General features: G+C 71.8%; 101 protein-coding genes, 3 tRNA genes and 2 pseudogenes (2 of these 106 running past the window's edge). 52 read left to right on the top strand and 54 right to left on the bottom strand.

What is annotated here, in order from left to right; genetic code table 11:
* The 7 genes from SXIM_RS13740 to SXIM_RS13710 form a co-directional block, all read left to right on the top strand.
* Positions 1–1,115: the 3' portion of a potassium channel family protein gene (locus SXIM_RS13740; RefSeq protein ID WP_030732823.1), read on the top strand. It extends 37 nt beyond the left edge of the window; 1,115 of the gene's 1,152 nt are visible here — the last part of the coding sequence; its start codon lies off the left edge, out of view; the stop codon is at positions 1,113–1,115.
* 112 nt (positions 1,116–1,227) lie between these two features.
* Positions 1,228–2,196, top strand: a complete 969-nt coding sequence (locus SXIM_RS13735) for an NAD(P)H-quinone oxidoreductase (RefSeq protein ID WP_030732820.1) — start codon at positions 1,228–1,230, stop codon at positions 2,194–2,196.
* 86 nt (positions 2,197–2,282) lie between these two features.
* Positions 2,283–2,543: a hypothetical protein gene (locus SXIM_RS13730; protein ID WP_148236110.1), complete on the top strand. Its 261-nt coding sequence runs from the start codon at positions 2,283–2,285 to the stop codon at positions 2,541–2,543.
* A gap of 73 nt (positions 2,544–2,616) precedes the next feature.
* Entirely contained in the window at positions 2,617–3,276 is a 660-nt protein-coding gene (locus SXIM_RS13725) for a PadR family transcriptional regulator (RefSeq protein ID WP_078635510.1), read from the top strand.
* Positions 3,273–4,025: an ABC transporter ATP-binding protein gene (locus SXIM_RS13720; RefSeq protein WP_046724174.1), complete on the top strand. Its 753-nt coding sequence runs from the start codon at positions 3,273–3,275 to the stop codon at positions 4,023–4,025. The genes SXIM_RS13725 and SXIM_RS13720 overlap by 4 nt, the downstream gene beginning before the upstream one ends.
* On the top strand, positions 4,022–6,844 hold the full coding sequence (locus SXIM_RS13715; RefSeq protein WP_046724172.1) for an ABC transporter permease family protein: 2,823 nt from the start codon (positions 4,022–4,024) through the stop codon (positions 6,842–6,844). Before SXIM_RS13720 ends, SXIM_RS13715 begins: the two co-directional genes overlap by 4 nt.
* 21 nt (positions 6,845–6,865) lie before the next feature.
* A complete protein-coding gene (locus SXIM_RS13710; RefSeq protein WP_030732809.1) occupies positions 6,866–7,444 on the top strand; it encodes a bacterial proteasome activator family protein in 579 nt (192 codons plus the stop codon).
* A gap of 86 nt (positions 7,445–7,530) precedes the next feature.
* On the opposite strand, the gene SXIM_RS13705 is transcribed toward SXIM_RS13710, so the two are convergent.
* Genes SXIM_RS13705 through pdhA form a run of 3 tightly spaced genes read right to left on the bottom strand, consistent with a single transcriptional unit; the run spans position 7,531 to position 11,410 of the window.
* A complete protein-coding gene (locus SXIM_RS13705; protein ID WP_046724170.1) occupies positions 7,531–8,952 on the bottom strand; it encodes a dihydrolipoamide acetyltransferase family protein in 1,422 nt (473 codons plus the stop codon).
* Between the two features lie 24 nt (positions 8,953–8,976).
* Positions 8,977–9,966, bottom strand: coding sequence for an alpha-ketoacid dehydrogenase subunit beta (locus SXIM_RS13700; protein ID WP_046724168.1), 990 nt, complete (start codon positions 9,964–9,966; stop codon positions 8,977–8,979).
* Between the two features lies 1 nt (position 9,967).
* On the bottom strand, positions 9,968–11,410 hold the full coding sequence (gene pdhA / locus SXIM_RS13695; protein WP_375877970.1) for a pyruvate dehydrogenase (acetyl-transferring) E1 component subunit alpha: 1,443 nt from the start codon (positions 11,408–11,410) through the stop codon (positions 9,968–9,970).
* A 215-nt stretch (positions 11,411–11,625) separates the two neighbouring features.
* Between pdhA and SXIM_RS13690 the strand changes: the two genes are divergently transcribed.
* The 5 genes from SXIM_RS13690 (at position 11,626) to SXIM_RS13670 (ending at position 15,690) form a co-directional block, all read left to right on the top strand.
* Entirely contained in the window at positions 11,626–12,327 is a 702-nt protein-coding gene (locus SXIM_RS13690) for a response regulator (RefSeq protein ID WP_046724166.1), read from the top strand.
* A 72-nt stretch (positions 12,328–12,399) separates the two neighbouring features.
* On the top strand, positions 12,400–12,786 hold the full coding sequence (locus SXIM_RS13685) for a pyridoxamine 5'-phosphate oxidase family protein (protein ID WP_046724164.1): 387 nt from the start codon (positions 12,400–12,402) through the stop codon (positions 12,784–12,786).
* Between the two features lie 62 nt (positions 12,787–12,848).
* The gene (locus SXIM_RS13680) at positions 12,849–13,607 is read left to right on the top strand and encodes an IclR family transcriptional regulator (RefSeq protein WP_030732794.1); all 759 of its coding nucleotides are present in this window, start codon (positions 12,849–12,851) and stop codon (positions 13,605–13,607) included.
* A complete protein-coding gene (locus tag SXIM_RS13675) occupies positions 13,607–14,818 on the top strand; it encodes a CaiB/BaiF CoA transferase family protein (protein ID WP_046724162.1) in 1,212 nt (403 codons plus the stop codon). The genes SXIM_RS13680 and SXIM_RS13675 overlap by 1 nt, the downstream gene beginning before the upstream one ends.
* Complete coding sequence (locus SXIM_RS13670; protein ID WP_078846915.1) at positions 14,815–15,690, top strand: citryl-CoA lyase; 876 nt, start codon at positions 14,815–14,817, stop codon at positions 15,688–15,690. The genes SXIM_RS13675 and SXIM_RS13670 overlap by 4 nt, the downstream gene beginning before the upstream one ends.
* 107 nt (positions 15,691–15,797) lie before the next feature.
* Here the strand turns inward: SXIM_RS13670 and SXIM_RS13665 are convergent, their stop codons facing one another.
* Both SXIM_RS13665 and SXIM_RS13660 read right to left on the bottom strand, forming a co-directional pair.
* Positions 15,798–16,868, bottom strand: coding sequence for a phosphotransferase (locus SXIM_RS13665; protein WP_234306870.1), 1,071 nt, complete (start codon positions 16,866–16,868; stop codon positions 15,798–15,800).
* 23 nt (positions 16,869–16,891) lie between these two features.
* Positions 16,892–18,592 (bottom strand): protein kinase domain-containing protein, encoded by a 1,701-nt coding sequence (locus SXIM_RS13660; protein WP_046724160.1) that lies wholly within the window; start codon positions 18,590–18,592, stop codon positions 16,892–16,894.
* A gap of 192 nt (positions 18,593–18,784) precedes the next feature.
* Between SXIM_RS13660 and SXIM_RS13655 the strand changes: the two genes are divergently transcribed.
* Positions 18,785–20,425 (top strand): protein kinase domain-containing protein, encoded by a 1,641-nt coding sequence (locus SXIM_RS13655; RefSeq protein ID WP_046724158.1) that lies wholly within the window; start codon positions 18,785–18,787, stop codon positions 20,423–20,425.
* Positions 20,426–20,429: 4 nt separating this feature from the next.
* Here SXIM_RS13655 and SXIM_RS13650 read toward each other — a convergent pair whose 3' ends face one another.
* The 7 genes from SXIM_RS13650 to SXIM_RS13620 form a co-directional block, all read right to left on the bottom strand.
* The gene (locus SXIM_RS13650; RefSeq protein WP_030732776.1) at positions 20,430–21,254 is read right to left on the bottom strand and encodes a maleylpyruvate isomerase family mycothiol-dependent enzyme; all 825 of its coding nucleotides are present in this window, start codon (positions 21,252–21,254) and stop codon (positions 20,430–20,432) included.
* Positions 21,255–21,435: 181 nt separating this feature from the next.
* Positions 21,436–22,734: a M18 family aminopeptidase gene (locus SXIM_RS13645; RefSeq protein WP_030732774.1), complete on the bottom strand. Its 1,299-nt coding sequence runs from the start codon at positions 22,732–22,734 to the stop codon at positions 21,436–21,438.
* A gap of 97 nt (positions 22,735–22,831) precedes the next feature.
* Positions 22,832–24,259 (bottom strand): DUF6177 family protein, encoded by a 1,428-nt coding sequence (locus SXIM_RS13640; RefSeq protein ID WP_030732771.1) that lies wholly within the window; start codon positions 24,257–24,259, stop codon positions 22,832–22,834.
* A gap of 22 nt (positions 24,260–24,281) precedes the next feature.
* A complete protein-coding gene (gene eccCa / locus SXIM_RS13635; protein ID WP_046724156.1) occupies positions 24,282–28,316 on the bottom strand; it encodes a type VII secretion protein EccCa in 4,035 nt (1,344 codons plus the stop codon).
* Positions 28,313–29,431, bottom strand: coding sequence for a CpaE/TadZ family protein (locus SXIM_RS13630; RefSeq protein WP_078635508.1), 1,119 nt, complete (start codon positions 29,429–29,431; stop codon positions 28,313–28,315). Before SXIM_RS13630 ends, eccCa begins: the two co-directional genes overlap by 4 nt.
* Before the next feature lie 21 nt (positions 29,432–29,452).
* Positions 29,453–30,799: a type VII secretion integral membrane protein EccD gene (gene eccD, locus SXIM_RS13625; RefSeq protein WP_046724154.1), complete on the bottom strand. Its 1,347-nt coding sequence runs from the start codon at positions 30,797–30,799 to the stop codon at positions 29,453–29,455.
* Positions 30,757–30,972, bottom strand: coding sequence for a hypothetical protein (locus tag SXIM_RS13620; RefSeq protein WP_030732764.1), 216 nt, complete (start codon positions 30,970–30,972; stop codon positions 30,757–30,759). Before SXIM_RS13620 ends, eccD begins: the two co-directional genes overlap by 43 nt.
* Positions 30,973–31,118: 146 nt before the next feature.
* Between SXIM_RS13620 and SXIM_RS13615 the strand changes: the two genes are divergently transcribed.
* From SXIM_RS13615 to SXIM_RS13590, 6 genes are all read left to right on the top strand, one after another.
* On the top strand, positions 31,119–31,451 hold the full coding sequence (locus SXIM_RS13615) for a hypothetical protein (RefSeq protein ID WP_030732762.1): 333 nt from the start codon (positions 31,119–31,121) through the stop codon (positions 31,449–31,451).
* A gap of 11 nt (positions 31,452–31,462) precedes the next feature.
* Positions 31,463–31,768, top strand: coding sequence for a pore-forming ESAT-6 family protein (locus SXIM_RS13610; RefSeq protein ID WP_030732761.1), 306 nt, complete (start codon positions 31,463–31,465; stop codon positions 31,766–31,768).
* A 26-nt stretch (positions 31,769–31,794) separates the two neighbouring features.
* Positions 31,795–32,199, top strand: a complete 405-nt coding sequence (locus SXIM_RS13605; protein WP_030732759.1) for a DUF6507 family protein — start codon at positions 31,795–31,797, stop codon at positions 32,197–32,199.
* A gap of 5 nt (positions 32,200–32,204) precedes the next feature.
* Complete coding sequence (locus SXIM_RS13600) at positions 32,205–34,340, top strand: hypothetical protein (protein ID WP_078846914.1); 2,136 nt, start codon at positions 32,205–32,207, stop codon at positions 34,338–34,340.
* A complete protein-coding gene (locus SXIM_RS13595; RefSeq protein WP_148236109.1) occupies positions 34,340–34,705 on the top strand; it encodes a DUF6086 family protein in 366 nt (121 codons plus the stop codon). The genes SXIM_RS13600 and SXIM_RS13595 overlap by 1 nt, the downstream gene beginning before the upstream one ends.
* Positions 34,706–34,840: 135 nt before the next feature.
* Positions 34,841–35,110, top strand: coding sequence for a toxin-antitoxin system YwqK family antitoxin (locus SXIM_RS13590; protein WP_246156882.1), 270 nt, complete (start codon positions 34,841–34,843; stop codon positions 35,108–35,110).
* Positions 35,111–35,588: 478 nt separating this feature from the next.
* Here SXIM_RS13590 and SXIM_RS13585 read toward each other — a convergent pair whose 3' ends face one another.
* Positions 35,589–37,418 (bottom strand): acyl-CoA dehydrogenase, encoded by a 1,830-nt coding sequence (locus SXIM_RS13585; RefSeq protein WP_030732745.1) that lies wholly within the window; start codon positions 37,416–37,418, stop codon positions 35,589–35,591.
* Positions 37,419–37,529: 111 nt separating this feature from the next.
* On the opposite strand from SXIM_RS13585, the gene SXIM_RS13580 reads away from it, so the two are divergent.
* The 3 genes from SXIM_RS13580 to aspS all read left to right on the top strand — a co-directional run bounded on the left by SXIM_RS13580 (position 37,530) and on the right by aspS (position 41,006).
* Complete coding sequence (locus tag SXIM_RS13580; RefSeq protein ID WP_030732743.1) at positions 37,530–38,033, top strand: SseB family protein; 504 nt, start codon at positions 37,530–37,532, stop codon at positions 38,031–38,033.
* A gap of 82 nt (positions 38,034–38,115) precedes the next feature.
* On the top strand, positions 38,116–39,093 hold the full coding sequence (locus SXIM_RS13575) for a pirin family protein (protein ID WP_030732740.1): 978 nt from the start codon (positions 38,116–38,118) through the stop codon (positions 39,091–39,093).
* Between the two features lie 140 nt (positions 39,094–39,233).
* Positions 39,234–41,006: an aspartate--tRNA ligase gene (aspS, locus tag SXIM_RS13570; RefSeq protein WP_046724152.1), complete on the top strand. Its 1,773-nt coding sequence runs from the start codon at positions 39,234–39,236 to the stop codon at positions 41,004–41,006.
* 66 nt (positions 41,007–41,072) lie between these two features.
* Here aspS and SXIM_RS13565 read toward each other — a convergent pair whose 3' ends face one another.
* From SXIM_RS13565 to SXIM_RS13550, 4 genes are all read right to left on the bottom strand, one after another.
* Entirely contained in the window at positions 41,073–41,615 is a 543-nt protein-coding gene (locus SXIM_RS13565) for an SgcJ/EcaC family oxidoreductase (RefSeq protein ID WP_043177571.1), read from the bottom strand.
* 120 nt (positions 41,616–41,735) lie between these two features.
* Entirely contained in the window at positions 41,736–42,191 is a 456-nt protein-coding gene (locus SXIM_RS13560; protein WP_030732730.1) for a tellurite resistance TerB family protein, read from the bottom strand.
* A 92-nt stretch (positions 42,192–42,283) separates the two neighbouring features.
* Positions 42,284–43,048, bottom strand: a complete 765-nt coding sequence (locus SXIM_RS13555; RefSeq protein ID WP_078846913.1) for a class I SAM-dependent methyltransferase — start codon at positions 43,046–43,048, stop codon at positions 42,284–42,286.
* 85 nt (positions 43,049–43,133) lie between these two features.
* Positions 43,134–45,431: a heavy metal translocating P-type ATPase gene (locus tag SXIM_RS13550; RefSeq protein WP_030732726.1), complete on the bottom strand. Its 2,298-nt coding sequence runs from the start codon at positions 45,429–45,431 to the stop codon at positions 43,134–43,136.
* Positions 45,432–45,607: 176 nt separating this feature from the next.
* On the opposite strand from SXIM_RS13550, the gene trxA (SXIM_RS13545) reads away from it, so the two are divergent.
* Entirely contained in the window at positions 45,608–46,012 is a 405-nt protein-coding gene (gene trxA, locus SXIM_RS13545) for a thioredoxin (RefSeq protein WP_030732723.1), read from the top strand.
* A 9-nt stretch (positions 46,013–46,021) separates the two neighbouring features.
* Positions 46,022–47,230 carry an aminotransferase class I/II-fold pyridoxal phosphate-dependent enzyme gene (locus SXIM_RS13540; RefSeq protein WP_046724150.1) on the top strand — a complete coding sequence of 403 codons (1,209 nt, stop codon included), beginning with the start codon at positions 46,022–46,024 and terminating at the stop codon, positions 47,228–47,230.
* Here SXIM_RS13540 and SXIM_RS13535 read toward each other — a convergent pair.
* On the bottom strand, positions 47,169–47,699 hold the full coding sequence (locus SXIM_RS13535; RefSeq protein WP_046724148.1) for a MarR family winged helix-turn-helix transcriptional regulator: 531 nt from the start codon (positions 47,697–47,699) through the stop codon (positions 47,169–47,171). The genes SXIM_RS13540 and SXIM_RS13535 overlap by 62 nt on opposite strands.
* A gap of 304 nt (positions 47,700–48,003) precedes the next feature.
* On the opposite strand from SXIM_RS13535, the gene SXIM_RS13530 reads away from it, so the two are divergent.
* Positions 48,004–48,933, top strand: a complete 930-nt coding sequence (locus SXIM_RS13530; protein ID WP_078846912.1) for a radical SAM/SPASM domain-containing protein — start codon at positions 48,004–48,006, stop codon at positions 48,931–48,933.
* A gap of 36 nt (positions 48,934–48,969) precedes the next feature.
* Here the strand turns inward: SXIM_RS13530 and SXIM_RS13525 are convergent, their stop codons facing one another.
* Genes SXIM_RS13525 through SXIM_RS13515 form a run of 3 tightly spaced genes read right to left on the bottom strand, consistent with a single transcriptional unit; the run spans position 48,970 to position 50,521 of the window.
* Positions 48,970–49,308 carry a rhodanese-like domain-containing protein gene (locus SXIM_RS13525; protein WP_030732712.1) on the bottom strand — a complete coding sequence of 113 codons (339 nt, stop codon included), beginning with the start codon at positions 49,306–49,308 and terminating at the stop codon, positions 48,970–48,972.
* Between the two features lie 17 nt (positions 49,309–49,325).
* Positions 49,326–50,183: a hypothetical protein gene (locus SXIM_RS13520; protein ID WP_030732709.1), complete on the bottom strand. Its 858-nt coding sequence runs from the start codon at positions 50,181–50,183 to the stop codon at positions 49,326–49,328.
* 17 nt (positions 50,184–50,200) lie between these two features.
* Positions 50,201–50,521 carry a winged helix-turn-helix transcriptional regulator gene (locus SXIM_RS13515; RefSeq protein WP_046725643.1) on the bottom strand — a complete coding sequence of 107 codons (321 nt, stop codon included), beginning with the start codon at positions 50,519–50,521 and terminating at the stop codon, positions 50,201–50,203.
* Positions 50,522–50,753: 232 nt separating this feature from the next.
* Between SXIM_RS13515 and SXIM_RS13510 the strand changes: the two genes are divergently transcribed.
* Entirely contained in the window at positions 50,754–51,395 is a 642-nt protein-coding gene (locus SXIM_RS13510; RefSeq protein WP_030732706.1) for an FMN-dependent NADH-azoreductase, read from the top strand.
* Between the two features lie 88 nt (positions 51,396–51,483).
* Here SXIM_RS13510 and SXIM_RS13505 read toward each other — a convergent pair whose 3' ends face one another.
* Together SXIM_RS13505 and SXIM_RS13500 are read right to left on the bottom strand one after the other, a co-directional pair.
* A complete protein-coding gene (locus tag SXIM_RS13505) occupies positions 51,484–52,854 on the bottom strand; it encodes an NAD(P)-binding domain-containing protein (protein WP_234306868.1) in 1,371 nt (456 codons plus the stop codon).
* A gap of 19 nt (positions 52,855–52,873) precedes the next feature.
* Positions 52,874–54,193 (bottom strand): carboxylate--amine ligase, encoded by a 1,320-nt coding sequence (locus tag SXIM_RS13500; RefSeq protein WP_046724129.1) that lies wholly within the window; start codon positions 54,191–54,193, stop codon positions 52,874–52,876.
* A 110-nt stretch (positions 54,194–54,303) separates the two neighbouring features.
* Here SXIM_RS13500 and SXIM_RS13495 point away from each other — a divergent pair, with 110 nt between their 5' ends.
* Positions 54,304–55,338, top strand: coding sequence for a glycoside hydrolase family 26 protein (locus SXIM_RS13495; protein WP_053116188.1), 1,035 nt, complete (start codon positions 54,304–54,306; stop codon positions 55,336–55,338).
* Here SXIM_RS13495 and SXIM_RS13490 read toward each other — a convergent pair.
* From SXIM_RS13490 to SXIM_RS13450, 8 genes and pseudogenes are all read right to left on the bottom strand, one after another.
* Positions 55,335–56,030, bottom strand: coding sequence for a hypothetical protein (locus tag SXIM_RS13490; RefSeq protein WP_046725641.1), 696 nt, complete (start codon positions 56,028–56,030; stop codon positions 55,335–55,337). The two genes, SXIM_RS13495 and SXIM_RS13490, sit on opposite strands and share 4 nt — an antisense overlap.
* 1,169 nt (positions 56,031–57,199) lie before the next feature.
* A complete protein-coding gene (locus SXIM_RS13480; RefSeq protein ID WP_046724127.1) occupies positions 57,200–58,288 on the bottom strand; it encodes a glycosyltransferase in 1,089 nt (362 codons plus the stop codon).
* Positions 58,285–59,004, bottom strand: coding sequence for a polysaccharide deacetylase family protein (locus SXIM_RS13475; protein WP_030732691.1), 720 nt, complete (start codon positions 59,002–59,004; stop codon positions 58,285–58,287). The genes SXIM_RS13480 and SXIM_RS13475 overlap by 4 nt, the downstream gene beginning before the upstream one ends.
* Before the next feature lie 134 nt (positions 59,005–59,138).
* Positions 59,139–60,797, bottom strand: coding sequence for a lipid II flippase MurJ (locus SXIM_RS13470; RefSeq protein ID WP_078846911.1), 1,659 nt, complete (start codon positions 60,795–60,797; stop codon positions 59,139–59,141).
* Positions 60,784–62,160, bottom strand: a complete 1,377-nt coding sequence (locus tag SXIM_RS13465; protein WP_078635501.1) for an O-antigen ligase family protein — start codon at positions 62,158–62,160, stop codon at positions 60,784–60,786. Before SXIM_RS13465 ends, SXIM_RS13470 begins: the two co-directional genes overlap by 14 nt.
* Before the next feature lie 2 nt (positions 62,161–62,162).
* The gene (locus SXIM_RS13460; protein ID WP_078846910.1) at positions 62,163–63,533 is read right to left on the bottom strand and encodes an exopolysaccharide biosynthesis polyprenyl glycosylphosphotransferase; all 1,371 of its coding nucleotides are present in this window, start codon (positions 63,531–63,533) and stop codon (positions 62,163–62,165) included.
* Positions 63,534–64,209: 676 nt separating this feature from the next.
* Positions 64,210–65,343 (bottom strand): annotated as a pseudogene (locus SXIM_RS13455) (glycosyltransferase); the annotation flags it as partial.
* Positions 65,344–65,354: 11 nt separating this feature from the next.
* Positions 65,355–66,437 carry a hypothetical protein gene (locus SXIM_RS13450; protein WP_053116186.1) on the bottom strand — a complete coding sequence of 361 codons (1,083 nt, stop codon included), beginning with the start codon at positions 66,435–66,437 and terminating at the stop codon, positions 65,355–65,357.
* Between the two features lie 495 nt (positions 66,438–66,932).
* Between SXIM_RS13450 and SXIM_RS27420 the strand changes: the two genes are divergently transcribed.
* Positions 66,933–67,109 (top strand): hypothetical protein, encoded by a 177-nt coding sequence (locus SXIM_RS27420; RefSeq protein ID WP_168222766.1) that lies wholly within the window; start codon positions 66,933–66,935, stop codon positions 67,107–67,109.
* A 115-nt stretch (positions 67,110–67,224) separates the two neighbouring features.
* Here the strand turns inward: SXIM_RS27420 and SXIM_RS13440 are convergent.
* Positions 67,225–67,311 (bottom strand) — tRNA-Leu (locus SXIM_RS13440).
* Between the two features lie 347 nt (positions 67,312–67,658).
* Here SXIM_RS13440 and SXIM_RS13435 point away from each other — a divergent pair.
* The 6 genes and pseudogenes from SXIM_RS13435 to pknB all read left to right on the top strand — a co-directional run bounded on the left by SXIM_RS13435 (position 67,659) and on the right by pknB (position 75,700).
* A complete protein-coding gene (locus SXIM_RS13435) occupies positions 67,659–68,444 on the top strand; it encodes an FHA domain-containing protein (protein WP_030732675.1) in 786 nt (261 codons plus the stop codon).
* A 10-nt stretch (positions 68,445–68,454) separates the two neighbouring features.
* A complete protein-coding gene (locus SXIM_RS13430; protein ID WP_030732673.1) occupies positions 68,455–68,967 on the top strand; it encodes an FHA domain-containing protein FhaB/FipA in 513 nt (170 codons plus the stop codon).
* 79 nt (positions 68,968–69,046) lie between these two features.
* Entirely contained in the window at positions 69,047–70,534 is a 1,488-nt protein-coding gene (locus tag SXIM_RS13425; protein ID WP_046725636.1) for a PP2C family protein-serine/threonine phosphatase, read from the top strand.
* 79 nt (positions 70,535–70,613) lie between these two features.
* A pseudogene (locus tag SXIM_RS13420) lies at positions 70,614–72,007 on the top strand (FtsW/RodA/SpoVE family cell cycle protein).
* On the top strand, positions 72,004–73,467 hold the full coding sequence (locus SXIM_RS13415) for a peptidoglycan D,D-transpeptidase FtsI family protein (protein WP_030732665.1): 1,464 nt from the start codon (positions 72,004–72,006) through the stop codon (positions 73,465–73,467). The pseudogene SXIM_RS13420 and the gene SXIM_RS13415 overlap by 4 nt, the downstream one beginning before the upstream one ends.
* 235 nt (positions 73,468–73,702) lie before the next feature.
* Positions 73,703–75,700: a Stk1 family PASTA domain-containing Ser/Thr kinase gene (pknB, locus tag SXIM_RS13410; protein ID WP_046724124.1), complete on the top strand. Its 1,998-nt coding sequence runs from the start codon at positions 73,703–73,705 to the stop codon at positions 75,698–75,700.
* Positions 75,701–75,913: 213 nt separating this feature from the next.
* On the opposite strand, the gene SXIM_RS13405 is transcribed toward pknB, so the two are convergent.
* Positions 75,914–76,486 carry a DUF5324 family protein gene (locus SXIM_RS13405; protein WP_052385262.1) on the bottom strand — a complete coding sequence of 191 codons (573 nt, stop codon included), beginning with the start codon at positions 76,484–76,486 and terminating at the stop codon, positions 75,914–75,916.
* 170 nt (positions 76,487–76,656) lie between these two features.
* Between SXIM_RS13405 and SXIM_RS13400 the strand changes: the two genes are divergently transcribed.
* Both SXIM_RS13400 and SXIM_RS13395 read left to right on the top strand, forming a co-directional pair.
* Positions 76,657–77,184 (top strand): peptidylprolyl isomerase, encoded by a 528-nt coding sequence (locus SXIM_RS13400; protein ID WP_030732659.1) that lies wholly within the window; start codon positions 76,657–76,659, stop codon positions 77,182–77,184.
* A 102-nt stretch (positions 77,185–77,286) separates the two neighbouring features.
* Positions 77,287–78,174, top strand: coding sequence for a rhomboid family intramembrane serine protease (locus tag SXIM_RS13395; RefSeq protein WP_030732656.1), 888 nt, complete (start codon positions 77,287–77,289; stop codon positions 78,172–78,174).
* A gap of 184 nt (positions 78,175–78,358) precedes the next feature.
* Here SXIM_RS13395 and crgA read toward each other — a convergent pair whose 3' ends face one another.
* Complete coding sequence (gene crgA / locus SXIM_RS13390) at positions 78,359–78,619, bottom strand: cell division protein CrgA (protein ID WP_030732651.1); 261 nt, start codon at positions 78,617–78,619, stop codon at positions 78,359–78,361.
* A gap of 109 nt (positions 78,620–78,728) precedes the next feature.
* Between crgA and SXIM_RS13385 the strand changes: the two genes are divergently transcribed.
* The 6 genes from SXIM_RS13385 (at position 78,729) to SXIM_RS13360 (ending at position 83,624) form a co-directional block, all read left to right on the top strand.
* Complete coding sequence (locus SXIM_RS13385; RefSeq protein ID WP_046724123.1) at positions 78,729–79,466, top strand: DUF881 domain-containing protein; 738 nt, start codon at positions 78,729–78,731, stop codon at positions 79,464–79,466.
* 92 nt (positions 79,467–79,558) lie between these two features.
* A complete protein-coding gene (locus SXIM_RS13380; RefSeq protein ID WP_030732646.1) occupies positions 79,559–79,741 on the top strand; it encodes a hypothetical protein in 183 nt (60 codons plus the stop codon).
* Positions 79,741–80,394 carry an aminodeoxychorismate/anthranilate synthase component II gene (locus SXIM_RS13375; protein WP_046724122.1) on the top strand — a complete coding sequence of 218 codons (654 nt, stop codon included), beginning with the start codon at positions 79,741–79,743 and terminating at the stop codon, positions 80,392–80,394. The genes SXIM_RS13380 and SXIM_RS13375 overlap by 1 nt, the downstream gene beginning before the upstream one ends.
* The gene (locus SXIM_RS13370) at positions 80,391–81,611 is read left to right on the top strand and encodes a class E sortase (RefSeq protein ID WP_030732641.1); all 1,221 of its coding nucleotides are present in this window, start codon (positions 80,391–80,393) and stop codon (positions 81,609–81,611) included. The genes SXIM_RS13375 and SXIM_RS13370 overlap by 4 nt, the downstream gene beginning before the upstream one ends.
* On the top strand, positions 81,595–82,371 hold the full coding sequence (locus SXIM_RS13365; protein ID WP_046724120.1) for a class E sortase: 777 nt from the start codon (positions 81,595–81,597) through the stop codon (positions 82,369–82,371). Before SXIM_RS13370 ends, SXIM_RS13365 begins: the two co-directional genes overlap by 17 nt.
* A gap of 914 nt (positions 82,372–83,285) precedes the next feature.
* Positions 83,286–83,624 carry a MerR family transcriptional regulator gene (locus tag SXIM_RS13360; protein WP_030732636.1) on the top strand — a complete coding sequence of 113 codons (339 nt, stop codon included), beginning with the start codon at positions 83,286–83,288 and terminating at the stop codon, positions 83,622–83,624.
* A 330-nt stretch (positions 83,625–83,954) separates the two neighbouring features.
* Here SXIM_RS13360 and SXIM_RS13355 read toward each other — a convergent pair.
* A tRNA-Ala gene (locus tag SXIM_RS13355) sits at positions 83,955–84,027 on the bottom strand.
* A 143-nt stretch (positions 84,028–84,170) separates the two neighbouring features.
* Here SXIM_RS13355 and SXIM_RS13350 point away from each other — a divergent pair.
* Positions 84,171–84,731, top strand: a complete 561-nt coding sequence (locus tag SXIM_RS13350) for a helix-turn-helix domain-containing protein (protein WP_030732633.1) — start codon at positions 84,171–84,173, stop codon at positions 84,729–84,731.
* 322 nt (positions 84,732–85,053) lie between these two features.
* Here SXIM_RS13350 and SXIM_RS13345 read toward each other — a convergent pair whose 3' ends face one another.
* Both SXIM_RS13345 and SXIM_RS13340 read right to left on the bottom strand, forming a co-directional pair.
* Complete coding sequence (locus tag SXIM_RS13345; RefSeq protein ID WP_030732622.1) at positions 85,054–85,272, bottom strand: ferredoxin; 219 nt, start codon at positions 85,270–85,272, stop codon at positions 85,054–85,056.
* Complete coding sequence (locus SXIM_RS13340) at positions 85,269–86,477, bottom strand: cytochrome P450 (RefSeq protein WP_046724116.1); 1,209 nt, start codon at positions 86,475–86,477, stop codon at positions 85,269–85,271. The genes SXIM_RS13345 and SXIM_RS13340 overlap by 4 nt, the downstream gene beginning before the upstream one ends.
* 101 nt (positions 86,478–86,578) lie before the next feature.
* Between SXIM_RS13340 and SXIM_RS13335 the strand changes: the two genes are divergently transcribed.
* On the top strand, positions 86,579–87,235 hold the full coding sequence (locus SXIM_RS13335) for a TetR/AcrR family transcriptional regulator (RefSeq protein WP_046724114.1): 657 nt from the start codon (positions 86,579–86,581) through the stop codon (positions 87,233–87,235).
* Between the two features lie 37 nt (positions 87,236–87,272).
* On the opposite strand, the gene SXIM_RS13330 is transcribed toward SXIM_RS13335, so the two are convergent.
* From SXIM_RS13330 to dnaA, 10 genes are all read right to left on the bottom strand, one after another.
* Positions 87,273–87,416 (bottom strand): DLW-39 family protein, encoded by a 144-nt coding sequence (locus tag SXIM_RS13330; RefSeq protein ID WP_218941161.1) that lies wholly within the window; start codon positions 87,414–87,416, stop codon positions 87,273–87,275.
* 201 nt (positions 87,417–87,617) lie between these two features.
* Positions 87,618–87,694, bottom strand: a tRNA-Ile gene (locus SXIM_RS13325).
* A gap of 69 nt (positions 87,695–87,763) precedes the next feature.
* Positions 87,764–88,345 carry a DUF3566 domain-containing protein gene (locus tag SXIM_RS13320; RefSeq protein ID WP_046724112.1) on the bottom strand — a complete coding sequence of 194 codons (582 nt, stop codon included), beginning with the start codon at positions 88,343–88,345 and terminating at the stop codon, positions 87,764–87,766.
* 113 nt (positions 88,346–88,458) lie between these two features.
* Positions 88,459–91,071: a DNA gyrase subunit A gene (gene gyrA / locus SXIM_RS13315; RefSeq protein ID WP_030732603.1), complete on the bottom strand. Its 2,613-nt coding sequence runs from the start codon at positions 91,069–91,071 to the stop codon at positions 88,459–88,461.
* A 60-nt stretch (positions 91,072–91,131) separates the two neighbouring features.
* A complete protein-coding gene (gyrB, locus tag SXIM_RS13310; protein WP_078635497.1) occupies positions 91,132–93,207 on the bottom strand; it encodes a DNA topoisomerase (ATP-hydrolyzing) subunit B in 2,076 nt (691 codons plus the stop codon).
* Positions 93,208–93,467: 260 nt separating this feature from the next.
* The gene (locus tag SXIM_RS13305; RefSeq protein WP_376047924.1) at positions 93,468–94,049 is read right to left on the bottom strand and encodes a DciA family protein; all 582 of its coding nucleotides are present in this window, start codon (positions 94,047–94,049) and stop codon (positions 93,468–93,470) included.
* Positions 94,039–95,175 (bottom strand): DNA replication/repair protein RecF, encoded by a 1,137-nt coding sequence (gene recF, locus SXIM_RS13300; protein ID WP_030732594.1) that lies wholly within the window; start codon positions 95,173–95,175, stop codon positions 94,039–94,041. Before recF ends, SXIM_RS13305 begins: the two co-directional genes overlap by 11 nt.
* A 22-nt stretch (positions 95,176–95,197) precedes the next feature.
* Positions 95,198–96,073, bottom strand: coding sequence for a phosphogluconate dehydrogenase (NAD(+)-dependent, decarboxylating) (gene gnd, locus SXIM_RS13295; RefSeq protein ID WP_030732591.1), 876 nt, complete (start codon positions 96,071–96,073; stop codon positions 95,198–95,200).
* A 139-nt stretch (positions 96,074–96,212) separates the two neighbouring features.
* Complete coding sequence (dnaN, locus tag SXIM_RS13290; RefSeq protein WP_030732589.1) at positions 96,213–97,343, bottom strand: DNA polymerase III subunit beta; 1,131 nt, start codon at positions 97,341–97,343, stop codon at positions 96,213–96,215.
* Between the two features lie 808 nt (positions 97,344–98,151).
* Positions 98,152–99,996: a chromosomal replication initiator protein DnaA gene (gene dnaA, locus SXIM_RS13285; RefSeq protein WP_046724110.1), complete on the bottom strand. Its 1,845-nt coding sequence runs from the start codon at positions 99,994–99,996 to the stop codon at positions 98,152–98,154.
* Between the two features lie 371 nt (positions 99,997–100,367).
* Here dnaA and rpmH point away from each other — a divergent pair, with 371 nt between their 5' ends.
* The 8 genes from rpmH to SXIM_RS13245 all read left to right on the top strand — a co-directional run bounded on the left by rpmH (position 100,368) and on the right by SXIM_RS13245 (position 106,029).
* Positions 100,368–100,505 (top strand): 50S ribosomal protein L34, encoded by a 138-nt coding sequence (rpmH, locus tag SXIM_RS13280; RefSeq protein WP_078635495.1) that lies wholly within the window; start codon positions 100,368–100,370, stop codon positions 100,503–100,505.
* A gap of 28 nt (positions 100,506–100,533) precedes the next feature.
* Positions 100,534–100,902, top strand: coding sequence for a ribonuclease P protein component (gene rnpA, locus SXIM_RS13275; protein ID WP_030732583.1), 369 nt, complete (start codon positions 100,534–100,536; stop codon positions 100,900–100,902).
* The gene (gene yidD, locus SXIM_RS13270; protein ID WP_078635493.1) at positions 100,899–101,213 is read left to right on the top strand and encodes a membrane protein insertion efficiency factor YidD; all 315 of its coding nucleotides are present in this window, start codon (positions 100,899–100,901) and stop codon (positions 101,211–101,213) included. Before rnpA ends, yidD begins: the two co-directional genes overlap by 4 nt.
* A gap of 12 nt (positions 101,214–101,225) precedes the next feature.
* A complete protein-coding gene (yidC, locus tag SXIM_RS13265) occupies positions 101,226–102,305 on the top strand; it encodes a membrane protein insertase YidC (protein ID WP_043177646.1) in 1,080 nt (359 codons plus the stop codon).
* Positions 102,305–102,826, top strand: a complete 522-nt coding sequence (locus SXIM_RS13260) for a Jag family protein (RefSeq protein ID WP_375879571.1) — start codon at positions 102,305–102,307, stop codon at positions 102,824–102,826. Before yidC ends, SXIM_RS13260 begins: the two co-directional genes overlap by 1 nt.
* The gene (gene rsmG, locus SXIM_RS13255) at positions 102,823–103,602 is read left to right on the top strand and encodes a 16S rRNA (guanine(527)-N(7))-methyltransferase RsmG (protein ID WP_078846909.1); all 780 of its coding nucleotides are present in this window, start codon (positions 102,823–102,825) and stop codon (positions 103,600–103,602) included. Before SXIM_RS13260 ends, rsmG begins: the two co-directional genes overlap by 4 nt.
* A gap of 274 nt (positions 103,603–103,876) precedes the next feature.
* The gene (locus SXIM_RS13250; protein ID WP_078635491.1) at positions 103,877–104,923 is read left to right on the top strand and encodes a ParA family protein; all 1,047 of its coding nucleotides are present in this window, start codon (positions 103,877–103,879) and stop codon (positions 104,921–104,923) included.
* Entirely contained in the window at positions 104,920–106,029 is a 1,110-nt protein-coding gene (locus tag SXIM_RS13245; RefSeq protein ID WP_046724108.1) for a ParB/RepB/Spo0J family partition protein, read from the top strand. Before SXIM_RS13250 ends, SXIM_RS13245 begins: the two co-directional genes overlap by 4 nt.
* A gap of 94 nt (positions 106,030–106,123) precedes the next feature.
* Here the strand turns inward: SXIM_RS13245 and trxA (SXIM_RS13240) are convergent, their stop codons facing one another.
* The 7 genes from trxA (SXIM_RS13240) to SXIM_RS13210 form a co-directional block, all read right to left on the bottom strand.
* On the bottom strand, positions 106,124–106,471 hold the full coding sequence (gene trxA, locus SXIM_RS13240) for a thioredoxin (RefSeq protein ID WP_046724106.1): 348 nt from the start codon (positions 106,469–106,471) through the stop codon (positions 106,124–106,126).
* A 67-nt stretch (positions 106,472–106,538) separates the two neighbouring features.
* Positions 106,539–107,501 carry a thioredoxin-disulfide reductase gene (gene trxB, locus SXIM_RS13235; protein ID WP_030732560.1) on the bottom strand — a complete coding sequence of 321 codons (963 nt, stop codon included), beginning with the start codon at positions 107,499–107,501 and terminating at the stop codon, positions 106,539–106,541.
* A gap of 124 nt (positions 107,502–107,625) precedes the next feature.
* Positions 107,626–108,459, bottom strand: coding sequence for a zf-HC2 domain-containing protein (locus tag SXIM_RS13230; RefSeq protein ID WP_148236108.1), 834 nt, complete (start codon positions 108,457–108,459; stop codon positions 107,626–107,628).
* Positions 108,456–109,178, bottom strand: coding sequence for an RNA polymerase sigma factor SigM (gene sigM, locus SXIM_RS13225; RefSeq protein WP_030732556.1), 723 nt, complete (start codon positions 109,176–109,178; stop codon positions 108,456–108,458). The genes SXIM_RS13230 and sigM overlap by 4 nt, the downstream gene beginning before the upstream one ends.
* 63 nt (positions 109,179–109,241) lie before the next feature.
* Positions 109,242–110,891, bottom strand: coding sequence for a protein kinase family protein (locus SXIM_RS13220; protein WP_043177559.1), 1,650 nt, complete (start codon positions 110,889–110,891; stop codon positions 109,242–109,244).
* Between the two features lie 176 nt (positions 110,892–111,067).
* Positions 111,068–113,080 (bottom strand): murein biosynthesis integral membrane protein MurJ, encoded by a 2,013-nt coding sequence (gene murJ, locus SXIM_RS13215; RefSeq protein WP_046724103.1) that lies wholly within the window; start codon positions 113,078–113,080, stop codon positions 111,068–111,070.
* 36 nt (positions 113,081–113,116) lie between these two features.
* Positions 113,117–114,193 carry the 3' portion of a DUF6049 family protein gene (locus SXIM_RS13210; protein WP_053116185.1) on the bottom strand. 1,227 nt of this gene lie beyond the right edge of the window, so only the last 1,077 of its 2,304 coding nucleotides appear in the window; the start codon falls outside the window, past its right edge; the stop codon is at positions 113,117–113,119.

The raw sequence follows: 114,193 nt of genomic DNA, 5'->3' as shown, positions 1-114,193 counted from the left end.
CGCCCCAGCGCGGCGACGTCGACGACCAGTCGCACGGCGTCCATCTGCCGCGCTCGCTCGGCGGGCCGCTGCTCCAGGTGGTGCGGCGGCTGTTCATGGCGACGGCGGTGATGGCCGCGGCCGTGGTCATCGTCTACTTCGACCGGCACGGGTACCGGGACAACATCACCGGGGAGCCGGTCGGCTTCCTCGACTCCCTCTACTACGTCACCGTCTCGCTCTCCACCACCGGCTACGGCGACATCGTGCCGGTCAGCGACAAGGCGCGGCTGCTGACGACGTTCCTCATCACACCCCTGCGCATACTGTTCCTGATCATCCTGGTCGGGACGACACTGGAGGTCCTGACCGAGCGCACCCGCGAGCAGTGGCGGCTGGCCCACTGGAGGAAGATCTTGCGCGACCACACCGTCATCGTCGGCTTCGGCACCAAGGGCCGCAGCGCCGCCGAGACCCTCATGAGCACCGGGCTGACCCAGGACCAGATCGTGGTCGTCGACCCCAGCAAGGGCGTGGTGGCCGCCGCCAACGCCGCCGGCTACGCGGGCGTGGTCGGCGACGCGACCCGCAGCGACGTGCTGGTACGGGCGCGGGCGGACCGGGCCCGGCAGATCGTGATCTCCACCCAGCGCGACGACACCGCCGTGCTGGTCGCGCTGACCGCGCGGCAGCTCAGCAAGACGGTCAAGATCGTGGCCTCGGTCCGCGAGGAGGAGAACGTGCCGCTGCTCAAGCAGTCCGGCGCGGACTCGGTGATCACCAGTGCCAGCGCGGTGGGCCGGCTGCTCGGCCTGTCGATGATCAGCCCGAGCAGCGGCGCGGTGATGGAGGACCTGATCCAGCAGGGCAAGGGGCTGTCGCTGCGGGAGCGGCCGGTCACCAAGGCGGAGGCGGGCCGATCGCCGCGCGAGGTCGAGGACCTGGTCGTCTCGGTCATACGGGGCCACCGTCTGCTGCCCTTCGACCACCCGGACGCGGCCACCCTGGAGCTGACGGACCGGCTGGTGGTCATCCACCGCATCCGCGAGGCGGAGGAGACGCTGCCCGTGCCGCCCGACGGGGAGCGGGGCACGCCCCGCAAGGGCCCGGGCTCCTGGCGCATCCCGCGCCGCTGACGACCGCCACGGCGCCCCTGCCCGCACCCGTCGTCCCCGGGTGACCGTGCCCGTCCCGGGAACGGCTGGGGCGTCCCCGGCCGGGGCTGGCGATCGGCGATAGCGTCGGGGCATGCGAGCGATCACGATCACGAAGCCGGGCGGGCCCGAGGCGCTGGTGTGGGACGAGGTGGCGGAGCCGGCGGCTCCCGGCGAGGGGGAGGTGCTCGTCGAGGTGGCGGCCGCCGGCGTCAACCGGGCGGACCTGCTGCAGCGGCAGGGGTTCTACGACCCGCCGCCCGGGGCCTCGCCGTATCCGGGCCTGGAGTGCTCGGGCACCGTGGCGGCGGTCGGGGCCGGGGTACGCGGCTGGTCGGTGGGGCAGCGGGTGTGCGCGCTGCTGGCCGGCGGCGGGTACGCGGAGCGGGTGGTGGTGCCGGCCGGGCAGCTGCTGCCGGTGCCGGCGGGGGTGTCCCTGGTGGAGGCGGCGGCGCTGCCCGAGGTGGTGTGCACGGTGTGGTCGAACGTGTTCATGGGGGAGGGCGGGCTGCGGGCCGGCCAGACGCTGCTGGTGCACGGCGGGGGCAGCGGGATCGGGACGATGGCGATCCAGCTGGCGGTGGCCCGCGGTGCGCGGGTCGCGGTGACCGCGGGCAGTGCGCGGAAGCTGGCGGTGTGCCGGGAGTTGGGGGCCGAGGTGCTGGTCAACTACCGGGAGGAGGACTTCGCGCAGGTGCTGGCGGACTCCTGCGATCTCGTGCTGGACATCGTCGGGGCGCAGTACCTGGACCGCAATCTGCGGGCGCTGGCGACCGGGGGCCGGATCGCGGTGATCGGGCTCCAGGGGGGCCGCAAGGGCGAGTTGAACCTGGGGGCACTGCTCGCCAAGCGCGGCACTGTCACCGCCACCTCGCTGCGGGCCCGCCCGGCGGCCGGGAAGGCGGAGATCGTGGCGGCGGTGCGCGAGGGGGCGTGGCCGCTGATCGAGGAGGGGCGGGTGCGTCCCGTGGTGGACCGCGAGCTGCCGATGAGTGAGGCGGGCGAGGCGCACCGGATCGTGGAACGCAGCGACCACACAGGGAAGATCATCCTGACACCCTGAGATTTTCCCCGTGTTCAGGATGCCCGTTTCCTTCGCATATGTGACGCTGGTTACATCATCGGACGGTCTACGGAGGATCGAGCGCCGTGAGGGTGTGGGTGTGGACGGAAGTCATCATGATCGCGGCGGCGCTCGCCACCCTTCTCGCACTGGCGGCCCCGGCCGCCCACGCGGACGGGGCCGCCGACCACAGCGTCGGCCAGCAGCGCGGTGAGCCGGCCCCGTACCGCGAGGCGGACCCGGTGGTACGGGGCGGTGAGGTGCTGCCCGTCCTGCCGCTCGGGGCCGGACTGGCCTGCCTGGGCGCGGGACTTGGTGTCCTGGCTCTGCGACTGCGGCGTATCTGACGTGTAACAAGACGCGCGACAAGACGCCCGCCGGTTTGCCAAGGGGGGAACATACTCGGTATACATACGCGGTATGTCCATCCGCTACGGCCTGCTGGCCCTCCTCGACTACGGCCCGAAGTACGGTTCCCAGCTGCGCGCCGAATTCGAGTCCCGCACCGGCGCCACCTGGCCGCTCAACATCGGCCAGGTCTACACGACCCTCGGCCGCCTCGAACGTGACACGCTCATCGAGCCCGCCGGTGAACGCGACGGCAAGCAGCAGCGCTACCGCATCACCGAGGCCGGCCGCCGCGAGCTCGCCGAATGGTACCGGCAGCCCGTCGACCGCACCCACCCCTCCCGCGACGAACTCGCCATCAAGCTCGCCATGGCCGTGGGCACCCAGGGCGTCGACGTGGCCGGCATCATCCAGGCCCAGCGCCGCCACACCCTCAAGGCCATGCAGGACTACACCCGCCTCAAGGCCCAGGCGCTCGCCGACGGCGGCCCCGAGTCCGGCGAGGAGATCGCCTGGCTGCTGGTCCTGGAACAACTCATCTTCTCCGCCGAGGCCGAGGCACGCTGGCTGGACCACTGCGAGTCCCGACTGCTGCGCCTCGCGGCCCGGCGCCCCGCGAGGCCGCTGACCGGGACCGAGCCCGATGACAACGGCGCCGACGAAAACGTCCACCACGCAGAGCACACCGATCACCGAGATCACCACCACATCACCGGGGGAAGCACCGCATGACCAGCCCGAACACCACCGCCAACGGCAGCACGCCCGTCCTGGAGCTGCGCGCCCTCAGCCGCGTGCACGGCACCGGCGTCACCACCGTCCGGGCACTGGACAACATCGACCTCACCGTCCGGGCCGGTGAATTCGTCGCCGTCATGGGCCCCTCCGGCTCCGGCAAGTCCACCCTGCTCACCCTGGCCGGCGGTCTGGACACCGCCTCCAGCGGCCAGGTCCTCATCGAGGGCACCGACCTCGGCGCCCTCACCAAGAGCCGGCTCGCCAAGATCCGGCGCACCAGCATCGGCTACGTCTTCCAGGACTACAACCTCATCCCGGCCCTCACCGCGGCCGAGAACATCGCGCTCCCCCGCGAACTCGACGGCATATCCGCCCGCGCCGCCCGCAAGGAAGCCCTCGCCGCGCTGGAGGAGATCAACCTCGTCGAGGTCGCCGACCGCTTCCCCGACGAGATGTCCGGCGGCCAGCGCCAGCGCGTCGCCATCGCCCGCGCCCTCGTCGGCGACCGCCGCCTGGTCCTGTCCGACGAGCCCACCGGCGCCCTCGACTCCGAGACCGGCGAGGCCGTGCTCGCCCTGCTGCGCAAGCGCTGTGACCAGGGCGCGGCCGGGGTCATGGTCACCCACGAGTCCCGGTACGCGGCCTGGGCCGATCGCGTCGTCTTCCTGCGCGACGGCTCCATGGTCGACCAGACCGTCTCCCCGTCCGCCGAGTCGCTGCTCACCGGCGAGGTGGCGCAGTGAATCGCACGCTCAACCGCTGGCGGCTCGGACTGCGCATCGCCCGCCGCGACGCGCTGCGCGCCAAGGGCCGCAGCGCCCTGGTCGTGGCCATGATCGCGCTGCCCATCCTGGGCGTGGCCGGCGCCGACCTGGCCGTGCGCACCAACCAGCTCTCCACCGAGGAGAGCCTGGCCCGCCAGATCGGCACCGCCGACGCCGAGTACCAGGTGTACGAGGCCGGTGTCCCGATCATGCAGCACCCGACCAACGACGACCTGTGGTCCTCCTCCTGGGAGGAGGACGACAACCCCCGCGGCGAGGAGCCCGAGGCCGGGACCGAACCCACGGACTTCCGCGTCGAGGACCACCTCCCGGACGGCGCCACCGTGCTGCGCGAACGCGTCGGCTACGCCGACGTCACCACCGACTACGGCATCATGTGGGCCGACATCCAGGAGACGGACCCCGCCGACCCGCTCAGCCGCGGCAAGTACACCCTGCTCAGCGGCGAGTGGCCGACCGGCCCCGGTGAGGTGGCCGCCACCGAGCAGTTCCTGCGGGACAGCGGGCTGCGGGTCGGGGAGGACGTCGAACTCCCCGAGATCGACCGGACCGTCCGCATCACCGGCTCCTACGAGCTGCCCAACGACCTGAAGTCCACCGAGCTGCTGGCGCTCAACGACACGCTGCTGCCGCTGCTGCCCCGCGAGGACGGCGGGGACGACACCCGCTACCTGGTCGCCGTGGACGGGGGCGTCAGCTGGGACACGGTCATGGAGGCCAACACCCACGGGCTGAAGGTGCTCTCCCGCCAGGTGCACCTGAACCCGCCGGCGGACAGCGAGATCCCGCTGGTCCAGCGCGCGGACTACCACCGCTGGGGCTCCGGCGGGGAGGCCGAGCTCTACGCCGTGCTCGGCGTCGCCGTCGCCCTGGTCGTCCTGGAGATCTGCCTGCTGGCCGGACCCGCCTTCGCGGTCGGCGCCCGCCGCTCCCGCCGCCAGCTCGGCCTGGTGGGCTCCAACGGCGGCGATCAGGCCCAGCTGCGCGCCATCATGCTCTCCAGCGGTGTCGTGCTCGGCGCCGTGGCGGCCGTGGTCGGCATCATCCTGGGCATCCTCGCCGTCTTCCTCGCCAGGCCCTTCCTGGAGAACATGAACGGCGCCCGGTTCGGCGCCTGGGACTTCCGCTGGGCGGAACTGCTCGGCGTCGCGGCCTTCGCCGTCTTCATCGGCACCCTGGCCGCCCTCATCCCCGCCATCAACGCCTCCCGCTCCTCCGTCCTGGAATCGCTCACCGGCACCAAGGGCGTGCGCCGCGGCAGCAGGGCGCTGCCGATCGCCGGAACCATCGCCCTCGTCGGCGGCATCGCCCTCGCGCTGTTCGGCGGCCTGTCGATGAGCAGCATCGTGCTGGTCGGTGTCGGCGCCGTCATCGCCGAACTCGGCCTGGTGGCACTCACCCCGCTGCTGGTCGGCGGCTTCGGCCGGCTCGCCCGCTTCCTCCCGCTGTCCGGGCGCCTGGCCATGCGCGACGCCGCCCGCAACCGGGGCCGTACGGCGCCCGCCGTCGCCGCCGTGCTCGCCGCCACCGCAGGTGCGGTCGCGGTGGCCACCATCATCGCCAGCGGCGAGGCGGACCAGCGCGCCGGATACATCCCCGACCTGCCGGACGGCACCGTCGCCCTCACCGTGTGGAACGCCGGCGAGAGCCAGCTGGACCCGCTGCGCGCCGCCGCCGACAAGACACTGCCCGTCACCGATCGCGCCGACCTGTCCTCGGCCATGCCCGCGCTGCCCAGCTGCGGCTCCGGTGCCCGCGACGAATGGGGCAACAACCTCGCCGACTGCTACATCGAGGTGGTCACCCCGCCCGAGAAGGTCTGCCCGCTGTGGGAGGACGACGCGGACCACACCGAGGAGGAGACACGCGAACTCCGCCAGGACGAGCGGTGCATGTGGAACAACGACGGCGGCTGGGGCCTGAGCAACCTCGGCTCGATCGCCGTGGGCGACGCCACGATCCTCAAGGTCCTGGGCATCGACCGCCCCGAGTACCGGGAGACGCTGGAGAACGGCGGGGCCCTGATCTTCGACACCAACCGCATCGACGACGACGGGACCGTCACCCTCCACCTGTACGACAACTGGGACAGCGAGAAGCCCACCGATGTCGCGGTCCTGCCCGACAGCCGGCTCGTGGAGGGCAACGGCTACGGCATCGACGCGCTGATCACCCCGGAGACCGCCGAGAAGGCGGGCCTGGCGACCACGTTCGCCGGCAGCTACTACGCCACCTCGCACGTGCCCACCAGCGCGGAGGAGCAGGCGTTCCGCGGTGAGATCGACGACCTGACGCTCGCCTCCACGGACTGGCGGATCGAGAACGGCTTCAAGGCCGACAACTCGATGGCGATGCTGATCATCGCCCTCGCCGCCTCCGTCATCGCGCTGGGCGCGGCGGGCATCGCCACCGGTCTGGCCCAGGCCGACTCCGAGGCGGACCTGGCCACCCTCGCGGCGGTCGGCGCGGCACCCCGCATCCGGCGTACCCTCTCCGGACTCCAGTGCGGACTGATCGCCGCGATGGGGGTGGTGCTGGGATGCCTGTCGGGGCTCGTCCCGGCGGTGGGCCTGGTACTGGCCAACCACCAGGACCGGCTCAGCTGGTGGAAGGAGGACATCGCCGCCGGCTGGGACGCGGGCGAGCGTCCGGAGCTGCACCTGGCACTGCCGTGGGAGACCTTCGGCCAGCTCATCGTGGTCGTGCCGCTCATCGCGCTGGTCTTCGCCGCGCTGCTCACCCGCTCCCGGGTGACCCTCGCCCGACGCGCGGGGTGACCTTCGTTGCATGATGGAGGTATGACTCAGCCGAGGAATGAACCCTCTCAGGAGAGCCAGAACCAGAACCCACAGGTCCTGGTCGTGGGGCCGGACGGCATGGCGCTCGCCGGTGCCGCCCCGCGCGAGGGCGAGGACGGCGGCGATGAGCACTCCGAGGTTCCCGTGACGGAGATGGTGGAGCAGCCGGCGAAGGTCATGCGGATCGGCAGCATGATCAAGCAGCTGCTGGAAGAGGTCAAGGCGGCCCCGCTGGACGAGGCCAGCCGGTACCGGCTCAAGGAGATCCACTCCAGTTCCGTGAAGGAGCTGGAGGAGGGTCTCGCCCCGGAGCTGGTGCAGGAGCTGGAACGGCTCTCGCTGCCGTTCACGGACGACCGGCTGCCCACCGAGGCGGAGCTGCGGATCGCCCAGGCGCAGCTGGTCGGCTGGCTGGAGGGGCTCTTCCACGGCATCCAGACGGCGCTGTTCGCGCAGCAGATGGCGGCCCGCGCCCAGCTGGAGCAGATGCGCCGGGCGCTGCCGCCCGGGGCGCTGCCGGACGAGGGTGAGCACCCCGCCGATCCGCACGGCCCGGCACGCTCGGGTCCCTACCTCTGACGGGCGACACCCACGAGGAACGAGAAAGGCGCCGGCCCCTGGGGCCGGCGCCTTTCCGCTGTTCCGGTGTGGTCCGCCCGGGGTGGTCAGCCCCAGGTGAGCAGGCGCCTGGGGTGTTCCAGGACGCCCGCGATGTCGGCCAGCAGCCGCGAGCCGAGTTCGCCGTCGATCAGGCGGTGGTCGAAGGACAGCGCCAGGGTGGTGACCTGGCGGGGCTTGACCTTGCCCTTGTGCACCCAGGGCTGGGCCTTGATCGCGCCGACGGCGAGGATCGCGGATTCCCCGGGGTTGAGAATCGGGGTGCCGCTGTCGACGCCGAAGACCCCGACGTTGGTGATGGTGACGGTGCCGCCCTGCATGTCGGCGGGGGTGGTACGGCCCTCACGTGCCGTGGAGACCAGTTCGCCGATCGCGGTGGCCAGCTCGGTGAGCGTCTTGCGGCCCGCGTCCTTGATGTTGGGAACGAGCAGCCCGCGCGGGGTCGCCGCCGCGATGCCCAGGTTGACGGCGTCCTTGTAGACGATCTCCTGGTTGGCCTCGTCCCAGGCGGCGTGCGCGTCGGGGTTGCGGCGCAGCGCGAGCAGCAGCGCCCTGGCGATGATCAGCAGCGGGTTGACCCGTACGCCCGCCAGGTCCGGGTCCTCCTTGAGCCGGGCCACCAGCTTCATGGTGCGGGTGACATCGACCGTGATGAACTCGGTGACGTGCGGCGCGGTGAAGGCGCTGCCCGCCACCGCCTGGGCGGTCGCCTTGCGCACGCCCCGGATCGGGACGCGGCGCTCGCCGGCGGCCGGGACGGGGGCCGCGGCCTGCGTCTCCCGCTCCGGCTCGGGTACGGCCCCGGTGCCGGCCGGCTGCGGCGCGGGCACGGCGGCGGCCTGGACGTCCTCGCGGGTGATCGTTCCCTCGGGGCCGGTCGGCCGGACCACCCGCAGGTCGATGCCCAGGTCCTTGGCGAGCTTGCGCACCGGCGGCTTGGCCAGCGGCTTGCCGCCGGCGGCGGGCACGGACGCGGGCGCGGGTGCCTGCTCGGGTGCGGCGGCCGGCTCCGGTACGGCGGCCGCCGGCGCCTTGCGCGGGCGGCGCTTGGTGGCGGCGGTGGAGACACCGTAGCCGACGAGCACCGGCTGCCGGGCCGGTGGCTTCTCCGGCCCGGGCTCCTCCCGCGGCTGTTCGGGGGCGGGGGCGGGGGTGGGCTCGGCCGCCGCCGGTTCCGGCGCGGCGCCGGCCGGCGTCTCCTGCGGCTCACCGGGGGCGGTGTCCACCGTGATGATCGGCGAGCCCACATCGACGGTGTCGCCCTCCGCCCACAGCAGCTCGTGCACCGTCCCGTCGAAGGGGATGGGCAGTTCCACGGCGGCCTTGGCGGTCTCGACCTCCACGACCACCTGGCCGTCGCTCACCGTGTCACCGGGCTGAACGTGCCACTTGAGGATCTCGGCCTCGGTGAGGCCCTCTCCCACGTCGGGCATCTTGAATTCGCGGTAGCGCTGGGTCACAGCAGCCATCGTCACGACGCTCCTCAGCCTCTCTCAGTACGCCAGCGAGCGGTCGACACTGTCGAGCACCCTGTCGAGCCCGGGGAGGTAGTCCTCCTCAAGTCGCGCCGGCGGATACGGGGAGTGGAAGCCGCCCACCCGCAGCACCGGGGCTTCCAGATGATAAAAGCACCGTTCTGATATCCGCGCGGCCACTTCCGCCCCGGCCCCGAAGAACACCGGCGCCTCGTGCACCGTCACCAGCCGACCCGTCTTCTCCACGGAGCGCTGCACGGTGTCGAAGTCGATCGGGGAGATCGAGCGCAGGTCGATCACCTCCACCGACCGGCCCTCCTCCTGCGCGACCGCCGCCACCTGGAGCGCGGTGCGCACGGTCGGCCCGTACGCCACCAGGGTGAGGTCGGAGCCGGGGCGCACCACGCGCGCCGCGTGCAGCGGCCCGGGGATGCCGGACGTGTTGACCTCGCCCTTGTCCCAGTAGCGGGACTTGGGCTCGAAGAAGATCACCGGGTCGTCGCACTCGATGGCCTGGCGCAGCATCCAGTAGGCGTCGTCGGCGTTCGAGGGGGAGACGATCTTGAGCCCGGCGACGTGCGCGAACAGCGCCTCGGGCGATTCGCTGTGGTGCTCCACCGCGCCGATGCCGCCCGCGTACGGGATGCGGATGACGACCGGCAGCTTGACCTTGCCCAGTGAGCGCGCGTGCATCTTGGCCAGCTGGGTGACGATCTGGTCGTAGGCGGGGAAGACGAAACCGTCGAACTGGATCTCCGCCACCGGCCGGTAGCCGCGCAGCGCGAGGCCGATCGCGGTGCCGATGATGCCGGACTCGGCGAGCGGGGTGTCGATGACCCGCTCCTCGCCGAAGTCCTTCTGGAGGCCGTCGGTGATCCGGAAGACGCCGCCCAGCTTGCCGACGTCCTCGCCCATGACCAGGACCTTGGGGTCGGACTCCAGGGCGTTGCGCAGCGCGGTGTTCAGCGCCTTGGCAATCGGCAGCTTGGCTGTCGACGAGTCGGCCATGTCAGTTCTCCTCCGGCTCGAACGAGGCGAGGTACGCGGCGTACTGGGCGCGTTCCTCGTCGACCAGGGCGTGGCCGTCCGCGTACACGTTCTCGAAGATGGCCATGCTGTCGGGGTCCGGCATGGTGCGGATGGTCTCCCGCACCCGGCGCCCCAGCACGTCGCTCTCCTCCTCGACCGCCGCGTAGAACGCGTCGTCCGCCGCGCCGGTCAGGTCCAGGTGGCGGCGCAGCCGCAGGATCGGGTCCTTGGCCTCCCACTGGGCCAGCTCGTCGTCGGGGCGGTAGCGGGTCGGGTCGTCCGAGGTGGTGTGGGCGCCCATCCGGTAGGTGAACGCCTCGACGAGCATGGGGCCCTCGCCGGAGCGGGCGCGCTCGACGGCGGCGCGGGTCACGGCGAGCACGGCCAGCACGTCGTTGCCGTCCACCCGCACCCCGGGGAAGCCGTAGCCGGCCGCGCGCTGGTAGAGGGGCACCCGGGTCTGCCGCTCGGTGGGTTCGGAGATGGCCCACTGGTTGTTCTGGCAGAAGAAGACGATCGGCGCGTTGTAGACGGCGGAGAAGGTGAACGCCTCCGCCACGTCGCCCTGGCTGGAGGCGCCGTCACCGAAGTAGGCGATGACGGCGGAGTCCGCGCCGTCCTTGGCCACTCCCATGGCGTAACCGGTGGCGTGCAGGGTCTGGGAGCCGATGACGATCGTGTAGAGGTGGAAGTTGTTGTCGTTGGGGTCCCAGCCGCCGTGGTTGACGCCCCGGAACATGCCCAGCAGGTTGGTGGGGTCCACCCCGCGGCACCAGGCGACGCCGTGCTCGCGGTAGGTCGGGAAGACGTAGTCGTCCGGGTGCAGGGCCCGGCCCGAACCGATCTGGGCGGCCTCCTGGCCCAGCAGCGAGGGCCACAGGCCCAGCTCGCCCTGGCGCTGGAGGGAGGTGGCCTCGGCGTCGAAGCGGCGGGTGAGCACCATGTCGCGGTAGAGGCCGCGCAGCCCGTCGGCGTCCAGGTCCAGCGCGTAGTCGGGATGCTCGACGCGTTCACCCTCGGGAGTGAGCAGCTGGACCATGGCGGGCCGGTCCTGCGGGCCGCCGCCCGCCGTGCCCCGGGCCGTCGTCCGCCGCGCGGTGGCCGCCTTCTTGCCCGCGGTCTTCTTGTCCGCGATCTTCTTGTCCGGCGTCCTGTTGGCCGCGGTCTTCTTCGCGGCGGTTTTCTTCGCCGCGGTCTTTTTGGCGGCCGTCTTCTTGGCGGCGGTGCCCCGGCGCGGCGTGCCGCGTTCGGCGGTGCTCTCCACGGTCACTTGCTCCTCCGTCGGTCCGGCTCCCGGGGTCGTCCGGGCAGCCAGTGCGGCTCGCTCGGCCCCGTACGGCGCACGGGGTCGGGTGCGGCGCGGACGGATCCGAGCGGTACTGGATTGTCCCGTCCGGCGACCTGCTAGAAGCACGGTACCCATTGTGCTCACAAGCCGCGAAACCACCCCTGACCTGCGGATTTACCTGGATTTCCAAGTAAATCGCGGAGGGTGGGGACGATCCGCGGAAAACACCGTGGTCACAGCCTCGCAAGCGCCTGGGACATGCGCACGTTATCCCCGCCACCCGGCGGAGCGGAAGGGTGATGCACGGGTGATGCGGGGCGGCATTCGGGGAGCTGTGTGAAACTGAGCCCGTGCCCGAAGACGGAAAAATCACCGTATTCCTGCTTGATGACCACGAGGTGGTCCGGCGCGGGGTGCACGAGCTGCTGTCGATGGAATCGGACATCGAGGTGGTCGGCGAAGCCGGCACCGCCGCCGACGCGCTGGTCCGGATCCCGGCCACCCACCCCGACGTGGCCGTCCTGGACGTCCGCCTCCCGGACGGCAGCGGGGTGGAGGTCTGCCGCGAGATCCGCTCGCGCGACGAGTCCATCGCCTGCCTGATGCTCACCTCCTACGCGGACGACGAGGCCCTGTTCGACGCGATCATGGCGGGCGCCGCGGGCTATGTCCTGAAAGCCATCCGGGGCACGGAGCTGCTGTCCGCGGTGCGGGACGTGGCCGCCGGGAAGTCCCTGCTGGACCCGGTCGCCACCCAGCGGGTGCTGGAACGGCTGCGCGGCGGCACCACCGAGGAGGCGCCCGACGACCGGACCGCCCGGCTGACCGACCAGGAGCGGCGGATCCTGGATCTGATCGGCGAGGGACTGACCAACCGGGCGATCGGCGAGCGGCTGCACCTGGCCGAGAAGACCATCAAGAACTACGTCTCCAGCCTGCTGTCCAAGCTGGGCATGGAACGCCGTTCCCAGGCCGCCGCGTTCGTCGCCCGGCGGCAGGCCGAACGCGAGAGCCGGCGCGGCGCGGGGAGCACGGGCGGCGCCCCGGAATAGGGCCGTTCGCCCCCCGCCCCCGGGACCTTTCCCCCGTGTGGGCGCGTGGCGCGCGCGGGCAGGGTGGGGGACATGTATGCCGTTCCACCCGCCGACGACCAGCTGACCCAGGCCCTGCGGCTGCTGCCGCGCGCCCCGCACGGCCGGGCCGCGGTGACCCGGCACGCCCTGCCGTACATCGTCCCCGCCTGGCACCGGCTGGCGGACGACGGCAGGACGGTGCTGCTGCGCATCGCCGCCGGAGCCCTGGAGGGCGGGCGGCTGATCGACGGCACGGTGGTGGCGTACGAGACCAACAGCCGGGACGCCGGCGAGTCGCTGCACCCCTGGGGGGTGCAGGTGATCGGCACCGCCCGCGCGCTGGTCCCCTCGCCGGGCGAGCGGGGCGCCTTCCCCCCGCACCCCGCCGCCCCGCACTATCTGCGGCTGACCCCGACGCTGGCCACGGTGCGGCGCTGATCTGCTCGTACCACCAGATGGAACACTTGTGCCGTTCAGCGGTTCGATGATGTGATGCCGCCATGCCGGAAACCGACCAGGGCGGGGTCCGCAGCGTGCAACGCGCCGTGGATCTGCTCGCCCTCTACGACGCAGAACACCCCAGCCGCACGGTCCGGGAACTGGTCACCGCCACCGGACTCCCCAAGTCGACCGTGGTGCGCCTGGTCCACACCCTCGAACAGTGCGGCCTGCTGTGGAGCCGCGGCGACGGCCGCACCGTCCCCGGCCCCGGACTCCTGCGCTGGGCCGAACTCGCCCGCACCACCTGGCAGCTGCCCGAGGAAGCCCTGCAACGGCTGCGCGAACTGAGCGAGGCCAGCGGCGGCGAGAGCATCGGCCTGTACGTACGGCAGCGCGACGTCCGGGTCTGCGTCGCCCGCCACGAGGGCAACCGCACCCTGCGCCACGTCGTGCGGGTCGGCGCCGAGATGCCGCTGTGGGCCGGCGCCGCCTCGCACGTCCTGCTCTCCCGCGCCGACCCCGCCGAGATCACCGCCGTCGCCGCCCACGGACCGCACCGCGAATGGGCCGACACCCTCGGGGAACGCGCGCGGCGCGCCGCCGCGCGCGGCTGGTCCGTCAGCCACGGCGAGCGCGAGCCCGGGGTGTCCGGCGCCGCCGCCCCCGTCTTCGACGCCGCCGGCCGGCTGGTGGCGGCCGTCGCACTGGGCGGGCCCACCGTCCGGTTCACCGACGAGGCCATCGCCGGTTTCGTCCCCGCCCTGCTGGACACCGCCCGGGCGCTCACCGCCCTCGGCTCGATCGGAGGCACCGCCTGATGACGGCCCCCACCCCGCTGCTCGACGGCGTCCGCGTCCTGGACCTCACCAACGTCCTGGCGGGCCCGTTCGCCGGCTACCAGCTCGCGCTCCAGGGCGCCGACGTCATCAAGGTCGAGATGCCCGGCAGCGGCGACCTCGCCCGCCAGCTCGGCGCCGACCGCGCGCTGTCCGAGGACCTGCTGGGCGCCTCCTTCCTCGCCCAGAACGGCGGAAAGCGCTCCCTCACCCTCAACCTGAAGGACCCCGAGGGCCGCGCCGCCCTGCTGCGCGCCGTACGCACCGCCGACGTCCTGCTGGAGAACTTCCGCCCCGGCGTGCTGGACCGGCTCGGCCTGGGCTGGGAGACACTGCGCGCCGAGAACCCCGCGCTCGTCTACTGCGCCATCTCCGGCTTCGGCCAGACCGGGCCACTGCGCGACCGGCCCGCCTACGACCAGATCATCCAGGGCCTCAGCGGCATGATGAGCGTCACCGGCACCCCGGACACCGCGCCACTGCGGGCCGGCTTCCCGGTCGCCGACACCCTGGGCGGCATGGCCGCCGCGTACGCCGTCACCGCCGCCCTGGTACGGCGCGGCCGGACGGGCGAGGGCGCGTTCGTCGACGTCTCCATGCTGGAGTCGGCGCTCACCGCCCTGGGCTGGGTGACCTCCAACTACCTCATCACCGGCCGCGCGCCGCAGCCGATGGGCAACGAGAACTTCACCGCCGCCCCCTCGGGCACCTTCCGCACCGCGGACGGACACCTCAACATCGCCGCCAACCGGCAGCAGCAGTACGCCACCCTGTGCCGGCTCACCGGCCGGGAGGACCTGATCACCGACGCGCGGTTCGCGCACCCCGCCGACCGCAAGACCCACCGCGAGGAGCTGCGCGCCGAGCTGGAGTCGGCGCTGGCCGCGCGCGGGGCCGCCGCGTGGGAGGAGATCCTGTCCGCCGCCGGGGTCCCGGCCGCCCGGGTGCTGTCCGTGCCCGACGCGCTGGACCTGGACCAGCTCGCGGAACGGGACTTCGTCCACGAACTGGCCTTCCCCGGCGACCGGGACCGCCCGCTGCGGGTCCTGGGCGGGCCGCTGCGGGTGGACGGCGCGCCCCCGGTGCCACCGGCCAGACCGCCGCTGCTGGGCGAACACACCGACACCGTCCTCGCCGAACTCGGCTACAGCGCGGCGGACATCGACGAACTCAGGGAACGGGGCGCGATATGAGCGAGCACGCCGACAGCACCGGCGGCACCGCGGCCGACCGCACGCGTGACACCACGGCCGACCGCACCGAGAGCGCCGTCACCGACTACTGGTCCACGGCCGTCAGCCGCATCCGCCCCGGCGAGATCCTGCTGCGCGGCTACCCCGTCGAGCAGCTCATCGGCGACATCACCTTCGCCGAACAGATCTGGCTGCTGCTGCGCGGCGACCTGCCCACCCCCGTCCAGGGCCGGCTGCTGGAGGCCGCGCTCGTGGCGGCCGTCGACCACGGCCCGCAGGCACCGTCCATCGCCGCCGCCCGGATGGCCGCCACCTGCGGCGTCGGCCTCAACAGCGCCGTCGCCACCGGCGCGGGGCTGCTCGGCGACGTGCACGGCGGCGCCGGCCAGCAGTGCATGGAGGTGCTGGCCCGCATCACCGGCGGGGACGACGCCCGCGCCGTCGTCGCCGAGTACCGGGCCAAGCGCGCGTACCTCCCCGGCTTCGGGCACCGCTTCCACCCGCGCGATCCGCGCCGCGACCCGCTGCTCGCCCTGGTGACGCGGGCGGTGGAGAGCGGCGAGGTGCCCGGGGACGCGCTCGCCGCCGGCCTCGCGCTGGAGGCGGCGCTGGCCGAGGGACGGAGCCGGCCCGTCCCGATGAACATCGACGGCGCCACCGCCATCATCTACGCCGAACTCGGCTTCCCGCCCGAGCTGGGGCGCGGCCTGTTCGTCCTCTCCCGCAGCGTCGGCATCCTGGCGCACGCCTGGGAGGAGAAGGAGAGCGGCACCCGCATCAAGGGCCCGCTGCCCCGGCCCCTGCTGGCCGGGTACCACGGCCCCGCACCACGCGACCTGGGCCCGCGCGGCGGCCAGGAGGCACGCGGATAGGCCGTCCCTTCCAGATCCTCGCGGGGCCGCGCCGCCGGCCAGGGGGCTCTGCCGGCGTCAGCCCGGGCAGCGGCCCGCACCGCGAGGATCCACCAGGGACGACCCGGTCAGTCACAGAAGGCGTCCCGCACCGACCGCCGGTGCCCGGTCCACCACACCACCAGGGCCGAGGCCGCCGCGAACTGCGGATCGGTGCGGGTGTCGCCGCGCTCGTAGTGCCAGCGCAGCATCCAGAAGTCGTTCAGCCGCTCCCACCACACCCGGTGCACCGCCGCCGCCAGCTCCGCCGCATCCGCGCCCGCCGCGATGCGGTAGGCACGGGCGTACGCGCTGATCTTGGACAGCTCCAGCGAACCGTCGGGCCGCAGGAAGAAGATCGCCGCCGCCCGCACCGCCTCCTCCGCGCGCGGGCGTATCCCCAGCCGGTCCCAGTCGATGATCGCCAGCGGATCGGCCGGCCCCTCCGCCCGGTACAGCAGATTCAGCGGGTGGAAATCGCCGTGCACCCACCCCGCCGCGGGTATCTCGGTCACCCCCGGGCGCAGGCCCCCGTACCGCCGCAGCAGCGCGCGCCGTTCCAGCAGCCGGTGCTCGGCCAGCTCGTCGAAGCCGCTGCGGCGCGGCCGGTGCCGTACCCGGGCGAGCAGATCGTCGATCACCTGGTGCGTCTCGTGCGGGCAGGCCGCGGTGACCCGGCCCGTGGCCGGTGCCGCGCCCGCGGGGGCCGTGCGCAGTATGACCCGTTCCAGCGCCCGGTGGACCAGGCCCAGCAGCGCGCCCAGCCGCCGGCAGTCCGCGCGGCCCAGGTCGCCGCCGCCACGGTGCCGCCCGTCGATCCACGGGTGCAGCGAGAAGCAGTGGCCGGCCAGCAGCGTGACGGTGGCCCCGTCGCGGTCGGCCAGCGGCGGGGCGACGGGCAGGCCCAGGGCGGCCAGTTCGGCGGTGGCGCGGTGCTGACGGGGCAGCGGCAGGACGGTGTCCGGGTCACCGGCCAGGTGCTGCTTGAGGAAGTACCGGCCACGCGTGGTGGCCAGCCGGTAGCCGCGGTTGAGCAGCCCCTCGGACAGGGGCTGGCAGGACAGCGGCTCGCCCGTCCCGTACCGCCGGGCCAGGGCGTGCAGGGCCGCACGGCCGGATAACTCCCGTGCGGCGGGGCGTGCGGGCGTACGGACGGTCAAGGCGGTGCAGGGCCCGGACCGGGTCAGCTGGACCCCTCGATGAGGCCACCGCTCTCGCCGCCGCCCGCCGCCGGGCCGCCGCCCGGGGTGCCCGGTGTGCCGCCGGACGGGTCCTGCCCGCCGTCACCCGGATCGGTGGTCGTGCTCCCGGACGAGGGGTCCGTCTCGCTCCCGCCCTGGTCGGCACCGTCGGCGCCGTTGTTCTCACCGGTCGCGCCCTCGGTGTCCTCCGAGCCGTTGCCCGCCGAGGTGTCGGTGGGGTCGGGGGAGCCGGAGTCCGTGTTCTCGGAGTCGGTCGGCTCGCCGGTGTCCTCGTTGGCCGGCGGGTCGTAGTTCCCGCCGCCACCACTGCTGTTGGAGCTGCCACCACCCGGGTTCCACTGGAAGTCGTCGTCGGCCGGCGGATCCTCCTCGGCGGTGTCGGTCTCCTCGTCGTCCGCCGGGTCGTCGGCCTCGCCGGTGGGGTCGCTGACCTGCTCGTTGTCGATGGGGGGCTTCTCCCCACCGTCGTCGCCGAGGTTGGCGGCGATCAGCGCGCCCACACCGATGCCCACCACGGCGAGCACCGCCACCACAATCATCATCCCGCGCCGGCCGCGCCGGCCCGAGGCACCGCCGTCGTACCGGTCGTACCCGTCGCCGCCCGCGTCGGGGTGGCCCAGCAGCAGCGGCGAGGTGTGGATGGCGCTGGTCGGCGCGTCGTTGCGGGAGGCGGCCGGGGTGCCCATCGGCGGGGTGCCGCCGGGCGTCACCGAGCCGGTGTTCCACAGCCCGGCGGTGTGACTGCCGTGCTCCTCCAGCATCCGCACCGCGTACTGCACCAGCGCGCGCATCTCCTCGGCCGTCTGGAACCGGTCGTCCGGGTCCTTGGCGAGGGAGCGCATCACCAGGCCGTCCAGCTCCGGCGGCGCCTGCGGGTTGACCTCGGAGGCCAGCGCCGGCATGTCCTGGACGTGCTGGTAGACGACGGACAGCGGGGTCTCGCCGACGAACGGGGGACGCAGCGCCAGCAGCTCGTACAGCATGCAGCCGACCGCGTACAGATCGGAGCGGGTGTCGATGGTCTTGCCGAGCGCCTGCTCGGGCGACAGGTACTGCGGGGTGCCCATCACCATGCCGGTCTGCGTCATGGTCTGGGCCGCGCCGTGCAGGGCACGGGCGATGCCGAAGTCCATGACCTTCACCGCGCCGGAGTCGGTGAGGGAGACGTTGGCGGGCTTGATGTCACGGTGCACGATGCCGTGCTGGTGGCTGTAGGCGAGCGCCTCCAGCACACCGGAGACGATGTGCAGGGCCTGGCCGACGGTGGGCGGCTCGGCGCCCATCAGCACTTCCCGGATGGTCTGGCCCTCGACCAGCTCCATCACCATGTACGGGACGACGTTGCGGCCGACGGTCTCCTCACCGGAGTCGTACACGGCGACCACCGCGTGGTGGTTCAGGCCGGCCACCGACTGGGCCTCGCGCGTGAAGCGGGCCTTGGAGACCGGGTCCTCGGCGAGATCGGCGCGCAGCAGCTTGACCGCGACCGTACGGCCCAGGCGCACGTCCTCGGCGGCGAACACCTCCGCCATGCCGCCGCGCCCCAGGCGGTGCGTGAGCCGGTAACGGCCGTCACCCACCAGCCCGGCGTTTCCCCACATCTCGGGAGAGTCCGGCACTTCGCTGGCGGTCCCCCCGGCCTCATCCCCGCCCGGGCCCGACGCGCCTTGCTCCTGTGCCATCAGTCCTCGCCGTTGTCGCCGCGTGTCCAATCGCCATCAAACCCGTTCGGGGGTGGCGCTGACAAGTTGAGTATTGATGCGGTCGTTATCCGCCGCCACGCCGAGCCCGGAACGCGGGTCCGTATGATACGGGCGGGGATCCGGGGCCTTTCGCGCCCGGAACACTCCATATGCCTAGGGGGATCAGTACCGATGAATGACCAGGCCCGTCCGCCTGCGGACTTGACCGGCCGCACGGTGGGCGGCGGGCGCTACGTGCTGCGGGCCCTGCTGGGGCGCGGCGGCATGGCGTCCGTGCACCTGGCGTGGGACACGGTGCTGGAGCGGCAGGTCGCGATCAAGACCATGCACTCCGAGCTGGGCAGCGAGCGGGACTTCCGGGAGCGCTTCAAGCGCGAGGCCCAGTCGGTCGCCAAGCTCACCCACACCAACATCGTCTCGGTCTTCGACACCGGCGAGGACCTGCAGGGCGAGTCCCCTGTCCCCTACATCGTCATGGAGTTCGTCGAGGGCAGGCCGCTGCGCGACCTCCTGGACGAGGACGTCGAGCAGTACGGGGCGATGCCCGCCGCCACCGCGCTGCGGATCACCGCCGACGTGCTGGCCGCGCTGGACATCAGCCACGAGATGGGGCTGGTGCACCGCGACATCAAGCCCGGCAACGTGATGATCGCCAAGCGCGGCGGCACGGTGAAGGTCATGGACTTCGGCATCGCGCGGGCGATGCAGTCCAGCGGCACCGCCATGACCCAGACCGGCATGGTCGTCGGCACCCCGCAGTACCTGTCGCCCGAGCAGGCGCTGGGGCGCGGCGTGGACGCCCGCTCCGACCTGTACTCGGTGGGCGTCATGCTGTTCGAGCTGCTCACCGGGCGGCTGCCGTTCGACGCGGACAATCCGCTGGCCATCGCGTACGCGCATGTGCAGGAGGAGCCGCCGGCCCCGTCCACGGTGAACACGGCGCTGCCGCCCGCGGTGGACGCGCTGGTCGGCCGGGCGCTGCGCAAGAACCCCAACGAGCGCTTCCCCTCCGCCGAGGAGCTGCGCGCCGAGTGCCTGCGGGTGGCGGGCACACTGAGCGGCGAGGCACCGCGCATCGACCCGGCCGCCGCGGCGCCGGGCAACAGCGGGGCCGGGATAGCGGCGTCGGTGTACCCGCAGTTCGGTGCCCCGACCCCGCCGTCGGTCGCGCAGGCCGGCCCGGCCACGCCCCTCGCCTCGCCGTACGCGCCCGGCGGCTACGGCTACCCGCAGCCGGGCCACGGCCCCGGCACCCCCGCGCCGTACGCGATCACGCCCACCGTGCCGGTGTCACCCGGCGGCGGTGCCGCCGGTGCGGGCGGCGGTCGGCGCGGCGCGGTGGGCGTGGTGATCGCGGCGGTGGTGGCGATCGCGGTGGTCGCGGCGGTGGCCGTGTTCTCGCTGCTGAACGGCGAGGGAGACAAGGGCTCGGAGGCGGGGGGCGGTTCGGACACGGGTGCCGAGGACGTGACCGACAACGAGACCGAACGGGAGCCCCGCTTCAAGGAGGGCGACCCGGAGAAGGTCATCGACGCGACCTCCTGCGTGCACGCCAACGACTACTGGGACCAGGACGGGAGCCCCGGTGCGAAGTCCACCCCCAACTTCTACGGCTTCCACATCAACTCCGTGAAGGAGTGCATCCGCTCGGCCGGCTGGCGCTACGAGGAGAACCTCGTCTACAAGGACGAGGTGCTGCTGGGCGAGAACATGGTGGTCAACCAGACCCCGGCACGCGGTGAGCCCTTCGACCCCGAGGAGATGGTCATCGAACTGACCGTCTCCACCGGCCGGGAGCCCGACCGCGGCTAAGGCGTCAGGGCGTGACCGAGAAGTTGGCGAGAATCCGCCCCGCCAGCTCCTCGTCGCCCTCGATCTTCACCTTGTCGGCGACCCGGCGGGCCCGGGTACGGCCGCAGGCCAGCCGGAAGTAGGTCTCCCAGTCGAGGGTGAAGGTGACGACCGGGCCCAGCGACGGGCTGCGGTCCACCGAACCCTGGCCCTCCTCGTCGACCCGGACCGTCCGCAGGAACTCCACCGGCCCGTGCACGTCGAAGACCACGGCCGACTTCTTCGGCGCCTGCGCGTCGTGGGCGACGACCTTCGGGAGCATGCCGAGCAGCACGTCGCGGCTGATGACCGCCGCGTCCGTGGCGAGGTTGCCGGGCTTGCCGAGCGCGCGCCGCAGATCCTGCTCGTGCACCCACACGTCGAAGGCGCGCACCTTCAGGAACGTCTCCAGCGTCATGTCGCCCAGCACGGGGTGCGACAGCTCGTGCCCCGGGTCGCGCTTCTCGTTCCGCAGCTGCCGGGAGCGGCGGATGATCGTGTACTCCAGCTCGCTGGTCATCTCCGGCCCGGTGTGGTGGCGGCGGACATCCACCTGCACCTCGGTGTAGCGGCCCGCCTCGCTGCGTACGTGGTAGAGGTCGCGCGGCAGGGAGTGGATGGGGCGCGGGTCCCCGAGCGCCTCGCACTCGCTGCCGATGACATGCGAGATGACGTCCCGCACGGACCAGCCGGGGCATTCGGTGGCGCGATTCCACTCCCCGCCCACCAGCTCCGATGCCAGCTCGGATATCGCCTCGATCGACTGGGTCCAGGCATCGATGGACGTTTGCAGGCTGGGATGCACGGTCACGGGGCCCCTCGTGGCGATCGTCGCTTGGAGTATTCACACGGTACGCCGCTCGCGCGGGACCGGTGAATGCCTTGAGTGAGTCAAATCCTAGGGTGCGAACGCCTGTCAGTTCGAGGGGTTGCCGGGGCCGGTCCGCACCGTGGTGCGGACCGGGCCCTGTTCGCGCCCTGTGGCAGCGGACTCAGTACCCCAGGAACGACGTCATGGTGTTCGCCAGCAGGTACGGGTCGGCGGCGCCGCACAGCTCGCGCGCGGAGTGCATGGACAGGATCGCCACCCCGATGTCGACGGTGCTGATGCCGTGCCGGGCCGCGGTGATCGGCCCGATGGTGGTGCCGCACGGCACGGCGTTGTTGGACACGAACGTCTGCCACGGCACCCCCGCCCGCTCGCAGGCCTCGGCGAACACGGCCCGGCCCCGCCCGTCCGTGGCGTACCGCTGGTTGACGTTCACCTTGAGGATCGGCCCCAGGCCCGGCATGGGGTGGTGGCCCGGCTCGTGCCGCTCGGCGTAGTTGGGGTGGACGGCGTGCCCGGTGTCCGAGGACAGGCAGAACGTTCCCGCCAGCGCCCGCGCCCGGTCCTCGGGCGTTCCTCCCCGCGCGTAGACCGAGCGCTCCAGCACCGAACCCAGCAGCGGGCCGCCCGCCCCGGTGTCCGACTCGCTGCCGCACTCCTCGTGGTCGAAGGCGGCGAACACCGGGATGGCGGTGGGCTCCGCCCCGGCGGCGGCGACGAGCGCGGCGACCCCGGCGTGCACGGACAGCAGGTTGTCCATCCGCGGCCCGGCCACCAGCTCGCGGTCCTTGCCGAGATAGGCGGGCGCCTCGACGCTGTGCGCCATCAGGTCCCACCCGGCGACCTGCCCGGCCTCGACGCCGGCCTCGGCTGCGAGGAACTCGATCAGCTCGCCCTCACGCGGCTCACCCAGGCCCCACAGGGGGGTCATGTGCTGCTGCCGGTCGAGCTTGAGCCCGTCGTTGACACCGCGGTCCAGGTGGATGGCCAGCTGCGGCACCCGCAGCAGCGCCCGGTCCACGTGCACCAGCACGCTGCCGCCGCCGCGCAGCGACAGCCGCCCGGACAGGCCCAGGTCGCGGTCGAGCCAGGTGTTGAGCAGCGTGCCGCCGTACACCTCGACGGCGATCTGCTTCCAGCCGTGCCGCCCGCTGTCCGGCACCGGCTTGACCCGCAGGTTCGGCGAGTCGGTGTGCGCGCCGACGATCCGGTACGGGGTGGCCGGGGTGGCGCCCTCGGGCACGTACCAGGCGATGATCGCCCCACCCCGGGCGACGAACTTCCCCCCGCTCTCCCCGTCCCAGGCGGCCTCCTCCGCGACCTGCCGGAAGCCGGCCTTCTCCAGCCGCTGCGCGGCATTGGCCACCGCGTGGTACGGCGAAGGCGTCGCGGCGAGGAACCCCATGAGGTCGTCGGTGTGCGCGAGATCGAAGGGTCTGGACGAAGAAGGCGAAGAACTCATACCCCTCAGCATACGAATCCCCCGAATGCCACCTTCCGCCGAGAGCACGCACGCCGGACACCTCCCCCGCCGGCCGTGGTCCGCCAGGCCCCAACCGTCAGCCGCCGGCCGCCGCCCGCCCCCGCTCCGGGTCGGCACTGTGCAGATGCGCCATGAGGTGCTGGAACGCCTGCCAGTCGCCGTCCGGGACCGGGTAGTACAGCCCGGGCCGCTCCGCCGGGTCCAGCCGTACGGGGGTGGTGGGCACGGGTGGGCGCAGCGCGTGCGGCAGCCCGATGCGGTGCACGTCGTCCGCCCCGAGCGCGAACGCCAGCGGCGCGGGCCCGGCCTCCAGTTGGGCGGGCACCGCGAGATCGGCACGGGCCCGGCGGTGCTGCGCCAGCAGCGACACCAGGCCGTACCGGGCGGACAGCGCCCCGGCCAGCTCAGGCAGGCCGGGCACCTCGGCGGGGGCGTCGCCCGCACACCCGAGCGCGAAGGTGACCTCCTCCTCCACGCCGCCCGTGGTGATCCGCACCCGCAGGGTGGCGATCGCCGCCGCGCCCCCGGGATGCCCGACGACCACCAGCCAGGTCGGCTTCGGCGCCCGGCCCCGCACCAGGCCGGTCAGTTCCTCCCGCGACCACGGAAGCGCCGCCGGCTCGCTGGTCCCCCATCCCGCGGGCGGTCCGCCCGTCAGCACCCGCCACACCGTCTCCAGCGGCCCGCCCAGCAGCAGTTCCCGTTCGGCGGGCCGCCGGGTGGTGAAGGTGAGCAGCAGTTGCCCCTCCTCGCTCACCGCCGCCCGCGGCACCCCGTCCAGGAATTGCGGCGCGGGTGTGCCGGTCGCGGCGAACGCCCCGTCCTGCCAGCGCAGTACGGACCCGGACAGCCCGTCGTAGTACCCGCCCGCGCCGTCCTGCACCACCCACCGGTTGGGCAGCCCGCCCAGCAGCGAACGCGTCGGCAGGGACAGCCGGGCACCGCGCGGGGTCACGATCTGCAGCGCCCGTCCCGCGGCCTGCGCCGCCCGCAGCGCGTCGCCCAGCCAGGCTGTCGCCGCCACCAGCGGCCGCTCCTGGATGACGACGGCCGCGCTGTCCGTCAGCACGTCCACCGCGGGCTGCGCCGCGGCCGGGGCCGCCGCGCCGACCACGCCGGTCACCGGGGCCTCGCCGCCGTCGGGCGGCACCGCCCCCGGGGGCCACACCGTGCCGCCGAGACGGCGCGCCAGCCGGGCGGCGATGATCCCGGCCAGCTCCGGCGCCCGCCGCGCACCGGTGGCGGCCCGCACCTCCGTCCACCACACCGGGCCGCTCACGGCCGCCTCCGCTCCCAGCAGCCGGGTCACCTCGCCCGGCAGCCGCACCAGCATCGGCGCCTCGACCGACACCACCGGCCTGCCTTGCCCGTCGCAGAGCTGGAGCAGCGCCCCCTGGGCCCGCTCGGCCGACAGCAGCGTGTCGGGGCCGCCGGCCATCAGGCCGGCCACCACACTCCACGGGTCGGGCATCCGCTCGGTGAGCGCGATGACGTCCGTCGTCACTCTTCCTCCCCCTGCGTGGTGGTCACCGCTGCTCCGGTGCGCGGGCCAGCGCGGTCTGCACGAGCCGGTGCGGCTCCCCGCGGCGTACGAACGTGCCGCGCCCCGGCGGCTGGGCCTTGGCGTAGAGGCCGGGGAACAGCTGGCCCTCCGAGCGGTCGCCGGTCATCACCAGCGCCGAGGTGCCGCTCTCCCGCAGCGTCATCAGGAACGGCTCGTACATCGCCCGGGACGCCCCGGCCACCCGCCGGGTCACCACGAAGTGCAGCCCGATGTCCTGTGCCGAGGAGAGGTAGGGGACGAACGGGTCGAGCGGCTGCTGGCGCGCGGTGGTGAGGATGTCGTAGTCGTCGACGACGACCACGATCCGTGGCCCGCCCGGCACCGCGCCGCCCGCCGCCAGGGCCTCCGGCGACAGCGTGTCGTCCGGCATCCGCTTGTCGAGTTCCCCGGCGATCCCGGCGGACAGCGCCGCCGCCAGCCGGGCGTTGTGCGCGTAGCCGCCCCGGTACGGCTCGGGAACGGCGCTGTGCAGCCCGCGCCGCGGATCCATCACCGCGAACACCAGCTCCTCGTCGCCGTACCGCTCCACCAGGCCGTCCACGATCAGCTTCAGCAGGTTGGTCTTGCCGCACTCGCTGTCGCCGAGGACCAGCAGATGCTGATCGCGCTCGAAGAGATCGAGCGGCAGCGGGCGCAGCGCGTTCTGGTCCAGGCCGATCGGCACGCGCAGCGGCTCGGCGGCCAGACCGGGCAGCCGGCGTGCGGGCAGCCGGGTGGGCAGGACCCGTACCGGCGGCGCGCCCGGCCCCGACCAGGCGGCCCGCACGGCGCTCACCGCGCGTTCGACGGCGGCGCCCAGGTCGGTGTCGTCGGCCCTGGCGTCGATCCGCGGGAGCGCGGCGTGCGCGAACAGCTTGCCGTCGGTCAGTACCCGGCCCGGCTCGTCGGCGCTCAGGGTCTGGGCGAGGCGGCGTTCGATGCCGCTGTCGCCGGGGTCGTTCAGCCGCAGTTCGACGCGGGTGCCGAAGGTGGACTGGACGGCCAGGCGCGCGTCGTTCCAGCGCAGCATCGCGGCCACCACGTGGATGCCGTACCCGCCGCCGCGCCGCAGCAGTTCGCCGATGGTGTCCTCCAGGTCGGAGAACTCCTCCCGCAGTTCGCCGAAGCCGTCGATGACGAGCACGATGTCGGTGGAGCCCAGTTCGGGGAAGCCGCCGGCCGCGCGCAGCCGCCGCAGATGGTCGATCGAGTCGATGCCGTGCTCGCGGAACAGCTCCTCGCGGGCCGTCAGCATCGTGCGGATCTCCTCGACGGTGCGCGCGGCCCGTTCCCGGTCGGCCCGGCCCGCGACCCCGCCGGTGTGCGGCAGCCCGGCCATCGTCGCCAGTCCTCCGCCGACCAGGTCCAGTCCGTAGACGGCCGCCTGGTGCGGGGTGTGGCCCAGGGCCAGGGAGAGCATCAGGGTGCGCAGCAGGGTGGTCTTGCCCGACTGCGGGCCACCGATGATCGCCGCGTGCCCGCCGGCGCGGGTGAGGTCCAGGACCCACTGGCCCTGCCACTGTTTGCCGGGGTCATCCAGCAGCCCGAGCGGGATGCGCAGGGCGCCGCCCGCCGGGGGCCGGGAGAAGCGCAGCCCCCGGGTGGCCGGATCACCGGCCTCCAGCGGCCCGGCGACCGCGTCGAGCGGGAGCGCGGCCGGCAGCGGAGGCAGCCAGATCTGCGCCACGGGCGGGGCCGCGTGCTTGAGCTGGTCCACGACGGTGGCCAGCAGACTGGGGCCGGCGGCGCGCCGGGCGGGAGCGGGTGCCGCGGGCTCGTCGCCGTCCTTCGCCGCGTCCTGGCCGAGCGTGTTGTAGGCCGGGTACGGGAGGGCCCTGGGCCCGTCGTCCCGCGCGGTCCGCTCCTGCCGCACCGGCCTCTGGTAGGGCCCGGACACGTAACTGGCCTTGAAACGGTCGTACGCGCTGGTGTCGACCTTGAGGTAGCCGAAGCCGGGAAGGGGCGGCAGGTGGAAGGCGTCCGGGGTGTCCAGGACGGTCCGGGACTCCTCCGGGGAGAACGTGCGCAGTCCCAGCCGGTAGGAGAGGTAGGTGTCCAGGCCCTTGAGCTTGCCGCCCTCGATGCGCTGGCTGGAGAGCAGCAGATGGACGCCGATGGACCGCCCGATCCGCCCGATCGACAGAAACAGGTCGATGAAGTCGGGCTTGGCGGTGAGGAGTTCGCCGAACTCGTCGATGACGACGAACAGGTGCGGCAGCGGCTCCAGTCCGGGGCGCTCCTCGCGGGCGGCGGCGTAGGCGGCGATGTCCGGCAGCTCACCGGCCCGCTTGAGCACCTGCTGGCGGCGCTGCACTTCGCCGGCCAGGCTGGCGTGCACGCGCTCGACCAGCCCCGCCTTGTTCTCCAGGTTGGTGATGACCCCGGCGACATGCGGCAGCGGAGCGAACGGCGCGAAGGTGGCGCCGCCCTTGTAGTCCACCAGCACCATGGCCAGATCGTCCGGCGGATGCGTGGCGACCAGGGCCAGGACCAGGGTGCGCAGCAGCTCGCTCTTGCCCGAGCCCGTCGCCCCGACGCACAGCCCGTGCGGGCCCATGCCGAGTTCGGCGGACTCCTTCAGGTCGAGCAGCACGGGCTCCCGGGTGTCGCCCAGGCCGATCGGCACCCGCAGGAACGCCTGGTCGCCGCGGCGCGGCGCCCACAGCCGGTCCAGGTCGAGTGCCCCCGGGTCCTCGACCCCCAGCTGGTCGCCGAAGTCCACAGGCCCCGAGAGCGGGGCGCCGGACGCGGCCGACTCGGGGGTGAGCCGCAGCGGGGCGAGCATCCGGGCCAGACCGGCGGCCCCAGCCGCCGTGACCTCGTTCAGGGTGCCGGTGAGCGTGACCGGTTCCTCGCCCCGCAGGTCCTCGACGGAGACGGCCGGCTCGCCGGCGGCGTCCCTGGTGACGGTGATCCGTACGGACACGTGCCCGGGTTCGTCGGTGCGTTCGGCGAGCGGGTACAGCACGGTGATGCCCATGTCGGTGAGCGACACCGCGTCATCGGGCCGGGCCAGCTCACCCGCGGTGCCGCCGTAGCCGTCGGCCACCACGACCATCCGCTTCGCCTGCCGCAGCGCCTCCCGCCCGGCCAGCCCGCGCCGTACCTCGGCGGCGAAGGTGGCCCGCTGCCGCAGTTCGCCGCCGAGCGCACGCGCCAGCTCCGGCAGCCCCGGGGCGATCCGCCGGGCGGGTACCGGCCCGTCGTGCTCCTCGCCGTCCAGGATGTGCGGCAGCCACTTCAGCCACGCCCAGTCGCCCAGCCGCTCGCGCGGGACGGCCAGGGCGAGCGCCACGTCGTCCGGGGCATGGCCGACGGCCGTCTGGGCGAGCAGCGTCCGCACCACGGCCAGCACATCGTCCCGCTCTCCCAGGACGCTGACGTGACCCGCCCGGTCCAGCGGCACGGTCAGCGGCATCTCGGGGGCGGTGCTGAAGCGTTCGCGCAGCCCGGCGGCCTCATTGATCATGAACCGGTCCGGCGGGGTGAGCACCGAGCCGCTCTTGGTCTCCAGACGCAGCGCCCGGACCGGCACCTGGCCGGTACCCAGCCGGACGCGCAGGAAGTCACGGTCACCGCGGCGCCGCTCCCACAGCCGCGCGGGATCGGCCACCACGTCGTACAGGGCCTCGGGAGCGGGAGACAGCACCCGGGCCGCGGCCCGGCGGGCGCGGTCCTCGGCGCTCAGCTCCTCGCGCAGTTCCTCCAGGTACTCCAGGTAGCGCTCGCGCTGGGTGCGCCGCGTGCGCTGGGCCCGCCCGCGCTGGGAGAACAGCAGCCCGATGCCGCCGACCAGCGCGATCACCAGCACCACGGCGCCGATCACGGCGAACTGGCTGCTGCGGACGATGGTCATCATCGCCATCGAGCCCATCATCCCGGCCAGCGGCAGCAGCGAGGTGACGGCCGAGCCCGTCTTGCCCTCGGGGAGGTTGGGCGGTGCCTCGATGAGCCGCTCGGCGGGCTCGGGCAGCGGACGGGTGGTGCGCGCCGGCCGGTGCACCTGCCGGTTGCTCATCCGCCCACCCCGGCGGCCGTTCCGCCGCCCCTCGCTCCGCCCCGCCCCCGGGACATGGCCCGGTCCATGACCTCGGCGGCGAGCCCGAGCGCGGCCTGCCGCGTCGCGCGCCCGAGCAGTTCGGTGCGCACCTCCCCGCCCTCCGCCAGCGCCCGGTCGTAGGGCAACGGGACGACGGCGGCGCCCCCCACGCCCAGATACTCGGCGGCCCTGCGGGCATCGACGCCCATGCCGGGGGAGGTGTGCGCGAGCGCCACCACCGTGGTGGGCAGCATGCTGCGGTGCAGCCCGCCGATCCAGTCCAGGACTGTACGGGTGGTGGCCACCCCGGCGGCGGTGGCCGGAGCGACCAGCACCCGCGCCTGGGTGGTGGTCAGCGCCGTCCTGGCCACCTCGGCGGGCAGCGTCTCGCAGTCCACGACGGTGGTGCCGAACCAACGCCGCAGCGAGGTCATCACGATCCGGTAGGAGTCGATGTCGAGCTGGGCACCGACAGCACCCTGGCTGCCGGGCAGCAGCCAGCCACCGCCCGCGTAGGGCAGCAGATAGCCCGTCACATCGGTGACCCGCATGGAGGGGTCGAGGATCCGCGCCAGGTCGTGGAACGTCCAGCGGACCTCGCTGGCGCCGAGCAGCCGCGGCAGGGTGCCCAGCGCCGGGTCGGCCTCGATGGCGAGCACCGGGTCGGCGCGGTAGTGCGCGAAGGTCAGCCCGAGCAGCGCCGCCACCGTGGACTTCCCCGCACCACCGCGGATACTGGTGACCGCGATCTGCCGCCCGGTGGTGATGGGCTGCTGCACGGACCTGGCCAGCCGGGTGGCCTCCTCGGTGTCCCGCGCGGTGGACGACAGCCCGTCGCGCAGCGCGCGCACGGCCCGCCGGCCCAGCGGATCACCGTGCCGGGCACGCTGCCCCGCGCGCTGCACCGCGGGCGTCACCACGGGTACGGAGACGGGCGCGGGGAGTGGAGGAGCCGCCGCGGCGACGGGCCGATCGGCGGCCGGCGGCGCGGGCACAGCCGCAGGCTCGGGCCCGGGCGGCACCGCTTCGGCCGCCACCCCGCCCAACTCCTGAAAGACATCCCGCTGCCAATCCCCCGGTACCGGTGCGGACATCACCGCCTCCCCTTCCCTGTGTCAGAACGTGTCGAGCAGCCGGCCGTACACACCGAACGCCCCCAGAGCCACTGGTATCAGGGCCACCACCGCGACCGATTCGATGCCGTTCGTCAACCGCCGCAGCCGGACCCGTACATGGTCGGGCGGCCGGGCGACCAGCAGGGCCAGCGGCAGTACGGCGGATGCTCCGAGCACCACCAGTGGCCACGCCGCGGACTGATCGGGGGTCTGCGCCCACAGCACGATCAGCCGCACCCACAGCACGGCCCCGGCGGTCAGCAGCGCGAGGACCTCGACGGCGAGCGGGAAGGCCCGGGCACGGGAGAGCAGAATCATCGCGAGCAGCGCCGTGACCGCCACCGTCCAGCCGCTGACCTCGCCGACCGCCAGCCATCCGGCGGCCGCGGCCGAGGCCGCGACGGCCACGGTGGCCAGGGCCAGACCGCGGTGGGTGGCGGACAGCGCGGTGTCCACCCGGTACCGGCTGACCGAGACGCTGCCCGAACGCTGGTCGTCCAGCCGCGTCAGCCCGGCCGCCATCATCGCGAACCTCGGCAGAAAACCCAGTGCCAGCACGGAAATCACCCCCAGCAGCACCCCGGTCCTCGCCCCGCCGATGAGCAGGGCCCCCACCTCCCAGACACCGACGATCAGCGCGACCGCGACAGCACCGACCAGCCCGCCCCGGCCCAGCGGGGTGAGGGCACCGAGCAGCGCCAGCACGACGACCACGGCGGCCCCCGCGGCGGCGAGCCGCACGGCACCGCTCTGCGACCAGGTCATGACCAGCGCCCCGTACACCCCGAGCACGCCACCCAGCAGGATCAGCGCCGTCCCCAGCTCCCGGGCCCTGAACCAGACGGCCGGCCCGCTCGCGGCCGCCGCGCCCACGGCCGCCAGGACGATCCACCCGCCGACCCGGTCGGTCCCGTACCACGCGGTCGCGAGGGCGACGGCGACGAGCACGAGCAGCAGCGAGAACCCGCCGGCGCTCAGGGTGCGGACCGACGCGTCCCATCTCCCGCGCCGCAGATCCAGATCCTCGGCCACCTCATCGGTGACGTCGTGCACGACCGGGGCGGCCGGCGTCTCCTGCTCCCGGACCAGCCGCAGCACCGCGCCGTCGGCGACACCCGCCGAGGCGAGCGTGTCGTCCTGGGCGAGCACAGCACCGTCGGAGGTGACCAGCCGCCGCAACGCGGGGGTACGGCCGGGCCGTTCTCCCAGCAGCCGCAGCACGTCGGGCAGCAACTCCCCGATCGGGTCCTCGGCCGGCAGCACCAGATCGATCCGCCGCCGGTCACCGACCAGCGTCACCCGGCTCACCACGAGCCCGACCCCATCCGCCCGGAGAGGAACGACCATCCCACGCAGCCGGCGCACAGCACGGCGCCCAGCACGATCCCGCCGACGCTCTTCCCCAGGTTCTCGTCCAGGGTCATCCGGACGCGCTGCCCCCCGAACAGCAGGGCGTCCCGCAGCCGTCGGCGCCGCACCGACACCGACTCCAGCAACTGACTGTCATAGTCCCGAGCCACGACGTCCCCCTCCCACTCCGCTCACCACCCTACGATCCCGTACGGACACGTGCCATGATCGGAGCGTCACATCCGGGGAACCATTCCGGCAGACGGAACGTCATCACCCGTACACGGACCCAGGGGAGGGGAGCCGGACCATGGGCATGAAGTTCGACATGGGCAACCAGGTGCTGTCGACGCTGCGTCAGCAGTCGCAGGGCGCCAGCACGGATCTGGGCACGCTCATCCAGCAGCTGATCGCGGCGGCGGAGCCGCTGGAGGGCAAGTTCAGCGGGGGCGGCAAGGCCGCCTTCGACGCCTTCAAGGCCCGCTCCACCGAGATCTCCGCGGAGCTGAACGGCGCGCTGAGCGCGATCCTCGGCGGCCAGGCCGGCATGGACGAGGCGTTCCGTACCGGTGACCAGGAAGCCACCGACAACGCCCGGCAGGCGATGTCGGCGGCCAACTTCGACGGCGCCCGCTTCTCGGGCCGCTGACAGGGGGCGGGATGAGCAACGACAGGATCGGGTACGACGTCAACGCCTCGGGCGAGGCGCAGACCAACATCCACGGCGTCATCCAGCAGTTGGAGCAGGTGATCAGTGCCCGCGACGGCCACGTGAAGAACGCCATGGCCGACTTCCAGGCCGACGGGGTCTCCGAGCAGTACCACGGCGCGGAACAGCGCTGGAACACGGCGGCCGAGGAAGTCCGCACCATCATCGGCCTGCTCAAGTCGACGCTGGAGAACAACGACGGCACCGCGCAGAACACGCTGCGCCGCGCGCAGGGCGCGGTGGACGGCATCGGCTGACCCGGCTCACGGAGGGGACGACGGGGATGACGGGGTGGGACATCGATCCGGAGGGCGTGCAGGGCGTCCTGGAGGCGGCCGGCGAGCGGGCGTCGGATCTGGAGGGGTGGGGCGAGCACTACGGCTCGACCCTGGAGAGCGCGGCGGCAGCGGCCGGCACGCTGTCGTTCGGGGGTGGCGGCGGGGGAGGCGGCGAGGGTGAGGGCGTCGGGCTCGTCGGCCTGGCGCTGTCCCAGTTCGCCGAGAACACCCGCGGCGATGTGATGTACATCGGCGCGCGCATCGGCAAGTCGCTGGAAGGCGCCTACAACGCCGCCGTGGCCTATCTGGAGGGCGACGAGGCGATGGCCGCCGAGGCCCAGCGCCTGGCGCTGCTCGCCCCGGTGCTCGACCTGCGCGCGCCGGGCGAAGACCCCAACGGGCCGGTGTAGGTCCCATGAGCGAGGAAGTGGAGCGGGTCGACCCCGCCGGCATCCCCGAGTTCACCGGCAACCTGTCCATGCTGGCGGCCGACTGCATGGGCCTGGACGCGGCCGAGTCCGGCATCCGCGGCATCGGCTCGGACGTCCACGACGAATTCCAGGGCCTGTCCTCCTTCTACACCGCCCCCGAGGCGGAACAGCTCTTCGCCACCACGGGGCCGGCCCGGGACCGGGCCGCGGAGTTCGCGGACGATCTGGCGGCGGTGCGCTCCGCCCTGTGGGACTACCACGAGGAGATCACCCCGATCGTCGGCCGGCTGAACCGGCTGCGGTACGAGACGGAACAGTTCGTCGAGTCCATCCGGAACGACGACGACTGGAAGAAGAGCGAGTCCAAGGTCGACCGCAACAACGGACTGCTCACGGACATCTCCACCACCATCGCCCAGTTCTGGGCCGCCGAGCGGTCCTGCGCCAACCGGATCAACGCCCTGTGGGGCGGCCCGCAGTGGACCACGGACGACGGCTCCGGCGGCGAGCACATGTACGGCGTGAGCGAGGAGGAGATGGCCCAGGCCGGTGAGACGCCCTGGGGCCGCGCGGTGGAACGCGAGTACTCCTGGTACCGCGTCGACCAGCACCTCAAGAGCTTCGTGTGGGACGGCATCATCGTCGACGGGATCTGGGGAACGATCACCGGGCTCGGCGGGCTGCTCGGCTTCCAGGGCTGGGACGTCTTCAAGGAGTCCTGGAAGGGCCTGGGCCAGCTGGCCACGGGCCTGGCGATCGTCACCAGCCCGCTGAACGCTCTGGCCTACTCCCTGATGCCGGACGGCGCGGTCAAGGACTGGATGGACGACAGCCTGGACGTCACCCGGGAGACCGCCAAGGGGCTGGTCGCCTGGGACATGTGGAGCGAGGATCCGGCCCGTGCGGCCGGCCTGACCACGTTCAACGTCCTGACGACGGTCGCCAGTTTCGGCGCCGGCGCCGGTGTCCGGGCGGCGGCGAGCGGAGCGGGCACGGCGACCCGCATCACCGCCGCGGCGGCCCGGGTGGGCACGGTCATCGACCCGATGACCTACGTCACCCGTGGGCTGACCACCATGACACGCTTCGGGGAGATCAGCAGCCAGCTGGCGAACCTGACCACCACCCGTGCCTTCGAACTCCCCGACGGCAGCCTGCGCCTGGACAACGGCTCGGTCATCCCGGCCAACGGCCCCTTCAGCAGGGACGCCCTCCCCCCGGGCCAGCACGCGGTGGGCCGGCCGGACGGCTCGATCCTGTGGGACGACGGCACGATCCTCCACCCGGACGGCCGCCTGGAATCCCCCACCGGCCAGACCATCCAGAACGCCGACGAGATCCCGGCCGAGATCTCCGCCCGCGACCGCTCCATCCTGGACTCCACCACCCCCGAACCCGCCCTGGCCGGCGCCACCAGACCCGACCTCAACGCCCAGGCCAACGCCACCCCCCCGGACTCCCCACCACCGTCCCAGCGCCCGGACCCCGTGCCGACCGAGGGCCCCACCAGAGACCTCCCCGGCCAACGGACCCCCGACAGCACCCCATCCTCACCCAGCGGCGGTGGCGGTGGCGGTGGCGTTGGCGGCAACTTCCCCGATGACCTTCCCGACCGACCATCGGGCAGCGGCCATGACCTGCCCGAGAACCCTGGCGGTTCCGGGGAAGGGATTTCCGACCGGACATCGGACGTCCCCGAGGGCACCGGTCGTCCGGAGGTGGCGCCTCCAAGGCATGACGCCCCGGCCAATGGGATGTCGAACCGCGAACGCCCTCCCAGGGAGGGTGATACCGACTACATTGTCGATGACCCCAACAACTGGTCAGACACTATTACGGACATTGACCGAATCGAGGACGGAACCCTGTGGGAGGAGAAGACCGCAACGGGACAAGATCCTCGCATCAATGCCGAAAAGTGGACAAAAAAGCACGTACTCAAGAAGCTGGATTCGTACGTACGAGCACGGTCACATCTTCAGGGGTTCGAAGAATCACCCATCGGAATACATTTCACGGAACCGGGAGCAACACCGGAATTCAAATCTGCCGTGGAAAGTGCCGTTAATAAATGGCGATCCGACAACCCCGGAGTCGAAGTGAAAGTAAAGTGGAACTGATGAGCTGCTACTTTCAAACCCAAGACACGGATCTTTGGAACCCATCGAATTCCGTGGCAAGAATCTTTGTCGGCCAAGTATTGACATTGTCAGACGAAATGGCGATCGAGTCTGGCGTGGGAGAAATCATCGAGGATGAATGTGAAATTGACGGAGACGCATTTCCGGCTTTTCTTCACGCTTTGCTCCTGAGGCACGGAAATTCCAACAACCAGGCCCTCCGGTCACTCTTGGAGGGCGTACTGGCCGTCGGCCTCGTCATCGCCGAGAGGGCAGGTTGGGATATGCCCAGTGCAAGCACAGTGGATAATTCATTCTGGGAAGAGAAGAGAGTGCAACTGGCGAGAAGCATGCCGACCGGCTGACGACACTTCCAAAAGCGAGACGAAATTATAAATGGCTTGGTGGCGATCATCCCCGCAAGCAACAAAGGAAAGAACACCCATAGACGCTTCACCAGCCGCCCTCGGGGATGAAAATCTTGCACTCAGGTGACAAAGATGCAGCGATTTGATATCGATGACCCGGATGTAGATATTGATTTCGGCTATCGCCTCCTTCACAAAGGAAATCCGATCAACGGCGAAGTCGAAGAGCGCCTGGGAGGATCCTTGATCTCCCGCGAGGAGTACGCGGATGGAATCAAGGAAGGCCCGACGCAGGAATGGCACAGGAACGGGCTACTGAAATCCCAGGGAATCCATCGTCGCGGATTGCCGGTGGGAGAATTTCGAGAATGGCACCCCACGGCACTCTGGCAAAGCTGCTGATCAACAATGATGACGGCACCAAAAGTCTCTCCGTCCAGGAGTGGGACGAGGACGGCAACCCGACTAAATATTGGCGATCGGAAAAGTCCTGACGTTCGACTAAAAGCTTCTCGTTCCCTTCGAGCGCCTGACGTCTATTAACCGGTCCCACCACGCCAGTGCCTTGATCACGCTGGCTAAAGAATCGCACTCATGCGTGAACATCTTCGCCGCTCCGCCCAGTGGGCAGACGCGATCGGCGCCACCGAATCGTGGCCGTTGTTCGATCTCGGGGAAGCCGTTTGGGCAGCCCCTAAGATCACCTCTCCCCTCACCCTGTCACCGATCTTAACGAGATCTCATTGGATTACCCCGACGCGAATGAAAGCCATTAGATGCCCCGTCACCCGGCTGAAATATCGGATACAGCGCAAGAAACGGCTCCGGTCCCCGACACCTGTAAGTGCCGGGGACCGGAGCCGTCATCGTTGCCGGAGGCTCAGAACGCCGCTTCGTCCAGGTCCATCACGCTCGGGTCCGTCGTCTCCGCCGCCGTGCGGGTCGCCGTCACCTTCGGGAGGACCGTGGTCGCGAAGTGCTTGGCCGCCGCGATCTTGCCCTCGTAGAACGGCTTGTCCTTCGCCGAGGCGCCGGGCAGCGCCTCCGCCGCCACCGCCGCACCGCGCAGCAGCAGGTAGCCGACGATCACGTCGCCCGTCGCCAGCAGGAAGTCGGTGGTGTTCAGGCCCACCTTGTAGATGGACTTCACGTCCTTCTCGGTGGCCGCGAGGTCGGTCAGCATGATGCCGGCGATGACCTCCAGGTCGGCGGCTGCCGTGGTCAGGCGTTCGCGGGCGGTGGCCAGGTCCTCGCCGCCCGGGGCGTCGGTCAGGAACTTCTTGATCTCGGCCGAGACCGTGCCCAGCGCCACGCCCTGGTTGCGGACGATCTTCCGGAAGAAGAAGTCCTGCCCCTGGATCGCGGTCGTGCCCTCGTACAGGGTGTCGATCTTGGCGTCCCGGATGTACTGCTCCAGCGGGTACTCCTGGAGGTAGCCGGACCCGCCGAAGGTCTGGAGGGACTGCGCGAGCTGCTCGTAGGAGCGCTCCGAGCCGTACCCCTTCACGATCGGCAGCAGCAGGTCGTTGATCGCCTCGTCCGCCGAGACGTCCTCGCCCGCCGCACGCTTGATCTCGATGCCGTCCTGGACGCTCGCCGTGTACAGCACCAGGGCCCGCATGCCCTCCGCGTACGCCTTCTGCGTCAGCAGCGAGCGGCGCACGTCGGGGTGGTGGGTGATGGTGACGCGCGGCGCGGTCTTGTCCGTGAAGCGGGCCAGGTCCGGGCCCTGGACGCGGTCCTTGGCGTACTCCAGGGCGTTCAGGTAGCCGGTGGACAGGGTCGCGATGGCCTTCGTGCCGACCATCATCCGCGCGAACTCGATGATCTTGAACATCTGGCGGATGCCGTCGTGCTTCTCGCCCAGCAGCCAGCCCTTGGCCGGCGTCCCGCCCGCGCCGAAGGTCAGCTCGCAGGTGTTGGAGACCTTCAGGCCCATCTTGTGCTCGACGTTCGTGGCGTAGACGCCGTTGCGCTCGCCCAGCTCGCCGGTCTCCCAGTCGAAGTCGTACTTGGGGACGATGAACAGGGACAGGCCCTTGGTGCCGCCGGCGTGCCCCTCGGGCCGCGCCAGCACGTAGTGGACGATGTTCTCGCTCAGGTCGTGCTCGCCCGACGTGATGAAGCGCTTGACGCCCTCGATGTGCCAGCTGCCGTCCTCCTGGCGCACCGCCTTCGTGCGGCCCGCGCCGACGTCCGAGCCGGCGTCCGGCTCGGTGAGCACCATGGTGGAGGCCCACTGCTTGTCGACCATCAGCTGGGCGATCTTGCGCTGCTCCTCGGTGCCCTCGTCGTACAGGATCGAGGCGAAGGCCGGCCCGGAGGCGTACATCCAGATCGCCGGGTTGGCGCCGAGGATGAACTCGGCGAAGCCCCACAGCAGCGAGCGCGGGGCGACGGTGCCGCCGAGCTCCTCGCCGATGCCCAGCCGCCACCACTCGGCGTCCATGTACGCGGCGTAGCTCTTCTTGAACGACTCGGGCAGCGGGGCGGTGTGCGTCGCGGGGTCGAAGACCGGGGGATTGCGGTCGCCGTCGGTGTACGAGGCGGCCAGCTCGTTCTCGGCGAGCCGGGCGATCTCCCGCAGGACGGTGCGGGCGGTGTCGGTGTCCGCCTCCGTGAACGGCCCGGTGCCGTACACCGAGCCGCGGCCGAGGACCTCGAACAGGTTGAACTCGATATCGCGGAGATTCGACTTGTAGTGACCCATGGCGACGACTCCAGCTCGCTCCAGTACCGGGCAGTAACTCCCATCATGCTACCCACCGGTAATAAGAAGCAAGCGGAAACCGGGCCCTCCTCACTCAGTAGGCTGCTGCGCATGTACGGCTACGACCAGACCCCGTACCAGGGTCAGCAGCAGCAGCCCTACGGGGACGCCTACAACGGGCAGCAGCTCTACCCCGAGCCGCCCCAGCCACAGCAGCAGGCCGCCGCGGCCCCCGCCGCCGGTGGCGCCGCCCCCGCGCCCCCGTCGTTCACCGACGCCCTGCGCGCTTACACCTCGGGCGCGCTGTCCTCGGAGGAGTTCCACGACATCTTTCTCGCGGCCAAGATCTACTGCCCGCGCGGGGAGACCCCCGGCTTCCTGGCACTGCACAACACCCAGCAGCCCGTCATCCCGCTGTTCACCTCGCTGCGGGAGCTGCGCCGCTACGCCGGCAAGGAGTCGCGCTACTTCACGGTCACCGGTGGCGAGGTGCTGGACCTGCTGCCCACCGGCTACGGCTTCGCGCTGGACATGGAGGGCGAGCACCGCCTCGTCCTGGAGGCCGCCGCCGTGAACGAGATGGTCGACTACACCATGCGGCGTATGTACGGCTGACCCGGAAGCAGCGCCGGGGGCGCCCACTCGACGAATGTTCATCGTTCAACTATTCTGATGACAGTTGCCGAGGAGGTACGCCATGCCCGCCATCACCGTCGAGAACCCGCTCACCCTGCCCAAGGTCGCCGCCCCCGCCGCCACCGGCGACACCCCCGTGCCGGCCCGCAAGGTGCTCACCGTCACCACCGCGCCCACCGGCTTCGAAGGGGAGGGCTTCCCGGTCCGCCGCGCCTTCGCGGGCATCAACTACCGGCACCTCGACCCGTTCATCATGATGGACCAGATGGGCGAGGTGGAGTACGCCGCCGGCGAGGCCAAGGGCACCCCCTGGCACCCGCACCGCGGCTTCGAGACCGTCACGTACCTCCTGGACGGCACCTTCGTCCACCAGGACTCCGAGGGCGGTGGCGGCGTCATCAAGGACGGCGACACCCAGTGGATGACCGCGGGCTCCGGCCTGCTCCACATCGAGGCCCCGCCGGAGGAGCTGGTCCTCAAGGGCGGCGTCTTCCACGGCATCCAGCTGTGGGTCAACCTCCCCGCCAAGAGCAAGATGACCGACCCCCGCTACCAGGACATCGGCGGCGGCAACGTCAAGCTGCTCTCCACCCCCGACGGCGGCGCCCTGCTGCGCCTGATCGCCGGTGACCTCGACGGCCACGAGGGCCCGGGTGTCACGCACACCCCCATCACCCTCATCCACGCCACCGTCACGGCCGGCGCCGAGCTGACGCTGCCCTGGCGTCCCGGCTTCAACGCGCTCGCCTACGTCCTGGCCGGACGCGGCACCGTGGGCACCGAGCGGCGCCCGGTCGAACTGGGCCAGACCGCCGTCTTCGGCGCCGAGGGCGAGACGGTCACCCTGCGGGCGGACGAGCGCCAGGACTCCCACACCCCGGCGCTGGAGGTCATCCTGCTGGGCGGGCAGCCGATCCGGGAGCCGATGGCCCACTACGGGCCCTTCGTGATGAACTCGCACGCCGAGCTGTCCCAGGCGTTCGACGACTTCCAGGCCGGACGGCTCGGGCGCATCCCGGCCACCCGCCAGAAGCGCTGAACGACGGGAGAGAGTCGAGGGGGAGACAAGCGGTCTTTCATACCCTTTGACCGCTTTATCCCTTTGCGGTGACCGGGCCCTGGACGGGACGGTAGTCTGAGTGGTCCATTCCCGGAACGTGTTGACGACTTGGATGAATGATGCATAGGTACCGGTCCCACCTCTGCGGCGAGCTGCGCTCCGCGGACATCGGCAAGGATGTCCGACTGTCGGGATGGCTGCACAATCGCCGCAATCTGGGCGGCATCCTCTTCATCGACCTGCGCGACCACTACGGCATCGTGCAGCTGGTCGTCCGCCCCGGCAGCGCCGTGAACGAGCAGCTCAGCTCGCTCTCCAAGGAGACGGTGATCCGCGTCGACGGCACGGTCGTGGCGCGCGGCGCGGACAACGTCAACCCCGAGCTGCCCACCGGCGAGATCGAGGTCGAGGTCGGCGAGGTCGAGGTGCTCGGCGCCGCCGACCAGATCCCGTTCACCATCAACGCCGACGACGGGGTGAACGAGGAACGCCGCCTGGAGTACCGCTTCCTGGACCTGCGCCGGGAGCGGATGCACCGCAACATCATCCTGCGCTCGCAGGTCATCTCCGCCATCCGGCAGAAGATGACCGCCCAGAACTTCACCGAGCTGGCGACCCCGATCCTCTCCGCCACCTCCCCCGAGGGCGCGCGCGACTTCCTGGTGCCCTCGCGGCTGCACGCCGGCAAGTTCTACGCCCTGCCGCAGGCTCCGCAGCAGTTCAAGCAGCTGCTGATGATCGCCGGCTTCGACCGGTACTTCCAGATCGCGCCCTGCTTCCGTGACGAGGACGCCCGCGCCGACCGCTCGCCCGGCGAGTTCTACCAGCTCGACGTCGAGATGAGCTTCGTCGAGCAGGAGGACGTCTTCCAGGTCATCGAGAAGGTGATGACCGAGCTGTTCGAGGAGTTCGGCGGCGGGCGCCACGTCACCTCGCCCTTCCCGCGCATCCCCTACCGCGAGGCGATGCTCAAGTACGGCTCCGACAAGCCGGATCTGCGGGCCACGCTGGAGCTCACCGACGTCTCGGAGATCTTCGCGGGCTCGGGCTTCAAGGCGTTCGCCGACAAGCACGTGCGCGCGCTGGCCGTCCCGGACACAGCCGGGCAGCCGCGCAAGTTCTTCGACCAGCTCGGTGAGTACGCCATCACCCAGGGCGCCAAGGGCCTGGCCTGGGTCCGGGTCGGCGAGGACGGCCGTACGCTCACCGGTCCGATCGCCAAGTTCCTCACCGAGGCCGACACCGAGGCGCTGCTCGGCAAGCTGAACGCCACCGCGGGCACCGCCGTGTTCTTCGGCGCCGGTGACTTCGAGGAGGTCTCGAAGATCATGGGCGCGGTGCGGGTGGAGGCCGCGCGCCGTGCCGGGCACTTCGAGGACGGCGTCTTCCGGTTCTGCTGGGTCGTCGACTTCCCGATGTTCGAGCGGAACGAGGACACCGGCCGGATCGAGTTCTCGCACAACCCGTTCTCCATGCCGCAGGGCGGCCTGGAGGCGCTGCGCGGCAAGGACCCGCTGGACATCCTGGCCTGGCAGTACGACATCGTGTGCAACGGTGTCGAGCTGTCCTCGGGCGCCATCCGCAACCACGAGCCCGACGTGATGTACGAGGCGTTCGGCATCGCCGGCTACTCCCGGGACGACGTGGAGCGGGAGTTCGGCGGCATGCTGCGGGCGTTCAAGTTCGGCGCCCCGCCGCACGGCGGGATCGCCCCGGGCGTGGACCGCATCGTGATGCTGCTGGCGGACGAGCCGAACATCCGCGAGACCATCGCCTTCCCGCTCAACGGCAACGCCCAGGACCTGCTGATGGGCGCCCCGAGCGAGGTGGACGAGGCCCGGCTGCGGGAGCTGCACCTGAGCGTGCGCAAGCCGCCGGCGCAGGAGAAGTAACACGCGGACAAGGAAGAAGCCCGGGAGGACGGACGCACCGCCTCCCGGGCTTTGCCGTGGGCGCGATCAGCCCTCGGGGTTGGCCGAGGAGTGGTGGCTGACGATCTGCCACTCGCCGGTCTTCGTGTTCTTCTCGTAGACGAAGGTGTAGCGGGCGTCGACGGTCGAGGTGACGCCGTCTTCGGTGAGGGTGAAGGTGTACGAGCCGGAGTCCACGGCGGATGTCGGGCTCAGGATGTCGACGTGGGACTCGTTGATCTCGCCGACCGGGTGCTTCTCCAGGAAGTGCTCGAAGTAGTCGACGATGCCGTCGCGGTCCGAACGTATCCGGTTGGAGAGGGTCGGGAGCAGCACGCCGTCGGGGGCGTAGAGGTCGGCGACCTGCTCCGGGTCCAGCGTGGCGAGGGCGTCGTTCCAGGTGTCGAACTGCTCCCGGATCTCCTGCTGGGTGGGGTAGGTGGTGTGCGGCCGGTGATGACCGTGACCAAACGTTTCCGCAGTGGTGTCGGCAGAGGCGACGGCGGTGGCCCCGGAGGCCGCGGTGAGCAGCAGCAGGCTGCTGGCGGCGACGGCGTAGCCGGTCCGGGATCGCGAAGTGATCTTACGCATAGGGCCCATGAGTACAGGCCCCCGGTGAAACGCTCTCCAAGAGTTGGTCAAGGAACTGGCATGGCAGGGCAAGGAGTTGACCAAGCCCGGCCATGTTCGTTCACATCCGGTCAGTTGAGTTTAAAGGTCGAACTCAGCCGGGGGGATGTCCAGCGCGAAGCAGACATCGCGGACGACCTTGCGCTCCTGGGCGTCGAAGTCCCCGTCCGCGCCGCCGATCACGATGCCGATCTGGATGACGGCGCGCGCCTCGGCCGGCTTCTTCTTCACCTTGGCGATCTCCTGCATCACCCCGATCTTCCCGAAGTCGAAGTCGGCGGTGAGCTGGTCGACGTACTTGTTGAACCGCTGCCGCAGATCGTCGGCCGGGAAGTTCTGGAGCACCTCGTTGCCGCCGATGAGCGCCGCGACCCGCTGCCGCTCGGCCGGGTCCACCGAACCGTCGGCGGCGGCCACCAGCGCGCACATGGCCATGCTGGCGTCCCGGAACGCCCCGCTCTTGAGGTCGTTCTTCTTCGCCACCAGCTGGGACTGCATGGTCTGGGCGGAATCCTTGATCCGGTCCCACAGGGCCATGGTCTGCTCTCCTCGACGTGCGTTGCGTCAGCCTTACCTGACGTCAACGAACCCGGATGGGACACGAGTTCCGTACGGACGAGGGCGCGTTGTCACAGCCCGGGCCCCGGGCGCAGGGCGCGGAAGTACAGGAACCGGGGCGCGGTGGAGAGCAGGTCGAACCACGCCGGGTCCTGCTCCCGGGCCTCGGGGCGGGGCATCGGTTCCTCCAGCCGGTCCACCGTGAAACCGGCGTCCCGCAGGGCGTTGAAGGCGGCGCCGAGCGGGCGGCGGTAGAACCGTACGGTGCGGGGGCGGCCGGCCACCGTCCAGGTGTCCGTCACCCGCTCGGTGCGGAAGTAGTCCGGCCGCTCGAACCAGTGCCAGTCCTCCCCCGGGTGGTGCACCGACATCACCAGCGCGCCGCCGGGCCGCAGCACGCGGCGCAGTTCGGCCAGGGGGCCGCTCCAGTCCTCCAGGTAGTGCAGCACGAGGGAGGCCGTGACCAGGTCGAAGGAGGCGTCCGGGAGGAAGTCCAGCGGGGCGGCGAGGTCCGCGTGGTGGAAGCGGCCGCTGTCGCCGCAGTGTTCGCCGGCCAGCCGCACCATCTGCGCGCTGGCGTCGATCCCCGTGACGGACGCGGCGCCGCGCTCGATGAGCAGCGCGGACAGGTGCCCGGCGGCGCAGCCCACGTCGAGCACCCGCCGGCCGGTCACGTCCCCCGCCAGCGCGAGGACGGCGGGCCGGTCGTAGTGCGCGTTGACGATGTTCGAGGCGGTGTGCTCGGCGTACTCCGCGCCCATCGCGTCGTACTGGTCGGGCTCGTCCGGCGGTGGGAACGGGGCGGATTGGTCGGGCTGGTCGGGCTGTCGCGTCATCGCCCCAGGGTCGCCCATCGGCGCGCCCGCGGTAACGGTGACGGCGGCCGGGAATCGCTCCCCGGCCGCCGCCCGCCCCGCGCCGTCACCGGCGTTCGGCCGCCCGGAAGGTGCGCAGCCGCAGGCTGTTGGCCACCACCGACACCGAGGAGAAGGCCATCGCGGCGCCCGCCAGCATCGGGTTCAGCAGCCCGGCCGCCGCCAGCGGCAGCGCGGCGACGTTGTAGCCGAACGCCCAGACCAGGTTGGTCTTGATGGTGAACAGCGTCTTGCGGGAGAGCCGGATGGCGTCCGCCGCCACCCGCAGGTCGCCGCGCACCAGGGTGAGGTCGCCGGCCTCGATCGCGGCGTCCGTCCCGGTCCCCATCGCCAGGCCCAGGTCGGCGGTGGCCAGCGCGGCGGCGTCGTTCACGCCGTCGCCGACCATGGCGACCGTCTTGCCCCCGGCCTGCAGCCGCCTGACGACATCCACCTTGTCCTGCGGCATCACCCCGGCGATCACGTGCTCGGCGTCGATGCCGACCTCCGCCGCCACCGCCCGGGCCACGGCCTCGTTGTCACCGGTCAGCAGGATCGGGGTCAGGCCCAGGTCGCGCAGTCGCGCGACCGCCTCGGCGCTGGTCTCCTTCACCGCGTCGGCGACCTCGAACACGGCCCGTGCCTCGCCGTCCCAGGCGACGGTGATCGCGGTGCGGCCTGCGGCCTCCGCCCGTGCCCGCGCCGCCGCCAGCGCGTCCGGCAGCTCGATGGCCCACTCCGTCAGCAGCCGTTCCCGGCCCACCAGGACGGCGTGGCCCTCCACGACCCCCTGCACACCGAGCCCGGGCACATTGGCGAAGTCCTCGGGGGTGGGCAGCGCCGCCCCCAGGCGCTCCGCCGCGCCCGCCGCGACCGCCTGGGCGATCGGGTGTTCCGAGGCGTGTTCCAGCGCCCCGGCCAGCCGCAGCACGTCGGCCTCCGGCGTACCGTCCGCGACGTGCACGCCCAGCAGGGTCATCCGGCCGGTGGTGACCGTACCGGTCTTGTCGAGCACGATCGTGTCGGCCTTGCGGGTGTTCTCCAGGACCTCGGGGCCCTTGATGAGGACGCCGATCTGCGCGCCGCGCCCCGTGCCGACCATCAGGGCCGTCGGGGTGGCCAGGCCCAGCGCGCACGGGCAGGCGATGATCAGGACGGCCACGGCGGCGGTGAACGCGGCGGACGCCCCGCCACCCGTCAGCAGCCAGAAGGCCAGCGTGCCCAGGGCCAGGACGATCACGGCCGGTACGAACACCGCCGAGATCCGGTCGGCGAGCCGCTGGGCCGCCGCCTTGCCGTGCTGGGCGTCCTCGACCAGCTTCGCCATCCGTGCCAGCTGGGTGTCGGCGCCGACCCGGGTGGCCTCGACCACCAGCCGGCCGCCGGCGTTCACGGTGGCGCCGGTGACCGCGTCCCCGGCCGCGACCTCCACCGGTACGGACTCCCCGGTCAGCATGGACGTGTCCACGGCGGACGAGCCCTCGACCACCACACCGTCGGTGGCGATCTTCTCTCCGGGGCGCACCAGGAAGCGGTCGCCGACCGCGAGGCGGTCGACCGGCACCAGGACGGGTACGCCGTCCCGCAGCACTGTGACCTCCTTGGCGCCCAGTTCCATCAGGGCCCGCAGGGCCGCGCCCGCCGTGCGCTTGGCGCGGGCCTCCAGATAGCGCCCGGTCAGCAGGAAGGCGGTGACCCCGGCCGCCGCCTCCAGGTAGATGTTGCCGCTGGCGTCGCCGCGCTGGATGGTCAGCTCGAAGGGGTGGGTCATGCCGGGGTGGCCGGCCATGCCGAAGAACAGGGCCCACACCGACCACAGCAGCGCGGCCAGGGTGCCGATGGACACGAGGGTGTCCATGGTGGCGGCGCCGTGCCGGGCGTTGGTGAAGGCGGCCCGGTGGAAGGACCAGCCGCCCCAGATCACGGCGGGCGCGGCGAGGGTCAGGGAGAGCCACTGCCAGTACTCGAACTGCCAGGCCGGCACCATGGCCAGGGCGACCACGGGGACGGACAGCGCCACGGTGACCAGCAGCCGGTGCCGCAGCGTGGCCAGCTCGTCGGGGGCGCCGGGGGTGGCCCGGGCGCCTGTGCCGCCCGGTGCGGCGGGGGCCGGCTCGGGTACCGGTGGTTCCGGTACGGCGGCGGTGTACCCCGTCCTCTCGACCACGGCGATGAGATCGGGCACCGCCACCTCGCCGCCGTAGCTGACCCTGGCCTTCTCGGTGGCGTAGTTGACGCTCGCCGTCACCCCCTCCATGCGGTTGAGCTTCTTCTCGATCCGCGCCGCGCAGGAGGCACACGTCATCCCGCCGATGGCGAGCTCGATCTCGTCCCTGGTGCCGCTGTCGCTGATGCTGTCGTTCATGCCTGCTCTCCTCACGGGTGAATATACCCTAGGGAGGTATCCCGTCCCCTGTCTCCTGTATACCCCCATGGGGTATCACGGCGCAAGAAGCCCGAAGGAATACGCATCGACCCCGGGGGGTTCCGGGTAGGGGCAGCCGGAACCCGAACCCGCATGGCCGAGAGAGTGAGAGTGCGATGACCACCATCGAGCTGACCAAGGACAACTTCGAGGAGCAGGTCGCCAGCAAGGGGATCGCCTTCGTCGACTTCTGGGCCTCCTGGTGCGGGCCCTGCCGCAAGTTCGCCCCCGTCTTCGAGGAGGCGGCCGGCCGGCACGACGACATCATGTTCGGCAAGGTGGACACCGAGGCCCAGCAGGAGCTGGCCCAGGCCTTCCAGATCACCTCCATCCCCACCCTGATGGCGATCCGCGACAACGTCGTGCTGTACTCCCAGCCCGGCGCCATCCCCGGCACCGCGCTGGAGGAGCTGATCGCCAAGGTCCGCGAGGTCGACATGGCCGAGGTGCACCAGAAGCTCGCCGAGCAGCAGGCCGGGGAAGAAGGCGCGCAGCAGCCCGGCCAGGGGCCCGCCGCCTAAGGTAGGTCCATGAGCAGCGGCAGCCGGGCGATCGCGACCTCCGTCTTCACCGAGATGACCGAACTGGCCCGGCGCACGGGGGCCGTCAACCTCGGGCAGGGCGTGCCCGAGCTGCCCGGCCCGCCCGCACTGCTGCGCGACGTGAGCGAGGCGGTGCTGGCCGGCGACAACCAGTACCCGCCCGCCTACGGGCTGCCCGCCCTGCGCGAGGCCATCGCCGCCCACCAGCTGCGCCGCTACGGCCTGCGGCACGCGCCGGACGGCGAGGTCCTGGTCACCACCGGCGCCACCGAGGCGCTGGCCGCCGCCGTCCTGGCCCTCACCGGTCCTGGCGACGAGATCCTCACCTTCGACCCCTGCTACGACGCCTACCCCGCCGGCGCCCGGCTCAGCGGCGCCACGCTGATGGCCGTGCCGCTCGCCGCGGACAGGGACCGTTTCGTCCTGGACGCCGACGCGCTGCGCGCCGCCGTCACCCCGCGCACCCGGCTGCTGCTGTTCAACTCCCCGCACAACCCCACCGGCAAGGTCTTCACCCCCGCCGAGCTGGAGACCGTCGCGGCGGTGTGCCGCGAGCACGACCTGATCGCGGTCACCGACGAGGTGTACGAACACCTGCTGTACGACGAGGGTGACCGGCACCTGCCGCTCGCCGCGCTGCCCGGGATGCGCGAGCGCACCCTGACCATCTCCTCGGCCGGCAAGACGTTCAACGTCACCGGCTGGAAGGTGGGCTGGGTCTGCGGCCCGTCCTCCCTGGTCAGCGCCGTCACCTCCGTGAAGCAGTTCCTCACCTACGCCTCGGGCACCCCGTACCAGGCGGCCCTGGCCCGCGCGCTGGACGGCGTCGAGGAGTGGGCGGCCCAGCTGCGGGACACGCTGCGGGCGAACCGGGCGCTGCTCACCGAGGGGCTGACGGCGGCCGGGCTGCGCCCGTACCGCGCCGAGGCCGGGTACTTCCTCCAGGCCGATGTCCGGCCCTGGGGGTATCAGGACGGGGTGCGGTTCTGCCGCGAACTGCCCGAGCGTGCCGGGGTGGTCGCCATCCCGACCTCCGCCTTCCAGCTGAACCCGGGCGGGCCGGGCTCCCCGCCGTACCTGGCGCGGTTCTCGTTCTGCAAACCGCCCGCGTCGCTGCGGGAGGCGGCGGAACGGCTCAGCGCGGCGGCACCGGTGGCGCCGGCTCCGACGGCCGCGCCACCACGCCCCACGGCGTAGGCCCCGCCCCCTCCGGCGGCCGTTCGCCGGCGGCCAGCCTGCGCAGCGGACCGGTGACCGCGCGCCGCAGCATCGCCTTGAGCGCGGTGCGTTCGGCCTCGTCCAGATCGGCCAGCGCCAGCCGTTCGATGGCCGCCACCTCGGCGCGCGCGGCGGCCAGGGCCCGCTGTCCGGCGTCGGTGGCCGTGACGATGCGCGCCCGGCGGTCCTCCGGGTCCGGGCGCCGGGTGATCAGCCCGGCCTTCTCCAGGTCGTCCAGGACGGCGACCATCTTGCTCTTGTCGATGGACGACGCCTCGGACAGCGCCAGCTGGGTGCGGGCCGGCTCCTCCGCGAGCCCGAGCAGCACGGTGTAGCCCCACAGGTCCATGCCGTGCTGCCGCACGGCCCGGTCCTCGGCCACGGTGAGACCGAACTTCATCTGCAGCAGCAGCCATCGCAGGTCGTCTTCAAGCTCGCCGCTGCTCATGCGCAGATGCTAGCAAGCCCAAGATCTTCTCCAGCAGAAATGGGAAGTGGGCAAATTCATTAGCTTTGCAAACTATTTTCCCTCGATCCGCTGGGTGCCGCCCCCGCCCACATCCCCGTGATCCACGGCTGACACCCGGCGTACCCCTACAGGCCGCGCCCGGATCCGTACCGCTCCCCCTGTACGGGCCACCCGCCGTCACGGGGCGTCTCTTCGGGCGCGGTCACGTCGTTAGGCGCTGTGACCACGACACACGACGGACAGCGCGAACGACGCGACCGCACTCCCGGAGGGACCGCCGCTCATGCCCACGCACCCCCTGCGCCCACGCTTCGCCTGGCTGGAGATCACCGGCTTCTGCAATCTGCGCTGCCGGCACTGCTACGCCGGTTCCTCCCCGCAGGGCACCCACGGCGAGATGACCGACGCCGACTGGCTGCGGGTGCTCGGCGAGCTGAGCGAACTCGGCGTGCGCGACGTGCAGTTCATCGGCGGCGAGCCCACCCTGCACCCCGGTCTGCCCGCGTACATCCACAGCGCCCGCCGGCACGGCATGGAGGTCGAGGTGTTCAGCAACATGACGCACATCGGCCCCCCGCTGTGGGAGGCGCTGCGCCGCGACGGGGTACGGCTGGCCTTCAGCTACTACAGCGCGGACCCCGCCGCCCACGACGAGATGACCGGAGCGGCCGGGTCGCACGCCCGCACCCGCGCCAACATCCGGCGCGCCCGCGAACTGGGCGTACCCCTGCGCGGCAGCCTCATCGAGGAGGTGCGCACCGTGCCCGAACAGCGTGCCGGGGACGGCGGCCGGCGCGATCTGCTGGAGCTGGGCGTGCGGGAGATCGGTACGGACCGGGTCCGCCCGTACGGACGTGCCGCCGACGGCGCGGGACGCGCCCCGCAGTGCGGCGGGCTGTGCGGACGCTGTGGCCACGGGCGGCTCGCGGTGCTGCCCGACGGGCGCGTCACCCCGTGCGTGTTCTCCCGCTGGCTGGCCATGGGCAACGCGCGCGAGCAGAGCCTGCGGGAGATCTGCGCCGGCGACGCGACCCTGCGGGCGAGGCAGGAGCTGGCGGCGCACTTCCCGCCGGCGGCCGTGCACGCCACCCCCGTCTGTCTCCCCGACTGCGCCCCCGCCGCGAGCGTCAAGAAGAAGCGCAAGGAGGACGAGGAGGGGACGGGCGGCGGAACGGAGCCGGCGCCCGGCGTGCGCGGGACCGCGGGCCGCTGACGGCGTCGGCCCGCCCCCGTGGGCCCGGCCGCACCGCTACAGGACGAACGGCTCGCCCGCGTCGCTCACCAGCGGCTTCCCCGCCTCGTGCCAGGCCTGCAGCCCGCCCGCCACATTGGTCGCGTCGATGCCCTGCTGCACCAGGTACCCGGTGACCTGCGCCGACCGGCCGCCCACCCGGCACAGCACGTACAGCGGTCCGTCCCCGGCCCGTTCGGTGATCTCCGGAAGCCGGTCCACCACCTCACGGATGGGGACGTGCAGCGCGCCCTCGGCGCGCCCTGCCGCCCACTCGTCCGGCTCGCGCACGTCCAGGAGTACGGCGTCGGCGGGCACGTCGCCCACGGGAACGGTGGGGATGTTCGGGAAGTTCATACAACCGACCCTAACGCTCACTCGCCGGCCAGCAGGGCGGCGAGTTCCGCCTCCTTGGCCGTGACCTTCTGCCGCAGTTCGCCGGCGATCTCCTCCAGCAGCACATCCGGGTCCTCGGGCGCCATCCGCAGCATCGCCCCGATCGCGCTGTCCTCCAGCGCGGCGGCGGCGTCCGCCAGCAGTTCCTTCCGGTTGGCCAGCCACTCCAGGCGCGCGTACAGCTCCTCGCGCCGCCCGTACGCGGCGGGCTCCGGGGAGGGGCCGACCCCGTTGTCCCACTCGGTGGTCAGCTCGCGCAGTGCCTTCGCGTCGCCGCGCCCGTACGCCTGGTTGACGCGTACGAGAAAGGCCCCGCGCCGGTCGCGCTCGGTCGGGTCGGCGACCAGGTCGGGGTGGGCCCGGCGGACCAGCTCGCGGTAGAGCTTGCGCGCCTCCTCGCCGGGGCGCACCTTCGGCGGGGGCTGCACGGACTGCTCGGTGAGCATCGCGGCGGCCTCCGGCGAGAAGCCGTCGCCGTCCAGCCAGCCCTGGAACAGCTCGGAGACCTGGGGCATCGGCGCCACCATGGCGCGTGCCTCGCGGGCCCGGCGCTCGTCCTCGGGGTCCTTGGTGCGGGCGGCCACCGCCTCGGCGATCTCCGCCTCGATCTCCTCGAGGCGGCCGTAGAGCGGACCCAGACGCTGTTCGTGGAGCCGGGAGAAGTTCTCCACCTCGATGCGGAAGGTCTCCACCGCGATCTCGAACTCGATCAGCGCGGCCTCGGCGGCCCGCACCGCCTGATCGAGGCGCTCGGTGGCGGCGGCTTCCTCGCGCTCCTCGCGCTCGTCGCGGGCTTCGTGCTCGTCGCGCGCTTCGTGCTCTTCCCCTGTTGTCACCCCGTCAGCCTAGGCGGTCATTCGCGCAGCGCCTCCGGGCACTGCTCCGCACCGTTCACCAGGTGCTGCTCGGCCCAGCGCGACAGCTCCACCAGGGCCGGGCGCAGATCCTCCCCGGCCGCCGTGAGCCGGTAGGTGACGCGCAGCGGGGGGCCGGGGTCCACCTCGCGCGAGACGAGTTCGAGCGCGGCCAGCTCGCTCAGCCGGTCCGAGAGCATCCGTTCGCTGATCCCGGGGATCGAGCGGCGCAGCACCGCGAACTGTCCGGGTCCGCCCATCAGGGCGGCCACCACCAGCCCCGTCCACCGCTTCCCGAAGACGCCGAAGACCCGGGTCATCGCGTCGTCCGGCTCGGTACACCGGCCGCCGTCCGTCTCTTTCACCCCCAAGGGGGGCCTTTCCTCGCCATCCCGGTGCTCCGCCATGAATCCACTCTACGGGAAGAGGGGCACATTGCTAAATAAAAGTAAGCTGCTACGCTAAAGAAACCTGCGCACTCTGCCGCAGTAACGTACCTCTTTCATCACCGCGTGTCACAGCCGCGGTGACCGTCACGAAGGAACCACCCTCATGCCCACGCTGCTGCACATCGACTCCTCCCTGAACGGCGACAACTCCGTCTCCCGCGAGGTCACCAAGACCTTCCGCGAGGAGTGGCTCGCGCATCACCCCGACGGCAAGGTCATCTACCGCGACCTGGCCGCCGAGCCGCTGCCGCACACCACCGCCGTCTCGCACTACGCGCCCAACGTCGACGCCGGGGACCGCACCCCCGAGCAGCAGGCCGCGTACGCGCTCCGCGACGAGCTGGCCAAGGAGCTGGAGGAGGCCGACGCCGTCGTCCTGGGCGCGCCGCTGTACAACTACACGATCCCCTCCACGCTCAAGAGCTGGCTGGACCACGTGATCATCGGCGGCCGCACCTCGATGGCCGAGACCCCGAGCGCGGCCGGCACGCCCGTCACCGTGGTCACCAGCCGTGGCGGCTCGTACGCGCCCGGCACCCCCATGGAGGGCAACGACTTCGCCCAGAACTACCTCACCTGGGTTCTCGGCAGCACCCTCGCCCTGGACGTCACCTTCATCGTTCCGGAGCTGACCCTGGCCCGCATCGTGCCGGCCATGTCCGGGCTGATCGAGCAGGCCGACGCCTCCCGCGCCAAGGCCCACGAGCAGGCCCGCGACCGCGCCAAGGCCCTCGCCGCCGCCTGAGCCGACGCGAGCGTCGCCGCGCACGACAGCGAACGCCACGAAGCCCCGCCCGTGACGGGCGGGGCTTCGTGCTGTCCGGTGCCGCTCCTCAGCCGGCGGAGGACCGGGCCTGTTCCTGCCCGGCCACCTCCACCGTCCCGCCCGGCTCGTCCGCCGCGGCCTCGCCCGCCTTCCCGGACTTCCCGGCGTCGCCCTGCTGGGCGGCCGGCCGGGGCACGCCCGGCACGGACACCCCCGCCGTCGCACCACCGGGCACACTCGCCAGCCGCGCCAGCCGCTGCCGCACCGCCTTCACCAGCCGCCCCGCCGTGAAGGACGCCCCGTAGACGAACCGCATCGAGGGCCCGAACGTCGGCGCCGCCAGCAGCCCCGCGAAGAAGAGACCGGGCCGCGAGGACTCGAAGCCCGCGTCCAGCTGCGGCGCCCGCGTCCCCAGCACCGCCGTCAGCCCGTCCCGCAGCGCCGGGTCGAGCAGATCGAGCCGACGCAGATCCGGTACGAAGCCGGTGGCCGCGATGACGTGCTCCGTCTCGATCAGCGACCGCCCCTCACCCGGCGTGGCCAGTTCGAGCCGCACGCCGTCCTCGATCCGTACCGCCCGCCGGATCCGGTGTCCCAGCCGGACCGGCACCGCTCCCTCCACCCGTTCCCGCAGCCACCACGCGCCCGCCGGGCCCAGCGCCGTCGTGGCGATCTTGACCCGGGTGGTCTCCGGCAGCCGGCGCACCGCCCACGGCACCCGCGAGTACGCCCAGCTGCTCCACCCCGTGCCGAGCCCGCTGTGCGGGGCGCGCAGCCGGGCGAGCGGATTGCGGCGCAGCGGCTGCGGCACGGTGTTCCAGTTGATGGCGCCCGCCCGGGCCACCACCGTGGGCAGCGCGCCGTGCTCCAGCAGCAGCGCGGCCGTCTCCAGCGCCGCCTGCCCCGCGCCGACCACCGTCACCTCCTGCCCCTTGAACGCGGCCAGGTCGCGGTGCCCGCTGCTGTGCGAGGCCAGTTCCGGTGGCAGGTCGCGCAGCGCCTGCGGCAGATGGACGAACGGCATGACGCCGATCGCCAGCGCGAGCGTGCGGCACAGCATGACCTCGCCGGTGTCCGTCTCCACCCGGAAGCCGTCGCCGTGCGGCGTCACGGACACGACGTTCTGTTCCTCCACCGGCACCGGGAGCCGCCGCGCGAACCACATGCCGTAGTCCGTGAACGTCTCGATCGGCAGCGGATGGCCGTGCTCGGCCCGTTCCTCGCGCTCCGCGCAGTAGGCGGCGAGGGTGTGCTCGCGCGCCGCGTCGGACAGATTGGACGCCCAGGGCTCCGACTTCAGGAACATGCCACCGGGCATGTGATCCCGCCAGGACGCCATCGGCCGGCCCAGGATCCGCAGATCCAGACCGGCCGCGGCCGCGTGCGCGGCGATCGACAGGCCGTACGGGCCGGCGCCTACCACTACCAGGTCGTGCATCGGGGTTCGCCGCTCTCTCTCACTGGGTTGGGTGGGGTGGAAGGGGGGAGGACGCGGGCACCGGCACGGTGGCCGGAGCCGGGATCGCGCGGGAAAGCGGGGCCGGGGCCGAGGGGTGCGGGGAAGGAGAGCGGGAGGAAGAGGAGAGGGACCGAGCCCGCTCCCACCCCTTGCGCGCCGCCCGCGCCGTCCACCCGCCCGCCATCGCCGCGAACGGCGCCGGATCGTCCGCCGCGAACCACGCCGTCTCCACCGGCCGCCCGCGCAGCGCCGCCACCCGCGCGGGGGCGGTCAGGGCGGCCAGCAGCCCGTAGTTCTCGGCGACGAACATCCGCCCCGGCACCGCCCGCCCCACCGGCACCCGCCGCCCCGTCAGATCCAGGTGCAGCGCCCGCACCACATCGAGCCCCGACGGATCCGTGAACAGCCGGAACTGCGCCCCGGGACGCGGATTGACATCCAGCAGGTGGTACGCGCCGGAGCCGGCCTCGCGGCGGAAGTCCAGGTCGAGGATGCCGTGATGGCCCAGGTGCGCAGCCAGCCGCCGGGCCGCCGCCGCCACCTCGGGGTTCTCCCGCCAGCTCCCCACGGCGGTGGCCCCGGCGCCCAGCGGCCACGACAGGTCCTTGCGCCCGGTGCCCCCGTACAGCGGCACCCCGCCCCGGCCGAAACAGCCGTGGAAGAACCAGTCGGCGTTCCGGCCGCCGGCCAGCCGCCGCTGGAGCAGCAGCCGGCTCCCGGCCCGGGCGCTCGCCGCGTACAGCCGCAGCGCCTGACCGGCCGAGGTGATCACGGTCGCGCTGCGCAGCCCGCTGTCCTTCGGCAGCAGCCAGGGGCGGCTCCACTTGGCGATCAGCGGCAGCCCCAGCTCCCGTACGGCGGCGGCCACCTCCTGCGGCCCGTCCGGGACGACGGTCGCGGGGTGCGGCAGCCCGAGCTCGGCGCACAGCCCGGCCAGCCGCTCCTTGTCGGCGGCCCGCTCCACGGCGCCGGGGGTCGTCCCGGGCAGCAGATAGGCGCCGCGCAGGCGGTCCGCGAGGCCGGAGGCCAGGGCGAGCGCGCCCGCGTCGTCCATGGGAAGGAGAACGGCGGGCCGCCCGATACGTTCCGCGGTACGCAGCAGCAGCCGCTCGACATCGATATCCGCGGCCCCGGGAATGGGGTGCGCCCGGTGCAGATAACGGGACCGGGCGAGCGGACCGCGCGGGGATTCCACGAAGGCGTGCACTTCCACGCCCGCCCGGCCGAGTGAGCGAACGGCACCGAGCGAACCGTGGTGAAAGGGATGGTGATCGAGTCGGAGCAGCAGTGCGGGCACTCTGGTGTCGAGCGGCGACATGCCCCAGATCATTCCCCGCACCCGCGCATACGATCGGCAGCGGCCTCGATCGGCCTATCAGAATGCCTTCGTGCGGCCCATTCAAGGGATTTTGTGCTTAATCTCGGATCATGATCGGCCTCGGAATCGCCACGACCGTCCTGCTGGCGGCCACCACCTCCGTCACCCCCCTTTCCAACGATTCCTTCGGCGCGTTCCTGGGCTCGGGCGCGGAGGGCGTGGACCGCGCCGAACTGCTGGAGCACTGGCTGGGCGGCACGGAGATGACGGTCGGCCGCACCTACCTGCCCGGGGACCTGTGGTCGAACATCGAGGGCCGGCCCGAGTTCCTCGCCCCCTGGGCGGGATGGCGCCAGGAGAAGGACGACCGGCTGTTCGTCCTCAACGTCCCCATGCTGGAGCGGAACGAGGACGATCTGCCCGACCACCTGGTGGGGCAACTGCTGCGTTCGGGGGCCTCGGGAAGCTACGACCAGCACTTCCGGGTGCTGGGCGAGCGGCTGGTGGCGGCCGGGCTCGCGGACGCGGTGCTGGTCCTGGGGTGGGAGATGAACGGCACGACGTACACGCACCGCTGCGCGCCGGATCCCGAGGCGTGGAAGCGGTACTGGCGGCGCATTGTGACCACGATGCGCGCCGTACCGGGACAGGACTTCCGTTTCGATTTCGCACCGAACAGGGGGACCGACGCGATCGAGTGGGACCGTTGCTATCCGGGGGACGACGTGGTCGACATCATCGGAATGGACACGTACGACCAGCCGCCCGGCGAAACGTTTGACGAGCAGATCAGCCAGCCGTACGGACTTCAGTTCCATGTCGATTTCGCGGCGGCGCACGGGAAGCCGATTTCCTTCCCGGAATGGGGCCTGTTCCGCAATGGGGACAACCCCGAATACATGCGGCGGATGCTGGAATGGATCGACGCGGTCCAGCCCGTGTATCACTCCATCAGTGATTACTGCCCGCACGGTGTGTGGCAATGCGTCCAGAACCCGGCGTCCTCGGAGGTCTTCCGCGCCGCGCTGTCCGCGACGCCGCCGGGCTCCGGGGCGGGCGGGCCGGGACGCGGGCCGCGCCCCGGCGAAGACGGCGACGACGGCGCCGGGGACCCGGGCCGGGGACCCCGCCCGGGCGACGGCTAACCGGGCCGACCGGACATCGGACGGTCCGTCCGGGGCCGCGGTGCCGCCCGCTCCCGCTCCCGCTCCTCGGACGGATCGTGCCGGCCGCTCTGGTCGCGCGGCTGGGCCGGCACGGTGGTGACGGGCCCCGGCGGGTCACCGGCGTTGGTCCGCACCAGCAGCACCAGAAGCCCCACCAGCAACCCCGCCACCAGGCCCACCGCCAGCCGCACGAGCGGAGCGGCCGACACGGGGGCGGCCGAGGGCTGCGCCTCGGCGAAGACGGTGAGCCGGGCACCGGTGCTGTCCGCGGCGTCATTGCCGTACGCGATCAGGGCACGGGTGACGGCGTTGGCCATCTCGGCGGCCCGCGCCGCCCGCGGGGCCGTGCCGGTGATCTCGATCATCGGCGCGTCGGGGGAGGTCGACGCCCGCACGCCGTCCCGCAACCTGTCGAGCGAGACCCCGGCGTCGGTCTGAGCGGTGGTCAGCACGGCGTCCCCGGTGGCGATCCGCCCGAACGCCTGGGCCAGCCCCACGGCGGCGGCCGGATCCGCCCCCTCACCGGTGTCCCGGACGACCACATAGCCACTGGCGGCGTACTCCCGGTCGGCCAGCAGCCCGTACCCCCCGCCCAGCAGCGCACCGGCCACCCCGCACAGCGCCAGCGGCCACCAGAACGGAACCCGGCGGGGGGCGCGCGCCCACGCCACGACGCGCCCGAGGTCCCGGCGCCCGGCGGATCCCGCGCGCCTGGCCCGGGCCAACCACCGGCCCACCGGCACGGCACCCGGCGCGCCACCGGCACGGTGTCCCGGCACCTTCCGGTCCGCAGCCGGCTCCGCACCGGGCGTCTCCCCCGGTCCGCGCGCCTCCCCACCGGGCCGCCGGCCGGACGGCCGGGCCGCTGCCGCCCCCGGGTCCCCCGGCGAACCCGCCGGGGCGGTCCGCGTACGCCCTTCCTCACCCGCCGGCACGCCGGGTTCCGGCCCGCGCCGCTCCGGCGTCGCCTCCACCTCACCGTCCGGCAGGCCGGCCGGGGGAGGCGTGGGTTCCGCACGTTCACCACCGACGCGCCGCTGCTGTCCGGCTCCCGCCCCGCTGTCCGGCGCGGCGGCCGCGAGGGGCGTCCGCTCCGCGCCGTCAGCCCTGTCGCCCCGGGCGTCCCGCACCACCGGCCGCCTCGGCCCCGGATCCGCCGCGCCGTCGGTGCTCACCCTCAGCGGGGTCGCCGGGTCGCCCGCCGGCTGCCGAGCGGCAGCGGCCGACAGCCCAGGGCCCGTACGGACCCGGCCGGCGCGTCCCGGCCGGAATCCGGGGGTGCGCGCCGGGCGCGGCCGGCGGGAGGCCGGGACGCCCGCCCGCCGGGTCCGCAGCGGGCGCCGGGCGTTGATGAGGAACCACAACAGCCAGCCCACGCCCACCATCCGCGCGACGCCATGTCCACGACGGCCGCCCCGGGCTGCCCGGGAGGCGGCGGGTGACGCGTCAGCGCCGGAGGTGGCGCCGGACGGTGGCGTTTTGGCTTCCCCGTGGACCGCGTCCGGCTTCTCGGAGCGGGCGGACGGCCCCTCGGAGCCGCCCTCCGCCGCACGACCGGCCCCGGCGCCCGGTGACTCGGCGGCGGCCCCGGCGTCCGGGGACTCGTTCCCGGGACGCTCAGCCGCGCCGCCGGCACCGGCACGGACGGCCGGCGCCTCTGCCCCCGCCCCCGCCCCGGCCCCGGAAGACCTGCCCGCCTCCACCCCACCGGCCTCCGCCGCCACGGCCTCCCCCGCCGCCCTACCCGCGCGGGCTGCCCGCTCCACCGGTCGGGCCTGGCCGGCCCGCCGTTGCCGCTTCGGGCGGACCATGGCCTTCGCTCGCGTCTTCGCCTTGCGTCTCATCGGCTCTGCGCCCCTTCGTACACATCCATCAGTCGCCCGGCCACCCGGCCGATGTCGTAGTGGTGCACCGCCTCCGGCACCGGGAAGCGGCACGGGGCCCGCTCCACCTCGGTGCGCAGCGCCGCCCGCAGGGCGTCCGCCCCGCCCCGCACCCGGCGCGCGCCCGGGGCGGCCTGCCGGGGGAGTTCGTCGATCGCCGGGCAGGTCACGTGCAGCACCGGCAGCCCGGCCGCCAGCGCCTCCAGCGTGGCCAGCCCGAACGTCTCCTCCGTCGAGGCGGAGACGAAGACGTCCATCGCCGACAGCAGCGCGGGCACCTCGCACTCACCCGGCAGCAGGACCCGGTCCCCGATCCCGCACCCCGCCGCCAGGCGTTCCAGTTCGCCCCGCAGCGGCCCCTCGCCGCCCAGGACCAGCCGCACGTTCCCCGGCAGCCCGGCCACCGCCCGTACCAGGTCGGCGAAGCCCTTCCCGGGCACCAGCCGGCCCACCCCGCCCACCAGCACCGCGTCCGGCGGGACGCCCAGCCGGGCGCGTTCCGCCGCCCGTGCCCCGCCCGCGTACCGGAACCGCCGCGCCGCGATGCCGTTGGGCACCACGTGGATCCGCTCCGCCGGCACCCCCCACTCCCGCAGCCGGCCCGCCACCGTGCCGGAGACGGCGACCGTGGCCCGGCCCAGCCGCTCGGTCGCCAGATACAGCTCGCGCGTCCCCCGGGTCAGCGGCCTGCCCTCCATCACCCTCTCGCCCAGCGAGTGCTCGGTCGCCACGACCGCCCGTACGCCGGCCAGCCGGGCGGCGACGCGGCCGTACACGCAGGCCCGGTAGAGATGGGTGTGCACCACGTCGTACCGGCCCCGGCGGATCAGCCGGGCCAGTCTCGGGAGCGCGCCCACGTCGCGGTTGCCGGCCATGCCCAGGTGCGTCACGCGGACGCCGTCGGCGCGCAGTTCGCGGGCGACCGCGCCCGGGTTGGTGAGGGTCACCACCTCGCTCTCCACCGGCAGCCGCGCGATCAGCGACCGCAGTTGGCGTTCGGCGCCGCCGACGCCCAGGCCGGTGATGATGTGCAGGGCCCGCTTCACGCCGGGGCCTGCCCGTCCCCCACGACCGGCAGGGCCTCCACCGGGCGGCGCCGCAGCGGGTGCAGCAGCCGCTTGGCCCGCAGCCGCGCCCCGCCGTCCGCCTGCCCGACGTGGACGCGCGGCAGCGCGTGCCGCCCGGTCAGCGGGCCGGGGTCGATGGCGCAGGCGTACGCGTAGCCCGCCTCCCGTACGGCGTCCACCGACCGCTGGTCGATCGTGCCGTAGGGGTAGCAGAAGCCGGTGATGTCCTGGCCGGTGAGCTCGGCCAGCCGCTCGCGGCTGCCGGCGGTCTCGGCGCGCAGGGTGTCCTCGTCGAGGTCGGGGAGCGCCCGGTGCAGCAGCCCGTGCGAGCCGATCTCCATGCCGGCCTCGGCGGCGGCCAGGATGCCGGCCTCGTCGAGGAGTTCCTTGCGCGGGCCGAGTTCGTCCCACTCGTTCTCGCCGCCGAGCCGCCCGGGCAGCACGAACACGGTCGCGGTGAACCCGTGCTGGCGCAGCAGCGGCACGGCGTGCCGGGTGAAGTCGGTGTAGCCGTCGTCGAAGGTGAGGGCCACCAGTCCCGAGGGGTCGCCCGCGTCGTGCGCGGCGAGGAGTTCGGCGGCGGAGACGCCGCGCAGGCCGCGCTTGCGCAGCCAGCCGAGCTGGGTGCGCAGCCGGTCGGGGGTGACGGTGATGTTGTACGGGTCGGCGGGGGTCACCGTGACCGAGTGGTACATCAGCGTCCACAGGTGACGTCTCGCGGCGCGGCCCCGTACGGGCGCCTGCTCCCGCTCCCCTTCCCGGTCCTGCTCCGGCTCGGCGTCCGTGAGCAGTTCGTCGAGCGAGGACGTGGTGTCCCGTTCCGTCTCGGTCATGGTGTGGCCTTCAGCTTTCGTTGAGCGGCGGACAGCAGCGCCACGGCCTCCGGCACCCGGAGCGCCCACGCGCCGGCGGTGAACACCGCCGGCACCGCCAGGGCGGCGAGTGCGGCGGACAGCAGCGGGGAACCGGTCGCGTCCGCCACCGCCCACCCCGCCGCGCCCGCGGCGAGACCGGACAGCAGCAGGCGGCCGAGCCCGGCCATGACGGTGGCCGGGTCGATGGGGACGACGCGCCCGGCGAGGCCGCGCATCAGCAGCAGGGCGGTGGCGGTGATGCCGGCGGCGTTGGCCGCCGCGATCCCGGCGGCGCCCCAGTACCGGACGGCGACGGCGCCCGCGACCACCGTGATGGCGAGCCCCACCCCCATGGCGGCCAGCGGGAACCAGGTGGGTCTGGCGGCGGAGAAGAACGGCCGGATGAGCGCGCCCACCAGGGTGTGGCCGAGCAGCCCGAGCGCGTACACGCGCATCACCTCGGCGGTGGCGGCGGTCGCCTCCGCCGTGAACGCGCCGCGCTGGAAGAGGAGCTGCACCAGTTGCGGGGCGCAGGCCATGACGTACGCGGCGCCCAGCACGGCCACGATCCCTACCAGCAGCAGGTCGCGTTCCACCCGGCGCCTGGCGCCCTGGGTGTCGCCCTCCGCCATGGCGCGCGCGACGAGCGGCAGGGTGACGGTGGGGATCATCAGCGCCAGCACCATGGGGATCTGACTGACCTTCTGCGCGTAGTTGAGGTGCGAGATGGCGCCGGGGGTGAGGGAGGAGGCGAGGAAACGTTCCACCAGGACCTGGGCCTGACGGCTGATCGCGAAGAGGGCGATGGGCGCGACGAGGGCCACGGTCACGCCGAGGACGTACGGTCGCCCGCCCGGCGCCGCAGCCGTACGGCGCCGGGCGCGCCAGTCGGCCCAGGCGCCGCGCACCGGCAGCTCGCGCAGGAAGAACGGCAGTTGTAGCAGCACCATCAGCGCGCCGCCGACCGCGACACCCAGGGCGGCGGCGCGTACCCCGAACCGCGCGTGCAGCGCCAGCGCGGTGGCGATGATGCCGATGTTGTAGCCGATGTAGATGGCGGCCGGGGCCAGGTAGCTGCGGTGGGCGCGCAGGGCGGCGCTGAAGTAGCCGGCGATGCCGAAGGTGAGGACGGTGACGGCGGTGAGCCGGGTGCAGTCCACGGCGAGCGCCGGGTCGGCGAGGCCGGGGGCGAGCAGCCGTACGAGCAGGGGGGCGGCGAGCGCGGCGAGCGCTGCGGCCACCGCCAGGCCCAGGAGCACGCGCGGCAGGGAGTCGGCGAGCAGGCGCCGTACGGGATCGGGGCCGGGGTCCTCGTCCGTGCCGCCGCTCCCGGCGGCCGCCCGCCGGGCGAGGGCCACACTGAACGCGGGTACCAGCACCAGCGCCATCGCCTCTTCGATCAGCAGGGTCGAGGCGAACTCGGGGAGGGTCCAGGAGACGAGGAACGCGTCCGTCGCCCCATCCGCACCGAACAAACGTGCGATCATCTGATCGCGCAGCAGCCCGAACAGCGCCCCGCCCGCCGCCAGCGCCGCCGTCAGGGTCGCCGCCCGCGCGACGAAACGGCTGCTTGTGTCCGCACCACCGCCGGGGGCGGGCCGCTCCAGCACCCCGCCTGCCTCACCCCCGCTCATGACACACCGCCCCGGCCACCGGCACCGGCCGCTCACCCGGCGCCCGCGCACCGCCCGGCGGCGTCTCCGGGCGCAGCGCCGCCGGCGCCAGCGCCCACCACGCCACCAGGCCGAACGCCACCGCCGTCAGCACCGTCGTCGGCCCGCCGATGTCCGCGTACAGGAAGTTGACGGACAGCCACACCACGAGGCCCACCGCCAGCAGCCCGCCGTCCACCGGCCCGCAGCGCCGCAGCCGCAGCACCGCGCCCAGCAGCAGCGCCGCCCAGCTGCCCACCACCGCCGCCGCGCCCAGCAGCCCCTGCTCGCTCAGCAGCAGCAGGTACATGTTGTGCGGCGACAGCAGCTCCTGCACCTGGAAGTCCAGGCCCGCCCCCGCGGTGTCACTGCCGGCCGACAGCGCCAGCGAGGCGTGCGTGTCGCGGTACTCGGCGAACCCCTTGAACCCCACCCCCGTCCACGGCTCCTGCCGCCACATCGCCCGCGCCGCGTCCCACATCGCGTACCGGTCGATCACCGACTGGTCCGGGGTGCCGGTCACCTGTCCGATGCTGGTGAGCCGGTCCGCGACCGCGTCCGACACCAGCGCGGCACCGCCCACCAGCAGCGCGCCGCCGCACACCAGCAGCGCGAGGGTGCGGCGCGCCCGCCGCCACCCGGCGATCAGCAGCACCGTGCACACCGCCGCCCCGGTAGCCAGCCACGCGCCCCGGCTGAACGACACCGCCAGCGGGAGGCACAGCGCGCCCGCACAGCCCAGCGCCGCCGGCCGCCACCAGCGGGGCGCGCCCGCCGGCGGGGCCAGGCCGAGCGCGAGCGCGGCGATCAGCCCGTAGGAGACGACGGTGGCCATGCCCATCACGTTCAGCGGGCCGAAGGTGCCCACGGCCCGCACGTCCTCACCCATGTACGAGGCGCCGGTGCCGGTCGCGTACTGCGCCACCCCGACCGCGCCCTGCACCAGCGCGAGACCGACGACCGCCACGGCGACCAGCCGCACATCGCGCCGCGAGCGCAGCAGCAGCACCAGTGCCAGCGGCACCAGCACGAACACCTGCACGTAGCGCAGGAATCCGGGCAGCGCCGCCACCGGATCGGCCGCCCCGATCGTGACGACGGCGAACGCCACCGCCGGTGCGCCCAGGATCGCCGCCGCCTGCGCGCTGAGCCGTGGCGCGGCGGACCAGCGCCGCACCAGCACCAGCGCGCACGCCACCACCAAGGCGAGCGAGGCGGCGTCGGCCGGGGTGACCCGGCTGGTCACCGGCAGTGCCAGCAGCACGACCGGCAGAACGGCGAGCAGCACCGTCCAGTGCGACCTGGCGGACCGCGCGGCGCGGGCGGGGAGGGCGAGTGCCGCCATCGTCAGCTGCCCCCGAGCCGGAAGCAGGAGGCGGTGGTGCGCAGCATGATGCGCAGGTCCGCCCACAGTGACCAGGTCTCGATGTAGAGGTTGTCGAAGCGGGTACGGTCCTCGATGGAGGTGTCCCCGCGCAGACCGCTGACCTGGGCCAGTCCTGTCAGCCCGACCGGCATCCGGTGGCGGTCGGCGTACCCGGGGTACGTACGGCTGAACTCGGCGACGAAGTGCGGGCGTTCGGGGCGCGGGCCGACCAGGCTCATGTCGCCGCGCAGGACGTTCCACAGCTGGGGCAGTTCGTCGAGGGAGGTGCGGCGCAGCAGCCGGCCGACCGGGCTCACCCGGTCGTCGCCCGCGATGTTCCAGCGGGTGGCGGCCTCCTGGTCGGTGTCGGGGCGCAGGGTGCGGAACTTGAGCATGGTGAAGGGCTTGCCGGCCCGGCCGACGCGTTCCTGCCGGAAGATGACCCCGGGGCCGTCGGCGAGGCGGACGGCGAGCGCGCAGGCGCCGAGAACGGGTGCGGCGAGCAGCAGCGCGAGGGCGGCACCGGTGATGTCGACCAGCCGCTTGAGGAAGCCGGCCCCCCAGGGGTGGCGTTCGGGCGGGTCAAGGCGGCGGCAGGTGTAGCCCCACAGGTGGGTGGCGGGGGCCGGGAACCACAACGGCGGCTCGGGGTCCACCAGCCACACGGAGCAGCCGGCTTCCCAGCACCGGCGCAGCGGGGTGCCGTCCTCCTGGGCGCGGGTGAAGACGACGGTGCGCACCCCGTGTTCGGCGAGTGCGGCGGCCACCTCGTGCGGCTCGGCCTGGGCGGTGGGACGCATGCCGTACTCGGGGTGTTCGGTGAGGAGCGCGGCGACCCGGCGGGCCGCGGTGCCGGTGCCCACGACGAGGGTGGCGCGCGGCCGTTCGCGCACGGCGACGCGGCGCAGCTGGTAGACGGCGCCGCGCGCGGCGGCGGCGAGCAGCGGCACGAGGAGGAAGGCGGGGCCGCCGCCGCCGAGCAGCCAGCCGAGCAGGCCGTGGCCGCACAGCCGGGGCAGCTCGTCGAGGGCGGCGGCCATGGGGCTGGGGCGGTAGAACCCGGCCCAGGCGTTGAGCGGCAGCAGGACGGCGAGCACGGCGAGGCCGTGCAGCGGTTGGGTGCTCAGCGCGGCCACGAGGACGACGGCGAGCACGTCGGCGCCGAGCAGCAGCCCGGTGATGCCGGGCCGCCGGCGGCGCCGGGGGGCGCGGGGCCCGTCCGGCGGGGGCGCGCTGGCCCGTCCCGGCGCGGGCAGCACGACGGGGGCGGGCCCCGGCGCGGGGGCGCGGATCGGCAGCAGGGTACGCGGCCGGATGCCGGTGTCCGGCACGCTGACGCTATCCGTGGGCATGCCCGCCTCCGTTCGCACCGGCGGCCGACGGGGAGGCGGAGGTGGACGCGGAGGTGGACGGGCTGTCGGCGGCGGTCGCGTGGCCGGCGGCGAGAGCCCCGGACTCCGCGTCGGTGGCCGGCGGGGGCACGGCGGGGGCCGCCGGCTCGGTGCCGGGCACCGGGGCGCTGTCACCGGCGTCCGGGCCTTCCCCGCTCCCGGCGGTCAGGGCGCCGTGCGCGCCCACCGGGAGGCCGGCGGCACCGTCCGGCACCGGCACCCCGTCCGGGCCCTCCGTCCCCGGCGACCAGCCCGCGACCACGAACACGGCGCCCGGGCCCTTGCCCGGCAGTCGCTCCGGACCACCCGGGCCCCTGGGCGCACCGGCCGGCCGGTGCGCCGGACGGGCGTCCGCGCCCCCGGCGGCGGAGGCCGCGACCGGGGCCGTACCGTCCCGTGTCGACGCCTCCCGGGCATGTCCCGCCGGGTCGCCCGCGCGGCCCGCGCCGCTCCGCTCGCGCTCCCCGGTAGCCGTCCCGTCGGCGACCGGCACCTGCGGACCCACGTCGTCCACCCGCTCGTCGACCGGCCGGCCCCCGGCCGCCGCCGTGGCGGGGGCCGCCGGCCCGCGCCGCGCCGTCCGGCCCGCGGCAGGCCGGACGCTGCCGAGCCCGTGTCCGTACCGGTGCGGGTGCGCCGGCCCGCACGGGCGCCGTACGTCCGCGTACAGCTCCGCGTACGCCGCCGCCATCGTGTCCGTCCCGCGGGTGGCCCGCGTGTGCGCCTGCGCGGCCCGCGCCAGCGCGCGCCGCCGCTCGGGCGCGGTCAGCAGTGCCGTCATCGCCTGCCCCAGCGCGGCCACATCCCCCGCCGGGACCAGGCACTCGTCCGCCTGGCCGGGTGCCAGGCTCTCCCGCCCGCCGCCCACGTCGCTCAGCAGCACGGCCCGCCCCACCGCCATCGCCTCCAGCGGCGCGAGCGCCATCCCCTCCCACCGCGAGGGCTGGACGACCAGATCGGCCGCCGTGTACCAGGGCACGGGATCGTCCGTGTGCCCGGCGAACAGCACGTGCCGCGGGTCGGCCATCGCCTCCAGCCGGGACCGTTCCGGGCCGTCCCCGACCAGCACCAGCCGTGCGCCCGGCACCCGTTCGAGGACTCGGCGCCAGGCCGCGAGCAGCAGGTCCTGCCCCTTCTGCCGGCACAGCCGCCCCACGCACACCACCAGCGGGGCCCGCTGCGGCAGCCCGTGCACGGCTGCCAGCGCGGCCCGCGCCTGCCGCCGGTCGACCTCTCCCGCGGCCGGGTACCGGGCGAGGTCGATCCCGTTCCTGATCACCGACCAGCGGGCGGTGATCCCGGCCCGCACTCCCAGGTCCCGCTCGGCCTCACTGACGCACACCACCCGGTCCGCCCACCGGGCCGCGAGGCGTTCCCAGCGCACCGCGGCCCGCCGCGTCACCCCTTCCGCGGCCTCGAAGGACCAGGCGTGCGGCTGGAACACCGTCGGGACCCGCCCGCGTACCCCGAGCCGGCCCGCGAGGCCGGCCTTGGCGCTGTGCAGATGGACCACGTCCGGTCGCAGTCCGCGCACCGCGCGGGCGACGAAGGCCGCTTCCCAGGGCAGGTTGCCGCCCGGTTCCCGTCCGGCGACCCAGTCGCGCACCTCGGCGCCGGCCGCCCGGGCCGCCCCGCCGAGCGGGCCGCCGGGCGGGCACAGCAGCGCGGTACGGACCCCGGCCGCGGTCTGGGTGCGCACCAGATCGGTCACGACCTGGGCGACGCCGCCGCCGGTGGGCTGCGCGACGTGCAATACGGTCATCGCTGTCATCGGGGGCCGCCTCACTCTCGGGCGTCGGCCTGGAAGAAGACCGCACCGAGCTGGTACGGCCGGGACCCGCCCGTGAACCGCAGCTCCAGCTCGTCGGGCCCGGCGCCCAGCGCGTCGGTCACGTCCAGCACGTTGGAGTCGTAGCCGAGGGTGTTGACGTACGCCGGGTCGCGCCCGGTGACGTTGCGCCCGTGGTCGGCGATGGTGGAATCCAGCGCCCGGTGCCGCACCGTCGCCCCGTCCGAGGCCCGCACGGTCAGCGCGTGCCCGCCCGCGGTGCGCTCGCCGTGGTAGCCGACGACCCCGACGGAGCCCTCGGCGCCCTCGGCGATGTTCAGCCCGTCCAGGGTGAGGACGACATCCTTGCCCGGCCCGTCCACGGACTCGAAGCCGTCCCAGATGGCGAGTTCGCGCAGCGGCTCGGTGGGGTTCTCGTAGGCGACGACGAGTGTCCAGCCGCCCCAGGCGCCCATGTCCGAGTTGCCCATGGCGACATTGATCTGGGCGACCGTCCAGGCCCCCGGCTGGGACCACCGCACCAGTTCGGTGATGTCGGCGGAGGCGGAGAACCCCTGGTGGGCGTCCGCGTCGCGGTGCCCGACGACGGAATCGGCGCGGATCTCCTTGTACCTCCCGCCGGGTTCCGCGACCAGGACGCGGTCGTTGTCGGCGGGCGGCTTCTGCTCGCCGACCCGGAGGTTGGCGCCCCAGTACAGGCGCGCGTAGCTCACCCGGGAGCCCTGCGGCAGCCGCAGATCGGCGCTGGAGGAGTTGTAGGTGTTGCGGTCGGAGTCGATGTCGATGTACGTCATCTCGTACTGCCCGCTGCGTCCGCCGGCCCCTTCGCGCTGCACGGCGGTGCAGGCGGGGGCGGTGATGGTGACGGCCGCGCCGCAGGTGATGACGGAGTTGGCGGCCCGCGCGATCCCGCCGTGCTGCACCGCGTGATAGCGCTCGGCGAACGGTACGGTCTCGGCTTCCCCCCGATCGGAGGGCGCGGGGACGGCGGTGTGCTGGGACACCCCGATGGACAACAGCAGCGCGGACAGTGCACAGACCACCGCGCGTTTTCCGAACCCCACAGAAAAGCGCATGACTCACCTTCCCAAGCCATTTACCGACAGGCGTTGAAAACCATGACAGAAAACAAAAGGGAAAGCACGTAAAACACACGGCGTTGAACGCACGAAGCGACTCTAGGATTTACATACCATCAGGAATCAGGAATGGTGCACCGGACGAGGCGGAGAAGCGTCGTTTCCCACACCATCGCCGTACGCGGGGCAGCCCCTGCCGCTCCCGCCGGGCCGGGACGTGCCTCCGGTGGCCCTGTCGGCAGACGACCGGGCGCACCCGCGCCACCGCTCCGGTGCGGTGGCCTCGCCGGGAGAGGCCCGGGCGGCCGGGGCGCACCAGGGAATTCCGGAATCGAAACGAACGCCAAGAACGGTGCGCGGCGGCCCCGTGCCGGCGACCTTGACGTGTGCGACATCGCGCGCCCCGCCGGCGAGCGCGTCACCGATTTCGAAGAGACGGACGTCATCGGCCACATGAGGAAAATGGACATGGCCGTCCTGCACGGTGCACACATGTTCTGGAATCGGCTGACCCCATTCGAGGCCGGCGTCAGGGAGCGCGTCACCGCGCGGTGCCAGGGCACCGACGGGGAGGTGCTGGTGCGCTTCGCCCCCGGGCGGGACGCGGCCCGGCCGGCGGACCGCTGTCGGACCGCCATCGGTCACCCGCCGGAAAGCTCCGTGGTGTAAATCACACCGCAACATTCTTCGGTTCGGCCGCCGGCCTCCGACGCCGGAGCCGATCACGGAGCGCAGCCAAAAGCGGAGCGGCCGGCATCGTGTTGACGATGCCGGCCGCTCCGACTGGTGCGCGAGGGGGGAGTTGAACCCCCACGCCCTTTCGGGCACTGGAACCTGAATCCAGCGCGTCTGCCTATTCCGCCACCCGCGCATTGGGTGTTGCCGCCTTGTTCTGCGTCGGGGCCGTGGTCCCTGGCGACGAACAGAAGATTAGCACGCACCGGGCACCGCTCTCACCTCGGTGATCCACGCCCCCGTTCCGCACCCCCGCGACCCCGGCCCACGGCCGTAAACCCTCCCCATCCCTCCGCAGAACCTTCGCGCATGCGGGACACTGTTCTCTGCTCCCCTTTACGATCCCGGGGGGAGCAGCGGCGTGGGTGCGGGCACCGTCCGGGGCCACCCCGGGAACCACCTGATCGTCTCGCGCGTGGATACGATCAGTAAGCATGACCGCGCCGAACCGCAGGCTGTCGGGACACCGGAAGGAGGTGCGTCATGGGAGTCTTGAAGCGTTTCGAGCAGCGCCTCGAAGGTCTCGTCAACGGCACCTTCGCCAAGGTCTTCAAGTCCGAGGTGCAGCCGGTGGAGATCGCCGGCGCTCTCCAGCGCGAGTGCGACAACAACGCCACCATCTGGAACCGTGACCGCACCGTCGTCCCCAACGACTTCATCGTCGAACTGAGCGGCGGCGACTACGACCGGCTCGCCCCCTACTCCGGGCAGCTCGGCGACGAACTGGCCGGAATGGTCCGCGAGTACGCCAAGCAGCAGCGCTACACCTTCATGGGCGAGATCAAGGTCAACCTGGAGAAGTCGCCCACCCTGGACACCGGTCTCTACCGGGTCCGCAGCCGCACACTGGCCTCCAGCAGCAGTGCGCAGGGCCCGGGCGCCCCGACCTTCGGCGGCTCCGCCCCCACGGCACCGCCGCCCGGCGCGCCCCGGATGCCGGCGGGCGCGCCCCCGGTGCCCGCCGGGCCGCCGCCCGGTGCCCGGGGCGCGGTGCGCCGCTGGGTGGAGATCAACGGCACCCGGCACCAGATCTCCCGCCCCACGCTCGTCCTCGGTCGCAGCACCGAGGCCGACGTCCGGATCGACGATCCCGGTGTCTCCCGCAGACACTGCGAGATCCAGGCCACAGAACCGGCCACAATCCGGGACCTGGGTTCCACCAACGGCATCGTGGTCGACGGGCAGCACACCAAACGCGCTACGCTCCGCGACGGCTCACGCGTCGTCGTGGGCAGCACCACCGTCATTTACCGGCAAGCCGAAGGGTGAAGCGGGGGCAATGTCAGAGCTGACCCTGACGGTCATGAGGCTGGGTTTCCTGGCCGTTCTGTGGCTGTTCGTGATCGTCGCCGTACAGGTGATCCGCAGCGACCTGTTCGGCACGCGGGTCACCCAGCGCGGCGCCGCCCGCCAGAGCGCCGCCCCGATGCAGCCGCGCAGCCGGCAGCAGTCGCCGCAGCAGGCCAAGCCCGCTCGCGGCGGCCGGCAGCGTCGCGGCGCCCCGACGAAGCTGGTGATCACCGAGGGTTCCCTCACCGGAACCACTGTCGCCCTCCAGGGGCAGACCATTACGCTCGGCCGGGCACATGACTCGACGATCGTGCTGGACGACGACTACGCCTCGGGGCGGCACGCGAGGATCTACCCCGACCGCGACGGCCAGTGGATCGTCGAGGACCTCGGATCGACCAATGGCACGTACCTCGAGCGCGGCCGGCTGACCACCCCGGTACCGATCCCGCCCGGAGCGCCGATCCGGATCGGCAAGACGGTCATCGAGCTGCGGAAGTAGGGACGGCCACCATGAGGACCGGGATGACCGGAGGGCGGGCAGCGTGTTCGGAGCCCCGGAACAGGCGGGTGAGGTGAGCATGACACTGTCCTTGAGATTCGCCGCCGGATCGCACGTCGGCATGATCCGCGACCACAACGAGGACTCCGGCTACGCCGGGCCCCGGCTGCTGGCCATCGCGGACGGCATGGGCGGCCAGGCGGCCGGCGAGGTCGCCTCCTCCGAAGTGATCTCCACCCTCGTCCAGCTCGACGACGACATCCCGGGCTCCGACATCCTCACCTCGCTCGACGCCTCCGTCCAGGGCGCCAACGACCGGCTGCGCGCGATGGTCGAGGAGGACTCCCGCCTCGACGGCATGGGCACCACGCTCACCGCCCTGCTGTGGACCGGCCAGCGGCTCGGCGTCGTCCACGTCGGCGACTCCCGCGCCTACCTGCTGCGCGGCGGCGAGCTGACGCAGATCACCCAGGACCACACTTGGGTGCAGCGCCTGGTCGACGAGGGCCGCATCACCGAGGAAGAGGCCACCACCCACCCGCAGCGCTCGCTGCTGATGCGGGCGCTGGGCAGCGCCGACCACATCGAGGCCGACCTCTCCATCCGTGAGGTACGGGCCGGCGACCGCTACATGGTCTGCTCCGACGGCCTGTCCGGTGTCGTCAGCCACGACACCCTCCAGGACACCCTCGGCACCTTCCTGCCCCCGCAGGACACCGTCCGCGACCTGATCGAGCTGGCCCTGCGCGGCGGCGGCCCCGACAACATCACCTGCATCGTGGCCGACGTCCTCGACGTCGACACCCAGGTCGGGGACACCCTCGCCCAGCAGATGTACGACGCCCCGCAGATCGTCGGCGCGGTCGCCGAGACCCAGGCGCAGACCGGCGGCGACGCCCCGGCCACCCCCGCCTCGCGCGCCGCCGAACTGGGCCGCGCCCAGCCCGGCGCCCCGGCCGGCGCGGCGGAGGGCTCGGTACCGCCCGGCACCTTCGGCGCGTTCACCGACGAGGAGTACGTACCGCAGCGGCCCCGCCGCCGCCCCTGGCGCACCATCACCCTGTCCGTCCTGGCCCTCGCCGTCGCCGGCGCCGGCCTGTACGCCGGCTACCGCTGGACGCAGGACCAGTACTACGTCGGTGCCAACGGCGATCACGTCGCGCTCTTCCAGGGCGTCAGCCAGGACCTGGGCCCGCTCAGCCTGTCCAGCGTCAAGGAGGACCATCCCGAGATCACCCTGGAGATGCTCCCCGACTACCAGCGCAGCCAGGTCGAGGGCTCCATCTCCGTCAACGATCTCGCCGAGGCGCAGACCCGCATCACCGAGCTGGGTGAGCAGGCGGACGCCTGCCAGGCGCTCGCCGACCAGCGCGAGGCCATTGAGCAGGCCGAGCAGGACAAGCAGGACGCCAAGAACGACGGCAACAGCCCGACCCCGGACGCCCCGGACACCCCGGAGGATTCCGAAGCCACCGATCCGCCCAGCGGGGGCGACGAAGCCGCCGCACCCGAGATCCCGACCCTCACCGAACGCCAGCAGCAGCTCTCGCGGCAGTGCGCCCCTTAGCAGGCGTCCCGCGTGAGCGCGGCCCGTACCGGCCCCCTCCCGGGCCGTACGGCCTGGCGCGACCCAGAGACCTGAAGCGATGAGCACCAGCAACACCACCGTCTCCACCGGAGGGCTGCCGAGCCGCCGGAACACCGAGCTGGCGATGCTCGTGTTCGCCGTGCTCATCCCCGTGCTGGCCTACGTCAACGTGGGCCTGGCCAAGGACGGCACCGTCCCGACCGGCACCCTCGGCTACGGCCTGGGCCTGGGCCTGATGGCCGCCGTCGCGCATCTGGTGGTCCGGCGCTGGGCGCCGTACGCCGACCCCCTCATGCTGCCGATCGCCACCCTGCTCAACGGCATGGGCCTGGTGCTGATCTGGCGTCTGGACCTGGAGCCGACCATCACCACCGCCCGGCTGGGCGGACCGATGGCCCCGAACCAGCTCATGTGGTCGGCGCTGGGGGTGGCGCTCTTCCTCGGGGTGCTGATCTTCCTCAAGGACCACCGCATCCTGCAGCGCTACACCTACATCTCCATGGTGGTCGCGCTGGTGCTGCTGATCTCCCCGCTGTTCTTCGGCGAGGTCAACGGCGCCCGGATCTGGGTCACCATCCCCGGGGTCGGCTCGCTGCAGCCCGGTGAGTTCGCCAAGATCGTCATCGCCGTGTTCTTCGCCGGCTACCTGATGGTCAAGCGCGACGCCCTCGCGCTGGCCTCGCGCCGGGTACTCGGCGTCTACCTGCCGCGCGGCCGCGACCTGGGCCCGATCCTGGCCATCTGGGCCGTCTCCCTGATGATCCTCATCTTCGAGACCGACCTGGGCATGTCCCTGCTGTTCTTCGGGATCTTCGTGGTGATGCTGTACGTCGCCACCGAGCGCACCAGCTGGATCATCTTCGGTCTGCTGCTGTCGGTCTCCGGCGCGGTGGCGGTCGCCTCCGTCAACGCCCACGTGGGCGAACGCGTCAACAACTGGCTGGACCCGCTGGCGCTGGGCGCCAACGGCGGCGTCACCGAGACCGCCCAGTCCATGTACGCCTTCGGCTCCGGCGGACTGTTCGGCTCCGGGCTCGGCCAGGGGTACTCCCGCCTCATCGGCGGCATCGCCACCAAGTCCGACTACATCCTGTCCACCGTCGGCGAGGAGCTCGGCCTGGTCGGCCTGATGGCGATCATCCTGCTGTACGGGCTGCTCATCCAGCGCGGCATGCGCACCGCCCTCGCCGCCCGCGACCCGTTCGGCAAGCTGCTCGCGGTCGGCCTCTCCGGCGTCTTCGCCATCCAGGTCTTCGTCGTGGCCGGCGGTGTGACCGGCCTCATCCCGCTCACCGGTATGACCATGCCGTTCCTCGCCCAGGGCGGCTCCTCCGTGATCGCGAACTGGGCTTTGATCGCGCTCCTACTTCGGATCAGCGACACTGCACGACGACCCGCACCCGCCCCGCGCCCAACACGGACGTCGAACAGACTCAGGTAGTACGAGTATGAACAAACCAATGCGACGCGTCGCTGTCTTCTGCGGCCTGCTCATCCTCGCCCTGCTGGTCCGCGTCAACTGGGTGCAGTTCGTCCAGGCCGACGAGCTCCAGACCGATGCCAACAACCGGCGGGTGCTGATCGAGCGGTACGCCCACCCGCGCGGCGACATCATCGTCGAGGGCAACTCCATCACCGGCTCGGTCGAGACCGACGACAACGACTTCGCGTACAAGCGCACCTACACGGACGGCGAGATGTGGGCGCCGGTCACCGGCTTCGCCTCGCTGTTCAACACCACCCTGCTCGAGGGCATCTACGACTCGATCCTCACCGGCGACGATGACCGGCTGTTCTTCAACCGCACCATCGACATGCTCACCGGCAAGGACCGCACCGGCGGCAACGTCGTCACCACCCTCAACGAGGACGCCCAGCGGGCCGCCTTCGAGGGCCTGGGCGACAAGAAGGGCGCGGTCGCCGCGATCGACCCCCGCACCGGCGAGATCCTCGCCCTGGTCTCCACCCCCTCCTACGACCCCTCCACCTTCACCGGGAACTCCTCGGACGACACCGAGGCGTGGAGCGCGCTCCAGAAGGAGAACAACCCGGACGACCCGATGCTCAACCGGGCGCTGCGCGAGACCTACCCGCCCGGCTCCACCTTCAAGGTGGTCACGGCGGCGGCGGCGCTGGAGAACGGCCTGATCGACGGCGTGGACGAGAAGACCGGCTACCCGGACCCGTTCCCGCTGCCCGACACCAACGGGCAGGAGGTCGGGAACCTGATCGACGGCTACTGCCCCGACGCCTCGCTGCGCACCGCCCTGATGTGGTCCTGCAACACCGTCTTCCTCGGCATCAGTGACGAGCTGGGCAACGAGACGATGATGGACACCGCGGCGACCTTCGGCTTCAACGAAGAGGTCTTCACCCCGGTCCGCGCCGAGGCCAGCCAGTACCCCGAGGACAACCGGCCGCAGAACGCCATGGCCGGCATCGGCCAGGCGTCCAACCGTGCCACCCCGCTCCAGATGGCCATGGTCGCCGCCGCCATCGCCAACGACGGCAAGCTCATGCAGCCGTACATGGTGGACCAGCTGGTCGCCCCGAACCTGAATGTGATCGAGCAGACGGAGCCCCAGGAGATGTCCCGGCCGCTGTCCGCCGAGAACGCCCAGGCGCTCCAGTCCGCCATGGAGTCCGTGGTCGACGAGGGCACCGCCTCCAACGCCCAGATCGACGGGGTGAAGGTCGGCGGCAAGACCGGTACCGCGCAGCACGGCGAGAACAACGAGGCCATCCCGTACGCGTGGTTCATCTCCTACGCCATGACGGACAACGGCTCGCCGGTCGCGGTCGCCGTCGTGGTGGAGAACGGCTCCCAGGACCGCAACGAGGTCGGCGGCAACGCGCTCGCCGCCCCCATCGCCAAGGACGTCATGGAAGCCGTCCTGGCCGGCCAGAATTGACCACACCGTGACAACCGCGCCCACCTGTCACACGTCATACACATGACCGGCCCGTACCGGGCCCTTCCCGGCGGCACGCGATACCGGTTGCGTATCGGCGAGCGGCCGGGAGCCGGGCGCCCGGCTCGCGGCGGGTACCGTAAGCCAGAGCTTGGACCCCTCGTGCCCGAGGGCGGGGGACCCCAGCCGGGCCGACCACAGGTGCGGCCGGGATCGAACGGAGAGGGCAGGAATCATGGATGAGCCGCGTCGCCTCGGCGGGCGGTACGAACTGGGCCACGTGCTCGGTCGCGGAGGCATGGCCGAGGTGCACCTCGCCCATGACACGCGCCTGGGCCGGACCGTCGCCGTCAAGACCCTGCGCACCGACCTCGCCCGCGACCCCACGTTCCAGGCCCGCTTCCGCCGCGAGGCCCAGTCCGCGGCCTCACTGAACCACCCCGCGATCGTCGCCGTGTACGACACCGGCGAGGACTACGTCGACGGCATCTCCATCCCGTACATCGTCATGGAGTACGTGGAGGGGTCCACGCTGCGTGAGCTGCTGCACTCGGGACGCAAGCTGCTGCCCGAGCGCGCGCTGGAGATGACGATCGGGGTGCTCCAGGCGCTGGAGTACTCGCACCGCAACGGGATCGTGCACCGCGACATCAAGCCGGCGAACGTGATGCTCACCACGTCCGGCCAGGTCAAGGTCATGGACTTCGGCATCGCCCGCGCGATGGGCGACTCCGGCATGACGATGACGCAGACATCGGCGGTGATCGGCACCGCCCAGTACCTCTCCCCGGAGCAGGCCAAGGGCGAGCAGGTCGACAACCGCTCCGACCTGTACTCCACGGGCTGCCTGCTGTACGAGCTGCTCGCGGTCCGGCCGCCGTTCATCGGGGACTCCCCGGTCGCGGTGGCCTACCAGCATGTGCGCGAGGAGCCGCAGCCGCCGAGCGTCTTCGATCCGGAGATCACTCAGGACACCGACGCCATCGTGCTGAAGGCCCTGATGAAGGACCCGGACTACCGGTACCAGAACGCCGACGAGATGCGCGCCGACATCGAGGCCGCCCTCGACGGCCGCCCGATCTCGGCCGCGCTGCCGGTGGGCGCCGCGGCGTACGGGTACGACGACCGGCCGACGACCGCGCTGCGGGCGACCGACCCGCAGACCGCGATGATGCCGCCCGCCGACGGCGGCGGCTACGACGACGGCTACGGGCGGGCAGACCGGCGCCAGCGCAAGAGCAACACCTCCACGATCCTGCTGGTACTGGCCGGTGTGCTGGTGCTGATCGGCGCGATCTTCATCGGCAAGGCGCTGTTCGCGGGTGACCCGCCGACCAGCTCGATCAAGGTGCCGAACCTCGCCGGGCTCACCCTGGAGGAGGCCGAGCAGCAGGCCAACGGATTCGAGCTCAAGGAAGACGGCAGCAAGGCGTGCGAGGAGGCCGAGGGCACCATCTGCGAGACCGACCCGGCGGCCGGCTCGGACATCAAGCGCGGTGACACGGTCACGGTGATCATGTCCGATGGCCCGGCGGCCATCGAGGTCCCGGACGTCACGGACAAGTCCTACGACGACGCCTTCGCCGAGCTCGAGGAGGCGGGCTTCACCTCCATCGAGCAGGAGACCGAGGTCAACGCCGACGTCGAGCCCGGCACCGTGCTCTCCCAGGACCCGGAGGGCGGTTCGGAGGCGAAGCCGGACGAGACCATCACGCTCACGGTGGCGACCGAGCCGGACACCATCGCGGTGCCGGATGTGGTGGGCCAGCCCTTCGACAGCGCGAAGGCCACCCTGGAGGGTGCGGGCTTCACCGTCACCCGGGTCAACCAGACCGACGATTCGCGTGACGAGAACACCGTGATCAGCCAGTCGCCGACCGCGGGCAGCCAGCAGTCGCCCACCGGCACGGTGACCCTGACGGTGGCGATCCCGTCGCCGAACCAGCCGCCGGAGCAGGTGCAGATCCCCGAGCTGGCCAACCAGCCGATCGGCTCGGCCCGGCAGACGCTGGAGGGTCTGGGCCTGCGGGTGAAGGTCGAGGGCCCGGAGAACGACACGGCCGTGGTCACCGTCACCAACCCGGCGCCCGGCCAGACGGTGGACAAGGACACCGAGGTGACCGTCTACACCTACGACCCCGGCGCGATCGGCGACCCGGGCGGCGGTGACGGCGGCAACGGGAACGACAACGGGGGCGGTGGCGGCTGGCCGTTCGGCGGCGCGACCGGCTGATCCCGCGCGACCGCGGAGTCGAGCAGCACACGGGTGAGGGCCCGGCAGCACACGCTGCCGGGCCCTCACCCGTATCCGGACCGTCCCGGTGGCCGTCGGCGGGTCTACCGTGTCCCGTCCTGGACGGATCAGGCGCGCTCCTCGCCCGCCGCCCCTGAGGCCGGGAGGGTCCGGGCCCCGCCGCCACCGGGTGGCGGTCCACCGCAGGGCTTACTACGGGCGCGGTGCGCTGTCCTCGCCCAGGACATCGGGGTCCCGGGGGGAGTCCGCCGCGTCGATCTCCGTGGGCGGGGTGGGCTCCATCAGCCAGTCGGGGCTGGACTGGTTCTGCCACAGCCGCCAGGCCACCACCGCCACCCCGACCACCGCGCCGGCCACGCCCAGCCGCCGCAGGCGGCGCCGGCGCCGCGCCGCACAGCGGCGGCGGTGCAGGACCTGCTGGATCTCCTGGGGGGTCACCTGTCCGCGGAGCGCGGCCAGCGCCGCCGTGGACCGTTCCGCGGCCTCGTGGCTCGCCGGACCGGCAGCCGCCATGGCCGCCTCGATCCGTGGCCCCGCGACCTCCCGGGTGCGGATGGCGGCAACCCGGGCCCGCTCGGCGGCACGTACGGCGGCGGCGTCCATGCCCTCGGGCAGGTTCTGCCGCGCCTGGCTGAACCCCTGCCGCATGCCGTCCCGGGCGGCACAGGCCGCGCGCTGGGCGTGTGGGGCCAGATACGCGCCGGCGCCGCGCGCGTAGCAGGCCGCCTGCTCGCGTACCGACCGCACCCCTTGCTTGTGCGTCATACGTCCTCCTCCATACCGCTTTTCTGCGATCAAGACCTGCTCTCCACTTGTGTGGAAATCATGCCGCTTGGGGGAGGTCTCAGCACGCGAAACGGGCATCCGGGCGCAGGGTGTGTCGCCACCGCATGGCAGGATCGTTCACCGTCACTGACGTAAACGGAAGGTACATCGTGGCTGAGAAGCTGTACGCCACTCTGAAGACGAACCGCGGCGACATCGAGCTGGAGCTCTTCCCGAACCACGCCCCGCAGACGGTGCAGAACTTCACCGAGCTGGCCCAGGGCACCCGGGAGTGGGTCAACCCCGCCACCGGCGTCAAGAGCACCGACAAGCTGTACGACGGCACGGTCTTCCACCGGGTGATCGAGGGCTTCATGCTCCAGGGCGGCGACCCCCTGGGCAACGGCACCGGCGGTCCGGGCTACAAGTTCAAGGACGAGATCCACCCGGACCTGGCCTTCACCAAGCCCTACCTGCTGGCGATGGCCAACGCGGGCCCGGGCACCAACGGCTCGCAGTTCTTCATCACGGTCTCGCCGACCACCTGGCTGACCGGGAAGCACACCATCTTCGGCGAGGTCACCAACGACGAGTCGAAGAAGGTCGTGGACGCGATCGCGACCACCCAGACCAACCCGCGGACCGACCGCCCCGTCAACGACGTGGTGATCGAGTCCGTGGTCATCGAGAGCCGCTGATCCGGGACTCGCACCCGGACCCGTACCTCGGGAACCATGGAGGCCCCCCTGTCCGTAGGATCAGGGGGGCCTATCCATGGTGCCGGGAGCCGAGGGGATGTCATGACGGAGCAGCAGGGACAGCAGCCGCCGCCCGCGGGTCTGGCCGTCTGCTACCGCCACAGGGACCGCGAGACCGGTATCCGCTGCACCCGCTGCGAGCGTCCCATCTGCCCGGAGTGCATGATCTCGGCCTCGGTCGGCTATCAGTGCCCGTCCTGTGTGCAGGGCGCCTCGGCGGCCTCGCGCGCCAGTGCGCCGCGCACGCTGGCCGGCGGTTCGCTGGTGGCGGACACCCGGCTGATCACCAAGATCATCCTGGCGCTGAACGTCGCCGTGTTCATCGCGGTGCTGTCGGCCGGTGACCGGCTGGTCACCGATCTGGGCATGCTCGGGCACGCCTGGGACCCCTCGCGCGGCGGCTGGGACTTCATCGGTGTCGCGGACGGCCAGTGGTACCGGATGCTGACCTCGGCCTTCCTGCACCAGGAGATCTGGCACATCGGATTCAACATGCTGGGGCTGTGGTTCCTGGGCCCGCAGCTGGAGGCGGCGCTCGGCCGGCTCCGGTTCGTCGCGCTGTATCTGATCTCGGCGCTGGCCGGCTCGACTCTGTCGTACGTGCTCGCGGCGCCGAATCAGCTCTCGCTGGGCGCCTCGGGGGCCATCTTCGGGCTGTTCGGCGCGACGGCCGTGCTCATGCGGCGGATGCGGTACGACATGCGGCCGATCGGGGTGCTGCTGGCGATCAACCTGCTGATCACGTTCACCTGGTCGGGCATCGCCTGGCAGGCGCACATCGGCGGCCTGGTGGCCGGGGCGGCGATCGCCTACGGCATGGTGCACGCGCCGCGCTCCCGGCGGACGGCGGTGCAGGTCGCGACCTGTGCGGTGGTGCTGGCCGTGATCGTGGTGGCCTGCGTGATCCGCACACAGCAGCTCGTGGGCTGATCCTACTTATCCACAGGTCGCATCAGACCTGTGCACAACCTGTGACCGCCCCCGTCACATCTACGTTTCCGCAGGTCAGACGAGGTGTGCGCACAGCGCCCGGCAGTCGGGGCCCGGAGCTTCGCCCCAAGTTATCCACAGCCCATCCGATGATCGGTGTGGATAACTCAGGGTGTGGCCCCGGTCACTTCCACTGCGTCGAGACGACGAACCCCACGGCGATGAAGCCGAAGCCCACGACGATGTTCCAGTTGCCCAGCGCACCCACCGGCAGATCGCCCTGGGTCACGTAGAACAACACGATCCACGCCAGGCCGATGACGAACATCGCCAGCATCAGCGGCGCCACCCACCGGCGGCCGCCCATGTCCAGCCTGGTGGTCTCCTTCTTCTCCGGGGCCTTGAAGGAATCGTCCTTCTTCTTCCGGATCCGGGACTTCGGCACGAGGGACTCTCCTGTCGATCGTGCGGCGGCTGGGGCGCGCACAGCGGTGGGATCGTCAGCTAGCGTAGTGCTTCCACGGCCAATACAGGAGACCAGGGGTGGGAGTGGGGTGCGAGTGAACCGGATACGTCCCGCCCGGCTGGGAACCATCACCGTCTTCGCACTCGCCGGACTGCTCTTCTGGGTCAGCTTCAGCGTCTCCGGCGGCAGCAACATCCGCACCGACGACTCCCTGCTCCAGATGTCCGACCTCATCAGGGAGCGCGGCCGCGACAACGCCCGCCTCGAATCCGACGCCGCCGAGCTGCGCGCCGAGGTCGACGCCCTCACCAAGCGCGAGAACCCGGCCGACCCCGCCGGCAGCGAACGCCTCGCCCGCGTCGAGGACGCCGCCGGGCTCAGCGAACTCACCGGCGACGCCCTCACCGTCACCCTCACCGACGCGCCCGCCGACGCCGTACCGCTGCTCCCCGGGCTCCCCGACCCGCTGCCCAACGACCTCGTCATCCACCAGCAGGACCTCCAGGCCGTCATCAACGCCCTGTGGTCCGGCGGCGCCGAGGGCATCCAGGTCATGGACCAGCGGCTCATCTCCACCAGCGCCGTGCGCTGCGTCGGCAACACCCTCATCCTCCAGGGCCAGCTCTACTCCCCGCCCTACACCGTCACCGCCGTCGGCGACCGCGAAGCGCTGCGCTCCGCCCTGGACGAGGACCCCACCATCCAGAACTACCGTGCCTACGTGGACGCCTACGGCCTGGGCTGGAAGGTGGAGGAGGGCACGGACGTGACCCTGCCCGCCTACACCGGGTCCACCGCCCTGCAGTACGCCGGCCCGGCCGAATGATCCCGATCCTCTGAAGGGCACCCGCCACCCGTCGTAGGCTTGGGGCACGCGGCGCCGCCGCGCGGAGCGGGACACGAAGGAGAAGCGACGCCATGTACGGCTGGATCTGGCGGCACCTGCCGGGCAACACGCTGGTGCGCGCGCTGATCTCCCTGGTGCTGGCCCTCGGGGTCGTCTATCTGCTGTTCAGCTATGTCTTTCCCTGGGCCGAACCCCTCCTCCCGTTCAACGACGTGCCGATCAACGGCGAGCAGGGACAAGGGGCAGCCGGCTGATGAGCGCACGCATTCTGGTCGTCGACAACTACGACAGCTTCGTCTACAACCTCGTCCAGTACCTCTACCAGCTCGGCGCCGAGTGCGAGGTGCTGCGCAACGACGCCGTACGCCCCGCCGACGTCACCGCCGACCGCTACGACGGGGTGCTGCTCTCCCCCGGGCCCGGCGCACCCGAACAGGCCGGCGTGTGCATCGACATGGTGCGGCACTGCGCGGACACCGGCGTCCCGGTGTTCGGGGTGTGCCTGGGGCTGCAGGCCATGGCGGTCGCGTACGGCGGGGTGGTGGGGCGAGCGCCCGAGCTGCTGCACGGCAAGACCTCCGAGGTCGAGCACGGCGGCGCAGGTGTCTTCGCGGGGCTGCCCTCCCCGCTGACCGTGACCCGCTACCACTCGCTGGCGGTCGCCGAGGGCACCGTGCCGCGGGAGTTCGAGGTCACCGGCCACACCGGGGGTGTCGTCATGGGGCTCAGGCACCGCACCCTGCCCGTGGAGGGCGTGCAGTTCCACCCGGAGTCGGTGCTCACCGAGGGCGGCCACCGGATGCTCGCCAACTGGCTGGCCACCTGCGGCGATCCGGGCGCGGTCGAGCGCTCGCACGGGCTGGCCCCGGTCGTCGGGCGGGCCGGACGGCAGGAGCCCGCGGCGTGACCGACGGGCGTGGGGGAGAGGGAGGCCCCTGGTACCCCGGGGAGGACGCCTACTACCCGCCGCACCAGCAGCCCCAGCAGCCCCAGCAGCCGCACCAGGAAGCACCGCAACCCCAGCACCCCCCACAGCAGCAGCAGTCCTACCAGGAGCCGTACCCGTCCTGGTCACCGCAGCCGTACGACGAAACCCCGTACCAGGACGCCCCGTACGAGCCGGCCCCGTACGACAGCGGCCCCGCCGACCCGCAGACCGTGGGGCTGCGGCCCCCGGCCGACCTCGGCGGGGACGAGGCGGCCACCACCGTGCTGCCGCCCGTCCCGCCGGACGAGGGCCCGGCCGCCCCCGCACCCGTGCCCCCGCCGGGCGAGGGCCGCGCCGCCCGCCGCAAGGCGGCCAGGGCCGCCGGCCGGCACGGCGCCGCCCCGGTGCCCGAGCCGCGGCCTCCGGCACGGCCCGAGGCCCCGCCGGAGACGGGGGGCCGCGCCGCCCGCCGCAAAGCGGCCAAGGCCGCCAAGCAGACCGGCACCGCCATCAGCAATGTGATCGGCGAACTGTTCATCACCACCGGCGTGCTGCTCATGCTGTTCGTCGTCTACCAGCTGTGGTGGACCAACGTCGAGGCCAGGGCGCACGCCAACGGCCAGGCCGACTCCCTCCAGGAACAGTGGGACCGCGCCGAGAGCGGCGAGCGCGAGGAAGCAGAAGACGACCGCGAGGCCGGGGTCTTCTCCCCCGGCGAGGGCTTCGCCATCATCTACCTCCCCACCCTCGACGTCCGCGCCCCCATCGCCGAGGGCGTCGACCCCAAGGCCGTTCTCGACAAGGGCATGGTCGGCCACTACACGGCCGAGGACCAGCTGCCCACCGCCATGCCCTGGGACGAGGAGGGCAACTTCGGCCTCGCCGGCCACCGCAACACCCACGGCGAGCCGTTCCGCTTCATCAACAAGCTCAACCCGGGGGACCCGATCGTCATCGAGACGGAGACCACGTACTACGTGTACGAGATGGCCTCCCGGCTCGACTCCACCTCCCCGTCCAACATCAGCGTCCTCGACGCCGTGCCCGACCAGGGCGGCTTCACCGAACCCGGCCGCTACATCACCCTCACCACCTGCACACCGGAGTTCACCTCCACCTACCGGATGATCGTCTGGGGGCAGTTGACCGAGGAGCGTCCCCGCAGCGAAGGAAAACCCGATGCCCTCGTCGACTGAACCGGACACCGGCGCCGAAGAGATAGCACCCGAGCCGGTCCCCGCACCGCCCGGCAAGCAGCCCGGCGCCGCGCGGCGCCGCGTCGCGCTCGCCATCTCCGTCTTCGGCGAACTGCTCATCACCGGTGGCGTCGTGCTGGGCCTGTTCGTCGCCTACTCGCTGTGGTGGACCAACGTGGTCGCCAACCAGGAGGCGTCCCGCGCCAGTGACGCCGTGCGCGACCACTGGGAGAGCGAGGAAGCCGACCCGGAGGACCCGGTGGCGTACGACCCCTCCGACGGCATCGGCTTCCTGCACGTCCCCACCATGACCAAGGACGAGATCCTGGTCCTGGAGGGCACCGACCTCGACACCCTCAACGGCGGCGTGGCCGGCTACTACAACGAGCCGGTGGAGTCCGCCATGCCCTGGGACGAGGAGGGCAACTTCTCGGTGGCGGCGCACCGGGACGGCCACGGCGCCAAGTTCCACAACATCCACAAGATCGAGGAAGGCGACGCCATCGTCTTCGAGACCCGCAACACCTGGTACATCTACCGGGCCTACGCGATCCTCCCGGAGACCTCGCGGTACAACACCGCCGTCCTGGAGGACATCCCCACCGAGTCCGGTGCCACCGAGGCCGGCCAGTACATCACCCTGACCACCTGCACCCCGGTGTTCACCTCCCGGCACCGCTACATCGTGTGGGGTGAGCTGGAGCGCACCGAGCCCGTGGACGAGCAGCGCACCCCGCCGGCCGAGCTGATCGCGGACTGACCACCGCCGCGAGCACCGCCCCGAGCACCGCGCAGCAGATCGCGCTCCCCCGGCTTCCCGACCGCCGGTGACTTCGCCTTCGCCAAGACCCGGCTGCCCGACACCCCGCCCGGCACCGCCCGTCCCGCGGCTGCGGACCGGTGAGGACCTGTACGTCTCCGCGGCGGCGGGCGGTGCCGGACCGCCAGGCATCCCGTCTGCGGCCTGTGCCGACTATCTCTCTGCCTGGGTTCCAAAAATCTATGTCGGCCGGAGTAGACATTGGGCGGCAGTGAAACTATGGTTTCTCTCGTAACCAGAGAGACCGCAGGGCCCGGCAGACACGAACTGCCGGGCAGCAGTACCCGCAGTTCGCAGGACGGTGCGGTGGTGGAGTTTCGAAGCCAGGGTTGTTTCAGACGGCGACGGGGCTGACGACCGGACCGGGTGGCCCGTAGTGATCAGGGGCCGCCGAGAGCAGTACCGCAGTTCACGCAGCAGTGTGGGCAGCACCTCGGTGAAGGCGTCGGCTGCGGACGCACGCACCGGGAGGTTCGACAGTGGGGTTCCACGCCGGAGCAGACGCAGGACGGGCGCGGGGCCGGCTGTCGAAGGGTGGTGCTGTGACAGGCCACCGAGCAGTACGCAGGACAGCAGTAGGCAAGTGATTGATCCCAGAGGAAAGAACGGAGGAGGCGGGCACCATCAGGATCGCCTGGGCCGAGTCTTGAGCCCAGGTACCGCAGGACATCGATAGTGAGGTGGTCTCCGGTCAAGCAATCGCGATCCCCGCAGCCCCGACAGCGTTCAGGTCGGGCCGGCGGACACAGAAGGCCGGCGCGATATCAGGGCCGGCAGATGGTGTAGCAGTTCCTTCGGGGCCCGGGTGCCGTACGGCACCCGGGCCCCTCTACGCGTGCCGCAGAGAGGTGCACATGACAGCAGACGACTCCTTCGGCCGTCTCGACGACGACGACTATCCGGCCTACACGATGGGCCGGGCCGCCGAGCTGCTCGGTACCACGCAGGGCTTTCTCCGGGCCATCGGCGAAGCCCGCCTCATCACCCCGCTGCGTTCCGAGGGCGGCCACCGCCGCTACTCCCGCTACCAGCTCCGCATCGCCGCCCGTGCCCGGGAGCTCGTCGACCAGGGCACCCCCATCGAAGCCGCCTGCCGCATCGTCATCCTCGAAGACCAGCTCGAGGAAGCCCAGCGCATCAACGCCGAATACCGCCGGGCCGCCGCCTCACAGAAGCCGACAACCGCAGGCTGAGGCGGCCCGGTCCCGCCCGTGCGCGGAGCGTACTGCGGGCCGGCGAGAAAGGCGGCGTCGTCACCCTGGTCACCCCGGACCGGCGCCGCGACATGAGCCGTCGCATGACCGCCGCCGGGATCGTGCCCCGGCCCCCCGAAACGCCTCGGCCCACTCATCAACTCACCTCTCCGCAGCCGCACTCCGTGGTCCGGCCCGGGAGGTCACCGGGAGAGACAAGGGAGAGCCGATCCCCTTGGATGCGCGGGCGGCCCCTGCGCCCAGCGAGAACCAGTGGGCACAAAAGTGCCCTCCGAACTGCGTTTCCGCAGCTCGGAGGGCATCCAACCGTGGAGCCTAGGAGAGTCGAACTCCTGACATCCGCCATGCAAAGACGGCGCTCTACCAACTGAGCTAAGGCCCCGGGGCCCTCTCGGGCATGCCCTAGCGTACCCAATCTTCCCACCGGAAACCGACCGGGTATCGCCCCGCGCCACCGCGCTCCGTAGGATGACGCGCAACTTCGCTCACGTGAAGCGATCAGGGGAGAACAAAGGGGAGAGAACGATGGACTCAGCCCAGCAGGAGGCCACGGAGAAGGCGAGAGAGCAGCAGACCACCTGGTACGGAGAGCCCCTGGGCACCCTTTTCCGCAGGCTGATCACCGACCTGGGCCTCAACCAGGCACGGCTCGCCGTCGTTCTCGGTCTGTCGGCACCCATGCTCTCCCAGCTGATGAGCGGACAGCGGGCGAAGATCGGCAACCCCGCCGTCGTCCAGCGGGTCCGCGCGCTGCAGGAACTTGCCACCGAGGTGCGCGCCGGCCACCTGAGCGCCGCCGAGGCCACCGCCGCCATGGACGACATCCGCCGCAACTCCGGCGGCAACGTCCTGGGCGCCCACTCCGGCACCGCCCGCTCCGGCTCCCTGGGCATCCCCGCCAACCCCACCAAGCGCGTCGTCCGCGAGATCCAGGCGCTGCTGCGCTCGGTCTCCGACGCCACCGAGATCCAGAGCGCCTCCCGGCTGCTCACCGACAGCCATCCCGAACTGGCGGAGTTCCTGCGGATCTACGGCATCGCCCGCACCCGTGAGGCCGTCGAGCACTACGAGAGCCACCAGGGCTGATGGGGAGGTCCTCGCGGGGGCCGTCGAGCTGCTGACCGGTGAGGAGGGCCTTGGGGGCACGGCAGCGGGTGGAGGTCGCGCAGCCGCCCTCCGCCCAGGGCGACCAGCAGCAGCACCCCGAGCCCTGTCCGTCACCGGTCGTCCTTCAGTACCTGGGCGCCCGGGGCCGACGCGGCGAGCGTCGTGAGATACGCGCCGGCGCGGCCGGCATGAGCATCGTGCCCGCCGCGCCCGCGAGACCCCTGTCCGCACGTCGTATCCGGTCCATGGTCACGTGGCCCCGCGACCCCGTGACGTACCGGGCCGCGTCCTGCCCGCCGGTCTACCCGCCGCTCAGCCGGAGCGCGCCGGACGGGCACAGGGCGACCGCTTCGCGTACCAGTGCCTCTTGCTCCCGGGTGGGTTCGGGGGCCAGGAGGACGACGGTGCCCTGGTGTTCCTCCTGGTCGAAGACCTCGGGCGCGGTGAGCGCGCACATCCCGGCTGCCACGCACACCTGTTGATCCGCCGTGATCCGGACGGCGGTCCGCTCCCCGCTCACCAGGTGACGGGCAGCCGGTGCAGCCCGTGGATGACGGCCCGGGTGCGTACGGGTACCTCTTCGGGCGGGGCGGCGAGCCGTAGTCCCGGGAAGCGCCGCAGGAGGGCGGGGAAGGCCAGCCGCAGCTCGACCCTGGCGAGTTGCTGGCCCAGGCACTGGTGGATGCCGTGGCCGAAGGCGAGATGCCCCGGCCGGCCGGCCGCAGCGCCGGGGCGGTCCGCGTCGGTGAAGCGCTCCGGGTCGCGGTTGGCGGCACCGAGGTGGAGAGTCACCGTCTCGCCGGCCCGGACCAGCTGACCCTCTATCTCGACGTCGGTCACGGCGGTACGGACGAGGACGTACACCACGCTGAGGTAGCGCAGCAGTTCCTCGACGGTGGTGTTGATGGTGGCCGGATCGGCGGCGGCGGCCCGGAGGGCCGGGTCGGTCAGCAGGACGAGGGTGCCCAGCGCGAGCATGTTGGCGGTGGTCTCGTGTCCTGCGATGAGCAGCAGGGTGGCCATGCCGGCGATCTCGCGGTCGGAGAGCGTGGGGTCGGCGGCCAGGGAGCTGATCAGGTCGTCGGCGGGCTCGGCGCGTTTCCGGGCCACCAGTTCCTGGAGGTAGCCGGTCAGCCGGTCCAGGGCCGCGGTGACCTGCTGCTCCGGGAGCTCGAAGTCGATGAGCTGTTCGGTGTCGCGCCGGAAGCCGGCCCGGTCGGAGTAGGGGACGCCGAGCAGTTCGCAGATGACCAGGGAGGGGACGGGCAGCGCGAAGTCCCGTACCAGGTCGGACGGGGGTCCGGCGGCGGCCATCGCGTCGAGCCGCTCGGTGATGATCTCGCTGATCCGGTCCTCCAGCTGCCGCATCCGGCGCACGGTGAACTGTCCGGTGAGCAGCTTGCGGTAGCGGGTGTGGTCGGGCGGGTCCATCAACAGGAAGAAGCCGGACGGGGTGACGTCCTTCGGCTTCTCGGCCCGCCCCATGGGCGGGTGGTTGAGTTCGGGACGGGGGCTGAACCGGGGGTCGGCGAGGATCGCGCGGGCGGTGGTGTGGCCGGTGGCCAGCCAGCCGAGGTGGCCGTCGGCGAAGGTCATGCGGCGGATGCGCGGTTCGCCGGCCGGGGCGGTCAGCCCGGGCGGCGGATCGAAGGGGTTCGGCCGGGTGAGGGGCAGCGTCTGCGGTGCGGGTTCCGCGGCCGTGCCGGACAGCGTCACATCGCTCATGACCACGCCTTACCCCGGAAAACATCACTCGATGCAAAATCTCACCTGATGAAAATTTTCAGCAAGCGCTATTTTCGGCCACGGTGTGCTAGGTTCTCGCCGTGACCGAGGAACCGGGGCTGCGCCAACGCAAGAAACGCCGCACCCGGCAAGCCCTCATCGAAGCCGCCCTGCGCCTGTTCGCCGAACAGGGATACGAGCGCACCACGCTCCACCAGATCGCCGCCGCGGCCGACATCTCCACCCGCACCTTCTTCAGCTACTTCGCGAGCAAGGAAGATGTGGTCTTCTTCGACTTCGAGCCGCGCCGCCTGCACGCGCTGGCCATCATCAGCGACCGCGCCCCCGGCGAGAGCCTGAGCGCGCTGCTGCGCCGCACCGTACGGGGCATCACCACCGACCGGGACACCGGCGTGGACCGGCTCTTCGCCCTCGCTCCCGTCCGCGACGCCCTGGTGGCCACGGTCCCCGCCCTCCAGGCCCGCGAACTCCACCTCACCTTCGCCCTCCAGCGGGATCTGGCCGACGCCCTGACGGAGGTCTTCGCCGGTGAACTCACCCCGCTCGACGCCATGACGGCCATCGGCGCGCTCAGCGGCGCCCAGCAACTGGTCGCCTCGGTGGTCCTGGAGAACGGCGGCTCGCCCGAGGACCTGCACGCCGCCATCACCCGCACCACCGACATCGTCCTCGACGGACTGCGCCGCCTGGACGGCCATCAGGAGGCGTCCGACAGCACAACGGGCCCCGGCCGCTAGCTGCGCGGCAGGGGCCCGGAGGCGATATGCCTGGGAGTCAGACGCCCGCTGGGGTGGAGTCGGCCGGCACGGTGTCCGTGGCCTCCGTCCAGAGGTCGTCCTCGGCCTTCTTGGCCTGGAGCTGCCGGTACACGAGGAGGCCACCGACGGTGGCCAGTGCGACCAGGAGGAGCTTCTTCACCGCGCTACCTCGTCCTTCTTCGACGTAAACAATCATCCGCCGCCCGATGATACCGAATGAGCCGGGCGAAGGGCCGCTGTCAAGAGCGAGCAGGGCTCACCCGGTCGGGCGGACCCGCCGAGCCCGGTGCCCCGAGCGGCGGTTGGCGTCAACCGATGACGCAGAACGCCCCCGGCCGAACCCGGCCGGGGGCGTTCACGCTGGTGGGGCTAACAGGACTTGAACCTGTGGCCTCATCCTTATCAGGGATGCGCTCTAACCATCTGAGCTATAGCCCCTCGCGCACGGCAAGGTTAGCGCATCCCGGCCCCGCTTCCCAAATCGGTTGGCGGAACCCTGATCTGCGGTTACTCGTCCTCCGCCAAGGTGACCTCCACACCGCCGACGAAGCCCGCCGACAGGTTGTAGATGAAGGCGCCCAGCGTGGCCAGCGCGGTGGCCAGCACCACGTCGATCACCGCGATCAGCGTGGTGAACATCAGCACCCGCGGCAGCGACAGGAACGCCTCCAGGTCGAAGCCCGAGCCGTCCTCCGCGCCCGTCGCCTCGATGATCACGTCACCGATGGAGGAGAAGACCCCCATCGCGTCCATGACCATCCACAGCACCCACACGGCGATGATCGTGCAGATGCCGACCGCGATCGACAGCAGAAAGCTGACCTTCATCACGGACCACGGGTCGGCCTTGGCCACCCGCAGCCGGGCCTTGCGGGTACGCGGCACCGTACGGGCCCCCGTACGCGGCCGGCGCACCCCTCCGCCGGAGGTGCCACCGCCCAGGGTGCCTCCCCCGGAGGTTCCCCCGCCGCCCTGGTGGCCGACGGACGGGGCACCGCCCGGCGGCGCCGGGTAGGCCTGCGGCGGATGGTACGTCTGGCCGGTCTGCCCGTCCTGTGAATAAGGATCCACCGGTCTGGCGCTGGTCATCGTGGAACCCCCACGAGTCGTCTCTTCCTGGGACGGCCCGGCGGACTGTGGCCCGGCCTCACTGCTCGTACCGCTCGTAGCGCCCTGTGCGGCGCCCGCGGCACCCCTCACGCCTACTCCTCGTCGCTTGTGACCGGGCCGGCGTCACCCTCGGCGCCGCCGTCGCCCTCGATGGCCTCGACTTCCTCGGCCTCCCGGCCCGCCTCGGCGTTGCGTGCGATACCGACGACGGCATCCCGCTTCCCGAGGTTGATGAGCTGGACGCCCATGGTGTCACGGCCGGTCTCCCGCACCTCGTTCACCCGGGTACGGATCACGCCACCGCCCAGGGTGATGGCCAGGATCTCGTCGGTGGCCTCCACCACCAGCGCGCCGACCAGCGAACCGCGGTCCTCGACGATCTTCGCCGCCTTGATCCCCAGGCCGCCGCGGCCCTGCACCCGGTACTCGTCCACCGGGGTCCGCTTGGCGTAACCGCCGTCCGTGGCGGTGAACACGTACGTGCCCGCCCGCACCACGTTCATCGACAGCAGCTCGTCACCGGGGCGGAAACTCATCCCCTTCACCCCGGACGTGGCCCGGCCCATCGGCCGCAGCGAGTCATCGGTGGCGGTGAACCGGATGGACTGCGCCTTCTTGCTGATCAGCAGCAGATCGTCGTCCGCCGAGACCAGTTCGGCACCGATCAGCTCGTCGTCGCGGCCGTCCTCCATCTCCCGCAGGTTGATGGCGATGACCCCGCCCGAGCGCGGCGAGTCGTAGTCCTTGAGCGCGGTCTTCTTCACCAGACCCGACTTGGTGGCCAGCACCAGGTACGGCGCCGCCTCGTAGTCGCGCACCGCGAGGATCTCGGCGATCCGCTCATCGGGCTGGAACGCCAGCAGGTTCGCCACGTGCTGGCCGCGCGCGTCGCGGCCGGCGTCCGGCAGCTCGTACGCCTTCGCCCGGTACACCCGGCCCTTGTTGGTGAAGAACAGCAGCCAGTGGTGCGTGGTGGAGACGAAGAAGTGGTCGACGATGTCGTCCTCGCGCAGCTTGGTGCCGCGCACCCCCTTGCCGCCGCGCTTCTGCGCCCGGTAGTCCACCGTCTTGGTGCGCTTGACGTAGCCGCCGCGCGTGATCGTGACGACGATGTCCTCTTCGGCGATCAGGTCCTCGATGGACATGTCGCCCTCGAACGGCACCAGCGCGGTGCGCCGGTCGTTCCCGAACTTGGCGACGATCGCCGCCAGTTCCTCGGAGATGATGGTGCGCTGCCGCGCCGGGGAGGCCAGGATCGCGTTGTACTCGTCGATCTTCGCCTGGAGCTCGTCGTGCTCGGCGATGATCCGCTGCCGCTCCAGGGCGGCGAGGCGGCGCAGCTGCATCTCCAGGATCGCGTTCGCCTGGATCTCGTCGATCTCCAGCAGCCGCATCAGGCCGCCGCGCGCCACATCGGCCGTGTCCGAGCGCCGGATCAGCGCGATGACCTCGTCGATGGCGTCCAGGGCCTTCAGCAGACCGCGCAGGATGTGCGCCCGCTCCTCGGCCTTGCGCAGCCGGTAGCGGGTGCGGCGCACGATCACGTCGATCTGGTGGTTCACCCAGTTGCGGATGAACGCGTCCAGCGACAGGGTGCGCGGCACCCCGTCCACCAGCGCCAGCATGTTGGCGCCGAAGTTGGTCTGCAGGTCGGTGTGCTTGTAGAGGTTGTTCAGCACCACCTTGGCGACCGCGTCCCGCTTGAGGACGATCACCAGCCGCCGGCCGGTGCGCGAGGAGCTCTCGTCCCGTACGTCGGCGATCCCGCCGACCCGGCCGTCCTTCACCAGATCGGCGATCTTCAGCGCGAGGTTGTCGGGGTTGACCTGGTACGGCAGCTCGGTGACCACCAGGCACTGCCGGCCCTGGATCTCCTCCACCGCGACGACCGCCCGCATGGTGATCGAGCCGCGACCGGTGCGGTACGCCTCCTCGATGCCCTTGCGGCCCACCACCAGCGCGCTGGTGGGGAAGTCGGGGCCCTTGATCCGCTCGATCAGGGCCTCCAGCAGTTCCTCGGGGCTCGCCTCGGGGTGCTCCAGGTACCACTGGGCGCCGGCCGCGACCTCGCGCAAGTTGTGCGGCGGGATGTTGGTGGCCATGCCGACCGCGATACCGGCCGAGCCGTTGATGAGGAGAGAGGGGAAGCGCGACGGGAGGACCGTCGGCTCCTGGTTGCGGCCGTCGTAGTTGTCCTGGAAGTCGACGGTCTCCTCGTCGATGTCCCGGAGCATCTCCATCGCCAGCGGCGCCAGGCGGCACTCGGTGTACCGCATGGCGGCGGCCGGGTCGTTGCCCGGGGAGCCGAAGTTGCCGTTGGAGTCGACCAGCGGCATCCGCATGGTCCAGGTCTGGGCGAGCCGCACCAGGGCGTCGTAGATGGAGCTGTCGCCGTGCGGGTGGTACGTACCCATGACGTCACCGACGACGCGGGCGCACTTGTAGAAGCCGCGCTCGGGGCGGTACCCGCCGTCGTACATGGCGTACAGCACGCGCCGGTGCACCGGCTTGAGGCCGTCGCGCACGTCGGGCAGCGCGCGCGAGACGATCACGCTCATCGCGTAGTCGAGATACGAACGCTGCATCTCGGTCTCGAGCGTCACCGGCTCGATGCGCTGGACCACTTCTTCTTCGAGCACCGCGGCGGGGTTCTCGGCGATGGGGGAGTCCCCGCCGTCCGAGGGGGGAGTGATGTCGTCGGCCATGACGGAAGTCGGATTCCTCTCAAGCTGCTCAGGCTGCTACGGCTGCCAGGTGGGTGGTGCTCAGATGTCCAGGAACCGGACGTCCTTGGCATTGCGCTGGATGAAGGACCGGCGTGCCTCCACGTCCTCGCCCATGAGGATGGAGAACAGGTCGTCGGCGGCGGCGGCGTCATCGAGCGTCACCTGGCGCAGCACGCGGTGCGCGATGTCCATGGTGGTCACGCGCAGCTCTTCGGCGTTCATCTCGCCCAGGCCCTTGAAGCGCTGGATGGAGTCCTCGCGGATGCGCTTGCCGCGCTCGCGGCCCAGCAGGATCAGGGAGTCACGTTCCCGGTCGGAGTAGGCGTACTCGAACTCGTCGCGGCCCCACTTGATCTTGTACAGGGGCGGCTGGGAGAGGAAGACGTGTCCGGCCTCGACCAGGGGGCGCATGAAGCGGAAGAGGAGGGTGAGCAGCAGGGTGTTGATGTGCTGGCCGTCGACATCGGCGTCCGCCATCAAGATGATCTTGTGGTAGCGGAGCTTGTCGATGTCGAAGTCCTCGTGGATACCGGTGCCGAACGCCGAGATCAGCGCCTGGACCTCGGTGTTCTGCAGGACCTTGTCGATCCTGGCCTTCTCCACGTTGAGGATCTTGCCGCGGATGGGCAGGATCGCCTGGAACTGCGGATCACGGCCGGCCTTGGCGCTGCCGCCGGCCGAGTCGCCCTCCACGATGAAGATCTCGCACTTGGCGGCGTCGTTGGACTGGCAGTCGCTGAGCTTGCCGGGCAGCGAGGCCGTCTCCAGCAGACCCTTGCGGCGGGTGAGATCGCGCGCCTTGCGGGCCGCCACCCGGGCGGTGGCCGCCTGGATGGACTTGCGGATGATGTCGGCGGCCTCGGACGGGTTGCGGTCCAGCCAGTCGGTGAAGTGCTCGTGCACGATCTTCTGCACGAACGTCTTCGCCTCGGTGTTGCCCAGCTTCGTCTTGGTCTGGCCCTCGAACTGCGGCTCGCCCAGCTTGACGGAGATGATCGCCGTCAGACCCTCGCGGATGTCCTCACCGGTGAGGTTGTCGTCCTTCTCGCGCAGCAGCTTCTTGTCCCGGGCGTACCGGTTGACCAGCGCGGTCAGCGCCGCCCTGAAGCCTTCCTCGTGGGTGCCGCCCTCGTGCGTGTGGATGGTGTTGGCGAAGGAGTAGACCCCCTCGCTGTACTGGGTGTTCCACTGCATCGCGATCTCGACCGAGAGCTTGCGCTCGGTGTCCTCCGCCTCGATGTCGATCACCGAGGGGTGCACCGGCTCGCCCTTGCGGGAGTTGAGATGCCGCACGAAGTCGGAGATGCCGCCCTCGTAGTGGTACGTCACGGTACGCGGCTGGTCGTCGTCCTCCGCCGCCACCGAGTCCGCACCCGAGGTCTGCTTCGCCGCCGCCCGCTCGTCGGTCAGCGAGATGGTCAGCCCCTTGTTCAGGAACGCCATCTCCTGAAAACGCCGCGACAGCGTCTCGAAGGAGTAGACCGTCGTCTCGAAGATGTCGCCGTCGGCCCAGAACGAGACCGTCGTGCCCGTCTCGGACGTCTCCTCGTGCCGCGCCAGCTCAGCGGTGGGCACGCCCAGCGCGTACTCCTGCGTCCAGCGGTAACCGTCCGTACGGATATCCACCGCCACCTTGGTGGACAGCGCGTTCACCACGGACACGCCCACCCCGTGCAGACCGCCGGAGACCGCGTAACCGCCGCCGCCGAACTTGCCGCCCGCGTGCAGCACCGTCAGCACGACCTCGACCGCCGGCTTGCCCTCCGAGGCCACCACGCCCACCGGGATACCGCGGCCGTTGTCCACGACCCGGACCCCGCCGTCCGCCAGCAGCGTCACATCGATGGTGTCCGCGTAACCGGCCAGCGCCTCGTCGACCGCGTTGTCCACCACCTCGTACACCAGGTGGTGCAGACCGCGTTCACCGGTCGACCCGATGTACATGCCCGGGCGCATACGCACCGCGTCCAGGCCCTCCAGCACCGTGATCGCACTGGCGTCGTACGCCGCAGCCTCCGTCGGCACACCGAGCGCGACCTCCGGCTCTTCGCCGGGGGTCGGAATGTTCTTGTTGGAATCGCCGGAATCGGCCACGAAGCGCCCTTTCTGGCACAGCGCGAGCCGTTTGCGTTCCCACAGAAACGGCTGCGTCGTTCGACTTGGTCCGTGACAGCACGGATGCGGTCCAGTCTACCGCTAGCGCCAACCTCGATGGCGGTTTGCGGGCCCCTGAGTCCGCATGTGCCGCCCTGAACTGGCATCCCCCGACTCCCCATATGCGGCCCCGGGGCCGCATCCGCTCCAGGCGGCGCACAGCGCCTTCACCTGTCAACCCACAGCAACGTGACCGGCATCACATCGCAAGGGGAACAAATCTACCCATACGTGTCGCCCGGGCCACGGCTTCCCGGCGCCCTCAACCGGCCACCCGCACCACCGGAACGCGGCGGACCACCGGGCCCCAGCACCTTGATCAACCGCACCGAACCCTGACCCACGTCCGCGTTCAGTTTCCGCACCACCTGAGGCGCCATCCACCGCAACTGCGTGGCCCACGCAGTCGAGTCACAGCGCACCGCCAGCACCCGCTCCGCCTCGTCGAACGACAACGGCTCACAGTGCGCGGCGATCTCCGGCCCCACCAACTCCGGCCAGCGCCCCATCACCCCGCCCACCGCCAGCGGAACCTCCCAGCCCCGCTCCACCCGCAACCGCTCCACCGCCGCGCCCAGCAACAGCGGATCACGCCCACCCGGACGCGCCCCCGACCGCAGACCCCCACCACGCCGCGCCTGCCGGCGCTGACCGGCCTGATCACCGCGCTCCTTGGCCCGCGCCTTCGCCGCCCGCAACGCCACCCGTGCCAGATCCACCCCGGTGGGCTCCGGCGCCCCCGCGCCGTCCTTCTTCCCCTGCCCGGCCCCCCGGCCCTGCGGCCCGCTCCCGTCACTCAGCACGCTCGACCCGCCCGTCCGACACCGCGAACCTGACCCCCGCCAACGACGCGGGCACGTCCTCGGCCACCGCCGCCGTCACCAGCACCTGCTCCCCGCCGGCCACCAGCCCCGCCAGCCGGTCCCGTCTCCGCGCGTCCAACTCCGCGAAGACGTCATCGAGTACCAGCACCGGCTCCGGGCCCTCCTCCCGCAGCAGCCCGTACGCCGCCAGCCGCAACGCCAGCGCCAGCGACCACGACTCCCCGTGACTGGCGTACCCCTTCGCCGGCAACTCCCCCAGCCGCACCACCAACTCGTCCCGGTGCGGCCCCACCAGCGTCACCCCGCGCTCGATCTCCCGCTTGCGCGCCTCCCCCAGCGCCGCCAGCAGCACCCCGTACAGCTCGTCGCGGCCCGGCTCCCCGTCCACCGGCTCCTCGGTGGCCGCCGAACGGTACTCCAGCCCGACCGGACCGCCCCCCGGCGCCAGCTCCTCGTACGCCTTGTCCGCCAACGGCCCCACCGCCGCCAGCAACCCGAGCCGCTGACCCCACAGCTCGGCACCCGCACGCGCCAGATGCTGATCCCACACATCCAGCGTCGACAGATCCACCCCGCGGCCACCGTGCCGCCGCGCCATCGCCGCCGACTTCAGCAGCGTGTTCCGCTGCCGCAGCACCCGCTCGTAATCCGACCGCACCCCCGCCAGCCGCGGCACCCGCGCGGTGGCCAGCTCGTCCAGGAACCGCCGCCGGTCCCCCGGATCGCCCTTCACCAGCGCCAGATCCTCCGGCGCGAACAGCACCGTGCGCACGATCCCGAGCAGATCCCGCGGCCGCACGGGCGAGGAACGGTTGATCCGCGCCCGGTTCGCCCGCCCGGGGTTCAGCTCCAGCTCCACCAGCTGACGCCGGTCCCCCTCGACCACCGCGGCCCGCACCACGGCGCGCTCCGCCCCGGAGCGCACCAACGGGGCGTCCGAGGACACCCGGTGGCTGCCCAGCGTCGCCAGATAGCCGACCGCCTCGACCAGATTCGTCTTCCCCTGCCCATTCGGGCCCACGAACGACGAAACGCCCGGGCCGAGTTCCACCTCGGCCCGGGCATAGGACCGGAAGTCCGCCAGCGACAGATGCGTCACATGCACGATGCGCCCCGCCGGCCCGCCGCTACTTGCTCTCGACCGCGTGACCACCGAACTGGTTACGCAGCGCCGCGATCATCTTCATCTGCGGCGAGTCGTCCTGCCGCGAACCGAACCGCGCGAACAGCGACGCCGTGATCGCCGGCAGCGGCACCGCGTTGTCGATCGCCGCCTCCACCGTCCAGCGGCCCTCACCCGAGTCGGCCGCGTAGCCGCGCAGCTGCTCCAGGTGCTCGTCGTCGTCCAGCGCCCGCACCGACAGGTCCAGCAGCCAGGAACGGATCACCGTGCCCTCCTGCCAGGACCGGAAGACCTCGCGCACATCGGTGACCGAGTCCACGGTCTCCAACAGCTCCCAGCCCTCGGCGAAGGCCTGCATCATCGCGTACTCGATGCCGTTGTGGACCATCTTCGCGAAGTGCCCGGCACCCACCTTGCCCGCGTGCACCGCGCCGAACTCGCCCTCGGGCTTGAGCGCGTCGAAGATCGGCTGCACCCGCGCCACGTGCTCGGCGTCACCGCCGTACATCAGCGCGTAACCGTTCTCCAGGCCCCACACACCACCGGAGACGCCGCAGTCCACGAAACCGATGCCCTTGGACGCCAGCTCACGCGCGTGCTTCTCGTCATCGGTCCACCGCGAGTTGCCGCCGTCGACGACGACATCCCCGGGCTCCAGCAGCTCAGCCAGCTCGTCCACGGTGGACTGGGTCGCCTCGCCGGCCGGCACCATCAGCCACACCACGCGGGGCGCGGCCAGCGAATCCACCAGTTCCTTGAGACTGTGCACATCCGAGACATCCCGCTGGTGGGCATACCCGACGACGGTGTGACCGGCACGGCGGATGCGTTCGCGCATGTTCCCGCCCATTTTGCCCAGGCCGACGAGACCCAGCTCCATCAGGACTCCTTCATCGTGCTCAACACTTCACGCCGAGCCTACGCCCGCGCCCTCGCGCTCACCTGCGGGGTCAGCCGCTCAGACGGCTGGCGCCGTACGGTCGGTGACCGTACGGCGCGATCCGGTAACCCGTTCCGTCTCAGCCGGACAGGCGCACCGGCATGATCAGGTACTTGTACGCCTGATCCGCCTCGGCGTCCTTCGCCGGGCGGCCACTGAGCAGCGCCGGCTTCGTCGAGGTGGTGAACGCCAGCTGCGCCACCGGGGAGTCGATCGCGCTCAGACCCTCCAGCAGGAAGCCCGGGTTGAAGGCGATCGAGATGTCGTCGCCCTCCAGGTCCGCGTCCACGCGCTCCACAGCCTGTGCGTCGTCGCTGGAGCCGGCCTCCAGCGTCAGCACGCCCTGCTCGAAGCTCAGCCGCACCGGGGTGTTCCGCTCGGCCACCAGCGCCACACGCTTGACGGCCTCCACGAACGGCGCCGTCTCGATCACCGCCACCGAGTTGAACTCGGTCGGGAACAGCGTGCGGTACTTCGGCAGATCGCCCTCCAGCAGCCGCGTGGTGGTACGCCGCCCGGCCCCCTCGAAGCCGATCAGGCCCTCGCCGGACCCCGAGCCCGACAGCGCCAGGGAGACCGTCTCACCGCCGCTGAGCGACTTCGCGGTGTCCAGCAGCGTCTTCGCGGGCACCAGGGCGACGGCCGACACATCGGCGATCTCCGGCTTCCACAGGAACTCGCGCACCGCGAAGCGGTAGCGGTCGGTGGAGGCCAGGGTGACCGTGTCGCCCTCGATCTCGATCCGCACACCGGTCAGCACCGGCAGGGTGTCGTCACGGCCCGCCGCGATCGCCACCTGGGAGACGGCGGACGCGAACACCTCGCCCGGCACGGTGCCGGTCGCGGTCGGCATCTGCGGCAGCGCCGGGTACTCCTCCACCGGCAGGGTGTGCAGCGTGAACCGGGACGAGCCGCACACCAGCGAGACCCGCACCCCGTCGGTGGAGATCTCCACCGGACGGTTCGGCAGCGCCCGGCAGATGTCGGCGAGCAGCCGGCCGGACACCAGGACGGTGCCCTCCTCCTCGGCGTCCACCTCCACCGAGACCCGCGCCGAGACCTCGTAGTCGAAGCCGGACAGGCTCAGCATGCCGTCCTCGGCCTTCAGCAACAGGCCAGCGAGAACCGGCACCGGCGGTCGGGCCGGCAGGCTCCGCGCGGCCCATGCCACCGCCTCCGCGAGCACATCGCGTTCTACCCGGATCTTCACTTCAGCCGCCTCCTGCTGTCGCTGGCTGCTCCCAGCCCTTGCTGCCTTGCTGGCTCTCTACCGGCCACCAGTCTGACGCACGGCACTGACAGTAGGGGTTCGAGTGCGTCAAATCGATCCGGGACGGGTAGACCGCAGGAGGCCCGTTCATCCACAGCACCCACTTCGAAACGACTTCCCCGCTCTAACTGTGTCGTAGTAGTAGTAGGGCCTGTGGAAACCGTGGATAACTCCCTTTTCCCAGCTCAGGCCCGGTTTTTTGTCCACATGCCCTGTGCATGGACCGGTGGATGAACAGGGGGTCCCTGTGGACGGCGGCCCGGTCGTCCACAGGCGTCCACAGAAGCCCCCGAGTTACCCACAGCCGCGTCCACAGAATCCGGCCCTCTTATCAACAGGGCGCGCGGCCCCTCGCTGTGACCCGATTCACCCTCAACGGTGAGTCGGCGCGTTGTGTTGCCGAACAGTGGACAGCCTTGTGGATCACCTGTGGGTAACCTGGCCTCTCCTGTGGATCAAGCGGGTTCGCCTGGGGAAACCCGGGGTGAACACCTGTCCATCCCGGACGTTGTCCACAGCCTGTGGAAGATCGTTATCCACGTTTCCACAGCCGACTGACCTGCGAAGAAGACCGATCACCCGACCCCCTGTGGACACAGATGTGGGCGACGCGCCGTTCCCACAGGGTGTGGACACCCGGGGACCCCCAGTTCTGTGGAAAACCGGCCCGTGTGACCCCGTAATCGAACAGCGCCCCCGGGAGGTCCCAGGGGCGCTGCGAGGTCCTGCGGTGCGTACGGCGGTCGGCTCAGCCGTTTTTGATGCGGTTGGTGAGCTCGGTGACCTGGTTGTAGATGGGCCGGCGCTCGGCCATCAGCACCCGGATCTTGCGGTCGGCGTGCATGACGGTGGTGTGGTCCCGGCCGCCGAAGTGCTGGCCGATCTTGGGCAGCGACAGGTCCGTGAGCTCCCGGCACAGGTACATGGCGATCTGCCGCGCCGTGACCAGCGTGCGGCTGCGGGAGGAGCCCGCCAGGTCCTCCACGCCCAGGCCGAAGTACTCGGCGACGGCGGAGGTGATCGCGTCCGCCGTGATCTCCGGCGTCGACTCCTCGCCGCCGGGGATCAGGTCCTTGAGGACGATCTCGGTGAGCCCGAGGTCCACCGGCTGCCGGTTGAGACTGGCGAAGGCGGTGACCCGGATCAGCGCGCCCTCCAGCTCCCGGATGTTGCGGGAGATCCGGGACGCGATGAACTCCAGGACGGCCGGCGGGGCGTTCAGCTGCTCCTGGACGGCCTTCTTGCGCAGGATCGCGATCCTGGTCTCCAGCTCGGGCGGCTGGACGTCGGTGATCAGGCCCCACTCGAAGCGGTTGCGCAGCCGGTCCTCCAGGGTGATCAGCTGCTTGGGCGGCCGGTCCGAGGAGAGCACGATCTGCTTGTTGGCGTTGTGCAAGGTGTTGAAGGTGTGGAAGAACTCCTCCTGCGTGGACTCCTTGGAGGCCAGGAACTGGATGTCGTCCACCAGCAGGATGTCCATGTCGCGGTAGCGCTTGCGGAACGCGTCCGCCTTGCCGTCGCGGATGGAGTTGATGAACTCGTTGGTGAATTCCTCCGAGCTGACGTAGCGCACCCGGGTGCCCGGGTAGAGGCTGCGCGCGTAGTGCCCGATGGCGTGCAGCAGATGCGTCTTGCCCAGGCCGGACTCACCGTAGATGAACAGCGGGTTGTACGCCTTGGCCGGGGACTCGGCGACGGCGACGGCCGCGGCGTGCGCGAACCGGTTCGAGGCGCCGATGACGAAGGTGTCGAAGAGGTACTTGGGGTTCAGCCGCGCGGTGGGCTCCGCCGGGCCCACTCCGCTGCCGCCGCCGGAGGCGGGCTCGGGCAGCGAGGACCCGGGCCCCTGGCCGCGTCCCTGACCCGGGCCGTGCTGCCCGGAGCCGGGTCCGCTGTTCTGGCCGGGAAGGGCGTCCGGGGGCAGCTGCTGCTGGGGGGTGTGGTCGTAGCCGCGGTAGCCGGAGTCGTAGGCCGGCGGCTCGTGCCGGTTGTAGCGGGCCGGCTGGGCGGGGATCTGCGGATAGCCGTCCGGGCCCGGCCAGCTGCCGGGGGCGCGGCCCCCGCTCGCCGGGCGCGGCGCCTGGGGGTGGTCCGGGTAGGCGGGCCGGGCGGTCGGCAGCTCCTGGTCGTAGCTCTCGTACCCGCCGCGGTTGCCACCGCCGTCGTCGTACCGGCCGCCGTCGTAGCCGCCGTACCCCCCGTCGTACCCGTCGCGGGCCGGCTCGGCGGGGCGGTGCTGCTCGTGGCGGGGCGCGGGCCCCTGGGCGGGCTCCTCCGGGAGGTGCGGTGCCTGGTGCTGCGGTGCGGCGGCCTGGGGCTCGGGCGGCGGGGCGGTGACCGTGATCGCCAGCCCGATGGGCTGCCCGCACTCGCGGCTGAGCGCCTCGCCGATCATCGGCGCCAGCCGGCCCTCCAGCACGCTCTTGGCGTACTCGTTGGAGACACCGAGCAGGGCGGTGCCGGAGACCAGGGCGAGCGGGCGGCAGTCCTGGAGCCAGCGGTGGTCCTTGGACTCCACGCCCTGCCCCTCGGCGAGGATGGCGCTCAGCACCCTGGGCCACACCGCGGCAAGATCTGCAGGTAGGTCAGCCACGGGGCACGCTCTCTCACTCGCTGGGGTGGCGCCGGCTGTGGTCATGAGGTGTGACGCGGAGGCGACCGGGACATAGATGTCGAGTTGAGCCACGTTAGTCAGCGGGGCGCAAGGACATCAAGTCATTGTCCACAGGGTGTGTACAACCGGCCCCGGTCCGGTTTGACCGTACGGCCGTGTCGCACGTACCGTTGCCAGGTCTCATTGTCGACGGCTGCTGCCGCCTGCCTCCGATGGTCCGCCCTTCCCGTGCGAGCGGGAAATCGTTCCGTTGCGAGTCCCTCGTGGGCGCACGGTGGCAGCCTGTCGGCCCGCCGCATCCTGTCTCGGCAGCCTGTGCCGGTACACCGAAAAACTTCTGGAGCCCCCGAGTGAGCAAGCGCACTTTCCAGCCGAACAACCGTCGTCGGGCCAAGACCCACGGCTTCCGGCTGCGCATGCGGACCCGTGCCGGCCGCGCGATCATCACCGCCCGTCGCACCAAGGGCCGCGCTCGGCTGTCGGCCTGAGCCGCCGCCGGATCGACGGGTCCATGCGGTGCTGCCCCCCGAGAACCGGTTGCGGCGGCGTGAGGACTTCGCGACCGCGGTACGCCGTGGTCGCAGGGCCGGTAATCGGCGTCTCGTCGTCCATCTGAGCAGTGGTACGGACCCGCACGCGGGCCGGGAGAGTCCTCTTCCGGCGCGTGCGGGTTTCGTCGTGAGCAAGGCCGTGGGCAACGCCGTGGTACGCAATCGCGTACAGCGGCGCCTGCGGCATCTCATACGGGCCCGGCTGTTCCGGGTGCCCCCCGGTAGCCTGGTCGTTGTCCGGGCCCTGCCCGGCGCGGGCACCGCCGACAACGATCAGCTGGCCCGGGATCTCGATGCCGCGCTGGAGCGGCTGCTGGGAGGGGTACGTCAGTGAAGTACCCGCTGTTGCTGCTGATCAAGCTGTATCAGTGGACCATCTCCCCGCTGCTCGGGCCGGTCTGTCGTTACTATCCGTCGTGCTCCCATTACGGATACACAGCGGTCGGCCGGCACGGCGCGATCAAGGGATCCGTGTTGACCGCATGGCGCATCCTGCGGTGCAACCCCTGGTCTCCCGGGGGTGTGGACCACGTGCCGCCGCGTAAGCGTCCCGTCTGGCATCGGCGTCTGCGTGATCGCTGGCGGCACCGGACTCTCCCCCAGATCCCATCCGGGGGCGCCTCTCACAATGCCCAAGGAGTCTGACTCGTGGACACGATCAACTCGATCCTCAGTCCCCTTTATTACGCAGTGTCGTGGATCGTCATCCGGTTCCACGATCTGTACAGCCTGGTCTTCAACGAGGACAGCGGGTGGGCCTGGGGCCTGTCGATCGTGTCCCTGGTGGTCGTGATCCGGATCGCCCTGATCCCGCTGTTCTTCAAGCAGATCAAGTCGACGCGCAACATGCAGGCGCTCCAGCCGAAGATGAAGAAGATCCAGGAGCGCTACAAGAACGACAAGCAGCGGCAGTCCGAGGAGATGATGAAGCTGTACCGGGAAACCGGTACGAATCCGCTCTCCAGCTGTCTGCCGATCCTGGCGCAGTCGCCGTTCTTCATCGCGCTCTTCCAGGTCCTCAACCACATCGCGAACAACGACAAGGTCGGCGTGCTCACCCAGGAGCAGGTCACCAGCGCGCGTGAGGCCACGATCTTCGGCGCCCCGATCGCGGCCCGCTTCCTGGACAGCGCCGACAAGCTCGCCGAGCTGGGCGCCTCCCTGGTGGACGTCCGGGTGGTCACGGTCATCATGATCGTGCTGATGTCGGCCTCGCAGTTCTTCACCCAGCGCCAGCTGATGACGAAGAACGTGGACCTGACGGTCAAGACGCCGTTCATGAATCAGCAGAAGATGCTGATGTACATCTTCCCGATCATGTTCGCCGTCTTCGGCATCAACTTCCCGGTGGGTGTGCTGATCTACTGGCTGACCACCAACGTGTGGACGCTCGGCCAGCAGATGTACGTCATCACGCGCAACCCCACCCCGGGCAGCATCGCCTTCCAGCAGCGCCAGGAGCGGCTGAAGAAGAAGGGCAAGCTGAAGGAGGACCCGGCCGTGGCGGAGGCCAAGAAGGCCGCCGAGACGGCGCGGGGCACCCGTACTCAGCCCAAGCGGCAGAGCAAGTCGCAGCGGCAGTCCGGTGGCACCCATCCGCAGGGCAAGCCGGAGAGCGGCCAGCCCGCCGCCCAGCAGCCGGAGAAGCCCGAGCGGGCTCAGCCGAAGCAGCAGGGCAAGCAGCGGCCCAAGAAGGCGCAGCCGGGTAAGCCCAAGTCCCCCAACAGCAAGAAGTGATGAAGGAGTCCCCCGTGACGGACACCACCTCGACCGCCGCTGAGGGCACCGACGCCCTGACCCGCCTGGAGCAGGAGGGCGAGATCGCGGCCGACTACCTCGAGGGGCTGCTGGACATCGCCGACCTCGACGGTGACATCGACATGGATGTCGAGGCGGACCGTGCCGCGGTGTCGGTGATCTCCGAGGGCACCTCGCGTGATCTCCAGAAGCTGGTCGGCCGCGACGGTGAGGTCCTGGAGGCGCTCCAGGAGCTGACCCGGCTCGCGGTCCTGCGGGAGACCGGTGAGCGCAGCCGGCTGATGCTGGACATCGCCGGGTTCCGGGCGCAGAAGCGGGAGAAGCTGACCGCGCTGGCCCAGGAGGCCGTGGAGCAGGTCAAGGAGTCGGGCGAGTCGGTGAAGCTCAGCCCGATGACACCGTTCGAGCGCAAGGTCGTGCACGACGCGGTCGCGGCGGCCGGTCTGAGCAGTGAGTCGGAGGGCGAGGAACCGCAGCGCCGCGTGGTCGTCCTGCCGTGAGCGGGGACGCGACACCCGGGCCGTCGCCGGACGCCGAGCTGTCACCGCCGCCGGCGGTGGCCGCGGAGGTGTTCGGCGACCGGCTGCCGGACGCGGTGCGCTATGCGGAACTGCTGGCCGACACCGGGGTACGGCGAGGGCTGATCGGCCCCCGCGAAGTGCCCCGGCTGTGGGAGCGGCACCTGCTGAACTGTGCCGTGCTCTCCGAGGTCGTACCCGAGGGCGTGACGGTCTGCGATGTCGGTTCGGGTGCCGGGCTGCCCGGCATTCCGCTGGCGCTGGTGCGGCCGGACCTGGAGATCACGCTGCTGGAGCCGCTGCTGCGGCGCACCAACTTCCTCCAGGAGGTCGTGGAGCTCCTGGGTCTGGACCATGTGACCGTGGTCAGGGGCCGGGCGGAGGAGGTGCTGGGCAGCTTCACCCCGGTGCACGTGGTCACGGCACGGGCGGTGGCCCCGCTGGACCGGCTGGCCGGCTGGGGCGTTCCGTTGCTGCGTCCGTACGGCGAGATGCTCGCCATCAAGGGCGACACGGCCGAGCAGGAACTGAAAGCGGCCCGGGCGGCGCTCGGGAAGCTGGGGGTCGTGGAGACCTCGGTGCTTCAGGTGGGCGAGGGTCTGGTGGATCCGCTGTCCACGGTGGTGCGGGTCGAGGTCGGGGAGAGCCCGGGTGGGGTGCGCTTCGCGGCGAAGCGGGCCAAGGCGTCGCGCTCGCAGCGCGGGAGCCGGGACGGCTGGCCGAGCCGGGGGAACCGCAGCGGACGCCGGGGGCGCTGAGCCGGATTTCCCGGTGCGGCACCACCGAACCAGGCAAAAGAGCTGAATATATCCCGGGCGCGGAGTGTCGCCCGGCCGTGAGCGGCGTGGCGTGGGCATCGTGTTTCACGTGAAACGCCGCTCACTGCTGAACGGAATCCTCAGCCGTGGTCGCGCGGCCGCCGGGCCACGCGACCGTAAGTCGTCGTCGGCCTCCAAAAGGGTGACCGACGTATCCACACCCCCCGAGTTGTCCACACGTAACCGGGCCTCGCTGGTTCACAACCCCCGAGACATGGCAGGCTTTGACTCCACGGAGCCTTCGCATGTCGAGGAGAGTGAACCATTGCGGTCCGACGCCAATATCGCTGGGCAGACGGCCGATCCCGTCCCCGGACCCCGGTCCGAGCCGGTGGATGCGCCGGGCGGTGCCGTTGACATCGCCCACAGCGCGCCCGCGGCGGCCGATGCCCCGGTGGGGCGGGCGGCGCAGCAGACGGTCGCGGCCATGTACCGGGCAGGCGGCGGCCTTCCCCGTCCGGACCGTACCCGCATCATGATCGTCGCCAATCAGAAGGGCGGCGTCGGCAAGACCACCACCACGGTGAACCTGGCGGCCTCCCTGGCACTGCACGGGGCCCGGGTGCTGGTCATCGACCTCGACCCCCAGGGCAACGCCAGTACGGCGCTGGGCATCGACCACCACGCCGAGGTCCCCTCCATCTATGACGTGCTGATCGACAGCCGCCCGCTGTCCGAAGTGGTGCAGCCCGTCCGGGACATCGAGGGACTGTTCTGTGCTCCTGCCACCATCGACCTGGCCGGTGCCGAGATCGAGCTGGTGTCCGTGGTGGCCCGTGAGAGCCGCCTCCAGCGCGCCATCAGCGCCTATGAACAGCCGCTGGACTACATCTTCGTGGACTGCCCGCCCTCACTGGGGCTGCTGACGGTCAACGCGATGGTGGCCGGCGCCGAGGTGGTCATCCCGATCCAGTGCGAGTACTACGCGCTGGAGGGCCTGGGCCAGTTGCTGCGCAACGTGGAGCTGGTGCGCGGCCACCTCAACCCCGATCTCCATGTCTCGACCATCCTGTTGACGATGTACGACGGCCGGACCCGGCTGGCGTCACAGGTGGCGGAGGAGGTGCGCGGCCACTTCGGCAAGGAGGTGCTGCGCACCAACATCCCGCGGTCGGTGCGGATCTCGGAGGCGCCCAGCTATGGGCAGACGGTCCTCACGTACGACCCGGGTTCCAGTGGCTCGCTGTCCTATCTGGAGGCGGCCCGGGAGATTGCCCTGCGGGGCCCCATTCCACGGCAGCATGAGGGGAATCATCAGTGAGCGAACGACGCAGGGGTCTGGGGCGCGGGCTGGGTGCGCTGATTCCGGCGGCGCCGAGCGGCCCGGAGACCACCACGCCGACGGTGGAGCAGGGTGGCACCACCTCGCCCAGCGCGGTGCCGGTGCTGACCCCCGAGCGGGGGACCGCCGCGGCCAAGGTGGTCTCGCCGCCGGAGCCGGAGGTGTACGGCGAGGTTCCCGGGCCCGCTCCGGAGCCGGACCTGCCGCGTGTTCAGGAGGCCGGTACGGTGGCGGGCGCGCACTTCGCGGAGCTGCCCCTGGACGCCATCACTCCCAACCCCCGGCAGCCGCGTGAGGTCTTCGACGAGGACGCCCTCGCGGAACTGGTCACCTCCATCAAGGAGGTGGGTCTGCTTCAGCCGGTGGTGGTCCGGCAGCTCGGCGCGGAGCGCTATGAGCTGATCATGGGCGAGCGCCGGTGGCGGGCGTGCCGGGACGCGGGCCTGGAGGCGATCCCCGCGATCGTCCGGGCGACCGAGGACGACAAGCTGCTGCTGGACGCCCTCCTGGAGAACCTGCACCGGGCGCAGCTGAACCCGCTGGAGGAGGCGGCGGCGTACGACCAGTTGCTGCGGGACTTCAAGTGCACCCACGACGAGTTGGCGGACCGGATCGGGCGGTCGCGCCCGCAGGTGTCCAACACGCTGCGACTGCTGCGGCTTTCGCCGCGGGTGCAGCGGCGGGTGGCGGCGGGCGTGCTGTCGGCCGGTCACGCGCGGGCGCTGCTGTCGGTGGACGACTCCGAGGAGCAGGACAAGCTGGCGCGGCGCATCGTTGCCGAGGGTCTGTCGGTGCGTGCGGTCGAGGAGATCGTCAGTGTGCAGGCGGCAGCGGCCAAGAGCGGTGGCCGGCACCGTAAGCCCCGGGCGGGCAAGCTGATCTCGCCGGCGCTGGACGGCCTGGCCGGCCGGCTGTCGGACCGCTTCGAGACCCGGGTGAAGGTGGACCTGGGGCAGAAGAAGGGCAAGATCGTGGTGGAGTTCGCCTCCATGGACGATCTGGAACGCATCCTCGGTCAGCTGGCCCCGGGCGAGGGCCGGGTCCTGGAGCAGCAGTTGCAGGGCGAGGACTCCGAGGACGAGTAAGCACACGGCTCGTTCCATGCGGAAGGCCCGCTGTTTCACGTGAAACAGCGGGCCTTCCGCATGAGCGCGTGGCGCCCGGTTCGGCGGGGTGATGTCAGCCGATGTAGTCGACCAGGTCACGCTCCAGCGCGGCCTTGGGCTTGGCGCCCACGATGGTCTTGGCGACCTCGCCGCCCTGGTAGACGTTCATGGTGGGGATGGAGAGAATCCCGTACCGGGCGGCGATGGCGGGGTTCTCGTCGATGTTGACCTTGGCGATGGTGAGCTTCTCCGCGTTCTCGGCGGCGATGGCCTCCAGGGCGGGCGCCACCTGGCGGCAGGGGCCGCACCACTCGGCCCAGAAGTCGACCAGAACCGGCTTGTCGCTCTGCAGGACCTTCTCGTCGAAGTCGGCCTCGGTCACGGTGATGGTGGCCTTTGCGCCGGACTTGGCATCCGCCATGGTGGTTCTCCTTCGGATTGCGAGGGTGTGGGGTGGGAGGGCGCCTCCGGGCGGGAGGCGGGTGAGGTCAGGCCTGAAGGGCTTCGGCAGCCTCGGAGTGGCTGAGGGCCGCCAGGTAGCGTTCGGCGTCCAGGGCTGCGGAGCAGCCGGTACCGGCGGCGGTGATGGCCTGGCGGTAGGTGTGGTCGACCACGTCGCCGGCGGCGAAGACACCGGGGATGTTGGTACGGGTCGAGGGGGCGTCGACCTTGAGGTAGCCCTCCTGGTCCAGGTCGAGGACACCCTTGAACAGTTCCACCCGGGGGTCGTGACCGATGGCCACGAACAGGCCGGTGGCCGGGAGGTCCGAGAGCTCACCCGTGGTGGTGGAGCGGATCTTCAGGCCGGAGAGCTTGCCGTCGCCCTGGATCTCGGCGACCTCGCTGTCCCACAGGAAGGTGATCTTGGGGTCGGCGAAGGCACGCTCCTGCATGGCCTTGGAGGCGCGCAGGGTGTCCCGCCGGTGCACGACGGTGACGGTGCTGGCGAACCGGGACAGGAAGGTGGCCTCCTCCAGCGCGGTGTCACCGCCGCCGATCACGGCGATGTGCTGGTCGCGGAAGAAGAAGCCGTCACAGGTGGCGCAGTAGGAGACACCGCGACCGGACAGCTCGTCCTCGTTCGGCAGGCCGAGCTTGCGGTGCTGGGAGCCGGTGGCGACGATGACCGCCTTGGCCTGGTGGACGGTGCCGGCGGTGTCGGTGACCGTCTTGATGTCCCCGGAGAGGTCCACGGCGACGATGTCGTCCGGGATCAGTTCCGCGCCGAACCGCTCGGCCTGGGCTCGCATGCCGTCCATCAGGTCCGGGCCCATGATCCCGTCCTGGAAGCCGGGAAAGTTCTCCACCTCGGTGGTGTTCATCAGTGCGCCGCCCGCGGTCACCGCGCCTTCGAAGACCAGCGGCTTGAGGGAGGCACGGGCGGTATAGAGCGCGGCGGTGTAGCCCGCGGGTCCGGAGCCGATGATGATCACGTTTCGGACGTCGCTCACGGAATTCTTCCTTGTCTCGGGGCACTCACCCAGGGCCCCGGATGGGGTCCACAGTCCAGTAACAGATCCTAGGGTCCCAGACATTCCCGGCGGTCAGCCGCCCCCGAAGGGGTGGTGCGAGGGGTTACCGGTCGAGCGGGTAGCTCTCCTTGGCCAGGACTTCGCCCTCGACCGGCGGGGAGGCGCTCACACAGTCGGCGTCCACCACGTAGGCGTCCACCCGGAGCGGGTCCACGGAGTGCGGCAGCAGGACGAGATAGGCGTCGTTGCCCTCGTAGCGGTCCGGCTCCACCGCCAGCGGGTCCTCGGTGCGGCCGATCGCCGACTCGACACAGGAGGGGATGGGGGCAGAGGCCGCTCCGAAGCTGTCGTTGCCGCCGGGCTCCGCCGCCTCGGTGGTCTCCGGGACGGGCACGCCGGACTCCCGATCGGACTCCTCGGCGAGCGCGCCGGCTTCGCCGGACTCAAGAATGTCGGCGTACTGCGGTACATCCGCCTCTGCCAGCAGTTCACGCACCTGATGCTCCAGCGGATCCTCGGCGCCGTCGGCGGCTGCCTCCGTGGCCGACTCGTCCGTGGCACCGGTACCGCCGAGGTTGAGTCCTTGCACCACGATGGTGCCCAGGCCGAGGGCCACCACCGTGCCGACGGCAGCCAGCGCCAGCCGGGGCCAGCGTCCTGTTTCACGTGAAACGAGGGCGCGGAACCGGCGGCCGCCGACGGGCGTCGTGGCAGCCTCGGCCGCCAGCGCGGCGTCGATCCGGGCCGCGACATCGGGCGGCATCTCCGGAGCTGCCATCTGGGCCAGTTCCTGGCGCAGTAGCTGGAGTTCCTGCTGAACCTGTCGGCACTCCTGGCAGTCGGCCAGATGCGCCCGCAGCCGGCGTGCCTCTGCGGCCGGGTGCAGATCGTCGTCAAGAGCCGCGATATCAGCGGGCTCGGGATGCATATCAGTCATGTGCGTCCGCCTCCACCCCGCACGGCCCCATTCTCTCCGGTATCTCTCGGAGGTGGGACGGATGTACCTGGTGTCCGGTTCCTGCCCGCTCGGCCCGGTGAGGAGTCGTCCTCGGATTCGCGGGGATGGAGATGACTGACGAGCGGCAGCAACCGGGCGCGGGCCCGGGCGCAGCGGCTCTTGATGGTGCCGACCGGGATGTTGAGGATGGCTGCGGCTTCGGCCACCGGATAGCCCTGCATGTCGACCAGGACCAGGGCGGCGCGCTGTTCCGGGGGCAGGACCTCCAGTGCCGTGCGCAGCTGACGGCGCAGGTCCTGGCGCTCGGCGGGCGCGGCGGCGGACTCGTGGGGTTCGAGCAGGGTCTCCAGCCGCTGTGGCTCCGGCACGGGCGTGGCGCGGCGGGTCTTGGCCTTGCGGAGCCGGTCGAGACAGGCGTTGACGGTGATCCGGTGCAGCCAGGTGGTGACGGCGGACTGGCCGCGGAAGGTGTGGGCGGCCCGGTAGGCGGAGACCAGCGCGTCCTGGACGGCGTCAGCGGCCTCCTCGCGGTCGCCGAGGGTGCGGATGGCGACGGCCCACAGGCGGTCGCGGTGACGGCGGACCAACTCGGTGAAGGCGTCCGGGTCACCAGCGGCGTGCTGGGCCAGGAGCTCCTTGTCGGTGGGGCCGTCCGGCGGTGCGGAGGTGGAGGGAACGCGTCGCGTGCGCCTGCTCACGGCGGATCCTCCCCTTCTGTTGTGCTGGTGCGCTGGTCTGACGGGTGCGGGCCGGCCCGCTGATCAGCCGGAGACGGTGATCTCGCTGACCCGGCCGCGGTAGTTGCCGTCGCTTCCCTGCGGCAGGTCCGTCAGCCAGACCAGAACGAACCGGGTGGTGACGGGCTCCTCGGCGGTGAGGGTGTGTGACTCGCCGCCCCCCTGGGCCAGCAGTTGGAAGTCTGCCAGGCTCGTGGGCCGGGTGGTGACATCGGGCCCCGCCACCCGGAACTCCAGCTGGGTGGCACCGATGGTGCTCACCGTGAGGGTGTCCACCGTCTTCGGCTCCCCCAGATCGAGGATGAGGCCGAGCCCTTCCTTGAGATTGCCGAACTTCGAGTACCCGTAGAAGTTGCTGGTGTGCCAGAACGTCTCGGGGTCTCCGTCGAAGGCGTTGGGCACCGCCTCGGGGTTCTGTGAACCGCCCGGCTTGGCCGGGTCGAACTCGACGGCTTCCTGGATCGCGTGCACCTGCGGGTCGGAGACTTCCTCCTCCGCGACGGGCGGATCGCTCTTGGCGGGCGGGTCGGCCGGGGTGTCGCCCTTGATCAGCGCGTCGGCCAGCTGCCAGCTGCCCAGGGCGAGCGCGGCGATCAGCAGCGCGGAGACACCCCACTTGAGGGCGGCCCCGGTACGGCCGGGCAGGGTGGGCGGCACGGGCGGCGCCGGGGCGGTGTGCGGCAGCGGCGCGCCCTGAGGGCTGCCGGCCCCCAGCGGGCCGCGCTGGTACGTGGTGCGCTGGTATCCCGCGAGATCGACCGGCGGCGGCTCGGGAGCGGGGATGCGCGGCAGGGCCGCGATCGCCCGGGAGAGCTCCTCCGGGGTGGTGCAGGGCTGCAGCTGGCTGGTGGCGGTGGCCCCGTTGTTGACCATGGCGCGCATGGCGAGCTCGGACAGGCCGCGGTGCACCCCCGCCCGTACCTGCTCGGGTGTGGCCAGGGACTCCCGCGAGCTTTTGCTCAGGCCCGCTACGCCATTCAGGCCATAGCCGCCGTCGCCGTACGGCCAGCGCTGGGTCAGGGCGGCGTACAGCAGCGCACCGATGGCCTCGGTGTCGGTGCGCTGGGGGTGCTCGGAGGTGATGCCGCGCAGGGCGGCGTCCACGGCCAGGCCGCGGATCCTGAACTGGCCGGGGCCGGTCCGCAGGACCGTGGCGGGGGTGAGCCGCAGATGAGGCAGTCCCTCGCGGTGGGCCGCGGCCATGGCCTGGGAGATCTGGCTGACGAGCGCGTACGCCTCGTGGGCGTCCAGCGGGCCGCTCTGCAGCACGGTACTCAGCGGGGTGGCGTCGGGAAGCCACTCGTGGATCACGTGGACGACATCGTTCTCCTCGACGGCGTCCAGGACCTGGACGAAACGGGGGTCGCCCAGCAGCGCGGAGGAACGGGCGGCGGAGATCACGGAGGCGGCGCGGTCGTGGTCGGCGGGCAGGACATGCACACCCACCGCCCGGCGCAGCTTCTCGTCGACGGCCCGCCAGCTGCTGAAGCCGTCCAGCCGGGTGATGCACTCCTCCAGCCGGTACCGCTTGGCGAGTCTGTGGCCGCTGTGCGGATCGGCGGCGCGGGAGGGCGCCGGGGGTGTGCTGGGCGTCGCTGTTCCGGCGCTCTCCGCCTGCTCCGCGTCCCGCTGCGAACGCTGCGGAGGGCTGGTCGCCGTGCTCCGTTCCGCCACCGTTGAATCCGCCTCCCCGTGTTGGCTGCCGCTGGTGACACTGCCAGATTCATTGTGCCGGTAGTCCGTCACCCTGCACGACATGTGAGTGCGGCCAGGGGTTGTACAGCGCGTGGCCGGCTCGTTCCCGACGAGGGGCGCTCCCACCGGTTTTCGGCCGGTGGGAGCGCGATTGGTCAGCGGCCGAGTCGGGAGCGGACCATGCCGACCATGGCGGTCAGTTCCTCGACCCGCATCCGGCGCGCGGTGAGGTAGAAGACCGCCAGCAGCACCGCTCCGCCGCCGGCCAGGGCGGCGAGGGAGCCGATGGTGCCGTGGCCGAGGGCGCCGGTGATGGCGTAGCCGGCGCCGCCGCCGAGCAGCGCGGCGGGGATGCTGGCCCCGGCGAGCCTGATGTAGGTGCGGACCACGCGGGCGCCGTCCAGGTCGGTGCCCATCCGGGCACGCAGTCGGCGCCAGGCGACGGAGACGCCCAGACCGTAGGCGATTCCGTAACTGAACGCGATGCCCGCCACGACCCAGCGGTCGGGAAGAGTGACGAAGGACACGGCGGACAGCACGATCCAGGCGGCCGAGACGATCACCGTGTTGTAGAAGGGGGTGCGGGTGTCCTCGTAGGCGTAAAAGGCGCGCAGCACCACGTACTGGGCGGAGAAGGGGATCAGGCCCAGGCCGAAGGCCATCAGGATGTAGCCGAAGGACCGGGCTCCCTCGTCGCCGGCGGAGCCGAACAGCAGGGTGCACATGGGGATGCCGAGGGCGACGAAGGCGAAGCCGATCGGCACGATCGCCACCGCCGAGGTGCGCAGACCGTGCGAGAGGTCGTCCCGTACGGCCGCGGTGTCGCCGTCGGCCGCGGAGCGGGAGATGCGGGGGAGCAGCGCTGCCATGACCGAGACCGTGATGATGGCCTGCGGCATCTGCCAGATCAGCAGGGCGCTGTTGTACGCGATGAAGCCGGTACCGGGGAATCCGGCGCGTTCGGCGTTGTCACCGGCCCAGGTGGCGAACTGGGTGATGACCACCAGGCCGGCCTGGTTGGCGAAGACGAACAGCACGGTCCACTTGGCGAGCTTGGCCGCCTTCCCCATGCCGTGGCCGCGCCAGTCGAAGCGGAGCCGCATGCGGAAGCCAGCGGCGCGCAGGTACGGGATCATCGACAGGGCCTGGACCACGAGCCCGAGCAGGGTGCCGATACCGAGCAGCCGGACGCCTTCGGGCGTGATGGTGGTGACGCCGAGCTCGGAGCTGCGCTGGGTGCCGTAGACCCACAGGAACATGCCGAAGGTGAAGATCACCACGATGTTGTTGAGGACCGGGGTCCACATCATCGGTCCGAAGGAGCCGCGGGCGTTGAGGATCTGGCCCATGACCACGTGGACGCCCATGAAGAAGATCGTGGGCAGGAAGTAGCGGGCGAAGGTGACGGCCACCTCGTTGGCGGCCGGGTCGTCCGCGATCTTGGCGGACATCATGCGGACGAGCAGTGGTGCGGCCAGTACGGCCGCGATGACCAGGCCGCCCAGGACGACCATGACGAGGGTGAGCAGCCGGTTGGCGTAGGCGTCGCCGCCGTCGTCGTCGTTCTTCATGGCCCGGACCAGCTGGGGCACGAAGACGGAGTTGAGGCCGCCGCCGATGGTGAGGATGTAGATCATCGAGGGCAGGGCCCAGGCCACGGTGTAGGTGTCACCGAGGACGGCGGCGCCGAGTGCGGCCACCAGGACCAGCTGGCGTACGAAGCCGGTGAGCCGGGAGACCAGGGTGCCGGCGGCCATGATGGCGCTGGAGCGCAGTATTCCGGCGGCCTTGCCGCCGCGCTTGGGCGCGGGTGCCGGCTCCGCAGCGGGGGCGGGCGGGGGCGGCGGTGGCTGCTGGGCGGCGGGCGCGGGAGCCAGCGTGCCGGCTCCCGGTGCCGGCTGGGCCGGGTAACCGCCGCCGGGGCCCTGGGCGGGGCCGGGCCCGGCCGGGCTCTGCTGGTCGCGGAAGAGGTGCGCGAAGGCATCCTGCTGGGGCTGCTGGGGCGTGCCGGACCAGCCCTGTGGGTCGCGCGGGGCGTAGGGCTGCTGGTACTGCGGCTGCTGATAGGGGTGCTGCTGGTGGTGGTAGGGGCCCGCGGGATACGGGTCGGCTTGCGGGTCGCCGTCCCCCGGATCCCGGCCGTCTTCACGGTCGTACGGCGCTTGCATCGCTACCCCACCTCTGGTTCCCGGCCGGAGTCCGGCTCACTCGCTTCGATCCACCCTCTCACCATCGGGAGGGGTGCTGGTGCCGTCGTCGCCGGTGTCGGCACCGCTCTCACCCGAGGGCGCGGGCTCGGTGGCCGCTCCCTGCTCGGGCGCGGTGTCGGCGTCGGCGGGCCGGGCGGCGCGCTTGCGCTTGGTGTACATACGGACCCCGGCCAGGACCACCAGCAGCAGGCCGCCGGCGATCACCATCAGCACGGCGGAGGTGATGGAGGTGACCTGGGCCTGGAAGCGCATCGGCGTGCCGTACGGCTTGCCGTCCGCCGTGTACAGCTGCGCTTCCAGATAGGTGAGGCCGTTGGCGCGGGCGGTGGTGGAGAACTTCACCGAGGCGCTGTGGCCGCCGTTGACCGTGACCTGCTGGGCGTCGCCGACGTCCAGACCGATCTTGCGGCTGGAGGTCAGCCGCAGCTCCAGGTTCTGCACCCCCTGGACCAGGTTGTTCTGCACCGAGATGGGGATGGTGGCGCTGCGTCCGGACAGGGTGATCTTGGTCTTCTGGATCAGGTGCACGCGCTCGGTGAGGCCGGTCAGATCGCTCTGCACGGTGGCGCGGTACTGGGCGGCCTCGGTGGCGTGGCCGCGCCAGGAGACGGACATCTCACGGCGGATGGCGTTGCCGAAGGGCGTGGTGACCCGGCCGGGGCGGGTCAGGATGACCTGGAAGTCGTCCAGGGTGCGCTGGGTCTCGCGCATCTCCTGGAAGGCGCTGGTGGGCAGCTCCTGGTCGCGCAGCCGCTCGGGGTAGGCGCCGCTGCCCGGGACCTGCCGGTTGGCGCCGGGGTCGGGCTGGGCGTCGGCGGCCTCGGCCAGCCCGGTGAAGGTGATCCACTCCGGGTGCGCGGTGAGAGCGGTGATCGCGCCGGCCATCGCCTGGGCCTGGTCGGCGGTCGGGGTGCGCTGCGGGGCGAGCAGCAGGCTGCGGTCACGGCCCGGGTCCTGCTGGGCGATGGTCTGGGCCTGGCCCAGCAGCTGCTGGCGCGCGGTGACGGCGTTGGCCGGCAGGCTCATGTCGGCCTCGAAGAGGCGGGAGAGCGTGCTGTCGGCGACCAGCGC

The sequence above is a fragment of the Streptomyces xiamenensis genome (assembly GCF_000993785.3).
In the GTDB taxonomy this organism is placed as follows: Bacteria; Actinomycetota; Actinomycetes; order Streptomycetales; family Streptomycetaceae; genus Streptomyces; species Streptomyces xiamenensis.
This window is presented reverse-complemented; position numbering and strand designations above follow the sequence as displayed.

What these genes read in the sequence shown, in the direction of transcription:
- SXIM_RS13555 (WP_078846913.1), bottom strand. Translation starts at nt 43,048, where the DNA reads ATGACGCGACAGCCCGACCAGCCCGACCAATCCGCCCCGTTCCCACCG.
- SXIM_RS13375 (WP_046724122.1), top strand. Translation starts at nt 79,741, where the DNA reads ATGAGCGCACGCATTCTGGTCGTCGACAACTACGACAGCTTCGTCTAC.
- SXIM_RS27420 (WP_168222766.1), top strand. Translation starts at nt 66,933, where the DNA reads ATGTTCTGGAATCGGCTGACCCCATTCGAGGCCGGCGTCAGGGAGCGC.
- SXIM_RS13720 (WP_046724174.1), top strand. Translation starts at nt 3,273, where the DNA reads ATGACCAGCCCGAACACCACCGCCAACGGCAGCACGCCCGTCCTGGAG.
- SXIM_RS13610 (WP_030732761.1), top strand. Translation starts at nt 31,463, where the DNA reads ATGAGCAACGACAGGATCGGGTACGACGTCAACGCCTCGGGCGAGGCG.
- SXIM_RS13435 (WP_030732675.1), top strand. Translation starts at nt 67,659, where the DNA reads ATGGGAGTCTTGAAGCGTTTCGAGCAGCGCCTCGAAGGTCTCGTCAAC.
- SXIM_RS13655 (WP_046724158.1), top strand. Translation starts at nt 18,785, where the DNA reads ATGAATGACCAGGCCCGTCCGCCTGCGGACTTGACCGGCCGCACGGTG.
- SXIM_RS13515 (WP_046725643.1), bottom strand. Translation starts at nt 50,521, where the DNA reads ATGACCCGGGTCTTCGGCGTCTTCGGGAAGCGGTGGACGGGGCTGGTG.
- SXIM_RS13380 (WP_030732646.1), top strand. Translation starts at nt 79,559, where the DNA reads ATGTACGGCTGGATCTGGCGGCACCTGCCGGGCAACACGCTGGTGCGC.
- SXIM_RS13365 (WP_046724120.1), top strand. Translation starts at nt 81,595, where the DNA reads ATGCCCTCGTCGACTGAACCGGACACCGGCGCCGAAGAGATAGCACCC.
- SXIM_RS13615 (WP_030732762.1), top strand. Translation starts at nt 31,119, where the DNA reads ATGAAGTTCGACATGGGCAACCAGGTGCTGTCGACGCTGCGTCAGCAG.
- SXIM_RS13595 (WP_148236109.1), top strand. Translation starts at nt 34,340, where the DNA reads ATGAGCTGCTACTTTCAAACCCAAGACACGGATCTTTGGAACCCATCG.
- SXIM_RS13535 (WP_046724148.1), bottom strand. Translation starts at nt 47,699, where the DNA reads ATGAGCAGCGGCGAGCTTGAAGACGACCTGCGATGGCTGCTGCTGCAG.
- SXIM_RS13560 (WP_030732730.1), bottom strand. Translation starts at nt 42,191, where the DNA reads ATGGCCCTGTGGGACCGGATCAAGGATTCCGCCCAGACCATGCAGTCC.
- SXIM_RS13565 (WP_043177571.1), bottom strand. Translation starts at nt 41,615, where the DNA reads ATGCGTAAGATCACTTCGCGATCCCGGACCGGCTACGCCGTCGCCGCC.
- eccCa (WP_046724156.1), bottom strand. Translation starts at nt 28,316, where the DNA reads ATGAGCAACCGGCAGGTGCACCGGCCGGCGCGCACCACCCGTCCGCTG.
- SXIM_RS13575 (WP_030732740.1), top strand. Translation starts at nt 38,116, where the DNA reads ATGCCCGCCATCACCGTCGAGAACCCGCTCACCCTGCCCAAGGTCGCC.
- eccD (WP_046724154.1), bottom strand. Translation starts at nt 30,799, where the DNA reads ATGGTCGTTCCTCTCCGGGCGGATGGGGTCGGGCTCGTGGTGAGCCGG.
- gnd (WP_030732591.1), bottom strand. Translation starts at nt 96,073, where the DNA reads ATGGAGCTGGGTCTCGTCGGCCTGGGCAAAATGGGCGGGAACATGCGC.
- pknB (WP_046724124.1), top strand. Translation starts at nt 73,703, where the DNA reads ATGGATGAGCCGCGTCGCCTCGGCGGGCGGTACGAACTGGGCCACGTG.
- SXIM_RS13340 (WP_046724116.1), bottom strand. Translation starts at nt 86,477, where the DNA reads ATGAGCGATGTGACGCTGTCCGGCACGGCCGCGGAACCCGCACCGCAG.
- SXIM_RS13705 (WP_046724170.1), bottom strand. Translation starts at nt 8,952, where the DNA reads ATGGCTGCTGTGACCCAGCGCTACCGCGAATTCAAGATGCCCGACGTG.
- SXIM_RS13260 (WP_375879571.1), top strand. Translation starts at nt 102,305, where the DNA reads ATGAAGGAGTCCCCCGTGACGGACACCACCTCGACCGCCGCTGAGGGC.
- trxA (WP_046724106.1), bottom strand. Translation starts at nt 106,471, where the DNA reads ATGGCGGATGCCAAGTCCGGCGCAAAGGCCACCATCACCGTGACCGAG.
- SXIM_RS13605 (WP_030732759.1), top strand. Translation starts at nt 31,795, where the DNA reads ATGACGGGGTGGGACATCGATCCGGAGGGCGTGCAGGGCGTCCTGGAG.
- SXIM_RS13585 (WP_030732745.1), bottom strand. Translation starts at nt 37,418, where the DNA reads ATGGGTCACTACAAGTCGAATCTCCGCGATATCGAGTTCAACCTGTTC.
- SXIM_RS13495 (WP_053116188.1), top strand. Translation starts at nt 54,304, where the DNA reads ATGATCGGCCTCGGAATCGCCACGACCGTCCTGCTGGCGGCCACCACC.
- SXIM_RS13580 (WP_030732743.1), top strand. Translation starts at nt 37,530, where the DNA reads ATGTACGGCTACGACCAGACCCCGTACCAGGGTCAGCAGCAGCAGCCC.
- SXIM_RS13540 (WP_046724150.1), top strand. Translation starts at nt 46,022, where the DNA reads ATGAGCAGCGGCAGCCGGGCGATCGCGACCTCCGTCTTCACCGAGATG.
- SXIM_RS13465 (WP_078635501.1), bottom strand. Translation starts at nt 62,160, where the DNA reads ATGGCGGCACTCGCCCTCCCCGCCCGCGCCGCGCGGTCCGCCAGGTCG.
- SXIM_RS13320 (WP_046724112.1), bottom strand. Translation starts at nt 88,345, where the DNA reads ATGACCAGCGCCAGACCGGTGGATCCTTATTCACAGGACGGGCAGACC.
- SXIM_RS13670 (WP_078846915.1), top strand. Translation starts at nt 14,815, where the DNA reads ATGAGCGAGCACGCCGACAGCACCGGCGGCACCGCGGCCGACCGCACG.
- SXIM_RS13505 (WP_234306868.1), bottom strand. Translation starts at nt 52,854, where the DNA reads ATGCACGACCTGGTAGTGGTAGGCGCCGGCCCGTACGGCCTGTCGATC.
- SXIM_RS13425 (WP_046725636.1), top strand. Translation starts at nt 69,047, where the DNA reads ATGACACTGTCCTTGAGATTCGCCGCCGGATCGCACGTCGGCATGATC.
- SXIM_RS13450 (WP_053116186.1), bottom strand. Translation starts at nt 66,437, where the DNA reads ATGCGCTTTTCTGTGGGGTTCGGAAAACGCGCGGTGGTCTGTGCACTG.
- SXIM_RS13725 (WP_078635510.1), top strand. Translation starts at nt 2,617, where the DNA reads ATGTCCATCCGCTACGGCCTGCTGGCCCTCCTCGACTACGGCCCGAAG.
- gyrA (WP_030732603.1), bottom strand. Translation starts at nt 91,071, where the DNA reads ATGGCCGACGACATCACTCCCCCCTCGGACGGCGGGGACTCCCCCATC.
- SXIM_RS13590 (WP_246156882.1), top strand. Translation starts at nt 34,841, where the DNA reads ATGCAGCGATTTGATATCGATGACCCGGATGTAGATATTGATTTCGGC.
- SXIM_RS13550 (WP_030732726.1), bottom strand. Translation starts at nt 45,431, where the DNA reads ATGAACGACAGCATCAGCGACAGCGGCACCAGGGACGAGATCGAGCTC.
- SXIM_RS13460 (WP_078846910.1), bottom strand. Translation starts at nt 63,533, where the DNA reads ATGCCCACGGATAGCGTCAGCGTGCCGGACACCGGCATCCGGCCGCGT.
- SXIM_RS13430 (WP_030732673.1), top strand. Translation starts at nt 68,455, where the DNA reads ATGTCAGAGCTGACCCTGACGGTCATGAGGCTGGGTTTCCTGGCCGTT.
- pdhA (WP_375877970.1), bottom strand. Translation starts at nt 11,410, where the DNA reads ATGGGTACCGTGCTTCTAGCAGGTCGCCGGACGGGACAATCCAGTACC.
- SXIM_RS13395 (WP_030732656.1), top strand. Translation starts at nt 77,287, where the DNA reads ATGACGGAGCAGCAGGGACAGCAGCCGCCGCCCGCGGGTCTGGCCGTC.
- murJ (WP_046724103.1), bottom strand. Translation starts at nt 113,080, where the DNA reads ATGCAAGCGCCGTACGACCGTGAAGACGGCCGGGATCCGGGGGACGGC.
- SXIM_RS13500 (WP_046724129.1), bottom strand. Translation starts at nt 54,193, where the DNA reads ATGTCGCCGCTCGACACCAGAGTGCCCGCACTGCTGCTCCGACTCGAT.
- SXIM_RS13360 (WP_030732636.1), top strand. Translation starts at nt 83,286, where the DNA reads ATGACAGCAGACGACTCCTTCGGCCGTCTCGACGACGACGACTATCCG.
- SXIM_RS13475 (WP_030732691.1), bottom strand. Translation starts at nt 59,004, where the DNA reads ATGTACCACTCGGTCACGGTGACCCCCGCCGACCCGTACAACATCACC.
- SXIM_RS13645 (WP_030732774.1), bottom strand. Translation starts at nt 22,734, where the DNA reads ATGAGTTCTTCGCCTTCTTCGTCCAGACCCTTCGATCTCGCGCACACC.
- SXIM_RS13685 (WP_046724164.1), top strand. Translation starts at nt 12,400, where the DNA reads ATGTATGCCGTTCCACCCGCCGACGACCAGCTGACCCAGGCCCTGCGG.
- SXIM_RS13660 (WP_046724160.1), bottom strand. Translation starts at nt 18,592, where the DNA reads ATGGCACAGGAGCAAGGCGCGTCGGGCCCGGGCGGGGATGAGGCCGGG.
- SXIM_RS13675 (WP_046724162.1), top strand. Translation starts at nt 13,607, where the DNA reads ATGACGGCCCCCACCCCGCTGCTCGACGGCGTCCGCGTCCTGGACCTC.
- SXIM_RS13510 (WP_030732706.1), top strand. Translation starts at nt 50,754, where the DNA reads ATGCCCACGCTGCTGCACATCGACTCCTCCCTGAACGGCGACAACTCC.
- SXIM_RS13470 (WP_078846911.1), bottom strand. Translation starts at nt 60,797, where the DNA reads ATGAGCGGGGGTGAGGCAGGCGGGGTGCTGGAGCGGCCCGCCCCCGGC.
- SXIM_RS13530 (WP_078846912.1), top strand. Translation starts at nt 48,004, where the DNA reads ATGCCCACGCACCCCCTGCGCCCACGCTTCGCCTGGCTGGAGATCACC.
- trxA (WP_030732723.1), top strand. Translation starts at nt 45,608, where the DNA reads ATGACCACCATCGAGCTGACCAAGGACAACTTCGAGGAGCAGGTCGCC.
- SXIM_RS13350 (WP_030732633.1), top strand. Translation starts at nt 84,171, where the DNA reads ATGGACTCAGCCCAGCAGGAGGCCACGGAGAAGGCGAGAGAGCAGCAG.
- SXIM_RS13680 (WP_030732794.1), top strand. Translation starts at nt 12,849, where the DNA reads ATGCCGGAAACCGACCAGGGCGGGGTCCGCAGCGTGCAACGCGCCGTG.
- SXIM_RS13710 (WP_030732809.1), top strand. Translation starts at nt 6,866, where the DNA reads ATGACTCAGCCGAGGAATGAACCCTCTCAGGAGAGCCAGAACCAGAAC.
- SXIM_RS13600 (WP_078846914.1), top strand. Translation starts at nt 32,205, where the DNA reads ATGAGCGAGGAAGTGGAGCGGGTCGACCCCGCCGGCATCCCCGAGTTC.
- SXIM_RS13405 (WP_052385262.1), bottom strand. Translation starts at nt 76,486, where the DNA reads ATGACGCACAAGCAAGGGGTGCGGTCGGTACGCGAGCAGGCGGCCTGC.
- SXIM_RS13250 (WP_078635491.1), top strand. Translation starts at nt 103,877, where the DNA reads ATGGCAGGCTTTGACTCCACGGAGCCTTCGCATGTCGAGGAGAGTGAA.
- SXIM_RS13415 (WP_030732665.1), top strand. Translation starts at nt 72,004, where the DNA reads ATGAACAAACCAATGCGACGCGTCGCTGTCTTCTGCGGCCTGCTCATC.
- SXIM_RS13700 (WP_046724168.1), bottom strand. Translation starts at nt 9,966, where the DNA reads ATGGCCGACTCGTCGACAGCCAAGCTGCCGATTGCCAAGGCGCTGAAC.
- SXIM_RS13525 (WP_030732712.1), bottom strand. Translation starts at nt 49,308, where the DNA reads ATGAACTTCCCGAACATCCCCACCGTTCCCGTGGGCGACGTGCCCGCC.
- SXIM_RS13230 (WP_148236108.1), bottom strand. Translation starts at nt 108,459, where the DNA reads ATGACTGATATGCATCCCGAGCCCGCTGATATCGCGGCTCTTGACGAC.
- aspS (WP_046724152.1), top strand. Translation starts at nt 39,234, where the DNA reads ATGCATAGGTACCGGTCCCACCTCTGCGGCGAGCTGCGCTCCGCGGAC.
- SXIM_RS13735 (WP_030732820.1), top strand. Translation starts at nt 1,228, where the DNA reads ATGCGAGCGATCACGATCACGAAGCCGGGCGGGCCCGAGGCGCTGGTG.
- SXIM_RS13630 (WP_078635508.1), bottom strand. Translation starts at nt 29,431, where the DNA reads ATGTCCGCACCGGTACCGGGGGATTGGCAGCGGGATGTCTTTCAGGAG.